Origin of the sequence: uncultured Litoreibacter sp. (genome assembly GCF_947487515.1) — a bacterium.
Classification (GTDB): domain Bacteria; phylum Pseudomonadota; class Alphaproteobacteria; order Rhodobacterales; family Rhodobacteraceae; genus Litoreibacter.
The window spans coordinates 1-112273 of record NZ_CANKWO010000003.1; the positions used below are offsets into that span (position 1 = coordinate 1).

The window sequence follows — 112273 nt, forward strand, 5'->3', positions numbered from 1 at the left end:
TCCTCCGGCATCGGTTACGCGATTGGTTTCAAATACGCTTTGGACCTGTCCGGCACGACTGTTAACTTCGGTCTTGGCTACCAAAAAGCTGCTGACGCAGTTGGCGTTGCAGCCGATGCAAAAGCAACTGGTGTTTCCGTATCTGCGACACTCGCAAACGGCCTGTCCGCTGGCGTAACTTACACAGACATGAAAAACACTGGTACAGTAGACAAGCACTACTCCATCGGTCTGGGCTACACTACTGGCGCGATCTCCGTACACGCCAACTACGGTAAGTTCTCCTCCACAGTAGCTGGCGGCGACGCAAAAGGCTTCGGTCTTGCAGCAGCTTACGACCTTGGCGGCGGTGCAGTTGTGCACATGGGCTACGGTGCCGGCGAAGCTTCTGCTGCTGCTCCGACAGCTAAATCCTTTTCTTTGGGTCTTGGCCTGAGCTTCTAAGCTCTACCACCCTTACGAATTTGAGAGAGCGGGCTTCGGCCCGCTCTTTTCTTTTGTGCGGGTCTATGTTCGATAGAGGGCAAGAAATTTTCCGGAGCCTCCAATGCCGCTTGCAGACATTCAGAACCGTATAGCAGCCGAAACACTACGCTCAGGGCGCCCTGAACACAGTACTCGGTTGATCGCTGTGTCAAAGGTGCAGCCCAACGAGCGTGTGGAGGAAGTTCTTAAGCAAGGGCATCGCGTCTTCGGCGAAAACCGCGTGCAAGAGGCTGCGGCCAAATGGCCAGACTTTCGGAAAGCATACGACGAAGTTGAGTTGCACCTGCTTGGTCCTTTGCAAACCAACAAATTGCGCCAAGCGATGGAGCTGTTCGACTACGTTCATACCCTCGACAGAATGAAGCTGGCAAAGCGCTTTGCAGTTCTAAAAGAGGAGCTGGGCCACTGCCCGAAACTGTTTATTCAGGTGAATACTGGAAATGAGCCCCAGAAAGCCGGAATATCAATTGAGGATACAAGTACCTTCGTCGCCGACTGCCGTGCTTTGTCATTGCCCGTCATCGGCCTGATGTGCATCCCGCCAGTAGAAGACGATCCGGAACAACATTTCGCCATGCTGCGTGACTTGGCCAAGGACAACGATCTACCAGAGCTCAGCATGGGCATGAGTAGCGACTTTGAGCTGGCCATTGCCCAAGGGGCCACCTTCGTGCGTGTGGGCTCGGCGATCTTTGGCGACCGCGTTCCGCTTAAGGCCTAACTATAACGCCTGTGCCGATTTGCGCATGCTGGGCAATCCATAGAAGATTTTCAGCGGAAAACGCGACGCATCCTTCTGTGGGATGGCGGGGCTTTCGCCAGCGGTGGATGAAAATGGCCGACCCTTTCCCTGCAGTGGCAACCGGATAGTTCCAGTCCGTGAGCAATACGATATCATACAAAGGATCGGCGCGTCGCAAGGCCTCATGGCTATGTGCGTAGGGCGCGCGCACCATTTGGTTGTAAGCAGCGTCGCCTGAGGCATCGGACCACAAATCAGCAGGCCCAATAGGAACCGCCCAATCGCAGGGGCGTGAAATTCGGTCGGGCCGATAAAGCACACCTACTATGCGGTGAATGCCAACGGGTGTAGCGCCGTCGCCTTCGCATTTGTCGTCAGTGATGCCACCTTTGCCGATGCTGCAAGGAAAATCCCTGCCCATGAACCGCGTCCCCCAACGCGTGACGACCAGATCTTTGGTGCTCACAGCAGGTGACCTGATTTCGTGGCCTTGGTCGCAAGGTAGTTTGTGTTGAAGCGTGTTTCGCCAACTTTCAGCGGAACCCGTTCGGTAACCTCCAATCCGTTGGCTTCCAGCATCGCTATCTTCGCAGGATTGTTGGTGAGCAGGCGAATTTGGGTAAAGCCCATGGACTTCAGAATGGAAGCGCCAATGCGAAAGTCACGTTCATCATCTTCAAACCCGAGGCGGTGATTGGCCTCTACTGTGTCGAACCCTTGATCCTGAAGGGAGTAGGCCCGCATCTTGTTCGCCAACCCGATGCCGCGCCCCTCTTGGTTCAGGTAAAGTAAAACGCCTTCGCCTGCAGCACCCATCTGGGTCAAGGCACCGCGAAGTTGCGGCCCGCAATCGCATTTGAGAGACCCAAGAACATCACCCGTAAAGCATGCTGAATGCAGCCGAGTTAAAAGGGGCTCGGATCGGGAGGGTTGGCCGATTTCGATGGCGTAATGTTCTTCTCCGCCGTCTTCTGGCCGGAAAACATGCAGACGCCCGGCTTCATTGACCTCTAGCGGCAGTCGAGCGTTCACCAACGGAAACTGCGGGCTGGAGACATTTGAGACCCGCGCCAAGGCCTCAACCCCCAAAATGGTCAGGTAATGTTGCCTTGCATAGTCATGGGGGGCCTCTAGATCCCCAAGAACAACGGCGGGTAAAAGCTGGGCATCTTTGGCAAGCTGGATGGCAAGCCGTGCGGTCTCGGCAGACCCGTCTCGAATAGTCCTCAACGGGCCTTTCATGGGGGCGTTTAGGTCGTCAGAGGGGTTGGCGATCGAGCCAATCCAATTCACAGAGGCGTCCTTGGGCACCACGATTCGCGCGACGTCTGTGTCATAAGCAGTTGCTTTTAGCGTTTTCGCGCGCCAGTCGGTTATCGCCAAAACCAGTTCCATGTCCGCAGTTTGCAATGCCTCTAGACGCGTCTCACCAAGAGTTTCTGCGGCCAGCACAAGGGAAGAGCCTATTATTACAGGTACCCCCATGCGCAGGTCAGCGCGCGCGCGTGCGGCCAGTTCAATTGTGTCAGGGGCTAGGGTCATACTCTCGATCTTGTAACAAAGTTGGTGCAGTTTTACGCCATAAGAAGGAAAGTTGAAACAAAACACCCTAATTGTGACACGAGGCTGTGAATAACGGGGCCGTGAGTTGTTTCTGCCCCCGCCAACCCACATCTTGGTATCAACAAGAGAGGACATTGACCCATGAGTACGTTGAAGAAAATTCTGCTAGTCGACGATGATGAGGACCTTCGCGAAGCCTTGGCCGAGCAGTTGGTGATGACAGAAGATTTCGACGTGTTCGAGGCCGCCAATGGCGCTGACGCGATGGTGAAGGCCAAAGAAGCGATCTACGACCTTGTCGTACTGGATGTCGGTTTGCCGGACACGGATGGCCGCGAATTGTGCCGTCTCATGCGCAAACAAGGCGTGAAATGCCCTGTTTTGATGCTTACCGGCCACGACAGCGATGCAGACACCATTTTGGGCCTTGATGCCGGCGCAAACGACTACGTCTCCAAGCCCTTTAAGTTCCCTGTGCTTCTGGCCCGCATTCGGGCTCAGCTGCGCCAGCACGAGCAATCTGAGGATGCCGTGTTCCAGCTTGGACCATATACCTTCAAGCCCGCGATGAAGATGTTGATCACCGAAGATGAAAAGAAGATCCGTCTGACCGAAAAAGAGACGAATATTCTGAAATTCCTGTACCGTTCTACCGATGGGGTGGTGGCACGCGATGTTCTGCTTCACGAGGTCTGGGGATATAACGCCGGTGTCACCACGCATACGCTGGAGACGCATATTTACCGACTTCGCCAGAAAATAGAACCAGATCCGTCAAATGCCCGCCTTCTTGTGACCGAATCTGGTGGGTATAAGCTCAACTCATAGAGTTTAAGTCTATCAAGTTCCCCTGATCGCAACGGGGTTATGTTGCGGTAATCTCCCTGTTGAACTGGCCCGGGTTAATACCCGGGCATTTTTTTGTCAGGCGTCGGGAAGCTTCAAGCGAAGTGTTCCGTAGACGGCCAAGCCTGCGCAAACCACTGCTCCGAAAACATAGGGGGCGCGCAACGCAACCTCGCGGCCAATGCTGCCCTCCAAACTGGCAACAAGAAACCCCGCGAACATCGCGCCAAGCGGGATCGTGCCCCACCCAAAGAAGCGGTAGATGGAGTTCACCCGCCCCAAAACGGCATCAGGGATAAGGCGTTGACGCAACGAAACCGTCACCACATTCCATGTCATCCCGCCCGCCATCTCCAGAAATAATGCGCTTCCGGCAATCCAAGGGTTGGACGTTATTGCCAAGATCACAAATGGCACGGGAAGCACCAACAGCGCCCCAAGAACACAGGCCTGTGCCCCAAATCTTGCGACCAGCTTTGGGGCAATTAATCCGCCACATACCCCGCCAGCTGCACCGGCAGTAAGCAGGAAGCCGTGGCCAGCGGCTTCCAACTCCATGGCCTCTTGCGACAATAACACAAGCATCGTGGCGCTCATCATGGTCACGAAATTCAACACCCCAAGCATCAACGCCAGTCGTAAAATCAAAGGTTGCCCGCGCATCCAGTCAATGCCCTCTTTCATCTGGCGCCAAAAGCCTGTCGTTTGCTGGATGTGAACGCGAGGTAGAAGCGTGATTTGCCAAATCAGGAAGGCCGCAACACCAAAGGTGGCGGCATCTACCAAAAACGGCGCAGGAACGGCCAATGCAATCAACAGCCCCGCAAGAGGTGGCCCGATGAACTGCCCCATAATCTGCTCGACACTCCAAAGCTGCCCATTCGCGCGTTCCAGATCACGTTTGTCTACAACGCTGGGCAATGCCGTTTGCGCTGCGTTATCCCGAACCACTTCGGCGCTTCCGAGCAAAAAGCCCGCTGCACATAGGCCGATGATCAAGGGCAGCGCGCCTGAAGCGGCCTCTGGCAAGGGCATGGGTGGGGCGGACAGGATCAGACCGACAACACCCAGTGTCAAAATCATTCGTAAGATGTCCGCTGCGACCATGAGGCGTTGGCGGTCCATTCGGTCGGTGATTACGCCTGCGGGAAGGGAAAACAGCAGCCACGGCAGCCTCGTTGCGGCAGCGACCGCGGCGATCAATAGCGGGTCACGGGTTATCAGTGAGGCAAGCCACGGGAACGCCAACGCCGAGATGCCATCCCCCAAATTTGAAACAGCCGTTGCGGAAAACAGCAGTCGGAAGTTTCGATTGGCAGCAAATAGCGACATCTGGTGTTTCCCTGTGGTGCTGGGCCGAACCTCGGACTAATCTTGCGCCAAGTCAATCCGGAGAAGCACAATGTCTTTCACTCTCGCCACTTGGAATATCAACTCCGTTCGTTTGCGCGAGGAGCTGGTATTAAAGCTGCTTCGCGAAGAAGCGCCGGATGTGTTGTGCCTTCAAGAATGCAAAAGCCCCGTTGATAAGATCCCGCTCGAGGGGTTTCACGATCTTGGCTACACCCACATCGTGGCGAATGGCCAAAAGGGCTACAATGGTGTCGCGATCATCTCGCGTCTGCCCATGGTAGAGGCCGGCAAGCACGACTATGCCTCTTTGGGGCATGCACGTCATATTGCGGGGCGGTTGGACAATGGGGTGACCATCCACAATCACTACATCCCCGCGGGCGGGGATGTGCCCGATCGTGAAGTGAACGAAAAATTCGGCAACAAGCTGGATTACCTGACCGAGCTGCGCGACGAGTTCCATGCCAAGAAACCCCAAAAATCCATTCTCGTGGGGGACCTAAACATCGCCCCTCGCGAAGATGACGTGTGGTCTCATAAGAAGCTACTCAAGGTCGTCAGCCATACACCCATCGAGGTTGAACATTTCAACGAGGTGATGGACGCAGGCGATTGGGCGGATGTGACCCGCAATGATATTCCCGAAGGTCTGCTGTATTCATGGTGGTCCTACCGCGCCAAGGATTGGGATGCGGCGGACAAGGGGCGTCGATTGGATCACGTTTGGGCGACGTCGGATATCGCGAAGGCGGGTCACTCTTCGCGCGTGGTGCGTCATGCGCGCGGGTGGGAAAAACCCTCGGACCACGCGCCGGTCTTTGCGACATTTGATCTTTGATCAAAGAGCCCACATATACAGAGACAACCAAGCCCTAATACCAAGGACAACAGCATGCTTGAAATGAATGTAGGCGGCATCCCCGCAGGTGGTAACGACCTGATAAAAGATACCTCCGAGGCGACTTTCATGGTCGATGTGATCGAGGCGAGCCATGAGGTTCCTGTGATTGTCGACTTCTGGGCGCCGTGGTGCGGCCCGTGCAAAACCCTTGGGCCAGCTTTGGAGGCTGGGGTGATGGAGGCCAAAGGCGCTGTGAAAATGGTGAAGGTCGATGTTGATCAGAACCAGCAGATCGCAGGTCAGTTGCAAATCCAGTCTATCCCGACGGTCTATGCATTCTATAAAGGCAAGCCGATTGACGCCTTCCAAGGTGCGCTTCCTGCCAGCGAAATCAAGGGCTTCATCGATAAACTGATAGCCGAGTCCGGCGGTGAGGTAGACGAAGGTTTGGGCGATGCGATCGCCGCCGCAGAGTCCATGCTGGAGGAAGGGGAAGCCGAAGACGCTTTGCAAACCTTCGAGGCAATATTGGGCGAAGAGCAAAACAACCCCGCCGCCTATGCAGGGCTCATGCGGTCTCACCTTGCGCTTGAGCAGCTTGAACAGGTCTCGGAGCTGTTGGCCAAAGCACCAGAAGAATTGAACGGTTTACCCGAAATCGAGGCCGTGCGCGCGCAATTGGAGCTGTTGTTGCAGGCCGCTGACACAGGGCCGGCCGCCGAACTGCAAGCTGCGGTAGATGCGAACCCTGACGACCATCAGGCGCGTTTGGATCTGGCGGTTGCATTGCACGCATCCGGTGACGCCAAAGGAGCGGTTGATCAGCTATTGGAACTCTTCCGTCGCGACCGTGAATGGAACGATGGCGCTGCTAAAACGCAGTTGTTCACCGTATTTGATGCGTTGAAGCCGGAAGACCCAATCGTATTGAACGGGCGCCGCAAACTGTCGTCGATGATCTTCCTTTAGGAAACTGCTCGGGAGGGTATCATGCTTATGATAAGTCATTCTGATCTACCCGAGACGATCCCAATATTTCCCTTGTCCGGTGCTATGTTGTTGCCTCGGGCAAGGATGCCGCTTCAGCTTTTCGAGCCGCGCTATCTTCAGATGTTTGAAGATGTGCTCAAGACCCCTCAGCGTTTGATCGGGATGGTGCAGCCCTATGGCGATTCCGAAGGAGGGGAACAGCTCCACACGATTGGCTGCGTCGGGCGGGTCACCCAGTTTTCCGAAACCGAGGATGGGCGCTATATGATCACATTGAATGGCGTATCCAGATATCGAATTTCTGACGAGATTTCCGGATTTCATCCGTATCGCAAAGCAAAGATCAGCTGGGACGGTTTCGAGCGCGACATCGGGGTGCCTGAAAAGGACCCCGCGTTCGACCGGCCAAAATTCATGGTGGAGTTGAAGAAATTCTTCGACGCGAATGATCTGAAAACCGATTGGGACGGGCTAAAGGACGCGGAAACCGAGATGTTGATCAACTCTCTTTCGATGTTGTGCCCGTTTGAGCCGGAAGAGAAACAAGCGTTGTTGGAAGCCCCGACGCTGCCTGAACGACGCGAAACACTTGTCACGTTAATCGAGTTTGCCCTACGAGGCGGCTCCGCCGAAGAGGTGATCCAATGACCGATCCAAAATTTGAACGCCACATGTTAGAGGGCCTCGTGTGTCCGATTAGCCAAGCGACCCTTTCCTATGACGCGGAGCGACAGGAACTGGTGTCAAAAAACGCGAAACTGGCCTTCCCAATTCGTGGCGGCATTCCGATCATGCTAATCGATGAGGCCCGCAAGCTGGACTAAAGCGCACGTCCTTGCATCAGACGCGGCAAATCGCCGGTGAGACCAGCGGCTTCGCGAATGAAGTTCCGGCGCAGGGCAGGGAAGGCGTTGACCACCCCCATGCCAATGTCACGCCCCGCTCGCAGCACTGGGTTGTCGTTTGAAAACAAACCGTTGAAGCTGTTGGTCGCCATCGCCAAAGTCGCCGTATCAAATCTGCGCCACTCCGCATAGCGTGCCAAAACAGCGTCTGTTCCGATGTCTTCGCCGCGTCTGCGGGCATCGACCAGAACTTGCGCCAAAGCCCCGACATCGCGCAGCCCAAGGTTCAACCCTTGTCCGGCAATCGGGTGCACCCCATGTGCCGCATCGCCCACCAGAGCGAGACGTTGGTCGACCAGATGATCTGCCAAAGTCAGGTTCAACGGGTATGAAAAACGCGCGCCCGCCAGATGGATGTTCCCCAAGAAATCACCGAAAGCGGGGCGCAATGCGTCAATGAACTCGGCATCCCCCATGCCTGAAAGCTCGGCGGCGCGTGCATGGGTTTCGGCCCATACAATAGAGCTGCGATTGCCGGTCAAAGGCAAGATCGCGAGCGGACCCGCAGGCATGAAGAACTGATGTGCAATCCCGTTGTGGGGCAATTCATGCCCAATCGCAGCGACCACGGCCGTTTGCCCATAATCCTTAAAACTGCGCGAAATGCCTGCACGTTGTGCAACACCACTGCGGCGACCGTCACTGCCGATGATCAGGCGGCTGCGGACAGATTTGCCCGATGCTAATGTGACCGAAGCACCAGACAGATCCACAGACTGTGCGACAACCGTGTCGGGGGCGATATGTGTGATCCGGTCATTCGCGGTGATGGCGCTTAGAAAGGCGCGGCGAAGGTGGCGGTCCTCAACCATAAAGCCCATGGGGCCTTCCTCGATCTCCGCATGGTCAAAGTGCATCCAGAATGGCGACGGCCCTTCGCCAGCGCGGCCATCGGTAACTTTGATCTCCAACATGGGTTGCGTATTCTGGGCGATGTCGCCCCAAACATTGATGGCATCGAGTAACCGTTTCGAGGCAAGCGCCAAAGCATAAGATCGCCCGTCAAACCGATCATCTGTCAAAGCATCAACTGCCAAACTGTCAATCAAGGTGACCGAAAACCCACCGCCTGCAAGGGCGATAGCAAGGGCACAGCCATTCAGGCCGCCGCCAACAATCGCGATGTCGCTGTCAAATTCCATACAGCTAAATATCTGTGAACTGGTAGCATTGTCCATGCGTTGTGGTGCCGCTACCTTCGGGCCAAATAAGTGCAAGGAATGAATGATGTCGCAAAAATGGTTGGCCATGACGGCCAGTGATCTGGGTCGCGGAATTGAAGCAGGGGACATTGATCCTGTTTCCTTGACGGAGGTCTATCTAGAAGCGGCGCGGGCGCACCAGTTTCGGGATCGGATTTATGCGCGCCTAACCGAAGATCGCGCCCGAGCCGAGGCGCTTGCCGCACAGGAACGCGCGTCGCTGGGGCAACGTCGCGGGCTGCTGGATGGTGTTCCGATATCATGGAAAGACCTGTTCGACACCGCGGGGGTCGCAACCGAAGCAGGGTCGGGGTTGCTGAAAGGGCGCGTCCCTGATGCCGATGCTCAGGTGCTTGTAAATGCGACATCGGCTGGCATGGTGTGCCTTGGAAAAACGCATATGTCGGAATTGGCTTTTTCCGGCCTAGGGTTGAACCCCACAACGGCCACTTCGCCCTGTGTGAATGACGTTGAGGCGGTTTCGGGCGGGTCTTCGTCTGGGGCTGCGACATCAGTGGCGTTCGGTCTGGCTGCGGCTGGAATTGGCTCTGACACGGGGGGATCAGTGCGTATTCCGGCGGCTTGGAATGATTTGGTGGGGCTGAAAACCACTATTGGTCGCCTATCTGTGGAGGGGACGGTCCCGCTGTGCAGCCGGTTTGACACGGTGGGCCCTTTGGCGCGTTCAGTGGAGGACGCGGCCCATATTTTGGCGGCGATCGAAGGCGGTAAAACGGCTGACCTGCGGGGCGCGTCTCTGGACGGTGCCCGCCTGATGATCCTCGACACAGTCGCATTTGATGACATCCGTCCAGAGCCGCGGGCGGGGTTCAACAGTGCCGTAGAGCGATTGAAGGCGGCTGGCGCGCAGATTGAGCGCCAAGAAGCCCCAGAAATTGCCGAAGCTCTTCCTTTGTCAGGTATTCTATTCGCTTCAGAGGCTTACGGCATCTGGAAAGACGAAATTGAAGCCAATCCTAGTGCCATGTTTGCCGAGATACTTGAACGCTTTCGGTCCGGAGCGAATGTCTCTGCGCCGGATTACATTGCAGGTTGGCGGAAGTTGGAGGCGCTTCAGCGGGTGTGGAATGACCGCATTGCCCAATATGATGCCGTCATTCTGCCAACCTCTCCGATTTTGCCGCCGAACACAGAGCGCTTGATGACGGATAGCGAATACTACGTGACCGAAAATCTTCTGGCGCTGCGAAACACTCGTGTCGGGAACCTAATGGGGTCCGCTGGCATCACCTTGCCCACTGGCTTGCCATCAACAGGGATCATGTTTCTTGGGGCGCCACAGTCTGAAGAACATTTGTTGCGACTTTGCTCAGCGGCCGAGGCCGCATTGGCGTGATGGGCCAAAAAGTCACAGGGGTGTAACCAGAATGCTGAAATTACGGTCCTTTTTCTGGACCATGGAGGCTGCATTGGGGTAGCTTAGGGATAACGGGGCAATAATGATCCCGATCCTTGAGGCAGTAAAAGTAGGTCCCAATGACCTTTCCAGAGCGGTTTTCGAACCTGCCACCATATGCATTTCCGCGTTTGCGGTCGCTTCTCGCTGGTCTAGAGCCGGGCGGGGTGCCTGTGGATATGACTATCGGATCGCCTCAACACGCGTTTCCGGAATGGATTTCAGAGATCATTTCCAAGAATGCCGCTGGATTTGGCGGTTATCCGCCGAATGATGGCGCGCCGGAATTACGTGCGGCCATCGCGGCCTGGATCGGACGTCGCTATGATGTGAGCGTCGACTTCGAGACCCAAATCCTAGCGCTGAATGGGACACGCGAAGGTCTGTTCAACGCTGCTGTGGCCCTGAGCCCAGAAGAAAAGAACGGGAAACCGGTCGTATTGATGCCGAACCCGTTTTACCAAGTTTACGCCGTGGCCTCCCTGACGGCGGGGGCTGAGCCGGTTTATGTGCCTGCCACATTCGAAACAGGCTACCTGCCTGATTTCGCAGGCTTGCCTGAAGATGTGTTGAATCGCACCACGGTAGCCTACCTGTGTTCGCCTTCCAACCCGCAAGGGGCGGTCGCGACGCTAGAGTATTGGCAAGATCTGCTGGCCTTGGCTGATAAGTATGACTTCAAGATTTTTGCCGATGAATGCTATTCGGAAATCTATCGTACTATGGCCCCGACAGGTGCGCTAACGGCTTCGAAAGGCCATGATCCTGAAAGGGTCGTTCTGTTTAATTCGCTGTCCAAGCGGTCGAACCTTGCGGGGCTAAGGTCCGGTTTTGCGGCCAGTGGCCCAGAGAATATGAAACGCCTGAAAGCCTTGCGTGCCTACGCAGGGGCGCCCTTGTCGTTGCCCTTGCAACGTGCGGCGGAACAGGTTTGGGCCGACGAAGATCACGTCGAAGCCAACCGCGCCCTCTACCGCGAAAAATTGGATTTCAGTGATACGGTCTTTGGCGATGTTGCAGGCTACAAGTCTCCCGAAGCGGGGTTCTTCTTGTGGCTTCCAGTCAAAGACGGCGAAGAGGCAACAAAGGAGCTGTGGACCAGCGCGGGCGTCAAAGTTTTGCCCGGCGCATATCTGGGCCGCGACTACATGGGGTCAAACCCTGGTACAAAATATATCCGGGTGGCCTTGGTCGCCCCAATGAACGAATTGCAGCCGGGGTTAACCCGCCTCAAGAGCTGCATCTACGGTTGAAGGTGAGGAAGTAGTTATGGCGTATCAAGCAAGGCCACGCGATCCGTTTTTGGACAGCGACATGCAAGCAGCGATCGAGAAGCGGGGCAAAGAGCTCTTTGGCTTCGGGCTGCTGGCTGTTGGCATCTTGGTGACCATGTTGCTGCTCTCTTATGTGCCGGAAGACCCAAGCTGGATGTCCGCCACGGATGAGCCGGCTAAAAACTGGTTGGGCCGCTATGGCGCGTATCTTGCAAGCCCGTTGTTCATCATCGTTGGGTTCGGTGCATGGGCAATTTCATTTATTACCGTCGTCTGGGGGCTTCGTTTTGTGATGCACCGCGGCGAAGACCGCGCTTTGGGCCGCTTGATGTTCGCGCCCTTGGCGATTGCATTGGCCTCTGTTTATGCCTCTACCCATGTTCCCGTCAGCGAATGGACGCATTCGTTTGGGCTTGGCGGATTGTTCGGTGACACCGTTTTGGGCGCGATTCTTGGCGTTGCCCCGATCAGCGCGACCTTTGGGCTTAAGGTATTGGCGTTCTTTGTTTTCTTTGGCCTGATCTTCTTGTCATTGTTTGTTTTGGGCTTTGATCGGTCTGAAATTACATCTGTTACACGGTTTATGTTGATCGGCGTAATCCTGACCTACGCCAGCATCATGAAGCTGCTGGGCAGCACCGGTAAGGGGGCCGTATTTGCGGCCTCTAAGGCAAATGAATTGCGGGTTAAGCGGAAAGAAGCCCGCCTAACTGCGGCGGCGGTTGAAACTTATGCTGACGAAGAACCTATCGCAGGTCCGGCTCTGCGCCGCGCTCCGATTGTGCACTCCCAGCAACCTGCCATGGAGCCACAGATCGACATTGACCAACCCGTTGCAAAACCAAGTCTTCTGGCGCGCCTTCCAGGGTTGAAGCCCCGCGAGTCGGAACTGGCATATGATGATGAACCGGCGGTTATTCACGACGACGTGGATCCCGATGATCGCATTAAGTCAAAAATCTCTGACGTGATTAAGAACCGTGGTCGCCGGACCAAGCCTTTGGAATACACCGAAGAGCCAGTTGGCCGCCCTGAACCACAATTGACCCGTGGCCGTGGCCCTGAACCGCTGCGCATAGAGCCGGTTTTGCGTGAGGCGCCCCAGCCCGACTATATGCATGATGACGAGCTAATAGAGCCTGTATCGGAGCCAATGCCCGAAATGCCTGCCGTCGCTCCGCCTATGGCGCGTGTGAATGCGCCTTTGACGAAACCAGTCGTCCAGCAACCGGTGCGCAAGCCGATTGCCCCATCGAAACGTGCCGCTGCAGAAGCGCAGCCCGCATTGCAATTCGAGGACAAAGCATCCGAATTCGAACTCCCACCGCTGAGCTTGTTGACCAGTGAAGCCACGGTAGAGCGCCATATCCTCAGCGACGAGGCCTTGGAAGAAAACGCACGCATGCTGGAAGCGGTACTCGATGACTACGGCGTGAAAGGCGAAATCGTGTCTGTGCGTCCAGGCCCTGTTGTCACCATGTACGAATTGGAACCGGCACCCGGTTTGAAGGCCTCTCGCGTAATCGGCCTGTCGGACGATATTGCGCGTTCCATGTCGGCTTTGTCTGCGCGTGTGTCTACGGTTCCTGGCCGAACAGTGATTGGGATCGAACTTCCAAATGAAAAGCGCGAAATGGTCGTTCTGCGCGAAATCCTCTCGGCCCGCGATTTTGGTGACGGCAATCAAAAGCTGCCACTGGCGTTGGGGAAAGACATTGGTGGTGATCCTATCGTGGCGAACCTTGCCAAGATGCCTCACCTGCTGATCGCCGGTACGACGGGGTCGGGTAAGTCTGTGGCGATCAACACGATGATCTTATCGCTGCTCTACAAGTTGACGCCGGAAGAGTGCCGCTTGATTATGATCGACCCTAAAATGCTGGAACTCAGCGTTTATGACGGCATTCCGCACCTGCTGTCTCCAGTTGTAACCGACCCTAAAAAGGCGGTTGTGGCCCTGAAATGGACCGTGGGCGAGATGGAAGAGCGCTACCGCAAAATGTCCAAAATGGGCGTTCGCAACATCGACGGCTACAACAGCCGCGTGAAAGATGCGCTGGCGAAAGGCGAGATGTTCTCGCGCACAGTTCAAACCGGTTTCGATGATGATACCGGCGAGCCGATCTTCGAGACCGAAGAATTCCAGCCCGAAACCATGCCCTATATCGTGGTTGTGGTCGACGAGATGGCCGACCTGATGATGGTCGCAGGCAAAGAGATCGAAGCATGTATTCAGCGTTTGGCACAAATGGCACGTGCGTCGGGTATCCACCTGATCATGGCCACTCAGCGCCCGTCGGTTGACGTGATCACCGGTACGATCAAGGCCAACTTCCCCACAAGGATTTCGTTCCAAGTAACGTCGAAGATCGACTCGCGGACAATCCTTGGTGAAATGGGTGCGGAGCAACTGCTGGGCATGGGCGATATGCTTTACATGGCTGGTGGCTCCAAAATCACACGTATTCACGGGCCATTCGTATCTGATGAAGAGGTCGAAGAAATCGTGAACCACCTCAAGTCCTTTGGCCCGCCGACCTATATGTCTGGTGTGGTGGAAGGCCCGTCGGATGAAAAATCCAGCGACATTGATCAGGTTCTTGGGCTTGGAGGAAATACAGACGGTGAGGACGCGCTATATGACACGGCAGTTCAGATCGTCTTAAAGGACCGTAAGTGCTCCACATCCTACATCCAGCGCAAGCTTGCGATTGGCTACAACAAAGCCGCACGTCTTGTAGAGCAGATGGAAGATGAAGGCGTCGTCTCACCGGCCAATCATGTCGGCAAGCGCGAGATCTTGGTGCCAGAGCAACACTAGATCCTGCGCAATATTGCGCTGTGTTTCAGCTTCGTGAAGGGCCAAGGGTTTAAACCCCTCGGCCCTTCGCTTATTTTAAGAACATGATGATTAAACAATTGATCCTTGCCCCTGTTCTGTCGCTCGCTTTGGCGGTGCCAGCTATGGCCGAAAAGATTTCGCTTTCGCAAATCTCGAACTACCTCAACAGCTTTCAAACAGCGAAAGGGGACTTCACCCAGATCAACGAGGACGGCTCCGTCACGACCGGTGAAATCCTGATCAAACGTCCGGGACGCGTACGTTTTGACTATGCTGCCCCAGACAACAGTCTTGTTATCGCAGGCGGTCAACAAGTCGCGGTGTTTGACCCGAAGTCAAATGTGCCACCGCAGCAGTTTCCCCTGAAGCGCACGCCCCTGAACTTGATTTTGGCTAAGAATGTGAACTTCAATAAGTCCAACATGGTTGTAGGTCATCGTGATGACGGCACAGCAACCGTGGTGAAGGTACAAGACCCTAAACACCCAGAATACGGCAACATCCAGCTGAAGTTCACTTCAAATCCGGTGGAGCTGCGCCAATGGGTCATCACGAATGACGCGGGCGGTCAAACCACTGTGATTTTGGGAGAGCTTGAAAAGGGCGTGAAAATTGGCGCACGCCCCTTCAGTATTCCGCAGGAAATTCACGATAGGGGCCTGAACTAGGCCCCTAAGCCTTTCCGCATCGGATAAGTTGGCTGCGATACATCTCGGATCGATCTGCAACGGCGCCCGAGACGCGCACCAACCAAGCCTTCTTGTTGTATGATCCGCGCGCAAATCCGGTACGCCCTTCATGATAGGCAAGGTACTGGTTGCGCGCGTCATACTTCGAGATGCCCAGCCGGTCCGAGCTGCCATCCATGTACCAGCCCATAAAATCAACAGCGTCGCTAAATCGATCCCGCTTGGCGCTAAACCGGCGTTGATCTTGCTGGTATTCCTTCCACGTTGCATCCAATGCCTGACTGAACCCAAATGCAGAGCTTTGACGCCCCATCGGAATAACCCCAATCGCATAGCGGAAGGGTGTGCGTGCATCGCTGACGAATTTACTTTCTTGATGGATAGTTGCCATCTGCACGTGAACGGGGATGCCCCATTTGCGCTGAACGGCCTTCATGCTCTTGAGCCAACCCGACTTCTGCGACACAATTGAGCACGCGTTGTCCAAGTTTCTAGGTGGCTTGCCGCCACCACCGCCACATGCGGACACGAGTAGAACAAACGCTAACGCGGTGAATATTTTCTTCATGATACCTGCTCGCCTTGATTTGGGCTTTTGCCTTTTTGGCTTTGCTGAATCCTAGCGCAAAAGAAACATCCACGCAAATACCCCTGCGCCCCAATTCAGATCAAAACCGCTAATGTGAGCGGGATGTAGCCAACGGATAACAAGGTCGAAACGACCACAAGGCCCGCAACAACATCGCTGTCGGCTTCGTATTTCACGGACAAAAGATAAGAAGTCACAGCGACCGGTGTGGACACTTGCAAAATCAGCACGGCCATCGGGACTGCAGGCAGATCAAACCACTTCCCCGCGATAATCGCGGCCCCTATGCAGATGCCAACCTTGAAAGCCGAGACCATCAGGGCCTTGCTGATGCCCGCCGGTTTCAAACGGGCGACGGCCACTCCGAGGGTGATCAGCATCATCGGAATTGCCATTTGCCCGACGAGGTCGATCGTATTGGTTAAGAAGCGCGGGGTTTCCCAGTCCATGACCAAAAATACCGCGCCCAATATAGTTGCGCCGACCAAAGGCTCTTTGATGACTTTCGTTAAGGACCCGCCCCCAGAGACCAGCCAAACCCCAAATGTGAATGACAAAATGGCCATGATCGCGAAAACAACGACGGCGAACCCTAGTCCTTCTTGGCCAAATGCAAACAGAGCAAGGGGCAAGCCCAAATTCCCCGTATTCCCGAAAATCAAAGGGGCGAGATAGGTGCGGCTGTCCATAGAACCAAATCGTACAACCACAAAACTTGCAATGGTTACAATGCCATAAGCAGTAATCGTCGCCAAAGAAATCGCTGTCAAAGCATCAGGGGAAATTTCTGTTCTCATCAGCGCTGAGAATATCAAACAGGGCACTGAAAGTGTCATTGCAAGTCGGGTAACGAATTCTATGCGGTAGTCAAAACCCAGTTTGACCCATGTAAATCCGATTGCAGCAAGGATGAAAACTGGGGCTACGATTTCTATGACCGTGGAGAATATGTTCACAAACTGTTTCCCCGAAAATAGGCGCCCATTCATGGACAAACCTCTCTGAGTAGGTCTATCTACAGAGGGTAGAGGTTGCAATGTTATGCTTAAAACTCAGGCGAAGTTCACACTGGGCCAGATAGTGCGCCACAAGAAACACCCCTTCAGAGGGGTGATTTTTGACGTGGACGCAGAGTTCTCCAATACCGAAGAATGGTATGACAATATCCCGAAGGATAGCCGTCCGCACCGCGATCAACCGTTCTATCACCTGTTGGCCGAAAATGACGAAAGCTACTATGTGGCCTATGTTTCCGAGCAGAACTTGGCCGCTGATATGACCGGAGAGCCAATTGACCATCCCGATCTGGAAGCGATGTTCGGTGACTACGACGGCCGTGGGAAATACCCGCTACAGTTCGACTTCAATTAATACCCCAAGGCGCAGCCGTCTTTTCGAGGATCAGAGGCGCCATGAAGAACGCCTGTTTCACGATCAATATAGATAGCCTGCGCGCCACCGATGGGTCCGTCCGGCGTGACAACCGCATGCCCTAGGTCAGCCAGTTCTTGGCGAACACTCTGGGAATATCCGCGCTCTACTCGCAGCTCACCCTCATCAGAGAAACTGCGCGGCGCGTCGATGGCGGCTTGGGGATGCATGTCAAAATCTACAAGATTGCTTACAAATCGTGCATGCCCGTTGGGCTGATAGGCACCCCCCATGACACCAAAGGGCATGATGACTTCGCCGCCGCGACGCAACAAACCAGGAATGATCGTGTGCATCGGGCGTTTGCCACCGGCCGCCTCGTTTGGGTGACCTTTTTCCAAGGTAAAGCCGCAACCGCGGTTTTGAAACAATATGCCAAATTTGTCGGACGCGAGGCCTGACCCGAAGCTATGAAAGATCGAGTATATCAACGAAACCGACATCAGGTCTTTGTCGACGACCGTAATATAGACGGTGTCTTTGTGCACTTGTTCTGACAATGACGCAGGAGGGGCCAAGGCTTTTTTCGGGTCGATCAAATCGGCAAGCCGTTTGGCCGTTTCAGATGCAAGCATGCCATCGACGCCTGTGCTGTGGGCTTCATCAGCGATGAATGTGTTGCGTGCGGCATAAGCCAGTTTCGCGGCTTCGGCCTCGACATGCGCACGCAGTGAACCGAAGGGGTCCATCGAGGGCAGATCGAAGTGTTTTAAGATGTTGTTCATCAAGATCGCTGTCGCACCTTGCCCGTTTGGCGGGTGCTCTACCAATTCGGTTCCTTTGTAGTCAGCGGATATCGGCTGGGTGTATTCACAGGTCGTTGCCGCAAAATCATCCAAGGTGTGATGACCGCCCGCCGCCTTCAAAGAGGAAACCATATCGTCTGCGACCTCCCCTTCATAAAAGCCGGCGCGCCCGAATTGCGATATGCGGCGCAACACTTCTGCCTGCTGCGGGGATCGAAACAGCTGTCCGGCCTTGGGGGGCTTCCCACCAAATAGATAGTACTGAGCAGCGGCACCCTTCGGGACGGATTTCGCAAGGTCCCAGTCAAAACTAGTGCGCGGTGCCACGGGAACACCGGTCTCGGCGTAGTAGATGGCAGGTGCCAGCGCGGCCCTCAGGCCAAGTTTTCCGTGATCCTTGCTTAACCGACAGAAGGCATCAACCGCACCTGGAAGCGTGATTGCGTCAGCTGTATCTTTCGGGATCGCGTTTAGCCCACGGGCGCGCAGCTTTGCCGCCGACATCGCTTTTGGCGCTCGGCCGGATCCGTTCAATGCAATCGCTTCTGATTCTCCGGATTTTTGCAGCAAAACAAAGCAATCGCCGCCAATTCCGGTCATTTGTGGTTCACAAATCCCCAGCAACACGGCCCCTGCTATGGCAGCGTCGACAGCGTTTCCGCCAGCTTCCAGCATTTGCACCGCAACTTTCGCCGCCAGCGGGTGCGACGTCGCGCACATACCATTGGTGGCAAGCACCGTGGAGCGCCCAGGGAGTTGAAAATCACGCATGTGGAGGCCTTTCGAATTCCGATGATCGCAACGATAGGTAGGAATTCGGGAAAGTCTACTAACGATCACGCCTGTTCGAGTTAGGGGGAGTTAGTCCTCGGCGTCACGCATCTGGGTGGGGGCTGATGAACGTGACGCCGAGTGAAGCTCTGCAGCTACAAGCAAAATTTCACATTCAAATGAGGCAACTGCATGGACGAAGTTGGACATTTTCGAGAAGAAGAAAGCCCCTACCTTGACCTTTCACGAGCGCATTTTGCGCTTCGCCAGAGTTACAGCGCGGGTTCTTGATTGGTTGGGATTTGCACGCAAAAGATGTTTTGCGTAGGGGCGCGGCGATACTCCATGTGGGAAGATAGGCTGCGGATGAAAAACCATCCGAATCCGCCTTCAGGAAGGTCGTCGATTTCCACGGTGGTGTCTTCCAATTCTGTTTCCGGCGGCGCTAAGCCAGGCATAGGAATACCATGATCCCGCGATTCAATTGATATCATGTCGTCAGTACAAAGCACTGAAATCAGGATATCCCCCAAATTTGAATTCTCGTAGCCGTGTTCAGCAATGTTGTTCAGCACTTCGGCCAGTACAATTTCTGTGCCGATAAAGCCTTCTGACTGGGCTGGGAATTCTTGCCGGAGGCGACCCATGATTTCCACCACTGCGTCGCGTATGGAAAGCGGATCCGCGTTGATAGTGTCTTCGTAGTGAAGACGTGGCGCACCATATACCAAGGGTGATTGGGCCAAGTTGTTCACGCAGCACTGGCACCTTTGGAGCCATCATTCGCTAAGGCCTCGTCCACGCTTGCGTATAGCAAAAACACGTTGTCCATACGGGTCAGCTTAAACACCTTGTCTACGGCTGCGGTTAGTCCGCACAATTCCAGCTTCTGGCCTTTTAGCGACTTCAATGCAGCGACCATGGCGCCCAATCCGCTGCTGTCCATAAAGGTGACAGTAGAGAGGTCCATTATCACCCGACCGCTGGCATTTGAGGTGGCCTCACGGAAGTTATCTTTGAAATGGAGGGCGGTTGCCGCGTCGATCCGGTTCTCTGCTAAAGTAAGGACAAGGGTGCCGTTTGGTGTTTCTGTCGTTTGCATCATTTTCCACTCTCCTGATCTTTTCAGGTTCATGGACTAGACGCCAAAGGTTACCGTTCTGTATGTATGCCACCGTCGTTAACAGAAAAGGTGTCTAAAAATGTCCGTATATATAACTGGTGCCAGCCGTACTCCGATGGGTGGGTTCCAAGGAGCCTTTGACAACGTAGAGGCTGCGCAACTCGGTGGATCCGCAATCAAGGCCGCATTGGCGCAGTCCGGTTTGACAACCGTTGACGAGCTGCTGATGGGGTGCGTGTTGCCAGCAGGTCAGGGCCAAGCCCCTGCGCGGCAAGCAGGATTCGCAGCAGGTCTGGGCGAAGAAGTGCCAGCGACTACGCTCAACAAGATGTGCGGATCGGGGATGCAGGCGGCTATGATGGCCTTTGACCAACTGTCGCTGGGTCATAGCGAAACAATGGTTGCAGGCGGCATGGAAAGCATGACCAAGGCGCCATATCTATTGCCAAAAATGCGCGGCGGTGCGCGGATCGGCCACCAAGGGGTGCAAGATTCGATGTTCCTCGACGGGCTAGAAGACGCCTACGACAAGGGTCGTTTGATGGGCACATTCGCCGAAGACTGCGCAGAATCCTTCCAATTCACCCGCGAAGCGCAGGACGAATATGCGCTGCGGTCCCTGTCCAACGCCTTGGCCGCACAAGAAAGTGACGCCTTCGCGGGCGAAATCTCGGCGGTGGAAGTGGGTGGCCGCAAGCCGTTCACCGTCAGCCAAGATGAGCAGCCTGCAAAGGCCCGCCCAGAGAAAATTCCACAGCTCAAACCTGCCTTCCGCAACGGCGGGACCGTGACTGCGGCGAACTCTTCATCCATTTCGGACGGCGCAGCAGCCCTCGTGATGGCGTCGGAAGCCGGAGTTAAGGCGCATAACCTAACCCCGCGTGCCCGTGTGGTGGGCCACGCAAACCATGCGCAAGCGCCGGGTTTGTTCACCACGGCCCCTGTTCCTGCCGCGCGCAAGTTGCTCGACCGGATTGGCTGGAGCGTCTCTGACGTTGACCTTTGGGAAGTGAACGAGGCCTTCGCGGTCGTCCCGATGGCATTCATGCACGAAATGGGGCTGGAGCGCGACATTATCAACGTGAATGGCGGCGCATGTGCTTTGGGGCACCCGATTGGGGCCTCTGGGGCGCGCATTATCGTGACATTGCTGAATGCGTTGGAAACCCGCGGGTTGAAGCGGGGTGTCGCGGCGATTTGCATCGGCGGGGGCGAGGGCACGGCCATCGCGATTGAAACCGTCTGATGGCTGACTACGCCGCACTTGCCAAAACGGTAGCTGCCCTTGTGGAGGGCGAAGATGATGCCGTTTCTTTGATGGCGACTGTGGCGTGCGAATTGCACCACGCGGATGACCGGTTCGATTGGACAGGGTTTTACCGCGTGGTTGCACCCGAACTGCTAAAGATCGGCCCTTACCAAGGGGGGCACGGGTGTTTGGTCATTCCGTTCTCTCGTGGGGTGTGCGGCGCGGCGGCGCGTCTGGAGCAAACTCAACTTGTTCCGGACGTTGATGCCTTCCCTGGCCATATTGCATGCGCGTCTACGACCCGCTCTGAGTTGGTGCTGCCTGTGTGGAACGGGGCAGGGGATCTGATTGCGGTGTTGGATATCGATAGCAACCAGCCTGATGCTTTCAGTCAGGTGGATGCGGACCGGCTCGCGGATATTTTGCAGGATGTTTTCGGAAAAATTTGAGGCGCATGTGACATTTTGCTTGCGCGACTCGTGAGTTTTGTACTTTGGTGAAAAAAAGGTTAAAAATTTCACGAAAGTCAAATGAAGCATATGCAGCCCAGCCAAACCGTAACCCTAGGGGCCGATCTTCGGGCCTTGAGAAAGGCACGCGGGTTGAAGCTGGCGGAGCTGGCAGAAACGCTTGATCGCTCGGTTGGTTGGCTCAGTCAGGTGGAACGGGACCTCTCCGAGCCGTCGATCACCGATTTGCGGCATATGGCCAAAGCCCTCAATGTTTCTGTCTCTAGCTTGTTTCGCCAAGCGGCCTCAGCAGTAGAGGAGCAAGGTCTGATTGTCAGGGCTGGCTCGCGGCGTCCGATTGGATCGTATGAAGCAGGGCTGAAAGAGGAACTCCTTTCGCCGGATCTGACCGACGACTTTGAGGTTGTCCATTCCACCTTCGAGCCGAAAAGCGAAATTACCGAACCGGTGTGCCGCCCTACTCAAGAAGTGGGATATGTGGTTTCAGGCAAGCTGGATCTATGGATATCTGGCACAACGTTTACCCTGAACGTCGGTGATAGCTTTCGCATCCGAGGCGAGCCCTTCCGTTGGATGAACCCCTATTCGACCACCGCTGTGGTGATCTGGGTTATTGCACCTCCGGTGTATTAGATGACTTTCGAGGGTTGGATCATATTTGCGGTGTTCTGGGTGGTCTTTGTCGCCACGCCAGGGCCGAACGCAGTCAATTGCATCCAAAACGGGATGACACATGGCTTCCGGCGATCCCTATGGGGGGTGCTGGGCATCCTGACACAGGCGACGCTGTTTTTGCTGCTGTCGGCGGCTGGGGTCACGGCACTGCTGTCGCAAGCCCCAGAGGTGTTCTATTGGGGCAAGCTGCTAGGCGCTGGGTTCTTGGTGTTCCTTGGCGTTCGCGGGCTGTTGAACGCAGGCAAGCCGGTGACGCCGCGCCACGTCTCTGCGCGATCAATCTACCTGCGGGCCTTCTTGATCGCGACCATCAACGTCAAATCCATTGCGGGCTATTTCGCGGCCTTCTCGCAGTTTGTGCAGCCGGATATTCCCGTCTGGTCTCAAATGTGGGTGATCATGCCGACGGCCCTTGTAATCACCAGCTTGAGCTACCTCGGTTTCACCGCCGTGGGTGCTGGGCTTGGCCGCGCGGCCATCGGCGCGATCCTGAATGTTTGGGTCAGACGCGTTATGGCGGTGTGTTTTATAGTTTACGGCGTGCTGCTTGGCAGTTCTCCGGTGCCGGTGGCCAAACAATGACCACCTTCAGATTTCAGCGACATACAGACACGGGCCGGTCCCGTCAAAAGGAGCAAAACGATGAGTGACTTTCCTACAACCGCACGTGTTGTAATTATTGGTGGCGGGGTTGTCGGTACGTCGACCTTGTACCACCTCGCAAAGGCAGGTTGGGACGATTGCGTTCTGTTGGAAAAGAACGAACTGACGGCTGGCTCAACGTGGCACGCTGCAGGGAACTGCCCCAACTTCGCTCCGAACTGGGCGGTGATGAATATGCAGCGCTACGGGTTGGAAATGTACCGTACGCTGGCCGACGACGTGGACTACCCGATGAATTATCACGTCACCGGTGCGGTGCGCTTGGCGCATACCAAAGAGCGTATGAAAGAGTTTGAGAAGGTCGCATCTCAGGCGCGCTATCAAGGGCTGCAAATGGACATTTGCACACCGGCAGAACTGAAAGAATACAACCCCTTCATGGAAACGCATGACCTTGAAGGCGGGCTGTGGGATCCACTGGACGGTGACATTGATCCGGCACAGCTGACGCAAGCTTTGGCCAAAGGCGCACGCGATGCCGGTGGCCGGATCGAACGGTTCTGCCCTGTGATCGGGCTGGAACGCGATGGTGACGAATGGATCGTGAAGACCGAAAAAGGCGATATTAGAGCCCAATATGTGGCCAACTGTGCCGGTTACTACGCCCAACGCGTCGGAGAAATGTTCAAGCCATTCGGTGGTCGCACGGTTCCAATGGTTGTGATGTCCCACCAGTACTTCCTGACTGAGCCAATCGCCGAACTGGAAGCTTGGACGAAGGAGAAGGGCCACAAAATGCCGATGATCCGCGACGTGGATATCAGCTACTACCTGCGTCAGGACAAGCACGGCCTGAACCTCGGCCCATATGAAATGAACTGCAAGGCGCATTGGGTTACGCCCGAAGACCCGATGCCCGAGGACTTCAGCTTCCAGCTGTATCCGGATGATCTGGAACGCCTTGAATATTACATCGAAGACGCAATGGAGCGCCTGCCAATCTTGGGCACTGCTGGCGTTGGCCGTAACATCAACGGCCCGATTCCCTATGCCCCAGACGGCTTGCCGATGATCGGACCAATGCCGGGCGTCAAAAACGCCTTTGAGGCGCATTCCTTCACCTTTGGCATCGCTCAAGGCGGTGGTGCGGGCAAGGTTCTGTCCGAGTGGATCATGCACGGTGAAACCGAAATGGATATGTGGGCCGTCGATCCGCGTCGCTACACTGACTACGCCGACCATGACTTCTGCCACTCGAAGGCGTTGGAAACCTATGGCCACGAATATGCCATGCATTTCCCGCATCACGAATGGCCTGCTGGTCGCGACAAGAAGCTGTCGCCAAACCATGCAAGCCTGCTGTCTGCGGGGGCCCAGATGGGGGCTTACAACGGCTGGGAACGCGCAAACTGGTTCGCCAAGGACGGGGATGACACCTCCGAGGAATCGACCCAAACATGGAGCCGCAAGGGGCCTTGGGAGCAACGCATCAAAGAAGAGGTCGCGGCTTGCACAGACGGCGTCGGCATCCTCGATATGCCGGGCTTCTCGCGCTACAAACTTAGCGGTGAGGGCGCTGCGGAATGGCTGCGGACCCAAATCGCAGGCGCTTTGCCAAAAGCTGGCCGGATGAATCTTGGTTACTTCTCCGACAGCCGCGGACGCATTGTAACCGAGGTGACGATCATTCGCTGGGGGGAAGACGACTTCTGGATCATGACCGCGGCCGTGGCGCAATGGCATGACTTCGAGTTCCTCAAAGGCCGCTTGCCGGCTGACGGCTCTTTGTCGCTCACGGATATCACCAAAGAATGGTCCACCAAATTGGTCACCGGTACGAAATCGCGCGAGTTGATCCAAGAATTGGCCCCTGAGGCCGATCTGACAACCGGTTGGCTGACGATCCAAGACGCGGTTGTTGCGGGCAAACCAGCCAAGTTGTTCCGCATCTCCTTCGCGGGCGAGTTGGGCTGGGAAGTTCACACATCCTTCGAGGACAGCGCAGCTGTCTATGAAGCTGCACGCACTGCGGGGGCTACGCCGTTCGGAATGTACGCCCTGAACTCTATGCGTATCGAGAAAGGTTACCGTACTTGGAAAGGTGATTTGTCGACCGACTACACCCTTCTCGAAGGGGGGCTGGATCGCTTTGTGCGTCTGAACAAAGAACAAGACTTCCCTGGTAAGGCCGCTTTGGCCGCCGAGATGCAACAAGGCCCTAAAAAGGGATTTGTGACGCTTGTTGTCGACGCTGGTGACGCTGACGCGCCCTACATGTCTCCTGTTTGGATGGGGGATGAAATCGTCGGCGAGACCACATCAGGCGACTGGGGCTACCGGATCAACAAATCTGTGGCTTTGGGCGTCGTGAAGGCAGAAGCAGCCAAACCCGGAACCGAGCTGGAGGTAGAGATCTTCGGCGTACGCTGCCGCGCGGTTGTCCAAGAAGACCAGCCTTTGTGGGACCCTGAAAACGCACGCATTCGCGCATAGTACCCCTCGCGGATTGAAAGGACATAAGACATGACATTACCTACACATGCCCGCGTTGTTATCATCGGCGGCGGGGTCATCGGGTGCTCGGTTGCCTATCACTTGGCTAAACTTGGCTGGAAGGACATCGTGCTGCTGGAACGCAAGCAGCTGACGTCTGGTACAACTTGGCACGCGGCGGGCTTGATTGCGCAGCTACGGGCAACCAAGAACATGACGAAACTGGCGAAATACAGCCAAGAACTCTACGGCGATCTGGAGGCTGAAACAGGCGTCGCAACAGGCTTCAAGCGCTGCGGTTCGATTACTGTTGCATTGACTGACGAGCGGCTGGAGGAAATCAACCGACAAGCGGCAATGGCGCGGTCCTTTGGGGTCGAAGCAGAGTCTATTTCGCCTGAAGAGGTCAAAAAGCGCTACGAGCACATCAACATTGATGGTGTCGTAGGCGGCGTGTATCTGCCGTTGGACGGCCAAGGTGATCCAGCCAATATTGCGCAGGCTTTGGCCAAAGGGGCCCGCCAGAACGGGGCCCTCGTCAAAGAGGGTTACTTGGTCACTTCGATCGAAAAGGAAGGCCGTCGCGTCACTGGGGTAACTTGGGAAGGCGCGAACGGTGAAGCAGGCTCTATTCAGGCTGAACACGTTGTAAACTGTGGTGGCATGTGGGGCCATGAGGTTGGTCGCATGGCGGGCGTAAATGTTCCGCTTCACGCTTGTGAGCACTTCTACATCGTAACTGAAAACGTAGCGGGCCTCACTCAAATGCCGGTCCTTCGGGTGCCGGATGAATGTGCGTATTACAAAGAAGATGCGGGCAAGATGCTCTTGGGGGCGTTTGAGCCTGTGGCGAAGCCTTGGAAGCTCGACATTCCGAAGGATTTTGAATTCGACCAACTTCCAGAGGACTTCGACCACTTCGAGCCAATTCTAGAAGCCGCGGTCGAGCGTCTGCCCATGTTGGCCGACGCGGGCATCCATACCTTCTTTAACGGCCCTGAATCTTTTACGCCGGACGACGCCTACCACCTTGGTTTGGCGCCAGAGCTGGATAACTTCTGGGTCGCGGCAGGCTTCAATTCCATCGGCATTCAATCGGCAGGCGGTGCAGGGTCTGCGCTGGCGCAATGGATGGACGAAGGCGAGAAGCCGTTCGATCTGGGTGACGTGGACATCAGCCGGATGCAGCCATTTCAAGGCAATCGCACCTACTTGCATGAGCGCTCCAAAGAGACGCTGGGTCTCCTCTATGCGGATCACTTCCCGTTCTTGCAAAAGAAAACGGCGCGCGGCGTTCGGCGCACGCCCTTCCATCAGCACTTGCTCGACAATGGGGCAGTCATGGGGGAGCTTGCAGGCTGGGAACGGGCAAACTGGATTGCGGACAAAGGCCAAGAGCCCGAGTACCAATACACTTGGAAACGCCAGAACTTCTTCGACAACGTCGCCCGTGAACATGCGGCAGTGCGCGGCAATGTGGGCATGTATGATATGTCCTCTTTTGGCAAGATTAGGGTCGAAGGTCGTGATGCCGAAGCCTTTATGAACTATGTCGGGGGCGGCGATTATTCGGTGCCTGTTGGCAAGATCGTTTATACGCAGTTCTTGAACTCCAAAGCAGGAATTGAGGCAGACGTAACAGTCACGCGCCTGTCCGAAACGGCGTTCTTGGTCGTTACTCCAGCTGCTACGCGCCTTGCGGACGAGACATGGATGCGCCGCAATGTTGGTGACTTCAATGTTGTGATCACAGACGTAACCGCAAGCGAAGGTGTGCTTGCGGTGATGGGGCCAAATTCTCGGAAGCTGTTGGAAAAGGTCTCTCCGGCTGATTTCAGCAACGAGACGAACCCCTTCGGCACCGCAAAAGTCGTCGAAATCGGCATGGGTCTCGCGCGGGTTCACCGTGTGACCTATGTGGGCGAGTTGGGCTGGGAGGTCTACGTGAGTGCGGATCAGGCGGCCCATGTTTTCGAGACGCTTCTTGAAGCTGGCCGCGATATGGATCTGAAGCTGTGTGGCATGCATATGATGGACACGTGCCGCATCGAGAAGGGCTTCCGCCATTTCGGCCATGACATCACATCCGAGGATCACGTCATGGAAGCCGGTCTTGGCTTTGCGGTGAAGAAAGACAAAGCCAACTTTATCGGCCGTGAAGCCGTGTTGGAGAAGGCCGAAAAGGGTCTAAACATGCGTCTTTTGCAGTTCAAGCTCATCGAGCCTGAGCCGTTGTTGTATCATGCCGAACCCATTTTGCGTGACGGTGAACTGGCAGGCTACCTGACCTCAGGGTCCTATGGGCACCACCTAGGGGCCGCCATGGGGATGGGATATGTCCCGTGCCACGGTGAAAAACTGGCGGATGTTTTGGCCTCTACTTATGAGATCGACGTCGCCGGAGTACGTGTAAAAGCAGAGGTGTCCTCCAAACCTTTCTACGACCCGAAATCGGAACGTGTGAAAGTCTAGCCCTTGCAACTGACGGGCCATGGTGGTGAATGATGCCATGGCCCGTTTAAACAACATCCCTGAAAAATCCGGTGACAGCCCTGCGGGGTTGGCATTTGCTGTATCCGCATATTTTCTCTGGGGGTTCTTGCCGCTGTACATGAAGGCGCTTTCCCATGTGCCTGCGGCCGAAGTTGTGGCACATCGCGTGATCTGGTCCATTCCGGTGGCGGGGGCAGTGTTGATCCTTTTGGGGCGCACCAAAGATATAAAAGAGGCTCTAACATCGCCAAAAATGCTGGCGATGGGGTGTCTGACCGCTACGTTGATTTCGCTCAACTGGGGCATCTATGTTTGGGCAATTAGCGTCGGGCAAACACTTGATGCAGCGCTTGGCTATTACATCAATCCTGTGTTTTCCGTGTTTCTTGGGGCGGTGATCTTGAAGGAACGGCTGAGTGGGCTTCAATGGGGCGCAGTCGCATTGGCCTTCGCTGCGATTGTGGTGCTCACGATTGATGCGGGGCGGCTGCCGCTGGTCTCTATCGGCCTCTCGGTGACATGGGGCTTTTATGCATTGTTTAAAAGGTCCTTGCCGATCGGGCCCAATCAGGGGTTCTTGCTTGAGGTGACGCTGTTGGCCGTTCCTGCCTTTGCCTATTGGGCCTATGCTGGTTCGACCGGAACAAGCCATTTTTCATCTGATCTGTGGCTGCTTTTGGGGTGTGGCGTTGTGACGTCGGTGCCGCTGATGCTGTATGCCAATGGGGCGAAACGGTTGACGTTATCGACCATCGCAATTCTTCAATACATTGCGCCAACAATGATCTTCCTTGTCGCAGTGTTTGTCTTCAAAGAGCCGTTTGGCACTGCGCGCGGTATTGCCTTTCCGATGATTTGGGCGGCCTTGGTGCTGTATTCATACTCAATGGTGCGAAATCGTGGTCAGTAGCGCTTACACCCCCCCAATGGACCCATTGGACATCATCCATGAGGATGCGGAGCTGCTGTTGGTGAACAAGCCCGAAGGCCTGCTGTCCGTACCAGGAAAGGGAGAACATCTGGCGGATTGCCTGATCACGCGCATTCAAGCCGTGTTCCCAACGGCCCTTTTGGTGCATCGTCTGGACCGCGACACATCCGGCGTCATGGTGTTTGCCCTTACCAAATCGGCCCAACGACATCTTGGGCTGCAGTTTGAAAAACGCCACACCAAAAAGACCTACATGGCGCTGGTGCGCGGTGAGGTGAAAGACAAAGCAGGCGAGATGCACCTGCCGTTGGTCGTTGATTGGCCAAACCGGCCCCTGCAACATGTGAATTTTGAGCATGGCAAACAGGCCGTGACACAATGGCGACGTGGCGCGGTGAAAGACGGCACCACCCGCATGCGACTTTTCCCGCATACCGGACGATCGCATCAATTGCGGGTCCATATGCTGGCGCTTGGTCACCCGATATTGGGCGATCCGTTTTATTCAGATAACGCGGATGAGTTCCCCAGAATGATGCTTCACGCAGAAAGCTTGAAACTGCGCCATCCTCAGGGTGGCAAGGCCATGGAATTCAAGGCCAAGGTGCCGTTCTAAATGCGCCCCCCTCCACGCGGTCGCAAAGGAGGGGAAGCGCGCCGGATCAACTTAGTCATTCCAGCCGGATACGGCCTTCACTTCCAAGAATTCTTCAATCCCGAATGCCCCGCCTTCGCGGCCATTGCCTGATTGCTTATAGCCCCCAAATGGGGATCCTTGAGCAAAGCCGGAGCTGTTGGTCTCTACCATCCCAGAGCGCAGACGACGTGCCACACGGCGACGTTTTTCGGTGTCACTGGTTTGGATGTAGTTGGTCAGCCCGTATGGCGTGTCATTGGTTGCCGCGATGACCTCTTCCTCAGAGTTGAACGGCATCATGCACATAACAGGCCCGAAGATTTCTTCGTTGTAGATTGTCATATCGGGGGTCACATCGGTGAAAACCGTGGGGCGCGCGAAAAAGCCGCGGTTCAAGCCGTCTGGGCGACCTACACCCCCAGCCAAAAGGGTGGCCCCTTCGTCGATGCCTTTTTGGATAAGGTCTTGCACCTTGTTGAACTGCATTTCCGAGACGAGCGGTCCGATATGGCTGCCGTCTTCGGACGCCGGTGCGACTTTGGTGGCCTCGGCGGTGGCCTTTACCTGCTCCACGGCTTCGTCAAAGCGCGACGCCTCGACAAACATCCGCGTGGGGGCGTTGCATGATTGGCCGGTGTTGCGAAAGCAACGCGCGGCGCCGTCTGAAGGTGCAGTGTCGCGGGCGTCGGCGAAGATGATGTTCGCCCCTTTGCCGCCCAGCTCCAGCGAAACGCGTTTCAACGTGTCCGCGGCCGATTTGGAGATCAGCTTGCCGGCACGGGAAGACCCCGTGAAGGACACCATGTCCACATCGGGATGCGCAGACAGTTGTGATCCGACGCCAATCCCGTCTCCGTTCACCATGTTGTAAACGCCAGCCGGAAAGCCTGCTTCGTCCATGAACTCGGAGAACAAAACGCCGGATAGCGGCGCTATCTCCGACGGTTTTAGCACCACCGTGCAACCTGCGGCGATCGCTGGGATCACTTTCAGCACGATTTGGTTCATCGGCCAGTTCCAAGGGGTAATCAGCGCGCACACACCGATCGGTTCGCGCAGGGTCATCTCGGTGTCTGTGAAGGGGGTATCGAATTCAAATGTTTCAAAGGCTTTGATAAAGCCCTCCATATGCCACGATCCTGCGCCGACCTGCTGGGCCCGAGCCAGTTTTAGCGGAGCACCCATTTCCATCGACATGGCTTGGGCCATCTCTTCGGAGCGCGCCTTATAGATGTCCAAAAGCCTGCGCAACAGCGCGAGCTTGTCGGATTTTGAAACCGAAGCCCAATCGTCAAATGCTGCACGCGCAGCGGCAACCGCGGCGTTGGTGTCGGCCTCCGAGCCTAGTGAAATCGTTGCGCATATCTCCTCGGTGGAGGGATTAACCACTTGGAAATCATTGGCTCGAGAAGGCGTGACCCATTGACCGTTGATGTAGAATTTCTTGAGATTGGACATCGGATGCTCCGTTCAGGGGTGTCTATGACGTTCGCCATCATTATATTGGGATGAGAAAGCACAAATTGAAAGGGACCGCCATGGGCCTGCGTATTAACGACACTATTCCAAATATCACTGTTGCGACCGACAAAGGTGACATCAGTTTGCATGATTTCGTCGGTGACAGCTGGGCAGTGATTTTCTCGCATCCAAAGGACTTCACGCCCGTTTGCACGACGGAGTTCGGCGCGGTCGCGCAACTTGCTGACGAATGGGCGAAGCGTGGCACCAAAGTGCTGGGCGTGTCTGTGGACGGCGTCGAAGAGCACGTCAAATGGAAGCGCGACATCGAGCAAGTGGCCAACGCCAAGGCTGAATTCGCAATCGTGGCAGACATCGACCTGACCATGGCGAAGGCCTTCGACATGCTGCCAGCCGAAGCATACCTGCCAGACGGTCGCACCCCAGCGGATAGCGCAACAGTGCGTTCGGTCTTCATTGTCGGGCCAGACAAGCAACTGAAGCTGTCGATGACATACCCGATGACCGTTGGCCGCAACTTTGCGGAAATCCTGCGCGCATTGGACGGTCTGCAAATGTCGGCCAAAGGTGTGGCGACCCCCGCGAACTGGCAGCTGGGCGAAGACGTCATCGTGCCGCCAGCCGTCAGCACAGAGGACGCAACGGCCAAATTTGGGGATGTGACCGAAGTTCTGCCCTATCTGCGTACGGTCAAAGCGCCCTCCTAAACTAGGCTGACACCAAAATGCGAAGGCCGACCCAAGAGGGTCGGCCTTTTGCGTTTAGAATGGGGGCTGACTTAGTGCAGCACAACTTTCGCGCCTTCGGGCACCTGTTGATACAAATGCGCGATATGGGCATTGGTCAGGCGTACACAGCCGTTGGAAACCGCAGAGGCGATGGTCCAAGGCGCGGATGTCCCGTGAATGCGCAGGAACGTGTCTCCCTTGCTCGGGGTGAACAGATATAGCGCACGGGACCCCAGCGGGTTGTCAGGGCCGCCCGGCATGCCGTCCTCGAACTGCTTATATGCGCCCGGATCACGCTTGATCATGTCTTGCGTTGGTGTCCATGCGGGCCATTGCTTCTTGGCGCCGACGTGGAATTTACCGGACTCGTAAAGGCCCGCTTTGCCAATGCCGCAGGTATAGCGGATGGCTTTGCCTTCAGGCAGCGTCCAATAGAGCGCGAAGGCCTTGGGGTCGACGTGAACTTCGCCCGCCGGCAGGTCGCCTTGCAAGGTGATAATCCGTGGCTTGAACTCTTCTGGCATGACCCATGCCTTGCGTTGCGCAAGCGCTGGTGTGCCTACGGCGGCAGCGGCGATGGAAGTGGTCAGAAGGGAACGGCGGTTGATCATATTCTGGTCCTCAAGATGCGCCCTAAAAATACGTAAGAGCGGTTCGTTGCCCCTAGCATAACGGGTTTCATCCTAAAGGGGCAATAACAGGACCGTGATCAAATCAAAGAACGCCTTTGAGGGCCCCGGTGTTGCACCGGAACCCTCACCGAATGGAACCCCACCCGATCTGTCAGTCTACACCTCGTTTTTCTGGAGGGGGCTTAGAACCCGAAGCGCAGACCGACATTCAAGTTGACCGAGGACACGTCGTCGCTGACGACACCGGTAAGCCCGCCTGCGCCATTGAACCGTGGCACATCCACGCCAAAGTCGCGCACATAACGCATATCGCCGGTTAGGCTTAGGTTGTCAGACAAGGCATAGGCCCCGCCTAGGATCAGCTGGGCCGATAGGTTTTCGCTGCGGTCGTTCAAGGTCACGCCATTGCCGTAGACAATGGCGGTGTCTGTCGATGCAATGCCCAAACCGATCCCTGCGTAGGGCGTGAAGGCCCCGCCTGTGGGTAGGTCTGCGATCAAGTTGCCGAACAGGCGTGTGGTGCTGATGTCGCCTGCTACATTGGTCTCGGCGGCGGGACCATTCCCCGAAAAGAACACGGAACCGACGTCGCCGGTGTTATAGGACAATTCGACTTCGCCTCGGACACGGAACTGACCGAAATTCAAGGATGGTAGGGATTTGCCCACGGCCCCGCCGATGCTGAAGCGGGTGTCGAAATCCGTACCCACGGATTGGATGCCGCCGGGGGGTGTTACGACGCCCTCAAAGTTTGGGTCTTGCAAGAAAGACGCGCCACCAAAGATCTGGCCGTAATGATCTTGCGCGACCACAGGGCTGGCAAGAAGGCTGGCGGCAACGAGGGTGGGAAGAGTATAGCGCATGGTGCTGTCCTTAGCTGTAACGATGTTTAACGCGGCCAAAACTCTCCGCGTCTCACGGGCGTTTATGAGGCCGGATTACGGGCCGGTCATTACAACTCACTTCAACTTCTATGGGCGAAATTGTGTGTAGGATTGAGGGGGTATCGGTCGAATAAAATTCGCGCTGAAGTGTTGCGGGATTATAGGCAACCAATGAAAAAGGCCCCGATGTTTCCATCAGGGCCTTTTCCTATTTTAATGGAGGCAGAGGATTAATCCTCTTTCTTCTCTTCTTTGATTTCTTCGCCAGTTTCCTGATCGACAACTTTCATCGACAGGCGAACCTTGCCGCGGTCATCGAAGCCCAGCAGTTTGACCTTCACTTCTTGGCCCTCTTTGAGGACGTCGGAAGGGTGGTTCAAACGGCGGTTCTCGATTTGGGACACGTGGACCAGACCGTCGCGTTTGCCGAAGAAGTTCACGAAGGCGCCGAAGTCGACGATCTTCACAACGGTACCGGTGTACACGGCACCTTCTTCTGGCTCTGCCACGATCGAGTGGATCATGTCGTAGGCTTTCTTGATGGCTTCGCCGTTCGGGCTTGCGATCTTGATGGTGCCTTCGTCGTTGATGTCCACTTTCGCGCCGGAAACTTCCACGATCTCGCGGATAACTTTACCGCCGGAACCGATCACTTCGCGGATTTTATCCGTTGGGATCTGCATGGTCTCGATACGTGGTGCGTGAACGGAGAACTCGCTCGCAGAAGACAGCGCTTTGTTCATCTCGCCAAGGATATGAATACGGCCTTCTTTGGCCTGAGCCAGCGCCGTCTTCATGATGTCTTGGGTGATGCCCGCAACTTTGATGTCCATCTGCAGCGATGTGATACCGTTCTCGGTACCTGCCACTTTGAAGTCCATGTCGCCAAGGTGGTCTTCGTCACCCAAGATGTCCGACAGAACCGCGTAGGAGCCGTCTTCTTCCAAGATCAGACCCATCGCAACACCAGCAACCGGCGCTTTCAATGGAACACCAGCGTCCATCATGGACAAGGAGCCACCACATACGGACGCCATGGAAGACGAGCCGTTAGATTCAGTGATCTCGGAGACCAAGCGCACGGTGTATGGGAAATCAGTTGGCGCAGGCAGAACGGCCTGAAGGGCGCGCCATGCAAGCTTACCATGACCGATTTCGCGACGACCTGGAGGGCCGAAACGACCAACTTCGCCAACAGAGTATGGAGGGAAGTTATAGTGCAGCAGGAAGTTCGACTTATACATGCCTTGCAGGCTGTCGATCATCTGCTCGTCGTCGCCGGTGCCCAATGTGGTCACAACCAGACCTTGAGTTTCGCCACGTGTGAACAGGGCAGAACCGTGTGTCCGTGGCAGCAAGCCAACTTCGGAAACGATGTCGCGGATTTCGTCCAGTTGACGGCCGTCGATACGCTTCTTGTTCTTGACCACGTCGCCGCGAAGGACAGTGGATTCAAGTTTCTTCAGCGCGGCGCCAAGGTTCTCGTCTTCCAACTGCTCTTCAGACAAGCCTTCTTGAGCCGTCTCTTTGGCAGCAGCAACAGCGGCGGTGCGCTCTTGCTTGTCAGTGATCGCGTAAGCCGCACGCATGGCTTTTTCGCCAGCTTTGGCAACCGCTTTGTACAGGTCCGAGTAATCCGGCGGTGTGAAGTCGAACGGCTCTTTCGCGCATTCGCCTGCGAAGTCGAGGATCAGGTCGATAGCTGGCTGGATTTGCTCGTGAGCAAAGTTCACCGCACCAAGCATTTCTTCTTCGGTCAGCTCGTAGGCTTCCGATTCAACCATCATCACGGCGTCTTTGGTGCCTGCAACAACAAGGTCCAAACGCTGCTCTGGGTTGTAGCGCAGGTTGTGCATGTCATCGAGTTCTGGGTTCAGGATGTAATCGCCATCTTCATAGCCTACGCGGCAAGCAGCGATTGGGCCCATGAACGGTGCGCCGGAAATGGTCAGGGCCGCGGAGGCCGCGATCATTGCAACCATGTCTGGGTCATTCACCAGATCGTGGCTCAGCACAGTACAGATGACCAGAACTTCGTTTTTGAAGCCAGGAACAAACAGCGGGCGGATCGGACGGTCGATCAGGCGCGATGTCAGTGTTTCTTTCTCGGTGGGGCGGGCCTCACGCTTGAAGAAACCACCGGGGATTTTACCCGCGGCGTAGTATTTCTCATTGTAGTGAACGGTCAGTGGAAAAAAGTCCTGACCTGGCTTTTGCTTCTTGGCAAAAGTCACGGCGGCCATAACAGAGGTCTCGCCGTAGGTGGCAATAACACAGCCGTCAGCCTGACGGGCAATCTTGCCGGTTTCGAGTGTCAGGGTTTCTTCGCCCCACTCGATTGATTTCTTTGTCTCAGTAAACATGTATCGTTTCCTATAAAGGAGCACTCCCGGCCTTCCGGGTCTCCCGTGTAAATAGCGGCCCCATTGCCGCCGACCCCAATCCTCTTGCATGCACCCGGGGTCTGGGCGTCACGTCTCAGATAGCGCGGCTATATAGGGGTTTGAGGCATTTGGGAAGTGGGGAGGTTATTAGTGGCGTTGCCAAGTCTGAATGCTCACATTTCGCAGCCATGGCTGGATGTCCGCTGTGCGGACTTAGCTGCCGTTCTTGGAGTGCCCCAATGGTCTGCTGTGGCTAAAATTTCATACCATCCCATAACTCATCTTGACTAATGGGCGACCTGATTGTCACCTCATGCAGATGTTTAATTACGTTTTCTTACCTACGGATGCCCCTGTTTCCTTTCCGAAGCAGATGACCAAATTCAAGTGCCTGATACTCATCGAGCGCGAAGTTGGTGGGGACTATCGTAACGAGGTCAGCAAGGCTCTTGTGAAAGCTGGGTGCCTCTATTCGTTGGCATGGGGAATTGATTGTTCTGCATGGGACGATAGCGTTGATTGGGCATTTTTAGAGTCTTACAACTTTGGCGACTATCCCGAGGATAAGTCCGTCATGACAACTTGGCATGAACACGAAACGCTTGAAGAAGTTATGGAGTTTGCAAAGCACTGCACCGATCATTCTGAAGTGAAGCTTGAAGACATCTTAGTTCTTGATTTTGCGCATCACGAACGCAACGAGTTAATCGAGAATCTCTACCTCGCCGCATGAAATCTGCCATTCGAGCACAACGCAGCATCGGCAACTTCGGACTCAATCCGGACCTAGCGTCACTCATATGTACCAAAAAAGAAGAAGGCCGCATCCCAAGTGGAATGCGGCCTCTCTGAATCTCTACCGTATGTGGCCCGCTAGTTTTCGTTGAAAACCGCTACACCACACTCGTTCAAACCAAAGGTTCGAACGTTTAGCGGCGAATGCCGAGCTTTTTGATCAGGTCTTGGTAACGTGCTTCGTCTTTGCCTTTGGTGTAGTCCAAAAGCTTACGGCGCAGAGCAACCATCTTCAAAAGACCGCGACGACCGTGGTTGTCTTTTTTGTGGGTTTTGAAGTGTTCAGTTAAAGTCGTGATGCGCGATGTCAGGATGGCAACCTGTACTTCTGGCGAGCCAGTGTCGCCTTCTTTGGTTGCGAATTCTTTCATCAGGCGTGTTTTTTCTTCTGCAGTAATCGACATCGGGGTCTCCTTTAAAGGTTAGTGTGAATGGCGCAGGCCGGGATGTCGTCCAGCAAGGCCCATGGAGTGATCCGCTATTTAGAAGCAGATGGGCGCGTATAGGGCGTTTGCGCGCAAAAGGGAACCCTGATTCTATGTGCCCGCGATGGGCGAGGTCAGGCGGGGCGCAGGGCGTAGAGGGTTGTAAGCTACCCGACAGAAATCCCTGCAAAATATGGCGGATAAATGGGTCCAAAGCCGCAAGGATGGGGGCATTGTACTGCGAAACGAAACAGTGGCAAAAATGTGGCGAAAGATTGGCCAAATTTGTCCGAATTTTCTAGCACCCGCCCAATGGTTAACTTAACGTTAAAGGCAGTTTCACATTTTGCGGCATTTGGGGAGTATATAATGTTTGGTGCAGTAGGCCTTTTGGCCCTTGTTGGTCTTGTTAGTTCGGTTTTTGATTCAGATGGCGGCTCTGCCCCGATAGAGACAACCCCAAGTGATGGTTTGGTCGGCAGCAATGCCAATGATGAACTCACTGGCACAATGGATATCGACATCATGGAGGGTCACGGCGGTGACGACCTGATCTCTGGCCTTGAAGGCGATGACACCATTGCTGCGGGTCAGGGTAACGATGTTGTAGATGGTGGCGAAGGCAACGATGATCTGCGCGGCGGTGCTGGCGATGATCTGGTCAACGGTGGTGTTGGCGACGACGCAATCAACGGTGGTGCCGGCGATGACGGTATCGATGGCGGCGAAGGCGATGATCGTATTATCGGCGGTGCTGGTGATGACACTATCCTTGGCGGCGCGGGCGTGGACACCATTGGTGGCGGCGCGGGCGACGATCAAGCAGATGGCGGTGCTGGGAATGACCAGTTGAATGGTGGCGGTGGTTCTGACACCTTGCTTGGCGGTGAAGGCGACGACATCATCGAAGGCGACCGTGATGATGACACACTAGAAGGCGGCCTTGGCAACGACTTGCTTGCGGGCGGTGCTGGCAACGATATGGTGAGTGGCGGCGAAGGTAACGACGACGTACGCGGTGGTACTGGCGAAGACACTCTAAGTGGTGGCTTGGGCGAAGACCTTCTGAATGGCGGCCAAGGCAATGACTTGGTTCTTGGCGTGGACGAGCCATACGGACCTGTTGATGCAGATGCCGGCGACACGTTGTTCGGCGCCGAAGGCGATGATGTTTTGTACATCGGTTCTGGCGATACTGCGACGGGCGGCGAGGGCTCTGATGTCTTCGCATCGGGCACTTTTGTGCGCGCGGGCGAGGCTGGCCTTGTAACGGACTTCAACTTTGATGAAGACACGATTGAGTTGCACTACGATGGCGCAGCGGGCCCAGCTCCTGTTGTGACCGTAGAGGCCAACCCAGATGGCTCAGCGAATATCACGATGGACGGGAATATTGTTCTTGTCGTTAACTCGCCGGGCGCTTTGGCGGTGACAGACATTGTCGTGCACGAAACGTTCGAAATTGAGGCCCCTGCAGCGCCAGTGGTCGCAACACCTGTCGTGGCTGCAACGCCAGCTGAAGAAGCCGCTCCTGCTGAAGAAACTCCAGCTGAAGAAGCCGTTCCAGCTTAGGGTTCCAAACCTTAAGCGAATGACCAGTCTTCGAAATCTGAAAGCCCCGATGTTGTCATGGACAGCGTCGGGGCTTTTTCTTTCTACAGCGAACTTACTTGTCCCAGATTTCCGGCTGTTTGACGTAGGCGATATACAGCGGGTGTTTCGGGTGACCCGCTTTGCTGAGGCCCAGATGGTGCAGCGGTTTGCCGGTCGCGCGCATCAACGCCTCTACCTGCGGTCCACGATCCATATGTTCGCCATGCGTGCCCCATGCTGCGATCACGGTGTCCGCCCATAGGCAGGCGTCTGTGATGGCCGCATCATTGGCGCCTCCGATGGGGTCTGCGGCTTTCTTCATTTTAAACGGATCAGTGTCGCGCCATGCGAAGATGTTGCAAACGCGAAAGGCACCATAGCCCAAAGCGCGTGCACGACGTTCGCAACGCTCCACGGTGGGGTCGTTTTGCACTTCCGTCGCCGTGGAAGGGTTCAACATGACAAAGGAGACCTTGCGGCCCCCTTCATCCCAAACGCGTGTCAGGGTGTAGCGGTACAACTCGCAGTCAGAATAGACGGCAGTCGACGCGGCATCGTCTTTTAGGTGTGTGCGGGTAATCATGGGCCGGTTTGTGCCAGCCCATGACGCCTAGTTCAAGCGTCGTCGTCGCTTGCAAACGGACCGCGCTCTATCACATAGACGGCGACCAGCGCGTAGACAATGTGCCCCCAAAAGGCGACCCAAGTGATGCCGGTAAAGCCAAGGAACGGCGCATTTCCGGCGATCAGATGTGCTACAAAATACAACGCAAAAACCCACAGGCCGATTCCGTAAGCCGTCGCGGTCAGGGCCCAATGCAGGTTAGGGATAACCTTTCGCTGAATAGGACGCGCAACCCATAGATAGCCCAGTGAGTAGACAAACATGCCCGTCAGGATGTGCAAAATGTCGCCAGCTCCTTTGGGAATAGACCCAAACACGGTTTTCAGTGTCGCAGTTGCAAGGCCGACAGGTGCCAGTTTGGAAAAGCCGAAAGCAGGGGATAGGCCCTGACCGAACAGGTCAAAGGCAATAGTGCCCAAAGCACCAGCGAGAAGGATGGTCCAGATTTGACGTTGCATTATGTGCTCCAAATTTGATGTGTTGAAGCCATTGTGCCTGATTGCCGCGCGTTCAAATAGCCACTTCACGCGAATGCGTGTTCTGTTCAGAACTCCGCAAAAACTGTAACAATTGGGCGGGGTTTTTTGAAAAATTGCCCAGCATCCGCGCGAGATGGCGCGGAGATTGTTACAGGTTGGCCTCCACGAACACGCGCGACGGGTGCAATTCCCCCGCTTTATAGCGCCCCACAGCAACGGCTTGACCATTCAGCGAGGCCCAAGCCTCGTCGCCATATTCAACCCCAGAGCCGATCACCATTCCCGGATTCCCGTTGCGTAACTTCACCGCACCACTGTCAGTTGTGGGCAGCTCTGGTAAATCGGTTAGGCCAATTTCCAAGGGGCCAAGAAACTCCATAATCGCGTCGGTTTTGGCCACCGCATCAAGTTCCTCCAAGGTCACGCCGTCCTCTACGTCAAACGGCCCTGACCAAATGCGACGCAATTCGCGCACATGGCCGTAACACCCAAGCGCTTCGCCCAAATCCCGCGCAATGGAGCGAACATAGCCCCCTTTTCCGCAGACCATTTCCAGCGTGACGTGATCGGCGTCGGGACGCTCGACGAAGGTTAGCGTTTCCACGAATAACGGGCGTGCGGCGATCTCGACGTCTTCCCCGTCGCGGGCAAGTTTGTAGGCGCGTTGCCCGTCGATTTTTACGGCAGAAAACTTTGGAGGCACCTGCATGATGTCGCCGGTCAATGCGGGTAGGGCCGCAGCAATCTCTGCGTCGGACGGGCGGGCATCGCTTTCGTTGACGGCTTCGCCCTCGGCGTCATCGGTGTTGGTGGACCGCCCAAGGCGCACGGTAAAGCGGTAGGCTTTCATGGCGTCGGTAATAAACGGAACAGTCTTGGTGGCTTCGCCCAATGCCACAGCCAGAACGCCGGTGGCGTCAGGGTCAAGCGTGCCGGCATGGCCCGCTTTCTTGGCGTCAAATGCCCAACGCACCTTATTCACCACAGAGGTGGAGGTAATTCCCGCTGGTTTGTCGACGACAACCCAACCGGAAATGTCGCGGCCCTTTTTACGGCGTCCCATGCTGTGCTCCTGATATTCGAAGATCGCGTGCTATTGCGGGGCGGCTTGGAGGTCAATCCCCTGCCTTATTGCGACGGCAGGACTTGCCCAATAATCGGCCCCATGCGCGGGCCGGGATCTGATCTCCCCTCGGCCGTGGAATGTAGGCGTGAGACCGTGCCGTCCAAGAACAGCGCATTCGGGCTGTCCAATACATCGCGGAACAGCGTGGCCATGTCGTGAAAACGCACAAACCCGTTGGACACCACGAAATGCGAATGGCCCTGCCGGTCAACGCCTACGCCATTTCGCCGCTTCTTTGAGGTGCTGCGAGGGTTGAACTTTGGGTGCAGCTTGCCGTCGATCACCAGCATCGGGCCGGATTGGGTCGCGATGCGGCAGTTGGGGGGATTGGTGGCGAAGCTGCGGCTCTCAATTACCTGCGCCGTCTGATTGGCCACGCAAAAGACACCGTTCGGCAGCAGTGCAAAGTTTCCCGGCCCTTCGCGGGTGACGATCCGCGCCTGTTGCGTGTAGTCTGATATGAACAACCCAACCGCACGGCGGTCAGCGTGGTACATGCCCGCGTTCATCGCGAAGGTCAGGGTCTGGCCTTGCTCGGCCACCAGCTTTTCAAGGTCGAAGAACTCACCCACCACGAAGCCGTCGTTGTCGGTCAGCCAAAGGTTCAAGCTCGCGGCGTTCTCTACTTGGCAGACGGTGTAGCTGTCGCCCAAATGCGTTAGATCACGGCACCCGTCCGCAGTCGCGGCCCCTGCAAGCAAGCAGGCAAATAGGGTGAGCTTAACCTTCGTCAGCATCGTCTTTGGCGGCCAAGTCTCGGCGCACGTCTTCTTGCGCGAACAGCCGGTTCGTTTCGTCCATACGATCAAACGTGTCATCGAGCAGGAACCTGATGTCAGGCGAATGCTTTACCGACATCTGTTTGGTGATCACGTGCCGAATTTCGCCCTTGTTGCGGGCAAGGGCGGCAATGGCCTCGTCTTTGTTTTTGCCACCCAAGGGCAGCACAAAGGCCGTCGCGATCCGTAGGTCGGGCGTCACCCGCACCTCGCTGACGGTAATTGACATGCGGTTCAGGTCAGGGTCGTGGATTTCGCCACGGTTCAATATCTCTGACAAGGTGCGGCGGATAAGCTCACCCACACGAAGTTGCCGTTGCGATGGGCCTGCGCCCGCGAATTTTGAGTTCTTAGCCATACTCACGCACTTAAGCCCCTTGCCAGCCCCTTGCAACAGGTCCTACACCCATAAAACTATTGTATATGAGGGCATCGCAATGACTGGCATCGTGATTACAGGCGCATCTGGCCGAATGGGGCAAATGTTGATCGAGACCATCGAGGCCTCGGATCACGCACATCTTGTCGGCGTGACAGAGCGTGAAGGCCACCCTTGGGTGGGCCAAGATCTGGGCTTGGCCATGAACCAGTCCGAAATGGGCGTCCCCGTGGTGTCCGACGCTATGTCCGTGCTGAAAGACGCCGACGCGGTGATCGATTTCACAACGCCTGCGGCGACAATCGCGATGGCGCAGATGGCAGGGCAGTCGGGAACAGTGCATGTGATCGGCACCACCGGCCTGAGCGATGAGGAGCTGGCCCAGATCAAAGCCGCCTCAGCCAACGCCACAATCGTGCGGGCAGGCAACATGAGCCTTGGGGTCAACCTGCTGGTACAACTGACCAAAAAAGTCGCCGCCGCTTTGGACGAAGATTTCGACATCGAGGTCGTCGAGGCGCACCACCGCTACAAGGTCGACGCGCCATCCGGCACGGCTTTGATGCTGGGCGAGGCCGCCGCCGAGGGGCGCGGTGTTGCGCTGGCAGATGTTAAAGACAGCGGCCGCGACGGGATCACAGGGGCCCGCAATCGCGGCGACATCGGTTTCACGGCCATTCGCGGCGGGGATGTGGTGGGGGAACACGACGTAGTCTTCGCGGCCGACGGCGAACGCATCGTCTTGCGCCACCTCGCCACCGACCGCGCAATCTTCGCCCGCGGCGCGCTGAAAGCCGCCCTTTGGGGGCAGGGCAAAGCGTCGGGCGAATACGATATGCTGGACGTGCTGGGGCTTTAAAAATAGCCGGTCCCAGCTTGGCAGATCAAAAACGCGGCTTCCGACAGTGGCCTATTGAGTACGCGACTTTGCGAGCTCCTGAAGCAGGATCCGGTAGTCCAGCACCAGCGATACAAAAAAGACGACATAGGCGGCCAGAAGCACAGTCATCGCAACAGGGTCTGCTGGCCCTTGGCCCAGATAGACCTGATGAACACCATATGCGAGCACCGTCGGCCAAGCGATGAAATGCGTCGCGGCAAGCGCGCTGATGTTACCGGTTAGACTGAACGACAGAGGCGCAAAAATGCCAACCGTGATCAGAAATGTCGCCAAGTTGGCCACATGCAAGTGGCTGTCCAAGTAGAATGCCTGCGCGGCAAAGGTGAGAACCATTACTGCCATCCAGAGCTTTACATGGATAGGCAAGTTTCTACTTTCTTTCATCATTCCCAGCATTTCAGGTCTCCGATTTGGGTTGGGGGATCAAGGCAGATTCAAGCATCTTGCCAAACTGTTTCTTCACCATGTTGCGGGGCAAGAGGTGGGCCATGCGTGTCATAAGTCGGTTCCTACGCGCTGGCACAATAGTGTCCCGCCACCCGAGTGCGGCGAGGCTCTCATGCGCCACAACAGCGGGGTCACCCATCGGCATCGCCATTTTCTCAAGGTCGATCACTTCGCCAAGCTGGTCACCCATGCGGGTCTTTGTGCCCCCGGGGGCTACGGATAGAACGTCGATGTTCTGATCCCTTAGCTCAACAGCCAGTGCTTCCCCTAGATTTAGCATGAAGGCCTTGGCCGCACCGTAAACGCTGGAAAATGGCATCGGGAACATCCCGAAGACCGAACTGATCAGGATGATCCCGCCACCGCCGCGCGCCACCAACCGTTGCGAGATCGCGCGGGTCAGTTGGGTCGTTGCAGAAACATGAATAGCAATAAGTCCCTCATCCATATCGTCCGGCGCATCAAGATAGGGGCCGACGTAGGCGTTCCCGGCCGAGTGCACAAACAAGCCCACATCCAGCGCCGCTATCTCTTGCAACAGTAAATCGCGGCCCTCTGGCGTTGCCAGATCGGCGGAAATCACCTTGGCTTCTGTCCGAATGTCCTGCGTGGCTGTTCGTGTCAAAGCGTCGGCTGAGCGGGCGACTAGGACGACTTTCATCCCCTGTTCGGCAAGTTGGATTGCGAATTGCCGCCCGATGCCGGAACTCGCGCCGGTGACCACCGCCCATTCGCCATATTTTTGTGCGTCTTTCATCAAAATCTCCAAGCTGTTTGTTGAAATGTCAGCGCCCACGTCCCGATTATCAATGGACAGAAGTTGACGGTTTTGGTGCAAAATTGTACGAAGCTGGGATGAACTGGGATGATCTCAAAATTGTTTTGGCCGTTTTTCGCAGCGGGAACGCAGGAACAGCCGCAACAGACCTTGGGCTAAGTCATGCCACGATATCTCGGCGCATGGCCGAGATTGAACGCAGCCTTGGCGTTGCACTGGTCGATCGCAGCGGGCTGAGTTGGCGGCCCACCCCGATATGCGCTCAGGTGGCGGCTCAAGCCGAACAGATGGAAGTGCTCCATGATGAGGCATTGCGCGTGGCCACTGCCCATAGTTCAGACTTGTCGGGGCCGGTTCATATCTCGGTCCCCACGGGCACTATTGAGGGGTTTGTCGCCGAAGCTTTGCAAAAGCTGCCACGTCTTGCGCCAGACATTCGTTTGATATTCATAACGGAAGATCAACTCTCGGATCTACCGGGCCGCAAAGCGGACATTGCTGTGCGTTTTACGAGTTCTCCGGATCCTGACCTGATTGGCCAGAAAGTCACGCTGAGCGCTTGGGGTTTTTATTCTTGCACGGATTTGGCCGAGGTCATTAACGCGCAGATGGATGCAAAAACGGCTGTCTTGGCACCCATTTTGACGACCGAGCGCAACGGAGCGTTTCCTCAATGGGCTAGCGGCCATTTTGATCCGGCAAGCCCATGCCATTTCGTCTATGGGTTTCCGTCCAAAGCAGCGATGGCGGCGCAGGGCTTTGGTGTGGCGCTTCTCCCTCGGGTGATCGGCGATGGCACCCCAGGGCTAACATTGCTAGATAGATTGAACAGCCCCTTGAAAACGGAACTTTGGGTGTTGGCAAATTCTGACACGCGATCCAGCAAAAGGATATCGCAAGTCAAACGAGTGCTGATTGATGGTCTGACCACCATGCAGCCGAGGTTTTTCCCTGCTGATGTTGGGGGAACCAATGATCCTGAATGATAGCCGTAGTTGGCCAACAGTCGATGTGACGGCTGGCCAACTTAAGCTGCCCTAGCGGGACGCCGACCCGACCAAGTAAGTAAATGACGTCAGATGCGCGTCGTTGAAGTCTGAAACTTCTTTCAGAATATCTGCGTTTTCCGCCCGAAACTGATCCGCGACTTCGGCACTTTCATAGTGAATGACCACCACCTCGTCCGGCGTTGGGATTCCGGTGGCCGCGTGGACTTGAAGAAAGGATTCGTTAATCCAGTGACCGTCGAGGGGTTGCGCCAGCATGTTCAGGGCAGCAAGGTCCTGCTCGCGGGCGTCAACATCGGCGTTGTTATAGTAGCCGAGCTTCAAGACATACTGCCGTTTTGCGACCTCGCCGTTTTGATCGTCGATCGGAAAATTGGTCAGCGCGCCTTCGAAAATTGCTATGGCTGAGCCATCGGAAAACAATGAGGTTGCCGCTTGCCTCCGGTCGGCTTGGCCCAAAACGCCGTCCTCGCAATCAAGAACAACAAATTTGTCCGGCTGGGTAAGATCATAGGCCAATTTGCCCTGCGCAGCCACGATTGCGCCTTCACGTTGGATGGCACAGCCGAGCGCAGTGACTGCTTGGTCGTCCAGCTCAAAGTCCCCGGAATAGAGCCCGACAACGCCCATTTTCTCGGCCACGGCGACAGAGGAGGATAGGGCCAGCGCGACGCTGGCAATGAGTGCAGTTTTCTTGATCATGGTCTTAGTCCTTAGTGTTGAGGGAAATGAAAACACGATGATCGGCAAAGACATCGCTGGGTCGCGTGTGTTTCTCCGATCTGACCGCCTGAATGGCTGCTATCGGCCGCTCTATGAGGGTGGCAGGATGTGCTGGCACGGGAAGAGTTGGTGCGTGTCCGTGGAAAACCGCTGAGAAACGTGCGTCATCCCATTTGTAGGCGACCTCACATACGGTCTTGCCGTCATAGGTCAGGCCGAGCCGCATTTCCCCATCCATTGGATCGCGGATATCGGCGTTGATTAGTGTGACTTCGTAGGTCATGGCTCGCTCCAGTTTGTGTTCTGACTGGATATCCATCGATGGGCTGCATATAAATTATCCAAATTCGAGACAATTTGGATAGTATTTGCACCATGCAAAATTGGGATGACCTACGCATTTTTCACGCCATGATTGGCGCGCGCTCTGTGCGAGAGGCGGCCAACAGGCTCGGGACCACCCATGCGACAGTCTCGCGCCGGATCAGAAGTTTGGAAGCAGAGCTGGGCCATACGTTGTTCGAACGCACCCGCACCGGCTATGAGTTGACCAGTTTTGCGCAGGCTGTTGCCGATCTTACAGATGTTGTCGGCGACAATATCGCAGCGATTGACCGGCTGGCCTTCGCACAGGAAGGAGGCTTGGCTGGAAACGTGCGCTTGTCCGTGCTGGAAGACTTGTTCCTTTCCGTGCTTGACGAACCTCTGTCAGCCTTCATGAAACAGCATCCTTTGGTCGATCTGGTGGTCGACACAGCGGCGACCCTGAGCGATCTGGGCCGGCTTGAGGCCGATGTCGTTGTGCGGATCACCCGTGACCCGCCGGAACAGGCATTTGGCCGCAAGGTCGCAGACAGCCCGCTCGCGGCCTATGCCTCCCCTGACTACCTCGCGGATCGCCCAGAGATTGATCGGTGGATCGCATTGGACTACCCCCCCGCAATCAGCCCACAGCTACAGGCCCGTCCGGTCTTGCGATGCAACTCAATTGGCGCCGTCGTCCGAATGCTGGAGCGCGGGCAGGGCATTGGCCTGCTTCCTTGTTTTGCCGGAGACAAAAGCGAAGGCCTGATCCGCGTCTCTGAAATTCCGCAGGTTCCCGATATGGAAATCTGGGTCCTGACCCATGACGATGTTCGAAAGAACCCGCGTGTGCGCGCTTTGATGGACCATCTATACGAAGCATTTAAGGAAACGAGAGGCTTGATAGAAGGCACCAGTGCAGCAGCTGGCTGACCATGCCTGCGTTTAATAGCCTCCAAAGGAAGTCAGATACCGAAAAGGAAGTTCACGCCAGACATCCCCCTAAAAATCGATCGCAATCCCCATAAGTTCCCAATCACCGTAACGCGCAGGTTCTCGGCCACGCAGCTCTGATGGCCGTTGCAGATCCGCTTTGGCTAACCGACCGATATGTTTTGCAAAAAGTTAACGACGTTCTCCGCGGGGAGGTCACTTGGCTGGATTTTTTGGGAGGCAAGGCCAAGTTGATTAGCCGCGTCGTTAGAGTAACCCATGGACCAATCAACAAAGAGACGCTGATTGCTTTGACTGGCGAAGATCAGCTGGAAGCCGTAGTGGCGACGGTCATTCAGTAGGGTTTTGTGAAGGTGCTCAACTGCAGATTTTGGCCCTTCAAAGAGTTGAACGTAAAAACCGGCCTCTCGGTAAAGAAATCCTGTCAGGCCATTCGCCGCGTTGTTCCTGATAGAGCTGCGCATGATCTCAATGTCTGTCACGTCAAACGCCTTACAGCGGCAGTGACTCCAGTAGAGAACATTGTGAACAGGTTGGCTTGTTTCTAGCATGACGACCCAAGTGAAGGTTTATTGCAAGAAACGTTGCTTTTGGATGGCGTCAAAGGGGAATAATTCGAAAAAATCGTCGCTTAGAAATCGACTGCAATCCCTTTGCGTTCCCAATCACCGTAGCGCACAGGCTCTGGGCCGTCGCGGCCACCCAGCTCTGATGGTAGTTCCAGATCACCCTTAGCCTTCTTGCGGGCGGCGGCCTCTTCCAGTGCGCGAAGGGCCTCTGGGGGCAGGTCTTGTTTGTCTGTCATGGCGCGCGTCCTTGTTCCGGTCCTGCACTTGATATACGGCCCTTGGGCAAGGAGACAAGTATGACGCAAGACCACACCCCACTCTCTTCCGGCCTTCACGCCCGTCGTGCGGCAGTCCAACTGCTGCGCGGTGTGTTTGAGGAAAAGGAGCAGCTTTCCCTTTTGCTGAACAGCGGCGTGCTGGACCGACTGGAGCCCGCGGACCGTGCCCGTGCGCAACGGCTGGCCACCACGACCCTGCGCGAAGTGGGGCGCGCCGATGTGGTGATCTCGCAGTTTGTCGAGAAGATGCCGCCCGACGTGGCACTGAATATCCTGCGCCTTGCGGTCGTGGAGCTATGCGTCGAGGGCGAAGCGCCGCACGGAGTGGTGGATAGCGCGGTGAACTTGATGAAGCGCTCTGGCAGGTCGCCTCGAATGGCGGGCTTGGCGAATGCGGTTCTGCGCAAGGTCGCAACCGAAGGCCCGCAAATGTGGGGTGACATTCCTGCGTCGCCACTGCCAAAATGGCTGCGCCCGCGTGTGGTGCATCTGTTTGATGAGGCAACCGTTCAGGGCATCGAGGCCGCGCATCTTGCTGGCGCGCCCCTAGACATAACCCTGCGCGACGAAAGCAAGGCAGAGCATTGGGCCGAGCAGCTAGGCGCCGAAGTACTGCCAACCGGTTCCCTGCGGGTGACCCGATCGGTGCAAGTGACTGACTTGCCCGGGTTCAATGAGGGCGCATGGTGGATACAAGACGCCGCCGCTGCGATGGCCGCGCGCATGTTGAACGTTCAAAAGGGCGAAACGGTACTTGATATGTGCGCCGCACCCGGCGGCAAAACGATGCAATTGGCGGCGACCGGCGCGGATGTCACTGCCTTGGACATTTCGGCGGACCGTATGGCGTGGGTGGAGGAAAACCTGCAACGCACAGGGCTGATGGCCAAGCTGATGGTCGAGGATGCGTTAAATGCCCCTGATGACGTGCTTTATGATGCCATTTTGCTGGACGCGCCTTGCTCGGCCACAGGCACGATCCGCCGCCACCCTGATTTGCCCTATGCCAAGGATGGCACGCAGCTGAACGAATTATTCGCCTTGCAGGGTGACATGATCGACACAGCCGTGGGCCTGCTGAAACCTGGCGGAAGGCTGGTGTTCTGCACTTGCTCTTTGCTATTTGATGAGGGCGAGCGACAGGCCAAAACAGCCATGCAACGCCATGGTTTAACGGAAATAGAGCAAGAACTGCCCGGGATGGAGCCAGAGTGGCGCAGCCGTGTTGGCGGCCTACGACTGTCCCCAAGCTATTGGGCAGACCGTGGCGGAATGGACGGCTTTTTCATGATTGCGATGCGCAAACCTGAATAATCGGTGACAGCTCTGCCGCGCCCGCGTAGAATCGTGGACAAAAGAAGCAGACGAAAAGTCGGTGATATGGGCATTGAGGCAAAAGCCGCGCCATCCTTGGGGATGGAGCGCAATATTACGTTTATGGATAAAGTGCATGCGCGGATCAGCGGCTTGGGCACTCAAGCCACGGGTTTCGTATCTCAGCCGGAGCCGCGCACAATCGGATCATTCGCCAAGGGCAAGCAGCTTGCGGCGGGGAACTTCCAGTTTGGCGGGCATTTGGTGCAAGCTGAAGGGCGCTCGATTTGGGAAATCACCCCGCCCGACGCGATGTTCGAGGCCGAGTTAAACGGCTTCATGTGGCTAGATGATTTGGCAGCGGTAGGGGACCGGAAGTCCCGCCTGATGGCGCAGGCGTGGGTGAACGAATGGATCACTCAATTCGGCCGCGGGCGCGGTTTGGGGTGGTCGCCGGACTTAACCGGCCGGCGTCTTATTCGCTGGATCAACCATGCGCTGTTTTTGATGAGCGGGCAGTCGCCCGAGACAAATGACCTTTACTACAAATCCTTGGCGCATCAGACGGCCTATTTGGGGCGGCGCTGGTCTGTTGCCTCGCGGGGGCTGCCACGGTTCGAGGCGCTGACGGGCCTGCTGTATGCCGCCCTGAGCCTTGGCGGAATGGAACGCTATGCGATTCCGTCGATGAACGCCTTGGCGCGTGAATGTGCCGATCAGATTGACGCCGAAGGCGGAATTCCCACGCGTAACCCAGAAGAGCTTCTGGAAGTATTCACCCTGCTTACATGGGCCGCCGCAGCGCTGACAGAAGCCGGACGCACACCGTTGCCCGCGCATCTGGACGCCATTGAGCGCATCGCCCCGACCCTGCGCGCGTTGCGCCATGCGGACGGCGGATTGGCGCGTTTCCATGGTGGCGGTCGCGGCCTAGAGGGGCGCTTGGATCATGCTTTGGCACAATCGGGTGTGAAGTCGGCCTCGTCGACTGCTTTGTCGATGGGATACGCGCGATTGCAAGGCGGGCGCACCACTGTGGTGGTAGATGCCAGCGCGCCGCCTGCACAAAATGCGTCACGGGCGGGGCATGCCAGCACCTTGGCGTTTGAGCTGACATCCGGCCGTCGGGCGCTTATCGTAAACTGCGGGTCGGGTGCCCCCTTTGGTGCCGACTGGCGTCGCGCCGGACGTGCGACACCGTCCCATTCGACATTGTCCATAGACGGTGTCTCGTCGGCAAAGCTGACGGCGCACACCATGGGAGAGCTTCTGACCAATGGCCCCAAACGGGTGACCGAGCAGCGCGAAACCCATGAAGACGCCAGCCAGATCATCGCCAGCCATGACAGCTATTGTGCCGAATACGGCCTGACCCATGTGCGCAAAATGGACGTCAGCTTGGATGGCCGCCGTGTCACCGGTGAGGACACTCTGGCGGCGCTATCCGATCCCGACCGTATCCGGTTCGAGGCGCATATGGACAAGGTTTCGCTGCAAGGAGTGCCATATTCGATCCGCTTCCACCTGCATCCTGAGGTTGATGTCTCTCTTGATATGGGCGGCACGGCTGTGTCGATGGCGCTGAAAAGTGGTGAGGTTTGGGTCTTTAGGCCGTCATTCGGCGCAAAATTGGCGATTGAACCCAGTGTTTACCTAGAAAAAGGGCGATTAAAGCCACGTGCGTCCAAACAGGTCGTTTTATCTGCCCGCGTGATGGAGTATGCGAGCCAGGTCAGTTGGTCTTTGGCTAAAGCGCAAGACACTCCGTCGTACTTGCGTGACATAGATGAGGACCTGAAGCTGGCGTTGATCTAACCGTTGCTGCCAAAGCTTTAAGGACCACCATGACCAATCTCGTACCCGTGCGCCGTGCGCTGCTTTCTGTATCCGACAAATCCGGCTTGATTGAATTCGCCCGTGCCTTGGCGGGCCACGGCGTTGAGCTGCTGTCGACCGGCGGGACTGCCGCCGCGATCCGCGACGCAGGGCTGGATGTGAAAGATGTCTCAGAGGTGACCGGCTTTCCCGAGATGATGGATGGGCGCGTCAAGACGTTGCACCCCATCGTGCATGGCGGCTTGCTGGCGCTGCGTGACAACGAAGGCCACGTAGGTTCCATGACCGAGCACGGCATTGGCGCAATTGATTTGCTGGTGGTGAATTTGTATCCGTTTGAAGAAACCGTTGCCAAGGGCGCCGACTATGCAACCTGCATCGAGAATATCGACATTGGCGGCCCCGCGATGCTGCGTTCTGCGGCGAAGAACCATCAGTTCGTGAATGTGGTGACCGATGTGCAGGACTACGACGCCGTGCTGGCCGAGATGAACGCCCAAGACGGCGCCACATCCTACGCCTTCCGCCAGCGTCTGGCCCTGACGGCCTATTCGCGCACCGCCGCTTACGACACTGCAGTGTCCGGCTGGATGGCGGGGGCGCTGGGCGAAACACCGCGCCGCAAATCCTTTGCTGGCACCATCGCGCAAACATTGCGCTACGGCGAGAACCCGCATCAAGAAGCCGCGTTCTACACTGATGGCTCCGCACGTCCGGGTGTGGCAACGGCCCAGCAACATCAGGGCAAAGAACTGTCCTACAACAACATTAACGACACGGACGCAGCCTTTGAGCTGGTGGCCGAGTTTGACCCGAAAGACGGGCCAGCCGTCGCGATTATCAAACACGCTAACCCCTGCGGCGTGGCCCGTGGCGCGACCGTCGCAGAGGCCTACAACAAAGCGTTTGAATGTGATCAAACCTCTGCGTTTGGTGGCATCATTGCGGTGAACCAACCGCTGGACGGCGAAACCGCCGAAGCCATCAGCGGCATCTTTACCGAAGTTGTCATCGCTCCGGGTGCAGATGACGACGCCCGCGCGATCTTTGCCAAGAAGAAAAACCTGCGTTTGCTGACAACTGCCGGTCTGCCCGATCCGGTGGCCGCTGCCTTGACCGTGCGCCAAGTGTCGGGCGGCTTGCTGGTGCAAGACAAAGACAATGGCCGCATTATGCCGGATGATCTGAAGGTGGTGACCAAACGCGCCCCATCCGAGCAGGAACTTGCCGACATGTTGTTTGCATGGCGCGTGGCGAAACACGTCAAATCCAACGCGATCGTTTACGTCAAAGACGGCGCAACAGTCGGCATTGGCGCGGGCCAAATGAGCCGCGTCGATAGCTCGCGCATTGCGGCGCGCAAAGCCCAAGACGTGGCTGAGCTGTTGAAGCTGACAGAGCCGCGCACCATCGGATCCGCTGTGGCGTCCGACGCGTTCTTCCCGTTCGCAGACGGTTTGCAAACCGCAGCCGAGGCCGGTGCAACGGCGCTGATCCAACCGGGCGGCTCGATGCGTGACGACGAAGTGATCGCGGCGGCGGATGAGCTGGGGCTGGCCATGGTCTTCACCGGCATGCGCCACTTTAGGCACTAATCATGCGGGTTATGCTCCTTTCTGCGCTGGCCGCATTCGGTATTGATCAACTGTCCAAATGGGCAGTCGTTCACAAGCTGAACCTGATCCAGATCGGTGCCATTGATGTGCTTCCTCCCTTGCTGAATTTCCGCATGGGGTGGAACACGGGCATCAACTTTGGGCTGTTTTCGGGCTATCCGGAAACGATGCGCATTGTTTTGGTGGCTTTGGCAATCGTGATCTCTGGCTTTCTGCTGTGGTGGGGCAATCGAAATCTTGACCGCTCCATCACGCGCATTGGGGCGGGGTTGGTCATTGGCGGGGCTTTGGCCAACGCATTGGACCGCGTGATCTACGGGGCCGTGGCGGATTTTTTGAACATGTCGTGTTGCGGGATCAACAATCCATTCACGTTCAATGTTGCCGATATTTTCATTTTCGCAGGGGCGTTTGCCTTGGTGATTTTCGACAAGCCCAAAGATGAACAAGCGCCCGAGTAAAGAAGCCTCGTGACGCCCGCGCCGGATTGCGCTAAAACGGCCTCAAAAGAAGAGCAGGAGTGGTCTTACATGCAACGCAAAGCGATGATCCTTGGTGGGATGGTCTGCGCCCTATTGGCGCTGTCGGCGTGTGACCGGAACAAGCAGCCCCAGTTGCTGAATGTGAAATCCAACCAAGAGGGCGGGCCAGATGAATTCGCCATCTTGCCTGGAAAGCCGCTGACTCTTCCCGATGACTACAACGCGCTGCCTGCCCCCACCAAAGGCGGCACCAACCGGACCGACGCCACGCCACTTGAGGACGCGGTTGTGGCCTTGGGGGGCAACCCCAATGCTGGCGGCAATGACGGCGGCTTGGTGAATTACGCCTCGCGTTTCGGCACATCGCCAAACATTCGCAATGAACTGGCCGCGCAAGACATCGAATTTCGCCGCAAAAACGACGGCCGCGTGCTGGAGCGGCTGTTCAACGTGAACGTTTATTTCAAGGCCTACCGCAAAGAATCACTGGATCAATACGCCGAATTGGAGCGCCTGCGCCGTCTTGGTGTGCGCACCCCGTCTGCCCCGCCGGAAGGCGAAGAATAAAGCGGTCACAAGGCCGTGGGCTAGCTTGCAATTTATGCGGCTGATGCCATGTTTTCTATTAGAGATGTGAATTTTGAAGGGATGCTTATGCGCCGCCTAATTGCCTGTTTTCTTGCTCCGGCTGTGATGGCCTTTCCGGCCTTAGGGGCCGAGAAAGTAACAACATTTACTTTGGACAACGGGCTAGAGGCCGTCGTTTTGGAAGACCACCGCGCGCCGGTTGTCATGCATATGCTGTGGTACAAAGCAGGTGCGGCGGATGAAGATCCAGGGGTCTCGGGCATCGCGCACTTCCTTGAACATCTGTTGTTCAAGGCAACGGACAAGCTGGAGGCCGGTGAATTCTCAGCAATTGTCGAGGCCAACGGCGGGTCGGACAATGCCTTCACCTCTTGGGATTACACTGGCTACCACCAACGGATCGCCGCGGACCGTCTAGATTTGGTGATGGGCATGGAAGCCAACCGGATGCGCAATTTGCGGCTGACCGAAGAAGACGTCGAAACCGAGCGGAAGGTGATCTTGGAAGAACGCGCCCAACGCACCGACAGCGACCCAGGCGCGTTGTTCGGCGAACAGCGAAGTGCTGCGCAATATTTGAATCACCCCTATGGGCGCCCGATCATTGGCTGGCGCCACGAGATGACGGAACTCAGCCGTGACGACGCCTTGGAATTTTACCGCAAGTTCTATGCCCCCAACGCCGCCGTTTTGATCGTGGCCGGAGATGTTGACCCCGCAGAGGTCGAGGAACTGGCGAAGAAACACTACGGCCCCTTGGCCCCGACCGAAGGGCTGCAAGAACGCACGCGCCCGCAAGAACCACCGCAACTGGCGGAGCGCCGCATCGTTTATGAAGACCCGCAAGCGGCGCAGCCCTATGTGATCCGTAGCTACAAGGCGCCGGAACGTGACGCAGGAGACCAAGAAACAGCGGCGGCATTGACCATGTTGGCGGAAATTTTGGGCGGCTCGGGGCAGACATCTGTTTTAGGGCGCGCCCTGCAACTGGACAGCACCAAGGCGGTCTATACGTCTGCCTATTACTCTGGGGTCAACTACGACGACACGACCTTTGGCATGTTCATCGTGCCGACCCCGGGCTTGAGCCTGCAAGAAGGCGAAGATGCGATGGACGCGGTGGTCGCCCAGTTTATGGAAGATGGCGTCGACCCCGCGCATCTGGCCCGCGTCAAGTCCCAGATCCGTGCTTCGCTGATTTACGCGCAGGATGACGTCAGCTCGCTGGGTCGAGAATATGGCGCTGCATTGACCTCAGGATTGACGGTGAAAGATGTGCAAGATTGGCCTGCCATTTTGGAGGCTGTTACCGAGGACGATATAATGAAGGCCGCGCGTCAGGTGTTTGACCGAAAGAACGCGGTTACCGGCTGGTTCCGCAAGCCGCAAACCAAAGAGGTGTCTCAATGATCCGTGCTCTACTGGCGACTTGTTTCGCGTTGATCGCCTTTCCGGCCGCAGCCATCGACATCGAAGAGGTAACTTCCCCCAGCGGCATAAAGGCGTGGCTGGTCAAAGAGACCTCAATTCCTTTCACGGCCTTGGAAATTCGGTTCAAGGGCGGGGCATCCTTGGATGAGCAAGGCAAGCGAGGTGCGGCCTATCTGATGTCGGGTTTGCTGGACGAGGGCGCGGGTGATCTGGATTCCACAGCCTTTGCCTTGGCGGCCGAGGAATTGGCGCTGCAATATGACTTCGACGCCTATGCCGACGGGTTTTCAATCTCTGCGCAGTTTCTGAGCGAAAATGAGGACGCATCGGTGGAGCTTTTGCGCAAGGCAATCAACGAGCCGCGCTTTGATCAAGATGCGGTGGACCGCGTGCGTGGGCAGGTTCTTTCCATCCTTGCGTCCGAGGAGGAAGACCCAAATGATATTGCCAGCCGGTCTTTCGCGGCGCTGGCTTACGGCGATCATCCCTATGCCAGCAAGCTGGAAGGCACCGCCGAGTCGGTTGCAACCCTAACGCGCGAGGATCTGATCGCGTCACATAAGTCTCTGCTGACACGGGACCGCGTTTTCGTGGGCGCGGTGGGCGACATCTCGGCGCAAGAGCTGGGCGTGTTGATCGACACATTGCTAGGGGCATTGCCTGCCAAGGGGCCTGAGTTGCCCTCTGACGCGCCGTTTTTGTTGTCAGGCGGTGAGACCGTTGTGCCCTATGACACCCTGCAATCCGTTGCCTTGTTCGGCCATTTGGGTATCGCCCGCACCGATCCGGATTTCTTCGCGGCCTTCGTGATGAACCAAGTGTTGGGCTCTGGCGGCTTCGGGTCTCGTCTGATGGACGAGGTCCGCGAAAAGCGGGGCCTGACCTATGGCGTTTATTCCTACATGGCCTTGCGAGAGCATGCGAACCTGATGATGGGGCAGGTGTCCTCTACCAACGACAACGTCGCCGAGGCGATTTCTGTCATTCGCGATGAATGGCAAAAGATGTCTGAGCAGGGCGTCACCCAAGCAGAGCTGGATAAGGCCAAAACCTATCTGACGGGGGCCTACCCGTTGCGCTTCGACGGAAATGCGCGGATCGCCAATATCCTCGCCGCCATGCAATTTGACGGCCTGCCAATCGACTATATCGACGGTAGGAATGCGAAAGTGGAGGCCGTGACGCTGGAGGACATTCAACGCGTCGCCAAGCGTATGTTGAAGCCTGAAAACCTGCATTTCGTGGTGGTTGGCCAGCCGGTTGGATTGGGCGGCAGCAATTAACCAAGTCTGTTGGCCGAATCGGAAGAGGACATGCTAGAATTGGGGGTATGAACGCTCAGACCCCCAATATAGGCGATAGCCAGCCGGCAAAACGGCCTCAGATCAAGCAATTGGATGACGTCGCAGTCAACCGCATTGCGGCTGGGGAGGTGGTGGAACGCCCAGCCTCCGCCGTGAAAGAGCTGGTGGAGAACGCGATTGACGCTGGTGCCACCCGAATAGAGCTATGCGTGAAGGATGGCGGCAAAACGCTGATCCGCGTGACCGACGACGGGCATGGCATTCCGGCGCAAGACCTGCCTTTGGCATTGTCGCGTCATGCCACGTCGAAGATTGACGGCACCGACCTGCTGAATATTCACACCTTCGGGTTTCGCGGCGAGGCCTTGCCGTCCATGGCGGCAGTAGGCCGTATGACGATTACGTCGCGCATCGCAGGCGAAGATGCCGCGCAAATCGTCGTGGATGGCGGAGAAATGGGCGCGGTCACCCCCGCGGCCCTGACCAAGGGCACCGTGGTAGAGCTGCGCAATCTGTTTTACGCCACACCCGCACGCCTGAAATTCCTGCGCACCGACCGTGCCGAAATGGGCGCGATTTCCGATGTGATCAAGAAGCTGGCAATGGCAGAGCCCTATATCGGCTTCACCATCCGCGACCTGTCGCGCGACGACAAAGGCCGCGTGACCTTTCGCGCAGATGCACAAACCGGCGATATGTTCGATGCCCTCAGCGGGCGGTTGCGCACGATACTTGGGGCAGAATTCGCCGATAACGCCCTGCCAATTGACGCGGAACGCGAGGGCATCACCCTTACTGGTTTTGCGGCTTTGCCGACCTATTCGCGCGGGAATAGCATTTCGCAGTATTTGTTCGTGAACGGCCGCCCTGTGCGCGACAAGCTATTGGTCGGCGCATTGCGTGGGGCGTATTCGGATTTCCTCAGCCGTGACCGGCACCCTGTGGTGGCGCTGTTTTTGGAGTTGGAGCCAACAAAGGTAGACGTCAACGTCCACCCTGCGAAAGCCGAAGTTCGTTTCCGTGATCCAGGTTTGGCCCGCGGGTTGATTGTCTCGGCGCTGAAAAACGCACTGGCCGAAGCTGGTCACCGTGCATCCACCACCGTGGCCAATGCGACCTTGGGGGCCTTTCAGCCAGAGCGCGTGGACCGACCCGTTTATCAAATGGATCGCCCCAAGCAAGGTGCCCTGCAGGCCTCCTATCAGGCCCAAGCACCCGATTTCGGGACGCAAGGGTTCGCCGAAACGCAAGCCGTCTACAGCCGCGTTGATGTGGTAGAGCCAGCGCCAGAGGCCCCTGCGGATCAACCGCTGGGTGCGGCGCGCGGGCAGGTTCACGAGAATTACATCATCGCGCAGACGAAAGACGGCATGGTCATCGTCGATCAACACGCAGCACATGAGCGGCTAGTCTATGAGAAGCTAAAGAAGCAGATGGCGGAAAACGGGGTGGCCGCGCAAGCCTTGCTGATCCCCGAGATTGTAGAAATGTCTGACGCGGATGCCGCTGTTCTACTGACCCATGCCGAAGCCCTGTCCAAGCTGGGTTTAGTGCTGGAACCCTTTGGCGCTGGCGCAATTGCTGTGCGGGAAACCCCTGCCATTCTGGGTGAGGTCAATGCGCAGTCCATGGTGCGCGATATTCTTGACGAGTTGGACGATCTTGGCGACACGCAGCTTGTCGCTGACAAGATCGAAGCGGTGCTGAGCCGTGTGGCCTGCCATGGCTCGATCCGCTCTGGGCGCTGGATGCGCGCCGACGAAATGAACGCCCTTTTGCGCGAGATGGAAGCCACCCCGCATTCGGGCCAATGTAACCACGGCCGCCCCACCTATGTGGAGCTGAAATTGGCCGATATTGAACGGTTGTTCGGACGTACATGATACAAATTGGTGAGACGGTTCTACAGTGGAATGACCCGCTGGTGATTGCGGCAATGGTTGGCGCGGCGGTGGTGTTGCTGATGGTGATCTTGCTGATCAAGGTCGTGCGCTCAGCGGGGCGTGCGGCGAATATGGCGCAGCCGATGATGATGCAAATGGGGCAGCTGAACCAGACGGTACACAGCCTTGGCGCAGGGCAGTCGCAGCTGTCCGGCGGGTTGGAAAGCCTGTCCAAGAGCCAAAGCATGACAATCCAGACGATGGAGGTTCGTCTGGCCGAAGTGCAGCAAAAAATGTCAGAGCGCCTTCACGAGAACGCCATGAAGTCCGCGCGATCATTGGCCGATTTGCAGGAGCGTATGAACACGACGCTGCATGGCTCCTCCGAGAAAACCACCAAATCCTTGACGCAGTTGCAAGAACGACTTGCCACGATCGACAAGGCGCAAACGAACATCGAAAAACTGTCGGGAGATGTTTTGTCCCTGCAAGACATATTGTCGAACAAGCAAACCCGTGGCGCGTTTGGGGAAATCCAGCTGAATGACATTGTCTCCAAGGCGTTGCCCTCCGACAGCTATTCCTTTCAGGCGACACTTTCTAACGGCAAGCGGGCCGACTGCCTGATTGATCTTCCCAATCCTCCGGGTCCGATTGTGATCGACGCGAAATTCCCGCTGGAGGCCTATGAAGCCTTCGTCGCGGCGGAAACCAAAGAAGATCAGGCGCGCGCATTGACGGCTTTGGGGCAGGCGGTGCGTGTTCACATCAAGAAGATTTCTGAAAGCTACCTGATCGAAGGTGAAACCGCAGACGGGGCGCTAATGTTCCTTCCCTCGGAGGCGGTCTACGCCGAGCTACATGCGCGATTGCCCAATATCGTGCGTGAGGGGTTTGCCGCACGGGTTTGGATTGTCTCGCCAACGACCTGCATGGCGACGTTGAATACCATGCGTTCAATCTTGAAGGATTCACGGATGCGCGAACAAGCTGGGGAAATCCGCAAAGCCCTGCGTCAATTGCACCGTGATGTAGAAATCATCGGCGAAAAGGCGGGCAAGCTGGAAACCCATCTGCGCCAAGCCGGTGACGATGTGGCGGGGGTGCTGACTGCGGCCACTCGGGCGGGCAAGCGGGCGGATCGTTTGGACAACTTCGACTTTGAAGAACTGGCGCCGGATGAAACCAATGTGGTGCCCTTGGGGCAGCCAAAAGACTAGCTGCGTTTGATCCACATCATAGGTCCCGAATACCTCACCGCCTAAGGTAGCTCTGCAACATACAGGAGCTACGCAAATGGACATTTCCCTTTCAAAGGTCGCGCAGGTGGTTCTGTTCGCCCATGAAATTGACCGCGCCGAGGCGGAGCTACGCGCCTTCATTGGCGGATTAAACGAAGACGAACAGGCCGAGTTGGTCGCGCTTGCGTGGATCGGTCGGGGCAGCTTCGAAGCCACCGAATGGGATGAAGCCCTAGCAACGGCACTACAAGAAAAGACCACCCCGACAGAAAGCTACCTTCTGGGTATGCCTCATATTGCCGACCACCTAGAAAGCGGTGCGGAAATGATGGGGCTTGATCTGGGGGAAGCGGAAGGGGAGCTGCTTTAAAGATGCTCTAGGAAAGTTGCATTGGCCTGCCCCCAAACGCCTTCGTCCAAATGTGCCAGCTTTAGCAGACTGGGCAATAGCTGGCCGGCGAAGTCTTCCGAGGATTCCACAGGCAGCATCGATGGCAGGTTGTCGATGGCCGTGACATCCAGAACCGGATCATCGTGCACCCGAAGCGCCGGTGCGTCCCATGTGGTGGCGCGGTCATAGACCTTGATCGGGGAAAAGTCGCTGTCAGGGTCACACGCGATATCGCCCACGACGGATAAAGCGCGGGCCGCGGTTTTAGCCGAAGCGGGCACAAAGACCGGCGTGCCAGGGCGTGCGAGAATACAGTTCAGGAAAATGTCGTGCTCTAGCACCTCAGGGAAGGGGCCGCCGCTGGCGGTTTCGGCCATATCCCATTTGGTGACTGGCAGACCCAATGAAGTGCATAGATCGGCCCCGCCCGTCCCCACGCGCCCCAAGGCCCCGATGATCATGACAGAAGGCACGGCTGCATCCAATGCGGTCAGGCGATTGCGCAAGTCATCTTGCATGGCCCGCGACGAGGGGTAGACACCAACCGGATCAACCGCGCGCCCCTGCTGTTGCGCAATCCAGCAAAGCAGGCTGACCGCGGCCCCTGCATATCCGGCCCAATACCCAAAGGCCGCCACGCGCCGACTGTCTTCGCCGACCAGATACTCCAAATCGTAAAGCGCGCCGCCGCCGGTTTTGAACCGGTCCAGCAATATTCGGCCCGTGGGTTGCCCTTTGAAAGCGTGACCAAACATGATGTGGCGATGAGGCAGCGGGCTGCCGTCCTCGGGCAACTCCTTCAATCCGAAAATGATGGCGTCCTGTGGTGCGCTTGTCCAACTGCCTTCGGGTGCAATGTCGCAGCCAGTCGCGGCGTAGCCATCGATAGGAATGGCGCGGGTTTTGCTTTGCTCGACCGTGACCTTCAGGCCGGCTTTCATCAGGGCCACCACCCCTTCAGGCGTTACACCCACGCGCTGTTCGTGGTCGCGGCTCTCTGATCGTACCCAAAGATGTGTCATGTCAGCGTTCCTTGTCTTGCTTGCACAAGGCTTACGTTACGCCGCCGATACGCGCCAGCCCCGCGCTGATGGGAAACGCCTTGACGCAAATACGTTGTTTGAGGTCGCGCATGAGGCGCTGAAACGGGCGATCCGGTGCTTTAAGTTGGCCGACGCAGGGAGACACGCCAATGACCGATACAATCAAATTCACGCTCAACGGTGAGCAGGTAGAAGCCCGCCCGGGTGAAACTATTTGGGAAGTGGCCAATGGTCGTGGCCTTGTGATCCCTCATCTGTGCCATAAGCCCGCCCCGGGTTATCGGCCGGACGGCAACTGCCGCGCCTGCATGGTCGAAATCGAAGGCGAGCGGGTTCTGGCGGCCTCTTGCATTCGCGAACCCTCCGAGGGGATGGTCGTGACCTCGGACACGGCTCGGGCCGAATCTGCGCGCAAGATGGTTGTCGAGATGCTGGTGGCCGATCAGCCCGCGCAAGAAGAAGCGCATGACAAGTCTTCCCACCTTTGGGACATGGCGGCGATGCAGGGCGTGTCGGAAAGCCGTTTCCCGAAACTGGAAGAAGGGCGTATTCCGCTGCTGGATGACAGCCATGTCGCGATGTCGGTCAATCTGGATGCCTGCATTCAATGTGGCCTTTGCGTCAGGGCGTGCCGTGAAGTTCAAGTCAATGACGTGATTGGTATGTCAGGCCGTGGGCATGACGCCTATCCGACCTTCGATTTCGCCGACCCAATGGGGGAGAGCTCCTGTGTGGCCTGTGGCGAATGTGTGCAAGCCTGCCCGACAGGGGCACTGATGCCCGCGACCGTGACGGACGAAAACCAAGTTGGTGACAGCAAGGATTTTGACTCCGAGGTGGAAAGCATCTGCCCGTTCTGCGGGGTCGGGTGTCAGATTTCGCTGAAGGTCAAAGACGGGAAAGTCAAATATGTCGATGGCATCAATGGCCCCGCAAATGAAGGCCGCCTTTGCGTCAAAGGCCGCTTTGGGTTTGACTATATCCACCATGACCACCGCCTGACAAAACCGCTTATTCGGCGTGAGGACGCCCCTGCGAAGGGTCTGAACGTTGATCCGGACAACTGGCAGGAAGTCTTCCGCGAGGCGACGTGGGACGAAGCTTTGGACGTGGCTGCAAACGGGATGAAGGGCCGCGGGCGTGAAGTCGCGGGATTCGGTTCCGCCAAATGCACCAATGAGGAAGCCTATCTGTTCCAAAAGATCATCCGCCAAGGATTTGGCCACAACAACGTCGACCACTGCACGCGGTTGTGCCATGCCTCCTCGGTGGCGGCATTGATCGAAAACGTGGGGTCAGGGGCCGTGACCGCAACGTTCAACGAGATTGAGAACGCGGATGTGGCGATTGTCATTGGCGCGAACCCAACTGAAAACCACCCAGTCGCCGCAACGTTCTTCAAGCAGTTCGTCAAGCGCGGTGGCAAGTTGATTGTGATGGACCCGCGCGGTCAGGCCTTGAAGCGCCATGCGTCTCACATGCTGCAATTCCGTCCGGGTGCGGATGTGTCGATGTTGAACGCGATCATGCATACCATCGTCGAAGAAAAGCTGTACGACCAGCAGTATATCGACGCCTACACCGAAAACTGGGAAGCCGAGAAAGCCCATCTTGCGGGGTTCACTCCCGAGAAGATGAGCGAGATTTGCGGCATAGACCCCGAAATGTTGCGCGATGTGGCGCGTACCTTTGCCGGTGCCAAATCCGCGATGATCTTCTGGGGGATGGGCGTGTCACAGCACATCCATGGCACCGACAATTCGCGTTGCTTGATTAGTCTTGCCTTGATGACCGGCCAAGTCGGACGTCCAGGCGCGGGTCTGCACCCGCTGCGCGGCCAGAACAATGTGCAAGGCGCATCTGATGCAGGCCTCATTCCGATGTTCCTTCCGGATTATCAAAGCGTGATGGATGACGGTGTGCGATCGGCGTTTACGGATGTTTGGGGATCAGGAGATTTCTCGAACGAGAAGGGGCTGACAGTCACCGAAATCTTAACGGCGGTTCATGAAGGGGACATCAAGTCGATGTATATCCTTGGCGAGAACCCCGCCATGTCCGACCCCGATGTAGAACACGCACGGGATGCGCTGGCGAAGCTGGACCACTTGGTGGTGCAGGATATCTTTATCACGGAAACCGCGAATTTCGCTGACGTGATTCTACCGGCCTCTGCCTTCGCGGAGAAATCGGGGACGGTCACCAACACCAACCGCCAAGTTCAAATGGGCCGCCCTGCCGTGCCACCCCCGGGAGAGGCAAAGGAAGATTGGTGGATCGAGGTCGAACTTGCCAAGCGATTGGGGCTTGGTTGGGACTATCAAAGCCCTGCGGATGTCTTCGCTGAGATGAAGCAGAACATGAATTCGCTCGACAACATCACTTGGGATCGCCTGATGGGTGAAAACGTTGTGACCTACCCATCCCTATCCCCGACTGACCCCGGTCAGGCGATTGTATTTGGCGATGGCTTCCCAAGGGACGGAGGCCGCGCGAAGTTCACACCAGCAAGCGTTATTGCGCCGGATGAAAGCCCTGATGATGAATATCCGATGATTTTGACCACTGGGCGTCAATTGGAGCATTGGCATACAGGATCGATGACCCGCCGGTCTGCGGTGCTGGATGCCGTGGAGCCGGAAGCGAACTGCTCCTTGCACCCTTCGACATTGCGCAAGCTTGGGGTTGAGCCAGGTGGGCTGCTTCGCCTGACAACGCGGCGCGGCTCAGTCAATGTTATGGCCAGATCAGACCGCGCAGTGGCCCCCGACATGGTCTTCCTGCCATTCGCATATGTAGAGGCCGCAGCAAATATTTTGACCAACTCGGCGGTTGATCCATTCGGTAAAATTCCCGAATTCAAGTTCTCTGCTGTGCGCGTCGAAAAGGTGGAGTCCGTCGTCGCGGCGGAATAGCGTCCGGATTTAGTCCAGCCATTCCACTTCGCCCACGAAAATATACCCTGCACCGTAAATGGTGCGGATTAACTTGGGCGACTTGGCGTCGTCGCCTAGTTTTTGGCGCAGTCTGGAGATCCGGATATCCAACGCCCGCGCAGTGTTGAGCTGAACGCTTGGCGCATCAAAGATGTCTTGCCGCGTGAGCATTCGGTTGGGCATTGAGAGAAACAGCCTCAATAAGGTGGCTTCTGCCAAAGTAAGGGTAATGACCTTCTCGCTAGTGTTGGAATGCAGTTCGAACAGGTCAAAGCGAGCAATCCATGCCCCGAACTGCGCGGCGGAGCTTTGGGTCTCCTTTGCGGTGCTGGGGGTGTCTTGATGTGAATTGGTGATATCCATCGACAGCACGTATGCGCCGGTGACCGTATTTGTGTCGTTTGTATCTGGCGTGAAGGCAGACCGAATGTGCCGCCCGTCGTTGGGGGAGGTGAATTCCACCACCTTCGCTTTCCCCGCAAGCGCGGAATGCAATGCGGGCGCGATTTGCTGATACACCAACGCCCCCAATACATCCTGCGCAGTGTGGTCGATGATATCTGCGGCGCCATTGGAGGGCGGAAAGGGGAGGCGGTGATTCGAATAAGTATAACGTTCTTGCAAATCGAGTCGGGCAATATGCGCAGGAGTCGTCTCTGCGGCCAAACGAACGCGGGCCTCCGCGGCTTCAAGATGTTGTTGAGTTTCGTGAAGGCGACTGATGGTGGCCTCAAGTGCGCGGTTGGTTCGGGCCAGTTCTTCGGAGCGGTCAAGAAGGCGATCAGAGAGCTCATCGGAACGTGTTCGCAGCATCTCTTCTTGGCGCTTGATGTCGGTAATATCTGTGTAGACCGTAACCCATCCGCCTTGCCGCAACGGCCCACCTTCGATGGAAACCCAGCGACCATTAGAGCGTTGACGCTCCATGTAATGCTGCTTGAAGGTCAGTGCTTTTTCCACGCGTTCTTCAATAAAAGCGGGAATATCCTTCACATCACCATATTCTCCCGCATTCGCAAGGAACTCGATTGTGTCGGAAAATTTGGCACCGGGTTCGGATAGGTGGGCGGGCAATCCAAACATCGCGCGGAACCTTTGATTGGACACAGTCAGTGTAAGGTCATCGCTATAGATAGAGAGGGCCTGCTGAATGAGGTTCAGCCCCGATCTCAACAGTACCGAGGTGTCGCGTGATCTATGGTAGCTGTCGGCAGATTGAAGCATGACTTCCTCGCATTTAGAAAGAATTCGTTACATTTACTTTACTATTACGAAAGATTTGACACGTCTAGTGCTACCCTTGATTTTGATCATGCGGGAATCACGTAACCCGCAAAACCATGCCTGAAAAGGCGACTAGGGAGGACACTACGTGACAGCCAATTCGGCCCGTACAGCAGGGGTGCAATCCATTCCAGAGCTGCTTGCTCGCAATGTCGCTGCGTTTGGCGATAAGGCGGCTTATCGTGAAAAAGAATTCGGTATCTGGCAAAGCTGGACCTGGAGCGAAGTCTCGGATGAGATAGAGGCCTTGGCCTTAGGCTTCTTGACGCTTGGCGTAAATGAAGGCGATCACATCGCGATCATTGGTCGCAACCGTCCTTATCTTTACTGGAGCTTTGTTGCAGCACAAATGGTCGGCGCAGTTCCTGTGCCATTGTACCAAGATGCCGCCGCTGAAGAACTTGCCTATGTGCTTGATCACTGCGATGCGCGCTTTGTGATCGCACAAGACCAAGAGCAGATCGACAAAGTGCATGAGGTTCAAGACCAACTGCCAGGCATTGAGCATATGGTCTATCTCGACCCTCGCGGGATGCGCAAATACGATCACTCTGCGCTTACGCAGTATCAGACCTTGCAAGAGCAGGGCCGTGCAAAAGGTGACCGCGCCGAGCTGAACAGCCGCCGCGAAAAGCCAAACTACGACAACACATGCGTGATGCTTTATACCTCTGGTACGACAGGCAAGCCCAAGGGCGTGATCTTGTCCAACCGGAACATCATCGAGACTGCAAAAGCATCGTCTGAGTTCGATCATCTGAACAAGAATGAAGAAATTCTGGCCTATCTGCCGATGGCATGGGTGGGTGACTTTATCTTCTCGATCGGGCAGGCGTTCTGGACTGGGTTCTGTGTGAACTGTCCTGAAAGCCCGACAACAATGCACAGTGATCTGCGCGAAATCGGGCCGACATACTACTTCGCGCCTCCACGTGTGTTTGAGACGCAATTGACTGACGTCATGATCCGGATGGAAGACGCCGGTAAGTTTAAGAAATGGTTGTTCCACCACTTCATGGCGCATGCCAAGAAGGTTGGCCCAGATTTGCTTGACGGGAAATCTGTAGGGGCTGGCGACAAGTTGAAATACATGTTGGGCGAAGCGCTTGTTTACGGCCCGCTGAAAAACACACTTGGGTTTTCGCGCGTGCGCGTCGGCTATACGGCCGGTGAAGCGATTGGTCCGGAGATCTTTGATTTCTACCGCTCGCTGGGAATTAACCTGAAGCAGCTATACGGTCAGACGGAAGCATCGGTGTTCATCACCCAGCAGCCGGACGGTCAGGTGCGTTCCGATACGGTGGGTGTTCCAAGCCCAGGCGTAGAGCTGAAGATCGCGGAAAATGGCGAAGTGTTTTACCGCTCTCCTGGGGTGTTCGTACGTTACTTCAAGAATGATGAAAGCACGGCCTCGACGAAGGACGAAGACGGTTGGGTTGCCACTGGCGACGCGGGCTTCATTGAGGAAGGCAGCGGGCATTTGCGGATCATTGATCGCGCCAAAGACGTTGGCAAAATGGCTGACGGCTCCTTGTTCGCGCCCAAATACGTTGAGAACAAACTGAAGTTCTTCCCGAATGTGTTGGAGGCTGTGGTCTTTGGCGGCGGCAAGGATTACTGCACGGCCTTCTTGAACATCGATTTGACGGCGGTAGGCAACTGGGCAGAGCGCAACAACATTGCGTACTCCAGCTACCAAGAGCTTGCGGGTCACCCCGAAGTGCTGGCGACCATGCAATCGCATGTGGAAGAAGTGAACGCGAGCGTGGCCCAAGATCCGATGTTGTCGGGGTGCCAAGTACACCGGTTTGTCGTGCTGCATAAACAACTGGATGCGGATGACGGCGAGCTAACGCGGACGTTGAAAGTGCGTCGACGGATCATTGAAGACAAATTCGCAGATATTTTGGGGGCTCTGTATGACGGTTCCTCGGAAATCTCGACGGAAACTGAAGTGACTTATGAGGACGGGCGCAAAGGCTCGATCAAGGCCACATTGGCTGTGCGTGACGCAGCGGTTTCCGCCAATCAGAAGGTAGCGGCAGAATGACGGGACGACGCTCGATTTCATCTTCGCCCCGCCCGCCATCCCGTGAGGTAGCACAATGAACGATTTGACTGGTGGTAACTATACGACTGAGGACGGCCGTAAGATCGGCAATACGATGATGGAAATGAAGAATATCACACTGCGTTTTGGCGGTGTGGTGGCCATCAAGGATATTTCCTTCGACATCAACGAAGGCGAAATTCGTGCCATTATCGGGCCAAACGGGGCTGGTAAATCGTCGATGCTGAACGTGATCTCCGGCTTCTACAACCCGCAAGAAGGCGAGGTGTGGTTTCACGGCAAGAAGCGCGCTCCGATGCGGCCATATCAAGTTGCCCGTCAGGGGATTGCGCGGACGTTCCAAAACATCGCTTTGTTTGAAGGCATGAGCGTTTTGGACAACGTCATGACCGGTCGTTTGACGCAAATGAAATCCGGAATGCTGAGCCAGATGATCTGGAAAGGCAAAGCCGAAAAAGAAGAGACAGAAAACCGCGAGGTCGTGGAAAAAATCATCGACTTCTTGGAAATTCAAGCTATCCGCAAGACGCCTGTTGGACGCTTGCCTTACGGCTTGAAGAAACGCGTAGAGCTGGCACGCGCCATGGCCGCAGAGCCAAAGTTGCTGCTGCTTGACGAGCCAATGGCCGGCATGAACGTTGAGGAAAAAGAGGACATGAGCCGCTTTATCCTGAGCATGAATGACGAGTTCGGCACAACCATTGCCCTGATCGAGCATGACATGGGCGTTGTTATGGATCTGTCCGACCGTGTTGTCGTAATGGATTACGGCAAGAAAATCGGTGACGGAACACCTGACGATGTGCGCAACAATCAAGAGGTGATCGACGCCTATCTGGGTGTGGCACATGACTAATTCGGGCGTCAGCATAACGCCTGCAAAACGTCGGCTGGGCGTCAGTGCGCTGGGTGCTGTGCTTTTGGCTGCGACTGGTGCGCAAGCTGAAGTTTGGGACCAGTTTGAGCAGCATTGCCTGACCCCTCTGGAGAACGTGTCGCTAAGTCAGCCGGAAACGCTGAAAGCACATGAAAGCTTCAAAAACGGCGACGATACTTATTCCACCTACACCATCGGACGCGCAAAACTTGCGGTTTCAGATGGCGGAGCGGACTTCGCTCAGTGGTGTTGGGTCAAAGTCGACCACACACAGGCTGCGGACTTTTCCAAGCAAGCACTGACTTGGGGCGAAACTGCGCAGACGGACAGTAGGTACGAGCTGATAGAGGAACGCGTTCTGGGATATCTGCTACGCAGCACAACCTGGCGCGAACCAAAGCTTGAGGTGTCGCTGACAATGAATGGCAAGGGAAGTTCGTTCCTGATGCGCGTGCAGGAGACAGACCTTGAATCGTGAACTTATGAATAATGGAGGCCCTGATGCCTGAGCAGTTACTCTTTGCGATGGAAGTCACCCTGAACGGGTTAATGGCAGGCGTTCTATATGCGCTGGTGGCCTTGGGCTTCGTGTTGATCTTTAAGGCCTCGGGTATCTTTAACTATGCCCAAGGTGTCATGGCGCTATTCGCGGCGTTGACCCTCGTCGGGATCATGGAGGGGCAAATACCGTTTGCTCATATCATCAACGCCATTTTCGGGACGGAATTACACCACTTTGGATGGCATGTGCCGGCACTGTTGGCGATTATCCTGACGGCTGGGGTTATGGTACTCTTTGCGTGGCTTGTGCAGCGCTATATCTTCCAGCATTTGGTCAACCAAGAGCCGATCATCTTGTTCATGGCGACCATTGGGCTTGCTTACTTCCTTGAAGGTGTGGGCGATCTTATGTGGGGCTCCGACATCAAGAAATTGGATGTTGGCCTGCCGCAAGGCATCAACGACTGGATCGACGTCACCACGCTTGAGGCGCTGGGCTACGGGTTCTTTATCGATAACCTCGATATTTCGGCTACTGTTGTGGCGGTGTTCCTTGTCGCGGCTCTGATCATCTTTTCACAATACACCAAGCAAGGACGTGCCTTGCGGGCTGTGGCGGATGACCACCAAGCGGCCCTGTCGGTTGGCATCTCGCTCAACTTTATCTGGGTACTTGTCTGGTCGATCGCTGGCTTCGTGGCCTTGGTCGCAGGGATTATGTGGGGCGCCAAATCGGGCGTGCAATTCTCACTGTCTTTGATTGCCTTGAAGGCGCTGCCGGTTCTGATGTTGGGCGGGTTCACATCGATCCCAGGAGCGATCGTGGGCGGCTTGATCATCGGTGTGGGTGAGAAACTGTTTGAATTCGCGATCGGACCGCTGGTCGGCGGGGCAACCGAAAACTGGTTCGCTTATGTGCTGGCGCTGTTGTTCCTCGTGTTCCGTCCGCAAGGGCTGTTTGGGGAGAAGATCATTGAACGGGTTTAATATGTTGGACGCAATCGACACGCCTGAAACTACCGGAGGAGCGATCTAATGTTTTACCGTGAAGCAGGGGATTTCAACACCAGCTATCCCGAAGATAGCCAAACGTTTCCGATCAAATTTGATCGCTACCGTTACTATGTGGTGCTCGCAGTGGCCTTCTTGGTCATCCCGTTCATCATCAACGACTACTGGGCGAACGCTGTGTTCGTACCCTTCCTGATCTACGCGATTGCGGCCATCGGGTTGAACATTCTAACCGGCTATTGTGGTCAGGTGTCGCTTGGTACTGGGGGCTTCATGGCTGTAGGGGCTTATGCCGTCTACAAGCTGATGACCTCCTTCCCTGAAGTGTCGATGTTAATCCATGTGCCACTGGCAGGGTTGATCACGGCGGGGGTTGTAACGGTCTTCGGACTGCCGAGTTTGCGGATCAAAGGGTTCTATCTCGCGGTGGCAACGCTGGCGGCGCAGTTCTTCCTCGTCTGGTTGTTCAACAAGGTTCCGTGGTTCTACAACTACTCCGCCTCAGGTCAGATCTCCTCTCCGGAGCGTGACGTGTTTGGCATCATCATCACTGGACCGAACACCGAGGCATGGGCGAAATACGTGATCTGCCTGATCTTTGTAACCTTGGCGGCCGTTATTGCACGCAACCTGACACGTGGCTCGGTAGGGCGTAAGTGGATGGCGATCCGTGACATGGATATTGCCGCAGAAATCATTGGTGTGAATCCGATGATGGCAAAGCTCACAGCCTTTGCGGTCTCCGGCTTCTTCATCGGCATTGCAGGTGCGTTGTTCTTCAGCGTCTACCTTGGGGCCGCGGAAGTTGGCGAAAGCTTCGGCATCGACAAGTCATTCCTTGTCTTGTTCATGGTGATCATCGGAGGCTTGGGGTCGATATTTGGATCCTTTGCAGGGGCCGCTTTCATGGTGCTGTTGCCCGTCTTGTTGAAGAACGTTTTCGTAGGTTTCTTGGGCTGGCCCACCGACTTGGCTGCCCACCTACAGTTCATCGTTGCAGGCGGCCTGATCATTGTGTTCCTGATCATGGAACCACATGGGCTGGCACAACTCTGGCGCCTGGCGAAAGAAAAACTACGGCTCTGGCCGTTCCCGCATTAACAAAACTGAGGCGGGGTAAACCCGCCCACCCAACAGAAATTATCAAACCATCCTTGGGAGGAAAAACTGATGAAATTTACAACCCTAGCAGTAGCGGCCATTATGGCAGCTAGCCCAGTTATGGCGGACCTTGTGTTCCCATCGCTGTCTTACCGGACCGGCCCATACGCCGCGAATGGTATCCCGTTTGCAGACGGCTACGAAGACTACTTCACCTTGCTCAACGAGCGTGATGGCGGTATCGGCGGCGTTCCTACGAAGGTTATCGAATGCGAAACTGGCTATAACACCGAAAAGGGTGTTGAGTGCTACGAGGCAACCAAAGCCGAAGGCGCGCTGGTGTATCAACCGCTGTCGACTGGCATCACCTACCAGCTGATCCCGAAAGTGACTGCTGACGGTATTCCGCTTCACACAATGGGCTACGGCCGGACGTCTGCGAAGAACGGTAAAGTGTTCTCCAACGTGTTCAACTACCCAGCCAACTACTGGGATGGCGCGTCGCATGCTGTGAACCACATCATGAGCCAAGGCGACATCAAGGGCAAAAAGATCGCGCTTGTGTATCACAACTCTGCCTACGGCAAAGAGCCTATCCGCACCTTGGAAGAGCTGTCCAAGAAGCACGGCTTCGAGCTGACGTTGATCCCTGTTGATCACCCGGGCCAAGAGCAAAAGTCGCAGTGGCTGCAAATTCGCCGCGAAAAGCCTGACAATGTCATCATGTATGGCTGGGGCGTTATGAACCAAGTGGCGATCCAAGAAGCTGCAAACATCCGCTTCCCAATGGAGAACTTCATTGGCATCTGGTGGTCCGGTTCGGAAAACGACGTTCTGCCAGCTGGCGACAAAGCCAACGGCTACAAAGCGTTGACGTTCCACAACTTGGGCGACGACTACCCACTGTACGACGATCTGCGTAAATACGTGGTTGACGCGGGCAAAGCTGCCGGCGCTGGCGACCAGTTGGGCACCGCCTTGTACAACCGCGGTATGTACGCCGCGATGCTTGCAGCAGAAGCCGCAAAAACGGCACAAGAGCTGTCCGGTCAGAAAGAACTGACACCAGCCCTGATGCGTGACGGCATGGAAGCACTGGAGATCACCGAAGAGAAGATGGCCGCAATTGGTCTTCCGAACTTTGGCCCGACCTTCAAAGTATCGTGCGAAAACCACGGTGGTGACGGTCTTGGCGCGGTTGCGCAGTGGGACGCAACTGCCGGCGAGTGGAGCTTGATCACAGGCTATGAAGGCTCTGATCAGGACGTAATCCAAGGCTTGGTAGATGAGGACTCGGCAGCGTTCGCCGCTGAATCCAACATCGACGAAGGCTGTAAATAAGTAACTTTTTTCCTCGGCCAGCGCGGTGTTGGCCGAGGATCACTAACGTAGATGGGATGTTGAAATGCTGGATGGTTCCAAAACCGAGACCCTCTTGGAGGTCAACAACATCGAGGTGATTTATAATCACGTCATATTGGTGCTGAAGGGTGTCTCTTTGAAAGTGTCAAAGGGTGGAATTACGGCCTTGCTGGGTGGCAATGGCGCAGGTAAATCCACGACGCTTAAGGCCGTATCGAACTTGCTGCACTCTGAGCGCGGTGAGGTCACCAAAGGCTCGATTGTGTATCGGAACAAATCAATCGCTGGGCTCGATCCTGCCGATATGGTGAAACAGGGCGTCATTCAGGTGATGGAAGGCCGTCACTGTTTTGAGCACCTGACCGTTGAAGAAAACCTGATGACCGGCGCCTATACGCGCTCTGACGGGCGCGGTGCGGTGTCTGCTGATCTGGAAAAGGTCTATGCCTATTTCCCACGCCTCAAAGAACGGCGCACTTCTCAGGCGGGATATACCTCCGGTGGTGAGCAACAGATGGTGGCGATTGGTCGCGCAATGATGGCCAAGCCAGAGACGATTTTGCTGGATGAACCGTCGATGGGTCTGGCCCCGCAATTAGTGGAAGAAATTTTCGGCATCGTGAAAGAATTGAACGAACAAGAGGGCGTGTCCTTCCTGTTGGCCGAGCAAAACACCAACGTCGCACTGCGCTTCGCGCATTATGGCTACATCCTTGAGAGTGGCCGTGTGGTGATGGACGGACCTGCAGCAGAGCTGCGGGAAAACCCTGACGTCAAGGAATTCTACCTTGGGATGTCGGACGACGGGCGCAAGTCATTCCGTGACGTGCGCAGCTACCGCCGCCGTAAACGTTGGTTGTCCTAAATTTTGAGTATTTTAAACCAAATGGAGATGTGTCGTGGGATTCTTCGATGACCTTGAGACCCGCAGCGCGGATGCGCGGGAAGCGGCTCATCTTGCCGCATTACAAGCGGTAGGCGTTAAATTAACCAATTTGGCTGAATTGTCCAAGCTACCTGTGCTGCGCAAGTCGGACTTGAGTGCAAAGCAAAAGGAGCAGCCGCCGTTCGGTGGCATGCAGGTGGGGAATGTTACCCATGTGTTTCAATCTCCGGGCCCGATCTACGAGCCGGGTGGGGTATCGCATGACTGGTGGCGGTTTGGCCGGTTTTTGAACGCCTGCGGGATTGGCAAGTCTGACATCGTGCAGAATTGCTTTGGGTATCATCTGACACCTGCTGGGATGATGTTTGAAAATGGCGCAAGGGCGGTGGGTGCGCGGGTTTTGCCTGCGGGCACCGGCCAGACCGAGCTGCAAGTGCGCGCTGCGAAAGATGTCGGCGCCACGGCCTATGCTGGCACGCCGGACTATCTGAATGTGATTTTGCAGAAGGCTGACGAGATGGGCGAAGCCTTGGGCTTTACCAAAGCGGCGGTATCGGGTGGAGCATTGTTCCCGTCACTGCGTCAATCCTATGCGGATCGCGGGATCACTTGTTTGCAAAGCTACGGCACCGCCGACTTGGGCCACATCGCCTTTGAGACAGACGCGATGGAAGGCATGATTGTAGACGAAGGCGTGATCGTCGAGATTGTTACGCCTGGCACGGGTGAACCGGTGAAAGACGGCCAAGTGGGTGAGATCGTTGTGACCTCCTTGAACCCTGATTATCCGCTGATCCGATTTGGCACAGGTGACATGAGCGCCATTATGCCCGGCAGCTCGTCTTGTGGGCGTACCAATATGCGCATCAAAGGCTGGATGGGACGCGCGGATCAAACCACCAAGATCAAGGGTATGTTTGTGCGCCCCGAGCAGGTCGCCGACTTTGTCGCGAAACACGAAGAGGTTTCACGTGCGCGAGTTGTTGCCGCCCGCGAAGGCGAGATGGACACGATGCGTGTTTTGATCGAAGCTAGTGGCGGAGACGCGACGACTTATGCGACATCGGTTGCGAGCGTCTTGAAGCTAAAGGGTGCCGTGGAAGTGGTGCCTGTTGGGAGCTTGCCCAATGATGGGCTCGTGATCGAGGACCAACGCAGCTACGACTGACAAAGGATATGCCATGACCCGCCAAAGCCTTGCCGCCTTTTTGTTAATGTCGGCACCGGCTTGGGCAGGGGACTTGGCCTTGGTTGTGGGCAACGACCGCTATTCCAACGGCCCCGAGATAGTTGACGAAAGCGGAATGCTGGATGCAGTCAAGCCGTTAGAAAGCGCAGGGTTCGACGTGCTGAGTGGCGCGAATATGCCCGTGGCTGAACTTGTCGATTTGGTATCACAGCTGAACGCCAAAGCCGATGGAACCGGGCGCGTCATAATCGCTGTCACGGGGCATTTTGCCCATAGCGCAACGGGCAATTGGCTTTTGGGATCGGATGCCCAAGAGCCTGATTTGGCGACGATCCATTCCCAATCGATCCCGATAAGTACATTGCTTGAAATTGCAGGCCGCGCCACTGGTGGGGCTGTTGTGGCCTTGGGAGTTCAAGCAGAGACATTTCCTTTGGGGGCAGGTGTGACAGCCAGCTTGGGCCGCTATGACATTCCTCAAGGCGTAGCCGTTGTGACTGGCCCGACCGTTGACGTTTCAAAATTTGTGGCTGGGTCGTTGACCGTGAGGGGGCATTCGGTCGCTGCAATGCTGGAGGGGGCTCCAAATCTGACGGGTTCGGGATTCATGGCCCCCTTGGTGGCCTTCCTTCCCAGTGATGGCACCCCGTCGCCAGTTGTTCCAAAGCTTGACCCAGATGCGAAGCAGAAAGCATTTTGGAGTGTGACACAGGAGATTGGGTCGCAAGACAGCTATGAGGCCTATTTAGAGCGCTTTCCCGAGGGGATATTTGCAGATCAGGCCAATACACAGATAGAGCGGATTTTGGCGGAACCGTTGCTTTTGGCACAGGCGGGGGAAGCGGCGCTGAAGCTGGATCGGGACAAGCGCCGTGAAATTCAACGAGGGCTGTCATTGTTGGAATATGACCCCAAAGGGATCGACGGAATTCTGGGGAAGGGCTCACGAGCCGCGATTGCCAAATGGCAAGAGGCGAACAATGAGGCCGCCACCAGCTATCTGACCCTTGCGCAGATAGAGCGGCTGCAAGCCCAAGCAGACAGACGGTCGCGGGAATTGGAAGAAGAAGCCCGCATTCGCCAAGAAGAGTTGGAGCGCAAAGATCGCGCCTACTGGCGTGCCAGCGGGAAAAGTGGCGATGAACCGGGTTTGCGGACGTATCTGGAGAAATACCCCGACGGGGTGTTCGCAGAAATCGCCCTCGCACGTTTGCAGCCCTTTGAGGAGGCCCGTCGCTCTGCTGCCGCAGCACAGGATCGCGCCGATTGGGATGCTGCGGTTTCTGTTGGGTCGCTGGCCGCCTATGAAGGATACCTTCAGGCCAACCCACAGGGGGCCTTTGCGGTGCAAGCCCGCACCCAGATTGCCGAACAAGAATTTGAGGCGAAGAATGCCAATGCCCTTCGTGCAGCGGCGCGGAATGAACAGCGCTTGGGTCTAAGTTCCGGCACGCAGCGGCTGGTCGAAGATCGCCTTCGGGCGCTTGGGTTAAAACCCGGGGCTGTGGATGGTGTGTTTGACGAGGACACGCGCCGTGCAGTTAGGCGGTATCAAGAGGCGCGACAATTGCCGCGCACCGGATATCTAGATCAGAAAACGCTGGTGCGGCTGCTTGCCGATTCAGTCCTGCGTTAGATCGATTTTCGGGCCTTAAGGGCAGCCGAGATTGTGCCGTCATCGAGATAATCCAATTCGCCACCAATGGGCACACCTTGCGCCAAAGAGGTGACCATGACGCCGCGAACTTCCAATTCACCTGCGATGTAATGGGCGGTGGTTTGCCCGTCGATCGTGGCATTCAGGGCGAGGATAACCTCGCGGATGTTTTCGCCCTGCACGCGGTCCATCAATTTGGGGATGCGCAGCTCGTCGGGGCCGATGGCGTCCAATGCCGACAGGGTGCCGCCAAGGACGTGGTAGCGGCCTTTGAAGACGCCGGACCGCTCCATAGCCCAAAGGTCGGCCACATCCTCAACGACGCAAATTTCCCCGGTCGCACGTTTGGCGGCTGAGCAGATGTCACATGTGTCGGAGGTGCCAATGTTGCCGCAGTTGACGCATTCACGCGCGGTGGCCGAGACATTTTGCAAACTGTCCGCCAAGGGCACCATCAAAAGGGCGCGTTTCTTGATCATGTGAAGCACTGCACGACGGGCCGAGCGGGGGCCAAGCCCTGGAAGCTTTGCCATCATCTCGATCAATGTGTCGATGTCTTTTGTGCTACTCAACTGGGCGCGCCCTTTGTTTCGGTCGAAGCCTCCGGCGGAGGTATTTAGGAAGCAATGATGTCTAGAAAGGAAGCTTCATTCCGGCAGGAATGCCCATTTCTTCGGTGATCTTGCTCATCTCTGCAGCGGCCTTGTCGGCGGCTTTGGATTGCGCGTCCTTGATGGCCGCGAGGATCAGATCCTCGACGACTTCTTTCTCGTCAGGGTGAAAAATAGACGGATCGATGTCGAGGGCGGTGAGGATGCCTTTGGCTGTCGCAGTTGCCTTGACGAGGCCCGCGCCACTTTCACCTTGGACTTCGATGTTTTGCAGATCGTCCTGCATTTGGGTCATCTTGTCCTGCATCTCTTTGGCTTTTTTCATCATTCCGGCCATATCGCCGAGATTGCCTAGTCCTTTGAGCATCTGAGTGTCTCCTGCTTGGGAATTCGTATTTGAGAGCGTTATGACAGAGGCCACATAGAGCGCACAAGCCGATGTGGGTTAGTCTTCCTCGAAAGGATCCCATTCGTCTTCGACCTCTGGCAACGCCTCGACGGCGGCTTCTTGCAACAGGTCGGCGGCGGTGCGGATGTCGATTATCTTGGCGCCTGGAAAAGCCTGCAAAGTGGCTTGCATTAGCGGGTGTTCGGTGGCTTCCGCCTTCAGCGCATTGGCCTCTGCATCACGCTCAGCCGCTATGGTTTCACCGCCGCCCTCGTTAACAACAGTGACGGCCCAGCGTTGGCCTGTCCATTGCTGCAAGCGTGCCCCCAAACGAGAGGCCAGATCACGCGGGGCGTCGTCTGTTGGCACGAACTCAATACGGCCCGGCGCGTAGTTGGCCAGCTGCACATAGCCTTCGACCTCGACCAGCAGCTTCATGTCGCGGTTGCTACGGATCAGCCCGACGACCTGCTTGAATGTGGGATACTGCGCGAGGGCGGTTTCTGCGGAAACATCAAGGGCCGCGGAGGTGCCGCCCCCCATGGAGACGGTCTGCTGTGTTTGCGCGCGCGCGGTGGTCATGCCGCCTTGAGGGGGATGACCCCCACCGCCCGTCGGGGCAGCGGGGGGCGGCGGAGTGTCTTGCAGCTTGCGCACCAGTTCTTCCGGCGAGGGCAGATCGGCCATATGTGTGAGGCGAATGATTGCCATTTCGGCGGCCATCATGGCGTTGGGCGCGGCGGCGACTTCCTCGAGTGCCTTAAGAAGCAATTGCCACATGCGTGACATGGCCCGCATGGGCAGGGCTTCCGCCATTGTGGCCCCTCGGGTGCGCTCGTCGGGGCCGACAGTTGGATCGTCAGCGGCCTCCGGTGTGATCTTGATGACGCTGACCCAATGGGTGATCTCTGCCAGATCGCGCAGAACTGCCATCGGATCGGCCCCATCGGCATATTGCGACGACAGCTCTTGCAGCGCGCTGGCGGCGTCGCCCTTCATGATCAGGTCAAACAAATCCAGCACGCGGCCACGATCCGCAAGCCCCAACATCGCCCGCACCTGAGGCGCGGTTGTCTCGCCTGCGCCGTGAGAAATTGCCTGATCCATGAGGCTCATGGCGTCGCGCACGGAGCCTTCGGCGGCACGGGTGATCAGTGCCAAGGCGTCTTCGGCGATCTGGGCGTTTTCCTTCCCGGCAACCGATTGCAAATGGGCAATCATGACCTCTGGTTCTATGCGCCGCAGATCAAAGCGTTGGCACCGCGACAGTACAGTAACAGGCACCTTTCGGATTTCCGTGGTGGCAAAGATGAATTTGACGTGCTCGGGCGGCTCCTCCAGCGTCTTCAACAAGGCGTTGAAGGCGGAAGTAGACAGCATGTGCACCTCATCGATGATGTAGATTTTGTAGCGTGCGGAGGCGGCACGGTAATGTACGGAATCAATGATTTCGCGGATGTCGCCTACCCCTGTGCGCGACGCAGCATCCATTTCCATCACGTCAACATGGCGACCTTCGGCAATTGCGGTGCAATTGTCGCAGATCCCGCAAGGATCGGTCGTTGGGCCACCGGTGCCATCCGCGCCCACGCAGTTCATCCCCTTGGCGATGATCCGAGCCGTGGTGGTTTTTCCGGTGCCGCGAATACCCGTCATGATGAAGGCCTGCGCGATGCGGCCGGCGTCAAAGGCATTTTTGAGCGTCCGCACCATAGCGTCTTGACCGATCAGATCGGCAAATGTGGCAGGGCGGTACTTCCGCGCCAGAACCTGATAGCCGCCGTCTGTAGTGTCAGTCATAGAATTTCCTCGGATTCGGATGCGTCACGAGCCTAATTCGCTGGGGGGGTGACGTCCACCAAAGACTATCCAACTGTTGGCCCTCAGCTGCCAAAAATCAGCATCGGAACCTGTTTGATCGGGTCAGACGTGCCACGTACGCGGGACATGGTCCAAGCGCCTTGAAGCGTCATCCATAGGGCATTTGCCATGGCGTCTGCGTTTTCGGGTTCTGCGCCTTTGGCAATGGCGTGGGCTTTGGTCGCCTCATGCCATTCTTGGAATATCTCGCGGGTGTTAAGTCGAAATTCTTGGTTGCTGGGGCTCTCGAACAGGGTTGAGCTGATCGGGCATCCGCTCCAATTATCATGCAATGTAAACAGCTTGGCTAACTTGTAGCAAAATGTGGTGATGCCATCGCGTGCGGTGTTGGCGTCCTCAAAGGACGCGTCCAATATCCGCAGGGTTTCTTGCGCTGCAAAATGCGCCGCAGCGAGGGCGAGATCGGATTTTCCATTGGGAAAGTGGTGATAGAGCGAGCCTTTAGGAGCCTCCGACGCTTCCAGAATTTCTGCGACGCCTACGCCGTGATACCCCTTGCGTTGAAACAGCAGGGCCGCAGCGGCGACCAGTCGGTCACGGGTTGGAGGCAGGTTAGACACACCCCATTAAAACATATCTAGACCGAATGGTCTAGTCGTGATATTGAACCGATCAGTCTAGTTTGCTCGGAGTGCCCCATGACCATGATCAGCCCTGTCGAAGCCGCCGAAATCGAGGTGCAGGAGGTTTCCATTCTATCGGGGGCCCGAAAGCTTGCGGGGCATGTGTTTATGCCAAGTGAAAACCCAAGAGCCGCCGTCGTTCTGAACGCGGCCACGGGTGTTCCCATGCGCTATTACCGGCCATTTGCCGAGTGGTTGGCACAAGAACACGACTTGACATGTTTGCTATATGACTACCGCGACTTTGGCGCATCTGCGCGTCAGCATGTGCGAAGCTCAAACGCGAATATGACCGATTGGGGGGTGCATGATCAGCAAGCCGCCCGCGACTTTATGCGCGCCCATTTTCCCGACGTGCCATTGTGGGTGATCGGGCATTCACTTGGCGGATTGCTTGTGCCGTTTCAAAAGGACTTGCATGAGATAGACCGCCTGATCACTGTTGGCAGCGGGCCGGTGCATGTCTCCGAGCATCCTTGGCCTTATCAAGCCATGGCGCGGTTCTTCTGGTTTGGTGCTGGCCCAGTGGCGACATTGGCATTGGGGTATCTACCGGCCAAACGCTTGAGGTTTGGCCCTGACCTTCCTGCTGGCGTTTATTGGCAATGGCGCAACCTGTGCACGCGCCGCGACTACGTCATGCGCGACATCGGAAAGAAGATGCCTTTCCCCGACTGGACGAGCCTAAGTGGTCGCGTGAAATTTGTAGCAATTGAAGACGACTATATGGTTCCCCCAAGCGTGGTGTGGCGATCGATGGAGTTTTTCCAACAGGCAACTAAGACCCAAGCCTTGCTCAAGCCCAAGACCTACGGCCTGGAGAAAATTGGTCACATTGGGGTGTTTGATCCTAAGAACGCCGCCTGCTGGGCCGATCTAATCGCCGAATGAGGCGTAGGTGAGAGGTTGGACATCGACCCAAGTGGGGCTCGTTGTGGCTGCTTCCTTCCGGATCTGACCAGGTTGGCGAGGCACTTGCCCGCGCCAACCCCTCACCGCCGATATAGGCACAGATTCTTTATAACGCAAGGTTTGCCAATGGAGAGCTGTCGTGAAACAAGCGAAGGACACAATTTAGGGGCGGCGTGGTGAAACTTGCTGAGACAGTTACCTTTGGTGGATCAGGTCTGGAACGCGCAGCACATTTGCGCGGTGATGAGCAGGCCCTAGCCGATATGTTGGCGAAGACCGACACGGGTGTTTTGCCGATATGGCGTGGTAAGCCCTTGATCGCAGGAGAGGACCGCGACCGCCCAGCGTGGCAATCGGCTAACCACCCGATATTTGAACACGCGGACGAAGCCCCGATCTTTTTGGGGTTGGACGATGGAGTCGCACGATTTTCACAGGATGTTTCGGGCTGGGAGCCTGACGAAAACTTGGACACGCTAAATCAGTTTCTTGACCCCTCCGAGCAGCATTTTCCCGGACTTCCACAAGACGAGCGGTTCTCGGAGCTGCGCGGGATCATGACACATCTCAACGCGCGCGACGCAGAATTGATCGCAACCGCCAAAGCCGTCGGTAGCTGGCATGAAACCCACGGGTTTTGCGCGAAATGCGGTAGCAAGTCTTCGATCTCCATGGCCGGATGGCAGCGCGACTGCGCGGCTTGTGGGGCTCATCATTTTCCGCGCACGGATCCGGTAGTGATCATGTTGGTGACACATGGAAATTCGGTGCTGATGGGGCGGTCTTCGGGATGGCCTGAGGGGATGTATTCTTGTCTGGCTGGGTTTGTAGAACCCGGAGAAACCATAGAAGCCGCTGTGCGACGGGAAACCTTTGAGGAAGCGGGCGTAAAAGTTGGTGCGGTCGAGTATTTGTCCAGCCAGCCTTGGCCGTTCCCAGCGTCTTTGATGTTCGGATGCCGTGGGCATGCCCAAACAACTGAGATCACCATCGATCCCGTAGAAATCGAAGATGCCCTGTGGGTGACCCGCGAAGAGATGATGGAGACGTTTGCGGGCAACAATCCGAAAATGAAACCGGCGCGAAAGGGCGCAATTGCGCATTTCCTGTTGCTTAACTGGCTTCAGGATACATTAGACTAAGTAAAGAAAAATAAAAGCGGGCCGACATGAAGTTCTCCACCAAGGAAGATCTAGAAATACCGATCGACGACGTGTTCACGATGTTGTCGGATTTCGACAGCTATGAACGCGCGGTGTTGCGCCATGGGGCGGATGTTTCGCGGACTGATAACATTGATGGCGAAGGCATTGGTATGTCGTGGAAGGCCCGCGCCACGGTGCGGGGAAAGAAGCGCGAATTTGACGTGAAGCTTGTGGACTTCGATCGCCCGAATCAAATGCTTTTTGATGTGAAAACAAACAACATGTCGGCAACATTCCTGATAGAGTTGGTTGCCATGTCACGTATGCGCACCAGAATGCGGCTGGAGCTGGACGTGCGCCCGCAAACCCTTTCGGCGCGTTTGTTGATGCAGTCAGCCAAGCTGGCACGCAACACTTTGAACCGCCGTTACAAAACGCGGATCGCGCATTTTGCCAGCGATTTGGAAGAGCGCTACAAAAAAGGGCTGCGCACCGCTGGCGTTTAAGACGGCGCGACAGGCCTCACATTTGTACCGCGAGGTTCAGCACGGCCGCCACATTGTCCGACAGGGGGCGATCTCCCGACAAAACCGCGCTCACCGGCACCCAAGCCGCGTCCATCGCATCGTCATCTGCAACGGGATCGCCACTGACATAGCTGCAAAGAACCGCCGCCAGTAGGTAGTGATAGGTCACCACGCCATGACGGTCACGGCCAATCACATCGACATTGGTTAGATAGGACGTTGGGGTCGCAATGACGCCGGTTTCTTCGTGCAGTTCACGCGCAGCGGCTTCTAGGGCCGTTTCGCCCCTTTCGACATGCCCCCCTGGAAACCCCCATTCGCCTTCATTTGGAGGATTACGGCGTTGGACAAGCAAAGCTTGGCCATCATGCACGACAACCGCGATTGCCCCGAGTTTGGGGCGCAAGCCCTCAGTCACGGGCGAAGGCGGCAGGATAGGTCCCTAGAACTTTGATTTCGGAGGTGAAGAAGCCCAATTCCTCCATCGCGTGTTGAACATTGGTGTCCTCGGGGTGGCCGGCGATATCCGCATAAAACTGGGTGGCCGTGAATTCGCCATCGACCATGTAGCTTTCCAACTTGGTCATGTTGATGCCGTTGGTGGCAAAGCCGCCCATGGCTTTATACAGCGCGGCAGGAAGGTTGCGGACCCGAAACACGAAAGACGTGATCATATGGGTGTCTCCGCGTCGCGACAGATCCGCCTGCGGGGACATGATCAAGAAGCGGGTGGTATTGGTGTCATTGTCTTCTATCCCACGCACCAAAACATCCAGCCCGTGGGTCTTTGCTGCCATCTCGGAGGCAAGCACTCCCACGCCTGGCTCGGGAGACGCCGCTAGCTCAGCGGCCGCACCGGCGCTATCCACCGCAGATTCGCCGCGAATGTTGTTGGTGGCCAGATAGGTGTGGCATTGCGGCAAAAGCACGGGATGCGCGCGCACGATCTTGATGTCGTCTAGGGCTGTACCCTTTGGGGCCATCAGGCAAATCCGCACCCGCACGAAGGCTTCATCGATGATATGCAGGCCAGAGCCAGGCAACAGGCGGTGAATATCCGCCACCCGTCCGTAGGTTGTGTTCTCGACCGGAAGCATCGCCAATGACGCAGCACCGGAGCGCACGGCTTCAATAACCTCTTCGAAGGATTTGCAGGGAAGGGGGTCCATATCAGGGCGGGCCCGAACGCAGGCTTCGTGGGAGTAGGCGCCGAGCTCCCCTTGGAACGCAATTTTAACTGTCATGGTGCATTTTCCACAAAAAGGCATTTAGTCGCGGTGTCTAGCCCTTGCGGAAGGGTATGGGAAGAAGATAGATAGCGGCGAAACGCCAAACGGGTGAGAGACAGACATGTTTGACACGATGACTATGACCAAAGTTCTGGGTGCGGTTTGCGGATCGCTTCTGGTTTTTCTGCTGGGCAGCTGGGTTGCTGACACAATTTACCACACCGGCGAAGCTGGGCATGGTGGTGAGGATCACGCGCAAGGCTATGTTGTGGAAGTTGCAACAGCTGACACAGGCACAGAGGAAGTTGTTGAGGAAATCGACTTCGCGTCCTTGATGGCCGAAGCGAACGCTGAAAAAGGCGCAAAGGTCTTCTCCAAGTGCAAAGCTTGCCACAAAGTCGAAGAGGGCAAGCATGGAACAGGCCCATCTTTGTTCGGGATCGTAGACAAGGATATCGCCGCAGCAGATGGCTACGGATACTCCGATGTGCTGATCGGCATGGACGGAACTTGGACAGTTGACGCGCTGAGCGGGTTTATCGAGAACCCCAAAGCCTATGCGCCTGGCACGAAAATGGGCTTCAAGGGCATCTCCAAGCCAACTGATCGTGCGAACCTGATCGCCTACCTAGAGACGCTCGGCGGCTAGGTTGATCGGAAGCTATTGTATTGAAAGACCGTCCTTTGTGGGCGGTCTTTTGCATTTAAGTCCTCTCTTAAGCTCACAATCGCGCAATCGGCCTTGATTGTTGAGGAAAACCAACTTCTTTTATCTTATCAAATACGCGACACGCCCGAGATCGATCTGAGGAGGATCAATATGACGAACCGCAATTCGCAAGCCCTTGCCAAAACCCGATCCAAGCCGAATGGCGTGATGAAGTGGATGGGCGCTGGGCTGGTTCTGATTGCGGCGACATTTACCTCGGCGACGATTGCGCGCAGCGAGACAATCATCAAAGCCCACGGGTTTTCGGATTTCGGAGAACTGAAGTACCCCGAAGGCTTCCCGCATCTCGACTATGTGAACCCCGATGCGCCCAAAGGCGGCGAAATCTCGGTTGCCGCGCGTGGAACATTCGACAGCATGAACCCCTACAGCCGCAAGGGCCGCGCAGGGGCTCTGTCCAACACCCCCTACGAGCGCCTGATGGCGGCCGTGGATGACGACCCCTATGGCGCGTATTGCGTACTTTGTGAGAGCTTGGAGTACCCAGAAAGCCAAGACTGGGTGATTTTCAACCTACACCCAGAAGCCAAATTTTCGGACGGAACCCCAGTCACAGCGCATGACGTTGTGTTCACGGTTAAAACTTTTCTGACTGATGGTCTGCCGTCCTTCGCGCAAGCAGTCTCGAAGTTCTACAAAAGCTATGAAGCCCTGGATGACCACCGGATCAAGTTCACCTTTAACGAGGGGATTCCGCGCAAAGGTTTGATCAGCCAAGCGGGGGCGTCGATTGCGTTCTCGAAGAAATGGTTCGAGGCGAACGACGCCAACATCAAAGAACCACGTCTGGAATCGGCCATCGGATCCGGCCCATACATCCCCGTTGAGGTCGAAGCGCCGCGGCGAATTGTGTACAAGCGCAATCCCGATTACTGGGGGGCAAATTTGCCGATCAACAAGGGGCGCTGGAATTTCGACCGCATCCGCGTTGAATACTTCGCGGACCCCACTGCATCGATGGAAGCCTTCAAAAGCGGGGTGTATAACTTCCGGCGCGAAACAAGCTCGCTGTCTTGGGCAACCGCATATGATTTCCCTGGTATTCGCGACGGGTTCATCGCCAAGAAAGAATTGGCCAACGGAGATCTGCCTCCTTCCTATGGAATGGTGTTCAACCTGCGCCGTGACAAGTTTGCAGACCCGCGTGTGCGCGAGGCGCTGCAACTGATGTACAACTTCACATGGACCAACGAGACGCTGCAATTTGGCCTGTTTGCGCAGCGCAATTCGTTCTGGGAGAACACCGATTTACAGGCAAAAGGTGTCGCAGAAGGGTTGGAGCTGGAGTACCTCAAGTCTGTTGAGGAATTGCTGGAAGACAAATCCGTGCTCACGGAACCGGTTATCTCTGCCCATGAAAGCAGCAACCGTCAGCTGGATCGCAAGAACCTACGCAAAGCCAACAAACTGTTGTCCGAAGCCGGTTGGGAAGCCGACGCCGCAGGTGTGTTGAAAAAGGACGGCAAGCCGCTGGAGATAGAGTTCCTGTCTTCACAACCGGCATATGACCGTTTGATTCAGCCCTACATTGAAAATTTGAAGCGCCTTGGCATTCAAGCCAACTACAACCGTGTGGACCCTGCCCAATACACCAACCGTGAGCGTGGGTTCGACTGGGATATGATCTACGACGGTTACGTCAACGGGTTCGAGGAAGGCAACGGCATTTCGCAACGGTTCGGATCCGAAGATGCGGAGTATTCGTTGTTCAACCCGTCGGGCTATAGCTCACCGGCGGTCGATGCGTTGATCAAGAAGATGCTTGATGCGAAAACTCTGGATGAGATGCAAGCCGCCGTGCGGGCCACAGACCGCATTTTGCGGGCAGCGCGCATCATGATCCCTGCGTGGTATAATGACACCTTCTGGGTCGCCTATTACGATATGTTCGAGCACCCAGACAAATTGCCGCCACTGGCCTTGGGTCATCTGGATTTTTGGTGGTATAACGCTGAAAAGGCTGCGGCCTTGAAGGCAAAAGGCGCCCTCTAGGGCGGTTACAAGAACAGGCGGTAAGACCCGAACATGGGCGCATATATTCTCAGACGGCTGTTGCTGGTGATTCCGACTTTGATTGGGATCATGATCGTGAATTTCACCCTGACGCAATTCGTGCCAGGCGGCCCCATTGAGCAGGTTATCGCGAACCTTGAAGGCTCTGGCGATGTGTTTGAAGGAATTTCGGGCGGCACCAACGACAGCCAGTTCGACAACCTGAGCACCGACAGCAAATATGAAGGCGCGCGCGGGTTGCCGCCCGAATTTATTGCCGAGCTTGAGAGAGAATTCGGCTTCGACAAGCCGCCGCTACAACGCTTTTTGAATATGATGTGGAACTATCTGCGGTTCGACTTCGGCGAAAGCTACTTCCATTCCAAGAACGTGCTAGAGATGGTGCTGGAGACGATGCCAGTGTCGATCACGCTGGGGCTTTGGTCCACTTTGATTGCCTATATGATTTCGATCCCCTTGGGCATTCGCAAGGCGGTCACCGATGGGTCACGGTTTGATTCATGGACCTCGGGCGTCATCATCTTTGCCTACTCCATTCCGGGATTTCTTTTCGCGATCTTGCTGCTCGTGTTCTTTGCGGGGGGATCGTATTTCCAATGGTTCCCGCTGCGCGGGCTGACGTCGGAAAACTTTGACCAGCTTACCCTGTTTGGCAAAGTGGTGGACTACCTATGGCATATCATTTTGCCGGTGACTGCCGCGTCCATTTCGGCCTTTGCGACGCTGACCTTGCTGACGAAGAACTCCTTCTTGGATGAAATCAAAAAGCAATATGTCATCACGGCCAAAGCCAAGGGCCTGTCGGAGGGCAAGGTGCTCTACGGGCATGTATTCCGCAACGCGATGCTGATCGTGATCGCGGGCTTCCCGAGTTTGTTTATGGGGATTTTCCTCACGGGGTCGCTGATCATCGAATTGATATTCTCCCTCGACGGATTGGGCCGGTTGGCCTTTGAGGCCGCAGTTGCCCGCGATTATCCGGTGGTGTTTGGGACGCTCTACTTCTTTGGGTTGTTGGGGCTTGTTGTGAACATCCTATCTGACCTGATGTATATCGTCGTGGATCCGCGCATCGACTTTGAAAGCCGCGAAACATGAAGCTATCCCCCCTCAACCAACGTCGCTGGGCCAACTTCAAACGCAATCGTCGCGCGTTCTGGTCGTTGTGGATTTTCGCCGTTCTTTTTGGCCTGTCCCTGTTTGCTGAATTGCTTGCCAACGACAAGCCGATCTTGATCAAATACCGCGGCGAGCTCTTCACGCCGGTCACCAGCTTCTACCCTGAAACCGCCTTTGGCGGCGACCTGCGCACCGAAGCGGTTTACCGTGACATTGAAATACAATGCCTGATCAAAACCGGTGGCATTGAGGACTGCTGGGACGACCCCGAAGGCGTGATGGAAGAGGCCGCAACAGGTACATTCGCCGGCGAGCCGGTAGAGGCAGGGTGGATCATTTCCCCGATCATCCCCTACCATTACACCACGATCGTGGACCGCCCGGGCACAGCGCCTGCGGCACCGGACGCGACGAATTGGCTGGGCACGGACAACACATCGCGCGACGTGACGGCGCGGGTGATTTACGGCTTCAGATTGTCAATTATCTTCACGTTGGTCGTGACCATCGTGTCATCGATCATCGGGATCGCGGCGGGTGCCGTTCAAGGGTTCTTCGGTGGCCGCGTCGATTTGATTTTCCAACGGGTGTTGGAGATTTGGGGCGCAACGCCCAGTCTCTATGTGATCATCATCATGTTTGCCATTTTGGGGCGTAGCTTCTGGCTGCTGGTGTTCTTGTCGATCCTGTTCGGCTGGCCTGCCTTGGTGGGGGTCGTGCGGGCCGAGTTCCTGCGGGCACGAAACTTCGAGTATGTCCGCGCAGCGCGGGCGCTTGGGGTCTCTAACACCACGATCATGTTCCGCCATATACTGCCCAACGCTATGGTTGCGACATTGACCTTTTTGCCGTTTATCGTAACCGGCACCATTGGCACGCTGGCAGCACTTGATTTTCTGGGTTTCGGCCTGCCGGCCTCCGCCCCTTCGTTGGGCGAACTGATTTTGCAAGCCAAGCAAAATTTGCAAGCCACATGGCTGGCTCTTACGGCTTTTACAACATTCGCGGTGATGCTGTCGTTGCTGGTGTTTATCTTTGAAGGCGTGCGTGACGCGTTCGACCCTAGAAAGACTTTCCAATGACTGTGCTACTAGACGTCAAAGACTTGCGGGTAAGCTTCCGACAAGACGGCGAAACCACCGAAGCGGTCAAGGGCGTGACCTTCCATGTGGACCGTGGCGAGACGGTGGCATTGGTGGGGGAATCCGGCTCGGGGAAATCGGTGTCGGCTCTGTCGACAGTGCAATTGCTGCCTGACAGTGCTTCGGTCGAAGGTCAGATCACCTATGATGGCCGTGATTTGGCCAGCGCCAGCGAGCAAGAATTGCGCCAAGTGCGAGGCAACGACATCAGCTTCATTTTCCAAGAGCCGATGACCTCGCTCAATCCGCTGCACACATTGGAGCGGCAGATCACCGAAAGTTTGAGCCTGCATCAAAACCTGCACGGGGACGCCGCGAAGGCGCGCGTGATTGAATTGTTGGACAAAGTTGGCATTCGTGACGCCGAAAAACGCCTGACCAGCTACCCGCATCAGCTATCGGGGGGGCAACGCCAACGGGTGATGATCGCCATGGCGCTGGCCAACGGGCCGGAACTATTGATCGCGGACGAGCCAACAACCGCGCTGGATGTGACCATCCAGTCGCAAATTCTGGACCTGCTGGCAGAGTTGAAAATCCGCGAGAAAATGTCGTTGTTGTTTATCACCCATGATCTTGGCGTTGTGCGCAAAATTGCTGACCGTGTTTGTGTCATGCAGCATGGTGAGATCGTGGAAACCGGCCCTACGGCGGAAATTTTCAACAACCCGCAGCATCCCTACACCAAGTTGCTGCTAGACGCCGAAGCCACTGGCCTTCCAGACCCTGTTCCAGCGGGGGCCAGTGAAATGGTGTCCACAGATGCGCTGCGTATCTGGTTTCCGATCCAAACCGGCCTGCTGAAACGGACCACCGGACATGTCAAAGCCGTCAATGAGGCCAGCATCTCCGTAAGGGCAGGGGAGACATTGGGCATCGTCGGCGAATCCGGCTCTGGCAAAACCACCTTGGCCCTGGCCATTATGCGCCTGATCTCCAGCAAGGGCGCGATCCAGTTTGAAGGTCGTGACATTCAAGGCTTGGCCTCTAACGAACTGCGCCCTTTGCGTGCTGATATGCAAATTGTGTTCCAAGACCCTTACGGCTCTCTTAGCCCACGCATGACGGTGGAGCAGATTATCGCCGAAGGGTTGGGGGTTCACGGAACTGATGCTGGACGCACTCCAAGGGAACTGGTCGCGGAGATCATGAGCGAGGTGGGGCTAGATCCCGAGATGATGCACCGCTATCCGCATGAGTTTTCAGGCGGGCAGCGTCAACGTATCGCCATCGCCCGTGCCATGATATTGCGGCCCAAACTGGTTGTTCTGGACGAGCCGACATCGGCATTGGATATGACCGTTCAGGTGCAGATAGTAGAGCTTCTGCGCGATTTGCAAAAGAAATACGGGCTGGCCTATCTCTTTATCAGCCACGATCTGAAAGTCGTGCGTGCCATGTCGCATAAAGTGATGGTGATGAAGCAAGGAAACGTGGTGGAAGAGGGTATCAGCGAAGAGCTGTTTTCCAACCCAAAGGTACCCTATACGCAGCAACTTCTGGCTGCTGCGCTGGATTTTAAGGCAAGCTAAAGCCTAGGCTCCCGGCCCGCGAACTTCACAGTCATGACCGCGCGCATTTAGGCGCTGACAGGCCAATGTGGCCTTGCTTTGGGACAAGCCGACAAAATTGGCTTCCCAACCGCGTGGACGGTTGACCACTTTGCGCAGGGCATCGTCCAGCGTGCCAATTTCTTGCAAGGCGGTTTTGAGCAGCAAGCGCTCTGCGCGGTTGCGGGTTGTGTAGCGCCCCAGCGAGATGGACCAATGACGGCCCCCTGATGTCGACGCGCGTGTTACGATCCGGCGCGCGGCAGGTTTGCGGCGTGGCTCTGCGGTGTCGATGGCGGCTTGCACCAGGTTTTGTGGCCTGCGCACGGGCGTGACGGTGGCCCCCGCCAATGTCTCGTTCTGAGCGGCGCGCGTGGCGACGTCATTTCGGGCGTTGATCACGTTGTTATCGACGCTTTCGACGATGGCGAGCAACATATCCTCGGATGGCGCACGATCTGGGCGCTGCAAGGGGCGCGGGCTTTTGCTGCGCGCGGTAATGGTCGGCGCGACCTTGATGACTTTTGGCTCTTGCGCAGGAATGGTGCCAAGAACTGGGCGTCTAGGTTTGCTTAACTTGGCACGGGAGGGCGCGCGTTTGAAGCCCAAGTCCAGCAACTCGGCAACACGTGCATTTCTAGCTGCAGAAGATGTGCCCCCGAACACAGTTGCAATCACGCGCTCGTTGCCGCGCTCTGCGGAGGCAACAAGGTTGAACCCAGCGGCCCGCGTGTAGCCGGTTTTGATGCCATCAGCGCCTTTGTAGTTTTGCAAAAGGCGGCGGTTGGTGTTGGAGACCTGCTTGACCCCCGCGTGCGTGGTTTGGCGGGAGAATAAGTTATAATACTGTGGGTAGTCATAGATCAGGTGACGGCCCAAAGTTGTCATGTCACGTGCTGTGGACATGTGGCCGTTTTCAGTCAGGCCGTGGGCATTCTTGAAGGTGGTATTCGTCATGCCCAATGCCTTGGCCATGGCGTTCATTCGACGGGCGAATGCGGCTTCGGACCCTGATATTGCCTCACCAAGAGCAGTGGCTGCATCATTGGCAGATTTCACGGACGCCCCACGGATCAAGTAGCGCAACGCAATGCGTTGACCGGCCTTCAGGCCCAGTTTGGACGGTTGCTCCGCTGCCGCTTTGCGCGAAATCTTGACCTTCGTTTCAAGGGTGATTTCGCCACGACGGATCGCGTCGAAGACAACATATAGTGTCATCATTTTCGTCAATGACGCTGGATGAAGTCGCGTATCCGCATTGCGGGAGTGAAGCACCTCACCGGTGCGCGCATCAAGCACCATCGCGGCGTAAGGTGCAGCGTTAGATGCCCCTGCCCATGCGGATGCCACAAGAAGAACCAGCCCTATGCGGACTGCGTTTAAAAGACGTAAAACCACGACGTCTGCCCATTTTGCCTCGGAAATGACGTTGCATTCCCATTTATATTTATCAGCCGATTATCGACCTTTGAATTACCCGTAGCACAAAGGCTGTAATCCGAAAACACCTTAGTTTCAGCTGGTTTAGAGGTGTCGTTCAAGTGTCTCAGCCACATCTTGTGGCTTGGGGTGCATATGCTACTAGATGGGCGATATTGGGGCTAGACGGCCGCTGGATATTCCAGTTCACAACGTTGTTGGTTGAGCAAACTGTTGCGCTTAAGCTCAATTTCCTTGGCCTTAAGGGAGCGAAGTTTACGTTTTTCTTGATCCAGATCCACTGCCACGGGCCGTTTGGTTGTATAGGGCTGCGGGTAATTGCAAAAACTGAACTGCCCGTTGCTGCCAACACCGGTTCCCACACAGAAATTCGTATAGATGACAGTACGGGTTTCAGTCTGAATTGCATAACCGCGATCAAGGGTGGCCTGAGTATCCGCGATCAATGCCTGCACCACACGTAGATCCTTCAGCGCATCCTGCTTGCAAGCTTCAAGAGGATTGGCGCAGGCCGCAAGAAACACCAACGGGGTGATCAAAAGTAATCTCATTGGGTAATATTACTCCAGTTGCGACGCCAAGGGAACGTGACACTTGTCGCTCACAAATGTTAGCACGAGGTGAAGTAAATAGGACAAGCCCAGTGACCGACGATTTCGACAGTAAGAAAGCCCAAGCTTCTGCATGGTTCCGCACTTTGCGCGACGACATCGTCGCCGCCTTTGAGGGGTTGGAGAACAGCCAAACGGAAGGGCCATTCGCTGATCTTCCGGCGGGTCAGTTCGAGGTGTCGGAGACAAAACGCGGCACGGACGACGGGTCGGACGCAGGTGGCGGCTTGATGAGCGTCATGCGCGGGGGGCGCGTGTTTGAGAAGGTCGGTGTAAATATCTCGACTGTTTACGGCACTTTGGGGGATCGCGCACAAAAGGCGATGGCCGCGCGCGGGGTTCCCGGAATGGAAAGCGATCCGCGCTTCTGGGCGTCTGGCATTAGCCTTGTGGCCCATATGCAGAACCCGCAAACTCCGGCAGTTCATATGAACACACGCATGTTCTGGACACCAAACGCTTGGTGGTTTGGAGGTGGCTCTGACTTGAACCCCTGCCTTGAGCGCGAAGAGGACACCGCCTTCTTCCACGGAGTTCTCAAAGAATATTGCGACAAACATGATGCCGAATACTACCCCCGCTTCAAAAACTGGGCGGACGAATATTTCTATGTTCCGCATCGCAACCGCGCACGCGGCGTGGGGGGCATCTTCTATGATGATCTAAACACCGGTGACTGGGACGCGGATTTCGCGTTCACTCAGGACGTGGGCCGTTCGTTTCTTCCGGCCTTTGTCGGGGTCACCGAAAAATGGCGCAACACGCCGTGGACAGACGCCGACAAAGAGGCACAGCTGGTGCACCGTGGCCTCTATGCCGAATACAATCTTGTGTATGATCGCGGGACCAAATTCGGGTTGGAAACCGGCCATGACGCCAATGCGGTTCTCATGAGCCTGCCGCCTGTGGCCAAATGGACCTAGCCCACCAAGGCGTCGAACTTTGCCGCGCAGATGAAATCATTGGGGGATAGCCCGCCAAGTTCGTGGGATGTGAAGGTGATCTTGCAGTATCCCCAACCGAACTGAATGTCGGGGTGGTGCCCTTCCTTATCCCCCAAGAACGCAGCAAGATTGGCGTGGTAAACCGGCTTGGCGAAGCCCTTAAATGTCATTTCGCGGGTCAGTTTGGAAGTTTCGGCATCCAGCATCCAGTCGCTGTGAAGCTGGGGCATTTTCTCATGCGCCTCTGCGCGCGTCATGACAACGCCCCCGCCTGCGCAAACATCGCAAGATTGCTGGTTTAGATCTGTTGTGTTGGTCATCTATCCTGCCTTCTGTTCATTTGGATATTCAGGGGCGAAGAGCCCTAGGTCTTGGGCCGCGTGAACATCTGCGATGAGGTCGCGTTCTGCGGCTTGAAAAAGTGTGTCTATGTTCTCTAGCACGAAATACACCGGCTGGTGGATGTCGATGCGATACGGCGTGCGAAGGATGTCCATCACGTCGAATTCGCGACGGATAACATCAGGGGCCTCGATGCTGTGAGGCAGCTCGGTCGGGGACGACGCAAGGCCCGAGCCGAGCGCCTTGAAACCGTCATCGCTGCGGGTCAGACCAAATTCAATGGTGAACCAATAAAGGCGAATAAGCCACGCATGGTCCTTGGATTGGGCCGTTTGACCAGCCTTGCCGATGGCTTGCGAGAAATGGGCGAAACGTGCGTCCGTCAGCAACGGGGTATGCCCGAAGATTTCATGAAAGATGTCCGGCTCTTTGATGTAGTCGAAGTCGGCTCTGCTGCGAATGAAGGAAGCGGCGGGAAAGGTCTTATTGGCCAGCATCGTGAAGAACTGCCTGAATCCGATCAGTGCCGGAACGGGGTCCACCTGCCAGCCGGTCAGAGGACGAAGGCTGGCCGAGACCTCGGGGCATTGCGGGACACGATCGTGGGGCAAGCCAAGCCGGTCGAACCCGTCTAGGTATTCCTTGGCGCAGAGCCGCCGGATGTTGGGAAGCTGCTGGGCGAAAAGATCGCGCCAGACCGCGTCCTCCTCGCTGGTATAGCTGATTGTGCCATCCGCATTGACCTGCTTGGCTTGATACGCGCTGATCTTCGACATCTTGGGTCCTCCGATAAAGGTAGGATAGGACGTCGCGGGTGGAAAAAGGGTTCTACTTTGACTGTAAATGACGCCATCTGAGGCAAAAAATTTCTCGTTCGCGTCAAATTGGGTTATAGAACGGCATGATTATTGATGACGTAGACAAAAAGCTGCTGTCCTTGCTGCAAAAGGACGCCCGCCTAAGCACCAAGGAATTGGCGGCGGCGGTGAACATGTCCATCTCGCCGTGTTGGCGCCGGATCAAACGGATGGAAGAAGCGGGGCTGATCAAAGACTATGTGGCGGTGCTGGATCGCAAGCAGTTGGGGTTGCAGGCAATGGCCTATGTGCATGTGTCATTGATGGACCATACGGTTGCCTCAATGGAGGCTTTCAACCGTTTGGTGCAATCCGACGACGAAATCACCGAGTGCAGCGCCATTACCGGTGACAACGACTATGTATTAAAAATTGTCGCGACAGACCCCGAAGACTTGGAGCGCTATCTGATGCAGCGCATTCTTGGTTCCGGATTGGTGCGGTCGTCAAACACAAATTTTGTGCTGCGCAGCACTAAATCCGGCGCGGCGTTGCCCCTGAAGTAGCGCCTAGCCCTTATCCGACAACAGATCGGTTTCACCGTCTTCCGCAATTGCGTCGGCGGCGATTTCGGCGATTTCGTCTTGTTCATTGCCAAGATTGCCTTCGGCCTCGGAGGAGGCTTGGGCGGATTCGTCGATTGCTGCGGCCTCGCGCACGCTGTCCCCAATTTCTTGGTTGGCGATCTCTTGGGCGCGCGCTTCGGCCTTTCCGTCGAGTTGAAGCACAGGCACGCCTTGCGGGAAGATAACTTCGCGCGCGTCATCCGGCATGGAAATGCCTTCTTCAGTCAGGGCCTTTTTGACCAGACGCAGCAGCGCCGATTTCACCTTCAACATTGAGTACTCATGCGCGTTCACCCAGAAGTAGGCTTTGATATTCACAGTGGAACTTCCAAGGCTGTCGACCAAAATCATCGGGGCAGGCTCTGACAAGATGGCTTCATGGCCGCCGATGACCTCTAGGATAATGTCCTGCGCGCGGGCCACGGACACGTCGTAGCCGACCCCGACTTCCAAAGTATTCCGACGGTTCGCTGAGGCGGAGTAATTGACGATAGTGTTCTTGAAAATGGCCGCATTGGGGATTTGGATGTGGTTCCCTTCTGGGCTGAGCAACACGGTAGAGCGAGTATTCATCGACAACACGGTCCCGCCCATCCCTGTGACCTCGATATATTCCCCTGCGCGAAAAGGTCGGCGGATGGACAGCAACAGGGAGGCAAGGAAATTCTCGGCGATGTCGCGAAACGCAAAACCGACAACGATACCCAAAACACCGGCGCCGCCCACCACGGATACCGCGATCTGGGTCAAGCCGGCCACCTGCAAAACCACGAACAGGCCCAAAAGGAATATCGGCAATGCGATGAACCGTGCCACGATGTCTCGCAGGAACGGCGACGCAATGCCCCCCAACAGCCAACGGCGCAGGCCCTTGGCGGCCAAAGAAGACAGCCACCATGTGAACGGCAAAATGACGATGGCCAAAAGGATCAGCGGCAAAGACGTGATGAGGCGGCTGCCCAAGCTTTTGATCTCGGCAATTGCGGGGGTGAAGGACCAGTTGGCCTCTTGCTCTACCTTGATGCGGTTCACGACCGCCACCACGTCTTGTGTTTTTGACGCAAGATCACGCGCCCACGCTTTGTGGTCGGCGCTATTGGTGCGACCATCCAAAAAGACAATGCCATCTTTCACTTCGACCCGAGAGAACTTGTACCATCCGGTCGAGCGCATGATTTCAACCACCCGTTGCGCGATTTCCTCGTCTCGGGCGACCGGCTCTACTGATACGGCCTGCGCGGGTGCGGTAACCTCATTTTCGACCTCTGTCGCCTCCTGAGAGATGGCGACGGAAGATAGGGCGAACACGGCGCAAAGCGCGAATAGGATACGAGTAAACATGCCCTGACACTATCGGGGCATGTGCCTTGGTTTCCAGTGAAAAGAAAGTGAATTTACGCGGAAGTTGTTTCGCGGACGGTATCGATCATCAGCTGCACATTTTCGGGGTCGGCGTCGGGGGTGATGCCGTGACCCAGATTGAAAATATGTGGCCCGTTTGAAAGAGCTTTGACAATGGCCCGCGTCTCATCAACCAGATCCTGCCCGCCGGTGACCATATGGCGCGAGGCAAGATTGCCTTGCACGCAGCCATCGACCTGCACATTGGTGGCGGCCCAATCCGCGGAGACGGAATTGTCCAATGCGACACAATCAGCACCTGTGGCTTTGGCGAAGCCGATGTAATTGTCACCAGCCTCACGCGGGAAGGCGATAATCGGGGTGTTGGGGTGACGCGCCTTGAGGGCCGTGATGATCTTCTTGGCGGGTTCCAAGGAGTACCTTTGGAAGGCGTCGCCCTTCAGCGACCCAGCCCAGCTGTCGAACAGTTTGACGACCTCGGCACCGGCCTCGATTTGCATGGACAGATATTCGATGGTGGAGGCGGTGATCAGATCAATGAGCGCATCAAATGTGGCTGGGTCTTCCTCGCGCAGCCTGTGGGCGGGGGCCTGATCCGGCGTGCCTTGGCCAGCAATCATATAAGTGGCCACGGTCCATGGTGCGCCTGCAAAGCCGATCAAAGTGGTCTCGGAGGGCAGCGCACCCGCCAAATTGCGCACGGTTTGGTAAACAGGGGCCAAGTGATCGTGAACGTCAGATGCGCCTTTGAGTTTGGCGAAATCAGCAGGGGTTGTGACCGTCGACAGACGTGGGCCTTCACCGGTGACGAACCACAAATCGGCCCCCAAGGCCTGGGGCAGCAGCAAGATATCTGCAAATAGGATTGCCGCGTCAAAGCCATAGCGGCGGATGGGCTGCAAAGTGACCTCGGTGGCAAGCTCGGGGTTGTAGCATAGGGACAGGAAGTCACCGGCTTGCGCACGGGTGGCCTTGTATTCCGGCAAGTAGCGACCCGCTTGGCGCATCATCCAGATCGGGGGCGTGTCCAATGTTTCGCCCGCCAATGCACGCATGATTTTCTTTTGCTCGGCCATCGCCACACTCCTTATGTTGCGACCTCTTGTCCGCGCTCAGACATGCGAATGTCAAGGCGACAGCTTGTCAGTATTCTGTGACCCATTTATGCAGGTTGATATGGCATTGAACCTACCCACCCCGACCTCACCCTTGCGGATTGGCACCCGCGGATCACCGCTTGCTTTGGCGCAGGCCTATGAGACGCGCGCGCGACTGATGGCGGCCTTCGATTTGCCAGAAGACGCCTTTGAGGTAGTGGTGATCAAGACAACCGGTGACGCGGTTCTGGACCGCCCGCTGAAAGAGATCGGCGGCAAGGGATTATTCACCCGCGAGATCGAGGATGATCTGCTGGCGGGCAAAATCGACATTGCCGTCCATTCGATGAAAGACATGCCAGTAGAGCAGCCACAGGGCTTGTTGCTGGACACCTATTTGCCGCGTGAAGACGTGCGCGATGCCTTCGTGTCATTGAAGGCAAAGGGCATAGCAGAATTGGCCGAAGGCGAGACCGTGGGGACATCCTCCTTGCGCCGCCGCGCGCAGATTTTGCACCGTCGCCCTGACCTGAATGTCGTCGAATTCCGTGGCAATGTGCAAACGCGCCTGAAGAAGCTGGATGCGGGGGTGGCGACTTGCACCTTCCTTGCGATGGCGGGTTTGAACCGGCTGGCCATGGACGATGTGCCTGCCACAGGGATCGAGACGTCGGATATGCTGCCTGCCGTGGCGCAGGGCGCTATCGGGATTGAGCGCCGCGTCGATGACAGACGCGTGGCAGAGATGCTGTCGGCGATCCATCACACACCTACGGGTCAACGGCTGGCCTGCGAACGCGCCTATCTGGCGCAACTCGAAGGCTCTTGCGAGACACCGATTGCGGGCTTGGCAGAGCTTGAGGGCGGCACGGTAAAGTTCCGAGCCGAAATTTTGCGCCCCGACGGGTCTGAGGCATTGAGCGATGCGGAGACGTCTTCTATCGAAGATGCTGCCGAGATGGGCCGCGCTGTTGCCGACCGGCTAACCGCCCGCGCGCCTGAGAACTTCTTTGACTGGCGGAGCTGAACTGCGAGTGGTCTAGCTTAAATGTCTGGGTCGAGCCCATAGAAGAAATGTTGGAATCATGCTGCATGCGCACGCAGCCTTAGAGCTGCCGCACGTGCGCGGTTTATTGCGCTGAGTGGCGGCGGAGATAGCTGCTATTCGGCCTTGGTGCACAGAAACTTTGGTTGGCGAGGATCAAGTCGCGGGACGGAGATGCTATTCACTGCGGCTGCGCCGATTACCGCTTTGCAGCTAGGGCGCGCAAACATCACTGACGAAAACTACGAACGGATCACGGCCCTCAGCCAAACACCTGCCCCTGCAACAGACCGCCTTGAGGAGACATAGCCGCGTTTATGCTGGTGCGGGTGTCAACTCTTCCCAGTGTTCGCCCATTGCAATAATGCAGGACGTCCCGTTGGTGTAGGTCTGAACCAAGGTCCAATCCTGCGTTCGGGGGTCAATCCAGACCTCAAGCACCGTCTCGGGCCCGCGCAGACCAAGGGCGCGGCGTTCGGATTGCATCACAGTGGTGAGCATCCGTTCCAAGCGCGCGCTGTCATCGCAAGTTACGTCCGCCGTTTGCGCCTGTGCCGCAACGGGCAAGGTCAAGAACGCCGCCAGAATTGTGAAAATATAGCGTGTCATGGGATCACATTAGCCGGAGGAGCTTTAATGTAACAAGTATATGACGAAATTGTCCCAGTGTGTGTTGCAACAGCGAATTTGTTGATCAATTTGAAGCCCTGCACTTTTCTGCGACGGGTTTATCGTCATGTAACCGTTAAGAAATCATCAAGAACCTGATTCAAAACTGTCACCCAAGTGTTGAATTGCGGGCTTAATCACTCCGAGAACGCTTCGGGGGATGACATGTTAAGCATTAGCGGACTAACCAAACGGTTTGGCGACAAGGTCGCCGTAGACGCAGCCAATATCCAGATTGATGCCCCCGCAATGATTGGCATCATCGGGCGATCAGGTGCTGGCAAATCGACGCTGTTGCGGATGCTTAACCGGCTCAGCGATGTATCGAGCGGGCAAATCCTGTTTGAGGGCGAAGACGTGACGGCGGTGCGCGGTGCCGCGCGGCGCCATTGGCAGTCGCGTTGCGCAATGATCTTCCAGCAATTCAACCTAGTGCCGCGGATGGATGTGGTGTCGAATGTGTTGCACGGCACGTTGAACCGCCGCTCAACGCTGGCGACGATGTTCAACCTTTATCCTCAGTCCGACATTCACAAAGCCATCGATATTCTGGACCGGCTTGGCATCGCAGAACAGGCGCCGAAACGCGCTGAAGCTTTGTCAGGTGGCCAACAACAGCGCGTCGCGATTGCACGCGCGCTGATGCAGGACCCCGCAATTATTCTGGCGGATGAGCCAATTGCATCGCTTGATCCAATGAATGCGCAGGTCGTAATGCAATCCCTGCGCGACATTCACGAAGAAGATGGCCGCATGGTCATCGCGAACCTGCACACCTTGGATACCGCAAGGCGTTACTGTGACCGCGTGATTGGTATGCGTGATGGACGCATCGTCTTCGACGGGGCGCCCGCACAGCTCACAACCGGTGTTGCACGCGAAATATATGGGGCGGGCACGGATTTTTCCGAAGCTGCCACATCCACCGAAATCGAAACACTGGACAGAACCGAGCCCCCTAAAGTCGAGGCAGCCGCCTGAGCCAGTTTACCTGCGCCAACAGGCGCTCAATTCCCTCCATGGAGACACTGATGAAAAAGTTTATCGCTGCTACGTTGGCAACTACGGCCCTTGCTGTTCCTGCCTTTGCGCAAGAAGTCACCGAATTTCGCATCGGCATTTTGGGCGGTGAAAACGCACAAGACCGCATGAACAACTATGCATGCATGCAAGAATATACGACTGAAGCGCTTGGTGTTGAAACAAAGCTGTTCGCGCCTGCCGATTATAATGGCGTTATCCAAGGCTTGCTGGGCGGCACGATCGACATGGCATGGCTCGGCGCGTCCTCATATGCAGCGACATATCTGCAAAACCCAGAAGCTGTTGAGCCTGTGCTGGTCAAGCAGAACCTCGACGGCTCCATCGGTTACCATTCCATCGGGTTTGCCCGTGTGGACAGCGGCATCGAGAGCCTGGAAGGCGTTCAGGGCAAGGTCTTTGGCTTTGGTGATCCGAACTCTACATCCGGTTACCTGATCCCCTCTATCGAGATCCCGCAAACCACTGGCGCCACGATGGAATCTGGCGACTATTTCGGTGAAGTGAAATTCACTGGCGGCCATGAGCAAACGATCATTGCTGTGGCAAATGGTGACATCGACGCGGGCGTGACTTGGGCTGACGCTCAGGGCGAATGGGAAGATGGCTACAACTCCGGTGCGCTGCGCCGTGCGGTTGATGCGGGTCTGGTCGACATGAACGACCTTAAGCAGATCTGGATCTCCAACGTGATCCCTGAAGGTCCGGTTGTTCTGCGCGCCGACCTGCCAGCGGACGTCAAAGCGACAATGACCGAACTGGTCGACACACTTTATGAGCGCGATCAGGAATGTGCTTATGGCGTCGCTGCGGGTGATACGCTTGGCTTTGTGCCGGTGACCCATAAAACATACGAAAGCATCGTTGCGGCCCGTCAGTCTGTGATTGGCAACTAAGATAATTTCATGACAACACCGGTCGCTTCGGATGCGGGGCGGCCGGTATTTTTGTGCGGGGAAACCATGACAGCAACAAACACGGGCCGCGCGCTAAACGTCGGTGACATTCGCGAAAGCTATCTCGCACAGGTCGGGCGGCGCAGGCTATACAGCGGCTTGGCGCTACTGATCTTCGTGGTCTTGATGGTGTCCGGCTTTAACGTGGCCGATGAGCGCAATGCTGGCGGGTTCTGGGAGGGGTTGCACCAAATCGGCGACTACCCCAGCGAAGTTCTTGCTGAAGCATGGGAAAAGCGCGCCGACCTGCCAAGCCTGATTGCCAAGTTTTTTCCGGCCCTTGTCGAGACGATCAATATCGCGGCGATGTCGACGATCATCGGCGCAGTTGCTGGCTTGATCCTGTCTCTATTGGGGACGCGGGGCCTTGCGAAATGGCCCCTCTTGATCCCGCTGTTTCGCCGGTTTTCTGACATTCTGCGCGCGATCCCCGAGATCGTGATCGCGCTGGTTCTGATCTTCGTTTTGGGCGGCGGCCCCGTGCCCGCGATGATCGCAATTGCACTGCACACCGCTGGTGCGCTGGCCAAAATGTTTTCCGAGGTTGCTGAAAACGCCGACCTCAAGCCTGTTGAAGGGCTGGCCTCAACGGGGGCCACATGGACACAGCGGATGTTGCTGGGCGTGTTGCCGCAGGTCGCGCCAAACTACGTCAGCTACACGCTGCTTCGGTTTGAAATCAACATTCGCGCCTCAGCGATCCTTGGCTTTGTCGGTGCGGGCGGCCTTGGCTACGAGCTGCGCAATGCGATGGCATGGGGGCCGGGTCGGTTCGATGAGGCCGCCGCGATATTTGTGCTGCTGTTCGGCACGATCGTGTTCTTTGACCAAGCCTCAAGCCGCTACCGCAATCGTTTGACTGAAGGACAGGCCCAATGAGCTCTGTAGATATTCAAGCCACTAAGACGCATGCGGAAGGTCTGTTTCGCCGTAAACGGCTGTTCGCCTTTGGTGTGCCTGCGGTGATCCTTGCCTATTTCACCTACATCTTCTTTGCGTTTGATTTGCCCAGCTTGCTCCAACGCGCCAACATGGAAAATGCGCGCACGCTGACCTCCGACATCTGGTCCCACAAGGTTCATGTTACCCGCGACAACCGGAACGGCGAAATCTCTTATGCTGTGGAGGGCGAGCGCAAGGGCGCATACCCCGTCGGCGCGCGCCCCGATTGGGTCAGCGGCACGGATGTGATCACGGTTGATCTGGGCGCAGACACGATTGTGCGTTTTTTGCCCGACAACCGAACAGAAGTGGATATCGCGGGTTTTGGACTGATCGCCGCACAGGCGGAGGGCCGGAAGGTTTCCACCAATCTGCCCGCTGATCTGCCTGACTGGATTAACGCCTCAGATCGCCGTGTCGCGATCACCACGCCCGAGGGTCGGATCACGCTTACGGGGTCCAAGACCGAAGTCTTCAATTATTTCGCAGGGTGGGAGCTGTTTTGGTTCACGCTCGACAGCCCTTATCACGGGGTGGGTTTCAGTCAGGTGCTGTTTGGCGACCAGATTGATCCTGACCGTGGTAACATTAGCGGCGCGATGTCGGACTTTTGGAACAATAAAATGTGGCGGCACAAAGATGTTGCTTGGGCCATCGGTGAGACGATCCTGATGGCGTTCCTCGGGACTATGGGGGCTGCGATGATCGCGCTGCCACTGGCGTTCATGGCCGCAAAACGGTTCACCCCAATCGTGTTGTTGCGTGCTGCCACGCGTCGCCTGTTTGATTTCGTGCGCGGCGTGGATGCGCTGATCTGGACGGTGGTTCTTGCCCGTGCGTTTGGTCCAGGGCCTTTGACGGGTGCGTTGGCCATTTTAATCACCGACACGGGAACATTCGGTAAGACGTTCTCTGAGGCGCTTGAAAACGTCGAGGACAAACAGATCGAAGGCGTGACGTCGACGGGGGCAAAACCTCTGCAACGGTATCGGTTCGGGGTGATCCCGCAGGTTGTTCCGGTGCTGTTGGCGCAGGTCCTCTATTTCCTTGAATCCAATACCCGCTCCGCGACGATCATCGGCGCGATCACAGGCGGTGGCATCGGGTTAATGTTGACGCAAGCGATCCAAACCCAAAAAGACTGGGAAGAAGTCGCTTATTACATCATCCTGATTATTGTGATGGTCATGCTGATGGATTGGCTGTCGGGCTGGCTGCGCGGCAAGTTGATCGGAAACAAAGACGGATGACGACCTACCTGATTACAGGGGTGAACCGAGGCATCGGGGCGGCGCTGTTTGCCGAAGCCACCGCGCGCGGACATAGCGTCATTGGCACAACGCGCGATGGGCAGGACGGAACTGTGCCGCTTATCCTCGATGATCCGGCCAGTATTGCCGCGCAATTGGCAGATATCCCTCCGGTGGACGTGCTCATCAACAATGCAGGTGTCATTGGGCCAGAGGCGGAAAACCAAACGCCGTTGAACATGGATTGGGACGGCTTTGCCCATACCTTATCGGTCAACACAATGGCGCCTTTGGCAGTGGCCCAAGCGGTGCTGCAGCACATGCGCAAAAGTAGAGCGCCGAAGATACTGACCGTGTCGTCCCAGATGGCGTGGATGGGCTATCGCAAACCCACACAAATTGCCTACCGCGCCTCAAAATCCGCGCTGAACAAAGTAATGCAAGGCCTCGCCACTTCGCTGGAACCCGACGGGATCCCCGTTGTTCTTGTGGATCCGGGCTGGGTTCGCACGGACATGGGCGGGATGGACGCAGAAGAAGACCCAAAAGAGGTCGCGGCAGGCATCCTTGATATTTCCGCCGGACTGACCCTTGCCAAGACCGGCAAGTTCTTCCGATTTTCCGGCGAAGAAAGAGAGTTCTGATCATGCCAAGACTAAATGCTGACGACCCTTTCATTCACCCCGATTGCGATGTCATCGACAGCACCTTTGGTGCCTATGTCGAAATCGGGCGGGGCAGCAGGCTGAACAACGTGACGTTCGGGGATTACTCCTACTGCGACCGCTATGCCGACATCGCCAACGCTCGGGTTGGAAAATTCGCTAACATCGCCGCATTCAGCCGGATCGGTGCCACGGACCATCCGCTCGACACTGCCGCTTGCCACCATTTCCTCTACCGCTCAGCCGATTACTGGGATGATACGACTCGCGATGAGGCGTTCTTTGCCCATCGCCAGTCCCGTATCGCCCACATTGGTCACGACACATGGATTGGTGCAGGTGCCATGATCAAGCCCGAAGTCACATTGGGGCACGGCGCAGTCGTGGCCGCAGGGGCCGTGGTCACAAAGGACGTCGATCCCTACACAATCGTCGCGGGCACGCCGGCCAAACCTCTGCGGCTGCGTCAGCCGCGTGCGATCGCGGATCGCCTGATAGCGCTGGCGTGGTGGGATTGGGATCATGAGACAATACGTGTGGCATTGGACGACTTTCGCGCAATGAAGGCCGATGCGTTCTTGGAAAAATACGAAGGCTAGCCGCGTTGCCTCTTACCTTGGGGCCGTTTTAGTTTTCCAAGGTGAGTGTGATCCGATCCCCGACAAACCACGTGCGTCCGTATTCCACGGGATTGCCCGTCTGATCGACATTCACCCCCGAGGAGCGTAGCAGCGGGTCACCCTCATTGACTTGCAAATGCAGGGCATGTGTCGCACCCGCGCGCACCGCCGTCAGCCGCGTAGACGCGCGCGTGTAATCTGCCACACCGACAGTGGCCAAAGCCTCCGTCACACTGCCCTGCGCGTCAAAGGCGGCTGATATTCCCGGGGTCCGCGCCAATGGAAAGACGCTTTCGAACACCGCGATGGGCTGACCATCGGCCAAGGATAGCCCGTGGTAGGAACAGACCTGATCACCCGCGTTGATGGCGAGCGCCTGCGCTTCGCCGTCGGTTGCAAACCGGTCTTCGACCAACAGCACGCGTTTTTCGGGCAATCGCCCTGCCGCGATCAGATTGTCGTGGAACCTGACTTTGCGCCCGATGGGATAGTCGGTCGGCGTCGAGGCCACAAAAGCTCCTGCGCCGCGCCGAGTGCGGATGAGCCCTTCTTCCACCAACGCAGAAATCCCATGGCGCACGGTGTGACGGTTGACGCCAAACCGTTCAGCCAAAGCCGCCTCGGTCGGGAGCTTGTCGCCGGGGGCATAGCGGCCCTCGGCCAGATCACTGCGCACGGCTTGCGCGATGGCCTGCCAGATCGGTGTCTTGGGGGAAGTGTCACGCAAAATTCACAAATCTCCGCTGGGGGAATCGAAGGGACATGTTATTATGTGTCTAGTTGTATAGGATATCGAAAAGTTGTCGAGATGAAAGATTTCAGCGAAGACCATGCACCGCGCCAACACTGGCTTGGCCTTATGGCCAAAGCCCCTATGGGACGCGTTGCCACCCTGCTGGACGAGACAGTGACGCGCCCTGCGTTCACATGGCTGCGTGCACCAGAAGTCGGCAGCACTATGGTGCGCGCCCGCGCCGGTGCCACAGGTAGCCCGTTCAATTTAGGCGAAGTCACTGTAACACGCTGTGCGCTGACCCTTGCCACGGGCGAGGTCGGCCACGCCTACGTGCAAGGGCGCAGCAAGGCCGATGCCGAAGCCGTGGCCATGGTGGACGCCCTGATGCAAACCACTGCGGCTACGACATTGCAGGTGCAAGTGTTGGACGTTCTCGACGCGGAACAGGCTGCCAAAAGGGACGCGCGTGCCGCCAAAGCCGCCGCCACAAAAGTTGATTTCTTTACAATGGTACGAGGGGAAGACTGATGCAGGCCCAAACTCTCAGCGGCGGCTTCGCGGACACCGCCACCGCCTCTGCGGTCGCGTTTCGTCAGGTGATGGAAGCAATGGCGCGGCCCGGTACGATCCACATGGTCACAGGTGCCGCCCCGCCAGCGCCTCTTTCCCCCGCGACGGGCGTTGTACTGCTCACCCTATGCGATCCAGACACCCCCGTGCATCTGTCAGGCGCGCTAGACTGCGATGCGGTGCGAACTTGGATCGCATTTCACACGGGCGCGCCGGTTGTTGGGCCGTCTCATTGCGTGTTTGCGGTGGGGGGCTGGGACGATCTGACGCCGCTCAGTGCATATCAAATCGGTACACCCCAATACCCTGACCGCTCTGCCACGCTGATCGTTCAGGTTGATCAGTTGGAGCCGAATGGGGCCATTTTGTCCGGCCCGGGCATCAAAGACACGCACAGCTTGTCGCTGCCTGAGACCCGCGCGTTTCAACTGAATGCTGGGCATTTTCCCTTTGGCCTTGATTTCATCTTCACGTGCGGCGATCGCGTAGCGGCCCTACCGCGCACCACAGTCGTTATGCACAAAGGAGCGGTCTGATGTATGTGGCCGTCAAAGGTGGAGAGCGGGCGATTGAGAACGCACACGCATGGCTTGCCGAAGAACGCCGCGGGGATACCTCCGTTGCCGAACTCGGGGTGGCACAAATCCGCGAACAGCTGGCATTGGCCGTTAATCGCGTCATGGCCGAAGGGTCGCTTTATGACCCTGATCTTGCAGCACTTGCGATCAAACAGGCGCGCGGCGATCTGATTGAGGCGATTTTCCTGATCCGAGCCTACCGCACCACGCTACCCCGTTTTGGTGCATCCTTGCCCGTCGATACGGGCAAAATGGCCTGCGACCGGCGCATCTCGGCCACGTTCAAAGACCTGCCCGGTGGACAGGTTCTAGGGCCAACATTTGATTACACGCACCGTCTGCTTGATTTCAAACTGGCCGCCGACGGAGAGGCGCCAAAGGCCGCAACACGAGAGGCTGTGCACGGCGACGTCCCCCATGTGACCGACTTCCTTAACCACGAAGGGTTGATCGAAGAGGCCGTTCACGATGACACGACACCACCAGACCTAACCCGCGAACCGCTGGAAATGCCCGCGGAGCGCGCGCTGCGCCTGCAGGCCCTCACCCGCGCGGACGAAGGGTTCACGCTTGGCATGGCCTATTCCACCCAGCGTGGCTATGCGCGCAACCACGCCTTTGTCGGCGAATTGCGCATTGGTGCCGTGCCTGTCGAAATGGACATCCCCGAGCTGGGGTTCAGCGTTGAGATTGGCGAGGTCACCTTGACCGAATGCGAAACCGTCAATCAGTTCACCGGATCAAAGTCTGAACCGCCCCAGTTCACCCGTGGCTACGGGTTGGTCTTCGGCCAAACCGAACGCAAGGCGATTTCAATGGCACTGGTCGATCGGGCGCTACGTTGGGAAGAACTGGGTGAGGACAACGAAGGCGCCCCTGCGCAAGACGCTGAATTTGTGCTCTATCATGCGGACAACATTCAGGCGACGGGGTTCCTAGAGCACATCAAATTGCCCCATTACGTTGATTTTCAAGCTGAATTGGAACTGGTGCGCAAACTGCGTGAAGAGGCAGGTGCAAACAGAGTGCCTGAGGCCGCAGAATGACCCCCGATATTGTAGTTTTTGACATCGGCGGCGTGCTGATCGACTGGCAGCCGCATTTGGCTTGGGCCGATGAGATGGACGCGGCTGAAGCGCAGGCTTTCATGGATCGGATCGCCTTCGACAAGTTGAACCTTGCCTGTGATGCGGGGGCGACATTTGCGTTGGCTGCCTCCCTGATTTCGGACCCAAAAGATGCCGCGCGGCTCGGTCGATATGTTGAGCGGTATCAGCACACAGTTCCCGCCAAGATCACCGGCACTTGGGATATTCTATATGCCTTGAAAGCCGCCGGAACACCTGTGCATGCAATCACCAACTGGTCGGCTGAAACATGGCCCGAAGGCTGCAAAGCGCATCCCGAGCTGTTGGAGGTCTTCGACACGACGGTGGTCTCGGGTGAGGTTGGCGTCATCAAGCCCTCAACCGAAATCTATGCCCTTTTGTGCCACCGCGCAGATGTAGCACCCGAGCGGTGCGTGTTCATCGACGACGGGTTGCACAACTGCTTGGGCGCACGGGCGGCTGGCATGGACGCGATCCATTTCAAAGGTCCCGACGCCTTGCGCAAAGACCTCTCAGCACGGAGCCTGTTATGAGCGACTATAACTTTGCCTATCTGGACGAACAAACCAAACGCATGATCCGCCGCGCGATCCTCAAAGGGCTCGCCATTCCCGGTTATCAGGTGCCGTTTGCCAGCCGTGAAATGCCAATGCCCTATGGTTGGGGCACGGGCGGGGTGCAGGTGTCAGCGGCGGTGATGACGCCGGATGACCGGTTCAAAGTGATCGACCAAGGGGCGGACGACACGACCAATGCCGTATCCATCCGCACGTTCTTTGAGCGCACGGCGGGCGTTGCCACGACGACAAAAACCTCCCAAGCAAGCGTCATTCAGACCCGCCACCGCATCCCCGAAGAACCGCTCAGCGAGGGCCAGATTCTTGTCTACCAAGTACCGATCCCCGAGCCTTTGCGTTTTCTGGAACCCCGCGAAAGTGAAACCCGCAAGATGCACAGCCTTGAAGAATACGGTCTTATGCATGTGAAGCTCTACGAAGACATCAGCCGCCACGGCCATATCGCGACGTCATATGCTTATCCGGTCAAGGTCGAAGGGCGTTATGTCATGGACCCATCCCCGATCCCGAAATTCGACAACCCCAAGCTTGGGGATATGGCGGCGATCCAGTTGTTTGGGGCAGGCCGTGAACAACGCATTTATGCGCTGCCGCCCTACACTCAGGTGGTGTCGCTTGATTTCGAAGACCACCCTTTTGAGGCCTCTAAGCCGGACCACCCTTGTGCCATGTGCGGGGCGGAAAACAGCTACCTCGACGAGGTAATCACCAACGATGCGGGCGGGCGAATGTTCGTGTGTTCAGACACAGATTTCTGCGAGGCAAGACAGGCCGCAGGCCACACCGGCACGATGAACGGAAAGGACGCGGCATGACACCTTTGCTTTCGGTCCAAGGGATCACAAAGTTTTACGGCCAGCATATCGGCTGCAAGGATGTGGCATTTGATCTTTACCCCGGTGAGGTCATGGGGATTGTCGGGGAAAGCGGGTCGGGAAAGTCCACTTTGCTCAACTGTATGGCGGGACATTTGACGCCTGATGCGGGTGCGGTTGTGTTCGATACGCGAACAGATGGCCCGCGCGATACTGTCACGATGTCCGAACCCGAACGCCGCATGTTGTCGCGGACCGATTGGGCTTTTGTGCATCAACACGCCCGTGACGGTTTGCGGATGGGTGTCAGTGCGGGCGGCAATGTGGGCGAACGCCTGATGGCTGTGGGCGACCGTCACTACGGCGATATTCGCGCCAAGGCCACCGATTGGCTCGGCCGCGTTGAAATTGACGCTAACCGCGTCGATGATCGCCCCACGACGTTCTCCGGCGGGATGCAACAACGCCTTCAAATTGCCCGCAATTTGGTGACCGGGCCAAGGTTGGTGTTCATGGATGAACCCACAGGCGGGCTTGATGTATCCGTTCAGGCGCGGCTGCTTGATCTGTTGCGCGGATTGGTCCGCGATATGGGGCTATCCGCGATCATCGTCACCCACGACCTCGCCGTGGTGCGCCTGTTGGCGGACCGATTGATGGTCATGAAAGACGGCCATGTGGTGGAGGCAGGTCTGACAGATCAAGTGCTGGATGATCCCCAGCACGCCTATAGCCAACTCCTCGTCAGTTCTGTTTTGCAGGTGTGAAAATGATTGAACTTAGAAACGTGTCGAAGACCTTTACGCTGCACAATCAAAGCAGTGCGGTGATTGAGGTCATCAACGATGTGTCATTGTCCGTGGCGGCAGGCGAATGCGTGGCGCTGACTGGCGCATCAGGTGCCGGAAAATCGACGCTGATGCGGATGATCTACGGCAACTACCTGACGCAAGCCGGGCAAATCCTGATCGACGGTGTTGATTTGGTGCAGGCGGAGCCGCGCGACGTGATCACCTTGCGCCGCGAGACCCTTGGGTATGTCAGCCAATTCCTGCGGGTCGTGCCGCGCGTGCCAACGCTTGATGTCGTCGCCGAACCGCTGCGCGCCGTTGGGGTCAGCGCGACCAATGCGCGGGCCCGTGCCGAAGAATTGCTCGCGAAACTTAATATCCCAAAGCGGCTTTGGTCCCTGTCTCCCACAACCTTTTCGGGGGGGGAGCAACAGCGCGTGAACATCGCGCGCGGCTTTGCCCACCCTTATCCGGCGATGTTGTTGGATGAGCCAACGGCAAGCCTTGATGCAGCCAATCGCGAGGTCGTGTTGTCGCTGATCGAAGACGCCAAAGCCCGAGGCGCGGCTATCATCGGCATCTTTCACGACGAAGCCGCCCGCGTCCGCGTCTGTGACCGCGAAATTGACGTGAGCCAATACACGCCCGGAATTGCGGCATGAAAAACGGACGCCTCATCGCTGTGGTCGGCCCGTCGGGTGTGGGCAAGGACAGCGTCATGGAAGGGCTCGCCGCAGCCGATCCGACGTTGCAACTGGTGCGCCGCACGATTACCCGCGCGCCGGAACTGGGGGGCGAGGACTACGATGCCGTCACTGTGGCAGAGTTCGAAGACATGGCGGCGCATGGGCATTTTGCCGTTCACTGGGGTGCCCATGACTTGCACTATGGCATCCCCGCGTCGATCCAAATTGCACTAGCCAATGGGCAAGATTGCCTCGCTAATTTTTCACGTTCAGCGCTTGAGGCCGGGGACGCGACCTTTGCCCATTTTTGTGTCCTCAATATCACCGCACGGCCCGATACGCTTGCGACGCGTCTAGCGGCACGCGGTCGCGAAACTGGGGCCCAGATTGCAAAACGTTTGGCCCAAGCGGGCAAACCTTTGCCAACGGGGATGAACGTGCTGACAGTGAGCAACGATGGTGCGCTTGAGGACACCGTCGCAAATGCCCTGTCGCTGCTTCAACCCGTGAGGGTGTAGCGTTGGATGAGTTCAAACCGCCCATCGGGGCGCTCACCGCACAAGGCGATGCTGCTGATTTCATAGCGGTCCGCCAAGGGCGGCAGGTGTTCACGCGCTGTGTTCATCCACGCGGCGCGATCCGCCTGTGCCAAACGTCCGCTCAGCGTCAGGTGAAACCGGAATTCCTCCATCACATAGGGGTAGCCCCAACGCTGCAACAGCGCCTCCTGTCGCGTGCTCAGACCGACGCTGCGACGTCGTTCCAATTCGGCCTCGGTGGCAGGAGAACGAAAGGCGTCAAGCTCCGTCACGCAGGCGCTTGCAACCCGTTCCACCCCGCTCAGGTCACCCGTCGGGGTCAACGCCAAAAACCCGCCCAATGTCGTCAGCTGCAAACCACCGCTGATGGCAGGCGCGCAACGCCCCGCCAAATCCGCAGCCGCGGTCTGCAATTCGTCGACAGACCGACCCTGTGCCAGCTTGAACGGCGGCTTCAACGTCCCGTGAAAGCCGTACTTTCGCGGTGTCATCGTAATGTCATCCAAATCAGGCACATCTGCTGGACGAGGGGCGCTGCCTGTCCGCACATCCCAGCCCAGCCAAGTCGCCCCAAAGCCTGCCAAAGCGTCATCGATTGGCGCGTCATAAATTGCGAAACGAGTGTATGTCATGAATTATCCTCTTAGGTCTGCTGATATGGACCACTCAGATGACATTTCTATGTCAGACGACCTTTGCCTCGCCAATGCGCGTTTGGTCTTGCCGGATCAAGTTCTGACAGGATCCATCATCATTGAGCAAGGCGTGATCACCGAAATTGTCGAAGGGGATCATAAGCCAAGCGGTAGCTTGGACTGCGCAGGCGATATCGTCATGCCCGGATTGGTTGAGTTGCACACCGACAACCTCGAACGCCATATGGAACCGCGCCCAGAAGTTGACTGGCCGCATTTGCCTGCGCTCATCGCCCATGATGCGGAACTGGCATCGGTCGGGATCACGACCGTGTTTGACGCCTTACGCGCGGGATCCATTCACTCCGGCAAAGGGCGCTACATCGATTACGCCCGCGCGGTTGCTGACGAGCTTTTGGCCGCGCGCGCCCAAGGTGTGTTCAAGATCAGTCATTTCCTGCACCTGCGCGCAGAGGTTTGCTCTGAAACCTTACTCGAAGAACTAGCCCGCTTCACGCCCGATGACCGTGTCGGCATTGTCAGCCTTATGGATCACACCCCCGGCCAGCGCCAGTTCCGCGACCTGACCGCCTTGCGCACCTATGTCGCAAAGAAACGTGGCATGGATGACAACGATTTCGCTGAACATGTGGCGAACCTGAAAAGGTTGCAGGCCCAGTTTGGCGACAAGCACGAGAAGGGGGCCGTGTTGGAGGCCAAGCGGCTGGGTGCGGTTCTGGCAAGCCATGATGATACTACCCGCGATCACGTTGTCACTTCGCAAGAAAACGGTGTCGGATTCGCTGAATTCCCAACCACCTTCGAGGCCGCGTTAGCCTGCCGCGATCATGGTATCGCCGTCATGATGGGCGCGCCAAACGTCATCCGTGGCGGATCCCATTCCGGTAACGTCGCCGCAATGGAGCTAGCGCAGGCTGATTTGCTGGATATCCTGTCGTCTGACTATGTGCCTGGTGGGTTGTTGATGGCGGCTTTCCGCGTCGCCGAACTCTGGAACGATCTGCCACGCGCGATTGCGACAGTGACCCGCACACCCGCAATGGCGGCACGGTTGCCGGATAGGGGTAGCCTGCAAACAGGTCTGCGGGGCGATGTCTTGAGAGTCAAAAACAGTCAAGGCACCCCAGTCCTGCGCGGTGTGTGGGCCAAAGGCGCGCGCATCGCCTGACACAAGAACAAAGATCCATCGAGACGGTCATCACTCAGGCCGCTATCGTCTATCTGGCGCAACTCGAAGGCTCTTGCGAGACACCGATTGCGGGCTTGGCAGAGCTTGAGGGCGGCACGGTAAAGTTCCGCGCC

At 56.5% G+C, this 112273-nt stretch carries 117 protein-coding genes and 1 other RNA gene (1 of these 118 cut by a window edge); 74 read left to right on the forward strand and 44 right to left on the reverse strand.

Annotation, left to right across the window (positions count from 1 at the left end; all coding sequences use genetic code 11):
- Both Q0746_RS09830 and Q0746_RS09835 read left to right on the forward strand, forming a co-directional pair.
- Positions 1-444: porin (locus Q0746_RS09830; RefSeq protein ID WP_298259754.1), on the forward strand; the 444-nt coding region annotated here is incomplete at its 5' end.
- Positions 445-547: 103 nt separating this feature from the next.
- Entirely contained in the window at positions 548-1207 is a 660-nt protein-coding gene (locus tag Q0746_RS09835; protein WP_298259756.1) for a YggS family pyridoxal phosphate-dependent enzyme, read from the forward strand.
- Here Q0746_RS09835 and Q0746_RS09840 read toward each other — a convergent pair.
- Positions 1197-1694 carry a L,D-transpeptidase family protein gene (locus Q0746_RS09840; RefSeq protein ID WP_298259758.1) on the reverse strand — a complete coding sequence of 166 codons (498 nt, stop codon included), beginning with the start codon at positions 1692-1694 and terminating at the stop codon, positions 1197-1199. The genes Q0746_RS09835 and Q0746_RS09840 overlap by 11 nt on opposite strands.
- On the reverse strand, positions 1691-2770 hold the full coding sequence (ribA, locus tag Q0746_RS09845) for a GTP cyclohydrolase II (protein ID WP_298259760.1): 1080 nt from the start codon (positions 2768-2770) through the stop codon (positions 1691-1693). The genes Q0746_RS09840 and ribA overlap by 4 nt, the downstream gene beginning before the upstream one ends.
- 162 nt (positions 2771-2932) lie before the next feature.
- Here ribA and Q0746_RS09850 point away from each other — a divergent pair, with 162 nt between their 5' ends.
- Positions 2933-3619, forward strand: coding sequence for a response regulator transcription factor (locus Q0746_RS09850; protein WP_298259762.1), 687 nt, complete (start codon positions 2933-2935; stop codon positions 3617-3619).
- A gap of 96 nt (positions 3620-3715) precedes the next feature.
- Here the strand turns inward: Q0746_RS09850 and Q0746_RS09855 are convergent, their stop codons facing one another.
- On the reverse strand, positions 3716-4969 hold the full coding sequence (locus Q0746_RS09855; protein ID WP_298259763.1) for an MFS transporter: 1254 nt from the start codon (positions 4967-4969) through the stop codon (positions 3716-3718).
- Positions 4970-5039: 70 nt separating this feature from the next.
- On the opposite strand from Q0746_RS09855, the gene Q0746_RS09860 reads away from it, so the two are divergent.
- From Q0746_RS09860 to Q0746_RS09875, 4 genes are read left to right on the forward strand one after another with little or no spacing between them, the layout of a single operon-like run.
- Complete coding sequence (locus Q0746_RS09860; RefSeq protein WP_298259766.1) at positions 5040-5828, forward strand: exodeoxyribonuclease III; 789 nt, start codon at positions 5040-5042, stop codon at positions 5826-5828.
- Between the two features lie 54 nt (positions 5829-5882).
- Entirely contained in the window at positions 5883-6800 is a 918-nt protein-coding gene (gene trxA / locus Q0746_RS09865; RefSeq protein WP_298259768.1) for a thioredoxin, read from the forward strand.
- A gap of 27 nt (positions 6801-6827) precedes the next feature.
- Complete coding sequence (locus Q0746_RS09870) at positions 6828-7469, forward strand: LON peptidase substrate-binding domain-containing protein (protein ID WP_298261240.1); 642 nt, start codon at positions 6828-6830, stop codon at positions 7467-7469.
- Complete coding sequence (locus tag Q0746_RS09875) at positions 7466-7645, forward strand: Trm112 family protein (protein ID WP_298259770.1); 180 nt, start codon at positions 7466-7468, stop codon at positions 7643-7645. Before Q0746_RS09870 ends, Q0746_RS09875 begins: the two co-directional genes overlap by 4 nt.
- Here Q0746_RS09875 and Q0746_RS09880 read toward each other — a convergent pair.
- Positions 7642-8868: a UbiH/UbiF/VisC/COQ6 family ubiquinone biosynthesis hydroxylase gene (locus Q0746_RS09880; protein ID WP_298259772.1), complete on the reverse strand. Its 1227-nt coding sequence runs from the start codon at positions 8866-8868 to the stop codon at positions 7642-7644. The two genes, Q0746_RS09875 and Q0746_RS09880, sit on opposite strands and share 4 nt — an antisense overlap.
- Before the next feature lie 85 nt (positions 8869-8953).
- On the opposite strand from Q0746_RS09880, the gene Q0746_RS09885 reads away from it, so the two are divergent.
- The 4 genes from Q0746_RS09885 (at position 8954) to Q0746_RS09900 (ending at position 15129) form a co-directional block, all read left to right on the forward strand.
- Entirely contained in the window at positions 8954-10285 is a 1332-nt protein-coding gene (locus tag Q0746_RS09885; RefSeq protein WP_298259774.1) for an amidase family protein, read from the forward strand.
- A gap of 140 nt (positions 10286-10425) precedes the next feature.
- Positions 10426-11598 carry an aminotransferase class I/II-fold pyridoxal phosphate-dependent enzyme gene (locus tag Q0746_RS09890; protein ID WP_298259776.1) on the forward strand — a complete coding sequence of 391 codons (1173 nt, stop codon included), beginning with the start codon at positions 10426-10428 and terminating at the stop codon, positions 11596-11598.
- A gap of 16 nt (positions 11599-11614) precedes the next feature.
- Positions 11615-14440 (forward strand): DNA translocase FtsK 4TM domain-containing protein, encoded by a 2826-nt coding sequence (locus tag Q0746_RS09895; protein ID WP_298259778.1) that lies wholly within the window; start codon positions 11615-11617, stop codon positions 14438-14440.
- Positions 14441-14523: 83 nt separating this feature from the next.
- Positions 14524-15129: an outer membrane lipoprotein carrier protein LolA gene (locus Q0746_RS09900; RefSeq protein WP_298259780.1), complete on the forward strand. Its 606-nt coding sequence runs from the start codon at positions 14524-14526 to the stop codon at positions 15127-15129.
- Positions 15130-15133: 4 nt separating this feature from the next.
- On the opposite strand, the gene Q0746_RS09905 is transcribed toward Q0746_RS09900, so the two are convergent.
- Both Q0746_RS09905 and Q0746_RS09910 read right to left on the reverse strand, forming a co-directional pair.
- Complete coding sequence (locus tag Q0746_RS09905) at positions 15134-15718, reverse strand: lytic transglycosylase (protein ID WP_298259782.1); 585 nt, start codon at positions 15716-15718, stop codon at positions 15134-15136.
- Positions 15719-15813: 95 nt separating this feature from the next.
- Positions 15814-16695 carry an AEC family transporter gene (locus Q0746_RS09910; protein ID WP_298259784.1) on the reverse strand — a complete coding sequence of 294 codons (882 nt, stop codon included), beginning with the start codon at positions 16693-16695 and terminating at the stop codon, positions 15814-15816.
- An 85-nt stretch (positions 16696-16780) separates the two neighbouring features.
- Between Q0746_RS09910 and hspQ the strand changes: the two genes are divergently transcribed.
- The gene (gene hspQ, locus Q0746_RS09915) at positions 16781-17110 is read left to right on the forward strand and encodes a heat shock protein HspQ (RefSeq protein ID WP_298259786.1); all 330 of its coding nucleotides are present in this window, start codon (positions 16781-16783) and stop codon (positions 17108-17110) included.
- On the opposite strand, the gene Q0746_RS09920 is transcribed toward hspQ, so the two are convergent.
- From Q0746_RS09920 to Q0746_RS09930, 3 genes are all read right to left on the reverse strand, one after another.
- Positions 17107-18687 carry a gamma-glutamyltransferase family protein gene (locus Q0746_RS09920; protein ID WP_298259788.1) on the reverse strand — a complete coding sequence of 527 codons (1581 nt, stop codon included), beginning with the start codon at positions 18685-18687 and terminating at the stop codon, positions 17107-17109. The genes hspQ and Q0746_RS09920 overlap by 4 nt on opposite strands.
- Positions 18688-18959: 272 nt before the next feature.
- Positions 18960-19334 (reverse strand): ATP-binding protein, encoded by a 375-nt coding sequence (locus Q0746_RS09925; protein ID WP_363322769.1) that lies wholly within the window; start codon positions 19332-19334, stop codon positions 18960-18962.
- 104 nt (positions 19335-19438) lie between these two features.
- Positions 19439-19792 carry an STAS domain-containing protein gene (locus tag Q0746_RS09930; RefSeq protein ID WP_298259792.1) on the reverse strand — a complete coding sequence of 118 codons (354 nt, stop codon included), beginning with the start codon at positions 19790-19792 and terminating at the stop codon, positions 19439-19441.
- Between the two features lie 97 nt (positions 19793-19889).
- Between Q0746_RS09930 and Q0746_RS09935 the strand changes: the two genes are divergently transcribed.
- The 8 genes from Q0746_RS09935 to Q0746_RS09970 all read left to right on the forward strand — a co-directional run bounded on the left by Q0746_RS09935 (position 19890) and on the right by Q0746_RS09970 (position 29340).
- Positions 19890-21056 (forward strand): acetyl-CoA C-acyltransferase, encoded by a 1167-nt coding sequence (locus Q0746_RS09935; RefSeq protein ID WP_298259794.1) that lies wholly within the window; start codon positions 19890-19892, stop codon positions 21054-21056.
- Complete coding sequence (locus tag Q0746_RS09940) at positions 21056-21508, forward strand: GAF domain-containing protein (protein WP_298259796.1); 453 nt, start codon at positions 21056-21058, stop codon at positions 21506-21508. The genes Q0746_RS09935 and Q0746_RS09940 overlap by 1 nt, the downstream gene beginning before the upstream one ends.
- A gap of 81 nt (positions 21509-21589) precedes the next feature.
- A complete protein-coding gene (locus tag Q0746_RS09945) occupies positions 21590-22162 on the forward strand; it encodes an XRE family transcriptional regulator (protein ID WP_298259798.1) in 573 nt (190 codons plus the stop codon).
- The gene (locus tag Q0746_RS09950) at positions 22163-22786 is read left to right on the forward strand and encodes a LysE family translocator (RefSeq protein WP_298259800.1); all 624 of its coding nucleotides are present in this window, start codon (positions 22163-22165) and stop codon (positions 22784-22786) included.
- Between the two features lie 60 nt (positions 22787-22846).
- On the forward strand, positions 22847-25300 hold the full coding sequence (locus tag Q0746_RS09955) for an FAD-dependent oxidoreductase (RefSeq protein ID WP_298259802.1): 2454 nt from the start codon (positions 22847-22849) through the stop codon (positions 25298-25300).
- 30 nt (positions 25301-25330) lie between these two features.
- A complete protein-coding gene (locus Q0746_RS09960) occupies positions 25331-27772 on the forward strand; it encodes an FAD-dependent oxidoreductase (RefSeq protein ID WP_298259804.1) in 2442 nt (813 codons plus the stop codon).
- Between the two features lie 37 nt (positions 27773-27809).
- Complete coding sequence (rarD, locus tag Q0746_RS09965) at positions 27810-28703, forward strand: EamA family transporter RarD (protein ID WP_298259806.1); 894 nt, start codon at positions 27810-27812, stop codon at positions 28701-28703.
- A complete protein-coding gene (locus Q0746_RS09970) occupies positions 28693-29340 on the forward strand; it encodes an RluA family pseudouridine synthase (protein ID WP_298259808.1) in 648 nt (215 codons plus the stop codon). The genes rarD and Q0746_RS09970 overlap by 11 nt, the downstream gene beginning before the upstream one ends.
- 51 nt (positions 29341-29391) lie before the next feature.
- On the opposite strand, the gene Q0746_RS09975 is transcribed toward Q0746_RS09970, so the two are convergent.
- Positions 29392-30819, reverse strand: coding sequence for an aldehyde dehydrogenase family protein (locus tag Q0746_RS09975; protein WP_298259811.1), 1428 nt, complete (start codon positions 30817-30819; stop codon positions 29392-29394).
- An 80-nt stretch (positions 30820-30899) separates the two neighbouring features.
- On the opposite strand from Q0746_RS09975, the gene Q0746_RS09980 reads away from it, so the two are divergent.
- Complete coding sequence (locus tag Q0746_RS09980) at positions 30900-31550, forward strand: peroxiredoxin (protein ID WP_298259813.1); 651 nt, start codon at positions 30900-30902, stop codon at positions 31548-31550.
- A 71-nt stretch (positions 31551-31621) separates the two neighbouring features.
- Here the strand turns inward: Q0746_RS09980 and Q0746_RS09985 are convergent, their stop codons facing one another.
- The 3 genes from Q0746_RS09985 to pnp form a co-directional block, all read right to left on the reverse strand.
- Positions 31622-32182 (reverse strand): L,D-transpeptidase, encoded by a 561-nt coding sequence (locus Q0746_RS09985; protein WP_298259815.1) that lies wholly within the window; start codon positions 32180-32182, stop codon positions 31622-31624.
- A gap of 203 nt (positions 32183-32385) precedes the next feature.
- Positions 32386-33066 carry an outer membrane beta-barrel protein gene (locus tag Q0746_RS09990; RefSeq protein ID WP_298259817.1) on the reverse strand — a complete coding sequence of 227 codons (681 nt, stop codon included), beginning with the start codon at positions 33064-33066 and terminating at the stop codon, positions 32386-32388.
- A gap of 251 nt (positions 33067-33317) precedes the next feature.
- Positions 33318-35450, reverse strand: a complete 2133-nt coding sequence (gene pnp, locus Q0746_RS09995) for a polyribonucleotide nucleotidyltransferase (protein ID WP_298259819.1) — start codon at positions 35448-35450, stop codon at positions 33318-33320.
- Between the two features lie 334 nt (positions 35451-35784).
- Between pnp and Q0746_RS10000 the strand changes: the two genes are divergently transcribed.
- Complete coding sequence (locus Q0746_RS10000) at positions 35785-36204, forward strand: hypothetical protein (protein WP_298259821.1); 420 nt, start codon at positions 35785-35787, stop codon at positions 36202-36204.
- A gap of 196 nt (positions 36205-36400) precedes the next feature.
- Here Q0746_RS10000 and rpsO read toward each other — a convergent pair whose 3' ends face one another.
- Complete coding sequence (gene rpsO, locus Q0746_RS10005; RefSeq protein ID WP_298259823.1) at positions 36401-36670, reverse strand: 30S ribosomal protein S15; 270 nt, start codon at positions 36668-36670, stop codon at positions 36401-36403.
- 390 nt (positions 36671-37060) lie between these two features.
- Between rpsO and Q0746_RS10010 the strand changes: the two genes are divergently transcribed.
- Positions 37061-38263, forward strand: coding sequence for a calcium-binding protein (locus tag Q0746_RS10010; RefSeq protein ID WP_298259825.1), 1203 nt, complete (start codon positions 37061-37063; stop codon positions 38261-38263).
- 94 nt (positions 38264-38357) lie between these two features.
- Here the strand turns inward: Q0746_RS10010 and Q0746_RS10015 are convergent, their stop codons facing one another.
- From Q0746_RS10015 to rbfA, 5 genes are all read right to left on the reverse strand, one after another.
- Positions 38358-38867, reverse strand: a complete 510-nt coding sequence (locus Q0746_RS10015) for a DUF1643 domain-containing protein (RefSeq protein WP_298259827.1) — start codon at positions 38865-38867, stop codon at positions 38358-38360.
- A gap of 32 nt (positions 38868-38899) precedes the next feature.
- Positions 38900-39367, reverse strand: coding sequence for a hypothetical protein (locus tag Q0746_RS10020; RefSeq protein ID WP_298259829.1), 468 nt, complete (start codon positions 39365-39367; stop codon positions 38900-38902).
- Between the two features lie 169 nt (positions 39368-39536).
- A complete protein-coding gene (gene truB, locus Q0746_RS10025) occupies positions 39537-40451 on the reverse strand; it encodes a tRNA pseudouridine(55) synthase TruB (protein ID WP_298259831.1) in 915 nt (304 codons plus the stop codon).
- A 65-nt stretch (positions 40452-40516) separates the two neighbouring features.
- On the reverse strand, positions 40517-41251 hold the full coding sequence (locus tag Q0746_RS10030) for a phosphodiester glycosidase family protein (RefSeq protein WP_298259833.1): 735 nt from the start codon (positions 41249-41251) through the stop codon (positions 40517-40519).
- Complete coding sequence (gene rbfA / locus Q0746_RS10035; protein WP_298259835.1) at positions 41235-41651, reverse strand: 30S ribosome-binding factor RbfA; 417 nt, start codon at positions 41649-41651, stop codon at positions 41235-41237. The genes Q0746_RS10030 and rbfA overlap by 17 nt, the downstream gene beginning before the upstream one ends.
- A 79-nt stretch (positions 41652-41730) precedes the next feature.
- Between rbfA and dapB the strand changes: the two genes are divergently transcribed.
- Complete coding sequence (dapB, locus tag Q0746_RS10040) at positions 41731-42531, forward strand: 4-hydroxy-tetrahydrodipicolinate reductase (protein ID WP_298259837.1); 801 nt, start codon at positions 41731-41733, stop codon at positions 42529-42531.
- Positions 42532-42582: 51 nt separating this feature from the next.
- Here dapB and Q0746_RS10045 read toward each other — a convergent pair whose 3' ends face one another.
- Together Q0746_RS10045 and Q0746_RS10050 are read right to left on the reverse strand one after the other, a co-directional pair.
- Positions 42583-42906 carry a hypothetical protein gene (locus Q0746_RS10045; RefSeq protein ID WP_298259839.1) on the reverse strand — a complete coding sequence of 108 codons (324 nt, stop codon included), beginning with the start codon at positions 42904-42906 and terminating at the stop codon, positions 42583-42585.
- A gap of 64 nt (positions 42907-42970) precedes the next feature.
- A complete protein-coding gene (locus Q0746_RS10050; protein ID WP_298259841.1) occupies positions 42971-43777 on the reverse strand; it encodes an SDR family NAD(P)-dependent oxidoreductase in 807 nt (268 codons plus the stop codon).
- Between the two features lie 98 nt (positions 43778-43875).
- On the opposite strand from Q0746_RS10050, the gene Q0746_RS10055 reads away from it, so the two are divergent.
- The gene (locus Q0746_RS10055; RefSeq protein ID WP_298259843.1) at positions 43876-44784 is read left to right on the forward strand and encodes a LysR family transcriptional regulator; all 909 of its coding nucleotides are present in this window, start codon (positions 43876-43878) and stop codon (positions 44782-44784) included.
- 51 nt (positions 44785-44835) lie between these two features.
- Here the strand turns inward: Q0746_RS10055 and Q0746_RS10060 are convergent, their stop codons facing one another.
- Both Q0746_RS10060 and Q0746_RS10065 read right to left on the reverse strand, forming a co-directional pair.
- Positions 44836-45507 (reverse strand): hypothetical protein, encoded by a 672-nt coding sequence (locus Q0746_RS10060; protein WP_298259845.1) that lies wholly within the window; start codon positions 45505-45507, stop codon positions 44836-44838.
- Between the two features lie 4 nt (positions 45508-45511).
- Entirely contained in the window at positions 45512-45811 is a 300-nt protein-coding gene (locus tag Q0746_RS10065) for a hypothetical protein (RefSeq protein ID WP_298259847.1), read from the reverse strand.
- A gap of 92 nt (positions 45812-45903) precedes the next feature.
- Here Q0746_RS10065 and Q0746_RS10070 point away from each other — a divergent pair, with 92 nt between their 5' ends.
- Entirely contained in the window at positions 45904-46764 is an 861-nt protein-coding gene (locus Q0746_RS10070; RefSeq protein ID WP_298259849.1) for a LysR family transcriptional regulator, read from the forward strand.
- 69 nt (positions 46765-46833) lie between these two features.
- On the opposite strand, the gene Q0746_RS10075 is transcribed toward Q0746_RS10070, so the two are convergent.
- From Q0746_RS10075 to Q0746_RS10085, 3 genes are all read right to left on the reverse strand, one after another.
- Positions 46834-46941 (reverse strand): DUF1674 domain-containing protein, encoded by a 108-nt coding sequence (locus Q0746_RS10075; protein ID WP_363322770.1) that lies wholly within the window; start codon positions 46939-46941, stop codon positions 46834-46836.
- Positions 46929-47336, reverse strand: a complete 408-nt coding sequence (locus Q0746_RS16725) for a BLUF domain-containing protein (RefSeq protein WP_363322756.1) — start codon at positions 47334-47336, stop codon at positions 46929-46931. The genes Q0746_RS10075 and Q0746_RS16725 overlap by 13 nt, the downstream gene beginning before the upstream one ends.
- Before the next feature lie 80 nt (positions 47337-47416).
- Positions 47417-47590, reverse strand: coding sequence for a DUF1674 domain-containing protein (locus tag Q0746_RS10085; RefSeq protein WP_298259852.1), 174 nt, complete (start codon positions 47588-47590; stop codon positions 47417-47419).
- A gap of 60 nt (positions 47591-47650) precedes the next feature.
- On the opposite strand from Q0746_RS10085, the gene Q0746_RS10090 reads away from it, so the two are divergent.
- The 10 genes from Q0746_RS10090 (at position 47651) to Q0746_RS10135 (ending at position 59697) form a co-directional block, all read left to right on the forward strand.
- Positions 47651-48946: an RsmB/NOP family class I SAM-dependent RNA methyltransferase gene (locus Q0746_RS10090; protein WP_298259854.1), complete on the forward strand. Its 1296-nt coding sequence runs from the start codon at positions 47651-47653 to the stop codon at positions 48944-48946.
- Between the two features lie 66 nt (positions 48947-49012).
- A complete protein-coding gene (locus Q0746_RS10095) occupies positions 49013-50761 on the forward strand; it encodes a heparinase II/III family protein (RefSeq protein WP_298259855.1) in 1749 nt (582 codons plus the stop codon).
- A gap of 29 nt (positions 50762-50790) precedes the next feature.
- Complete coding sequence (gene purH / locus Q0746_RS10100; protein ID WP_298259857.1) at positions 50791-52377, forward strand: bifunctional phosphoribosylaminoimidazolecarboxamide formyltransferase/IMP cyclohydrolase; 1587 nt, start codon at positions 50791-50793, stop codon at positions 52375-52377.
- A 2-nt stretch (positions 52378-52379) separates the two neighbouring features.
- The gene (gene lspA / locus Q0746_RS10105) at positions 52380-52859 is read left to right on the forward strand and encodes a signal peptidase II (RefSeq protein WP_298259859.1); all 480 of its coding nucleotides are present in this window, start codon (positions 52380-52382) and stop codon (positions 52857-52859) included.
- A 69-nt stretch (positions 52860-52928) separates the two neighbouring features.
- A complete protein-coding gene (locus tag Q0746_RS10110) occupies positions 52929-53447 on the forward strand; it encodes a DUF3035 domain-containing protein (RefSeq protein WP_298259861.1) in 519 nt (172 codons plus the stop codon).
- 81 nt (positions 53448-53528) lie between these two features.
- On the forward strand, positions 53529-54878 hold the full coding sequence (locus Q0746_RS10115; RefSeq protein ID WP_298261242.1) for a pitrilysin family protein: 1350 nt from the start codon (positions 53529-53531) through the stop codon (positions 54876-54878).
- Positions 54875-56182, forward strand: coding sequence for a pitrilysin family protein (locus Q0746_RS10120; protein ID WP_298259863.1), 1308 nt, complete (start codon positions 54875-54877; stop codon positions 56180-56182). Before Q0746_RS10115 ends, Q0746_RS10120 begins: the two co-directional genes overlap by 4 nt.
- Positions 56183-56229: 47 nt before the next feature.
- The gene (gene mutL / locus Q0746_RS10125) at positions 56230-58086 is read left to right on the forward strand and encodes a DNA mismatch repair endonuclease MutL (RefSeq protein WP_298259865.1); all 1857 of its coding nucleotides are present in this window, start codon (positions 56230-56232) and stop codon (positions 58084-58086) included.
- On the forward strand, positions 58083-59306 hold the full coding sequence (rmuC, locus tag Q0746_RS10130; RefSeq protein ID WP_298259867.1) for a DNA recombination protein RmuC: 1224 nt from the start codon (positions 58083-58085) through the stop codon (positions 59304-59306). The genes mutL and rmuC overlap by 4 nt, the downstream gene beginning before the upstream one ends.
- Before the next feature lie 76 nt (positions 59307-59382).
- Positions 59383-59697 (forward strand): DUF3775 domain-containing protein, encoded by a 315-nt coding sequence (locus tag Q0746_RS10135; protein WP_298259869.1) that lies wholly within the window; start codon positions 59383-59385, stop codon positions 59695-59697.
- On the opposite strand, the gene Q0746_RS10140 is transcribed toward Q0746_RS10135, so the two are convergent.
- Positions 59694-60740 carry a saccharopine dehydrogenase gene (locus tag Q0746_RS10140; RefSeq protein WP_298259871.1) on the reverse strand — a complete coding sequence of 349 codons (1047 nt, stop codon included), beginning with the start codon at positions 60738-60740 and terminating at the stop codon, positions 59694-59696. The two genes, Q0746_RS10135 and Q0746_RS10140, sit on opposite strands and share 4 nt — an antisense overlap.
- Before the next feature lie 170 nt (positions 60741-60910).
- Here Q0746_RS10140 and fdhF point away from each other — a divergent pair, with 170 nt between their 5' ends.
- The gene (gene fdhF / locus Q0746_RS10145; RefSeq protein WP_298259873.1) at positions 60911-63676 is read left to right on the forward strand and encodes a formate dehydrogenase subunit alpha; all 2766 of its coding nucleotides are present in this window, start codon (positions 60911-60913) and stop codon (positions 63674-63676) included.
- 9 nt (positions 63677-63685) lie between these two features.
- Here the strand turns inward: fdhF and Q0746_RS10150 are convergent, their stop codons facing one another.
- Entirely contained in the window at positions 63686-64921 is a 1236-nt protein-coding gene (locus Q0746_RS10150) for a PAS-domain containing protein (RefSeq protein ID WP_298259875.1), read from the reverse strand.
- A gap of 148 nt (positions 64922-65069) precedes the next feature.
- Here Q0746_RS10150 and Q0746_RS10155 point away from each other — a divergent pair, with 148 nt between their 5' ends.
- From Q0746_RS10155 to Q0746_RS10195, 9 genes are all read left to right on the forward strand, one after another.
- Entirely contained in the window at positions 65070-67031 is a 1962-nt protein-coding gene (locus Q0746_RS10155) for an AMP-binding protein (protein ID WP_298259877.1), read from the forward strand.
- A 55-nt stretch (positions 67032-67086) separates the two neighbouring features.
- The gene (locus tag Q0746_RS10160) at positions 67087-67908 is read left to right on the forward strand and encodes an ABC transporter ATP-binding protein (RefSeq protein ID WP_298259879.1); all 822 of its coding nucleotides are present in this window, start codon (positions 67087-67089) and stop codon (positions 67906-67908) included.
- Entirely contained in the window at positions 67901-68407 is a 507-nt protein-coding gene (locus Q0746_RS10165) for a hypothetical protein (protein WP_298259881.1), read from the forward strand. The genes Q0746_RS10160 and Q0746_RS10165 overlap by 8 nt, the downstream gene beginning before the upstream one ends.
- A 23-nt stretch (positions 68408-68430) precedes the next feature.
- Positions 68431-69417, forward strand: coding sequence for a branched-chain amino acid ABC transporter permease (locus tag Q0746_RS10170; protein WP_298259882.1), 987 nt, complete (start codon positions 68431-68433; stop codon positions 69415-69417).
- Between the two features lie 48 nt (positions 69418-69465).
- Positions 69466-70542, forward strand: a complete 1077-nt coding sequence (locus Q0746_RS10175; RefSeq protein WP_298259884.1) for a branched-chain amino acid ABC transporter permease — start codon at positions 69466-69468, stop codon at positions 70540-70542.
- Positions 70543-70611: 69 nt separating this feature from the next.
- Positions 70612-71883: an ABC transporter substrate-binding protein gene (locus tag Q0746_RS10180; RefSeq protein ID WP_298259886.1), complete on the forward strand. Its 1272-nt coding sequence runs from the start codon at positions 70612-70614 to the stop codon at positions 71881-71883.
- A gap of 64 nt (positions 71884-71947) precedes the next feature.
- Positions 71948-72769, forward strand: coding sequence for an ABC transporter ATP-binding protein (locus tag Q0746_RS10185; RefSeq protein WP_298259887.1), 822 nt, complete (start codon positions 71948-71950; stop codon positions 72767-72769).
- 34 nt (positions 72770-72803) lie between these two features.
- Positions 72804-73958 carry an AMP-binding protein gene (locus tag Q0746_RS10190; RefSeq protein ID WP_298259889.1) on the forward strand — a complete coding sequence of 385 codons (1155 nt, stop codon included), beginning with the start codon at positions 72804-72806 and terminating at the stop codon, positions 73956-73958.
- Positions 73959-73971: 13 nt separating this feature from the next.
- Complete coding sequence (locus Q0746_RS10195) at positions 73972-75615, forward strand: peptidoglycan-binding domain-containing protein (protein WP_298259891.1); 1644 nt, start codon at positions 73972-73974, stop codon at positions 75613-75615.
- Here Q0746_RS10195 and recR read toward each other — a convergent pair.
- The 4 genes from recR to Q0746_RS10215 all read right to left on the reverse strand — a co-directional run bounded on the left by recR (position 75612) and on the right by Q0746_RS10215 (position 79076).
- A complete protein-coding gene (gene recR, locus Q0746_RS10200) occupies positions 75612-76208 on the reverse strand; it encodes a recombination mediator RecR (protein WP_298259895.1) in 597 nt (198 codons plus the stop codon). The genes Q0746_RS10195 and recR overlap by 4 nt on opposite strands.
- A gap of 61 nt (positions 76209-76269) precedes the next feature.
- Complete coding sequence (locus Q0746_RS10205; protein ID WP_298259897.1) at positions 76270-76614, reverse strand: YbaB/EbfC family nucleoid-associated protein; 345 nt, start codon at positions 76612-76614, stop codon at positions 76270-76272.
- Between the two features lie 78 nt (positions 76615-76692).
- Entirely contained in the window at positions 76693-78435 is a 1743-nt protein-coding gene (locus Q0746_RS10210) for a DNA polymerase III subunit gamma/tau (protein WP_298259899.1), read from the reverse strand.
- An 83-nt stretch (positions 78436-78518) separates the two neighbouring features.
- On the reverse strand, positions 78519-79076 hold the full coding sequence (locus tag Q0746_RS10215; RefSeq protein WP_298259901.1) for a TetR/AcrR family transcriptional regulator: 558 nt from the start codon (positions 79074-79076) through the stop codon (positions 78519-78521).
- A gap of 78 nt (positions 79077-79154) precedes the next feature.
- Between Q0746_RS10215 and Q0746_RS10220 the strand changes: the two genes are divergently transcribed.
- A complete protein-coding gene (locus Q0746_RS10220) occupies positions 79155-80030 on the forward strand; it encodes an alpha/beta fold hydrolase (protein WP_298259903.1) in 876 nt (291 codons plus the stop codon).
- A 5-nt stretch (positions 80031-80035) separates the two neighbouring features.
- On the opposite strand, the gene ffs is transcribed toward Q0746_RS10220, so the two are convergent.
- Positions 80036-80134, reverse strand: an RNA gene (gene ffs, locus Q0746_RS10225) — signal recognition particle sRNA small type.
- Between the two features lie 93 nt (positions 80135-80227).
- On the opposite strand from ffs, the gene nudC reads away from it, so the two are divergent.
- Positions 80228-81193, forward strand: a complete 966-nt coding sequence (gene nudC / locus Q0746_RS10230; protein WP_298259905.1) for an NAD(+) diphosphatase — start codon at positions 80228-80230, stop codon at positions 81191-81193.
- Positions 81194-81219: 26 nt separating this feature from the next.
- A complete protein-coding gene (locus tag Q0746_RS10235; RefSeq protein WP_298259907.1) occupies positions 81220-81702 on the forward strand; it encodes an SRPBCC family protein in 483 nt (160 codons plus the stop codon).
- Positions 81703-81718: 16 nt separating this feature from the next.
- On the opposite strand, the gene Q0746_RS10240 is transcribed toward Q0746_RS10235, so the two are convergent.
- A complete protein-coding gene (locus tag Q0746_RS10240; protein ID WP_298259909.1) occupies positions 81719-82129 on the reverse strand; it encodes an NUDIX hydrolase in 411 nt (136 codons plus the stop codon).
- Between the two features lie 4 nt (positions 82130-82133).
- Positions 82134-82967: a prephenate dehydratase gene (locus tag Q0746_RS10245; protein WP_298259911.1), complete on the reverse strand. Its 834-nt coding sequence runs from the start codon at positions 82965-82967 to the stop codon at positions 82134-82136.
- Between the two features lie 106 nt (positions 82968-83073).
- Here Q0746_RS10245 and Q0746_RS10250 point away from each other — a divergent pair, with 106 nt between their 5' ends.
- From Q0746_RS10250 to Q0746_RS10270, 5 genes are all read left to right on the forward strand, one after another.
- On the forward strand, positions 83074-83601 hold the full coding sequence (locus Q0746_RS10250) for a cytochrome c family protein (protein ID WP_298259912.1): 528 nt from the start codon (positions 83074-83076) through the stop codon (positions 83599-83601).
- A gap of 171 nt (positions 83602-83772) precedes the next feature.
- Complete coding sequence (locus tag Q0746_RS10255) at positions 83773-85674, forward strand: extracellular solute-binding protein (protein ID WP_298259914.1); 1902 nt, start codon at positions 83773-83775, stop codon at positions 85672-85674.
- A 33-nt stretch (positions 85675-85707) separates the two neighbouring features.
- Positions 85708-86793 carry a microcin C ABC transporter permease YejB gene (locus Q0746_RS10260; protein WP_298259917.1) on the forward strand — a complete coding sequence of 362 codons (1086 nt, stop codon included), beginning with the start codon at positions 85708-85710 and terminating at the stop codon, positions 86791-86793.
- Complete coding sequence (locus tag Q0746_RS10265; RefSeq protein ID WP_298259919.1) at positions 86790-87896, forward strand: ABC transporter permease; 1107 nt, start codon at positions 86790-86792, stop codon at positions 87894-87896. The genes Q0746_RS10260 and Q0746_RS10265 overlap by 4 nt, the downstream gene beginning before the upstream one ends.
- Entirely contained in the window at positions 87893-89488 is a 1596-nt protein-coding gene (locus Q0746_RS10270; RefSeq protein ID WP_298259921.1) for an ABC transporter ATP-binding protein, read from the forward strand. Before Q0746_RS10265 ends, Q0746_RS10270 begins: the two co-directional genes overlap by 4 nt.
- Before the next feature lie 3 nt (positions 89489-89491).
- Here the strand turns inward: Q0746_RS10270 and Q0746_RS10275 are convergent, their stop codons facing one another.
- Together Q0746_RS10275 and Q0746_RS10280 are read right to left on the reverse strand one after the other, a co-directional pair.
- Positions 89492-90808, reverse strand: a complete 1317-nt coding sequence (locus Q0746_RS10275; RefSeq protein ID WP_298261244.1) for a D-alanyl-D-alanine carboxypeptidase family protein — start codon at positions 90806-90808, stop codon at positions 89492-89494.
- A gap of 299 nt (positions 90809-91107) precedes the next feature.
- Entirely contained in the window at positions 91108-91485 is a 378-nt protein-coding gene (locus Q0746_RS10280; protein WP_298259923.1) for a hypothetical protein, read from the reverse strand.
- A gap of 104 nt (positions 91486-91589) precedes the next feature.
- Here Q0746_RS10280 and hemF point away from each other — a divergent pair, with 104 nt between their 5' ends.
- Positions 91590-92480, forward strand: a complete 891-nt coding sequence (hemF, locus tag Q0746_RS10285) for an oxygen-dependent coproporphyrinogen oxidase (protein ID WP_298259925.1) — start codon at positions 91590-91592, stop codon at positions 92478-92480.
- Here hemF and Q0746_RS10290 read toward each other — a convergent pair.
- Positions 92477-92821: a 4a-hydroxytetrahydrobiopterin dehydratase gene (locus tag Q0746_RS10290; protein WP_298259926.1), complete on the reverse strand. Its 345-nt coding sequence runs from the start codon at positions 92819-92821 to the stop codon at positions 92477-92479. The two genes, hemF and Q0746_RS10290, sit on opposite strands and share 4 nt — an antisense overlap.
- A complete protein-coding gene (phhA, locus tag Q0746_RS10295; RefSeq protein ID WP_298259928.1) occupies positions 92822-93619 on the reverse strand; it encodes a phenylalanine 4-monooxygenase in 798 nt (265 codons plus the stop codon).
- Between the two features lie 125 nt (positions 93620-93744).
- Between phhA and Q0746_RS10300 the strand changes: the two genes are divergently transcribed.
- Positions 93745-94206 carry an Lrp/AsnC family transcriptional regulator gene (locus tag Q0746_RS10300; protein WP_298259930.1) on the forward strand — a complete coding sequence of 154 codons (462 nt, stop codon included), beginning with the start codon at positions 93745-93747 and terminating at the stop codon, positions 94204-94206.
- 3 nt (positions 94207-94209) lie between these two features.
- Here Q0746_RS10300 and Q0746_RS10305 read toward each other — a convergent pair whose 3' ends face one another.
- Entirely contained in the window at positions 94210-95607 is a 1398-nt protein-coding gene (locus Q0746_RS10305) for a mechanosensitive ion channel family protein (protein ID WP_298259932.1), read from the reverse strand.
- Positions 95608-95660: 53 nt separating this feature from the next.
- A complete protein-coding gene (hemE, locus tag Q0746_RS10310; protein WP_298259934.1) occupies positions 95661-96704 on the reverse strand; it encodes a uroporphyrinogen decarboxylase in 1044 nt (347 codons plus the stop codon).
- A 100-nt stretch (positions 96705-96804) separates the two neighbouring features.
- Here hemE and hemC point away from each other — a divergent pair, with 100 nt between their 5' ends.
- Together hemC and Q0746_RS10320 are read left to right on the forward strand one after the other, a co-directional pair.
- Entirely contained in the window at positions 96805-97752 is a 948-nt protein-coding gene (hemC, locus tag Q0746_RS10315) for a hydroxymethylbilane synthase (RefSeq protein ID WP_298259936.1), read from the forward strand.
- A gap of 192 nt (positions 97753-97944) precedes the next feature.
- Positions 97945-98079 (forward strand): hypothetical protein, encoded by a 135-nt coding sequence (locus Q0746_RS10320; protein ID WP_298259938.1) that lies wholly within the window; start codon positions 97945-97947, stop codon positions 98077-98079.
- Positions 98080-98085: 6 nt separating this feature from the next.
- On the opposite strand, the gene Q0746_RS10325 is transcribed toward Q0746_RS10320, so the two are convergent.
- Complete coding sequence (locus Q0746_RS10325; protein WP_298259940.1) at positions 98086-98379, reverse strand: hypothetical protein; 294 nt, start codon at positions 98377-98379, stop codon at positions 98086-98088.
- Between the two features lie 225 nt (positions 98380-98604).
- Between Q0746_RS10325 and phnC the strand changes: the two genes are divergently transcribed.
- The 6 genes from phnC to Q0746_RS10355 all read left to right on the forward strand — a co-directional run bounded on the left by phnC (position 98605) and on the right by Q0746_RS10355 (position 103892).
- Entirely contained in the window at positions 98605-99420 is an 816-nt protein-coding gene (gene phnC / locus Q0746_RS10330) for a phosphonate ABC transporter ATP-binding protein (RefSeq protein WP_298259941.1), read from the forward strand.
- 50 nt (positions 99421-99470) lie between these two features.
- Positions 99471-100376, forward strand: coding sequence for a phosphonate ABC transporter substrate-binding protein (phnD, locus tag Q0746_RS10335; protein WP_298259943.1), 906 nt, complete (start codon positions 99471-99473; stop codon positions 100374-100376).
- Between the two features lie 66 nt (positions 100377-100442).
- Positions 100443-101315, forward strand: a complete 873-nt coding sequence (phnE, locus tag Q0746_RS10340; RefSeq protein ID WP_298261246.1) for a phosphonate ABC transporter, permease protein PhnE — start codon at positions 100443-100445, stop codon at positions 101313-101315.
- A complete protein-coding gene (gene phnE, locus Q0746_RS10345) occupies positions 101312-102628 on the forward strand; it encodes a phosphonate ABC transporter, permease protein PhnE (protein WP_298259945.1) in 1317 nt (438 codons plus the stop codon). The genes phnE (Q0746_RS10340) and phnE (Q0746_RS10345) overlap by 4 nt, the downstream gene beginning before the upstream one ends.
- Positions 102625-103272, forward strand: coding sequence for an SDR family NAD(P)-dependent oxidoreductase (locus Q0746_RS10350; protein WP_298259947.1), 648 nt, complete (start codon positions 102625-102627; stop codon positions 103270-103272). Before phnE (Q0746_RS10345) ends, Q0746_RS10350 begins: the two co-directional genes overlap by 4 nt.
- Before the next feature lie 2 nt (positions 103273-103274).
- Positions 103275-103892 (forward strand): DapH/DapD/GlmU-related protein, encoded by a 618-nt coding sequence (locus Q0746_RS10355; RefSeq protein ID WP_298259949.1) that lies wholly within the window; start codon positions 103275-103277, stop codon positions 103890-103892.
- Positions 103893-103920: 28 nt separating this feature from the next.
- On the opposite strand, the gene phnF is transcribed toward Q0746_RS10355, so the two are convergent.
- Positions 103921-104640 (reverse strand): phosphonate metabolism transcriptional regulator PhnF, encoded by a 720-nt coding sequence (gene phnF, locus Q0746_RS10360; protein ID WP_298259951.1) that lies wholly within the window; start codon positions 104638-104640, stop codon positions 103921-103923.
- Positions 104641-104721: 81 nt separating this feature from the next.
- On the opposite strand from phnF, the gene phnG reads away from it, so the two are divergent.
- The 8 genes from phnG to phnN are packed head-to-tail and all read left to right on the forward strand — an operon-like array spanning position 104722 to position 110294.
- Entirely contained in the window at positions 104722-105177 is a 456-nt protein-coding gene (gene phnG, locus Q0746_RS10365) for a phosphonate C-P lyase system protein PhnG (protein WP_298259953.1), read from the forward strand.
- Positions 105177-105755, forward strand: a complete 579-nt coding sequence (gene phnH, locus Q0746_RS10370; protein ID WP_298259955.1) for a phosphonate C-P lyase system protein PhnH — start codon at positions 105177-105179, stop codon at positions 105753-105755. Before phnG ends, phnH begins: the two co-directional genes overlap by 1 nt.
- Positions 105755-106843 carry a carbon-phosphorus lyase complex subunit PhnI gene (locus Q0746_RS10375; RefSeq protein ID WP_298259957.1) on the forward strand — a complete coding sequence of 363 codons (1089 nt, stop codon included), beginning with the start codon at positions 105755-105757 and terminating at the stop codon, positions 106841-106843. The genes phnH and Q0746_RS10375 overlap by 1 nt, the downstream gene beginning before the upstream one ends.
- Positions 106840-107439, forward strand: a complete 600-nt coding sequence (locus Q0746_RS10380) for an HAD family phosphatase (protein WP_298259959.1) — start codon at positions 106840-106842, stop codon at positions 107437-107439. The genes Q0746_RS10375 and Q0746_RS10380 overlap by 4 nt, the downstream gene beginning before the upstream one ends.
- A complete protein-coding gene (locus Q0746_RS10385; RefSeq protein ID WP_298259960.1) occupies positions 107436-108299 on the forward strand; it encodes an alpha-D-ribose 1-methylphosphonate 5-phosphate C-P-lyase PhnJ in 864 nt (287 codons plus the stop codon). Before Q0746_RS10380 ends, Q0746_RS10385 begins: the two co-directional genes overlap by 4 nt.
- Complete coding sequence (gene phnK, locus Q0746_RS10390) at positions 108296-109066, forward strand: phosphonate C-P lyase system protein PhnK (RefSeq protein WP_298259962.1); 771 nt, start codon at positions 108296-108298, stop codon at positions 109064-109066. Before Q0746_RS10385 ends, phnK begins: the two co-directional genes overlap by 4 nt.
- A gap of 2 nt (positions 109067-109068) precedes the next feature.
- Complete coding sequence (gene phnL / locus Q0746_RS10395) at positions 109069-109752, forward strand: phosphonate C-P lyase system protein PhnL (RefSeq protein WP_298259964.1); 684 nt, start codon at positions 109069-109071, stop codon at positions 109750-109752.
- A complete protein-coding gene (phnN, locus tag Q0746_RS10400) occupies positions 109749-110294 on the forward strand; it encodes a phosphonate metabolism protein/1,5-bisphosphokinase (PRPP-forming) PhnN (RefSeq protein WP_298259966.1) in 546 nt (181 codons plus the stop codon). The genes phnL and phnN overlap by 4 nt, the downstream gene beginning before the upstream one ends.
- Here the strand turns inward: phnN and Q0746_RS10405 are convergent.
- Positions 110276-110947 carry a DUF1045 domain-containing protein gene (locus tag Q0746_RS10405; protein ID WP_298259968.1) on the reverse strand — a complete coding sequence of 224 codons (672 nt, stop codon included), beginning with the start codon at positions 110945-110947 and terminating at the stop codon, positions 110276-110278. The two genes, phnN and Q0746_RS10405, sit on opposite strands and share 19 nt — an antisense overlap.
- Before the next feature lie 49 nt (positions 110948-110996).
- Between Q0746_RS10405 and Q0746_RS10410 the strand changes: the two genes are divergently transcribed.
- Both Q0746_RS10410 and Q0746_RS10415 read left to right on the forward strand, forming a co-directional pair.
- A complete protein-coding gene (locus tag Q0746_RS10410) occupies positions 110997-112139 on the forward strand; it encodes an alpha-D-ribose 1-methylphosphonate 5-triphosphate diphosphatase (protein WP_298259969.1) in 1143 nt (380 codons plus the stop codon).
- Positions 112112-112273, forward strand: the 5' portion of a protein-coding gene (locus Q0746_RS10415) for a hypothetical protein (RefSeq protein WP_298259971.1). Its footprint extends 141 nt past the window's final position; the window shows 162 of its 303 coding nt (coding positions 1-162); the start codon lies at positions 112112-112114; the stop codon falls past the right edge of the window. The genes Q0746_RS10410 and Q0746_RS10415 overlap by 28 nt, the downstream gene beginning before the upstream one ends.

Bases quoted from the DNA above. Each gene is read 5' to 3' on its own strand.
- Q0746_RS09980 (WP_298259813.1), top strand. From the start codon at position 30,900: ATGGGCCTGCGTATTAACGACACTATTCCAAATATCACTGTTGCGACC.
- Q0746_RS09855 (WP_298259763.1), bottom strand. From the start codon at position 4,969: ATGTCGCTATTTGCTGCCAATCGAAACTTCCGACTGCTGTTTTCCGCA.
- Q0746_RS09935 (WP_298259794.1), top strand. From the start codon at position 19,890: ATGTCCGTATATATAACTGGTGCCAGCCGTACTCCGATGGGTGGGTTC.
- lspA (WP_298259859.1), top strand. From the start codon at position 52,380: ATGCGGGTTATGCTCCTTTCTGCGCTGGCCGCATTCGGTATTGATCAA.
- Q0746_RS10165 (WP_298259881.1), top strand. From the start codon at position 67,901: ATGACTAATTCGGGCGTCAGCATAACGCCTGCAAAACGTCGGCTGGGC.
- Q0746_RS16725 (WP_363322756.1), bottom strand. From the start codon at position 47,336: ATGCTAGAAACAAGCCAACCTGTTCACAATGTTCTCTACTGGAGTCAC.
- Q0746_RS10090 (WP_298259854.1), top strand. From the start codon at position 47,651: ATGACGCAAGACCACACCCCACTCTCTTCCGGCCTTCACGCCCGTCGT.
- Q0746_RS10045 (WP_298259839.1), bottom strand. From the start codon at position 42,906: ATGGTTCTCACCTTTGCCGCGCAGGCATTCTACTTGGACAGCCACTTG.
- Q0746_RS10270 (WP_298259921.1), top strand. From the start codon at position 87,893: ATGACTGTGCTACTAGACGTCAAAGACTTGCGGGTAAGCTTCCGACAA.
- Q0746_RS10290 (WP_298259926.1), bottom strand. From the start codon at position 92,821: ATGACCAACACAACAGATCTAAACCAGCAATCTTGCGATGTTTGCGCA.
- Q0746_RS09850 (WP_298259762.1), top strand. From the start codon at position 2,933: ATGAGTACGTTGAAGAAAATTCTGCTAGTCGACGATGATGAGGACCTT.
- Q0746_RS09880 (WP_298259772.1), bottom strand. From the start codon at position 8,868: ATGGAATTTGACAGCGACATCGCGATTGTTGGCGGCGGCCTGAATGGC.
- Q0746_RS09960 (WP_298259804.1), top strand. From the start codon at position 25,331: ATGACATTACCTACACATGCCCGCGTTGTTATCATCGGCGGCGGGGTC.
- rpsO (WP_298259823.1), bottom strand. From the start codon at position 36,670: ATGTCGATTACTGCAGAAGAAAAAACACGCCTGATGAAAGAATTCGCA.
- Q0746_RS10300 (WP_298259930.1), top strand. From the start codon at position 93,745: ATGATTATTGATGACGTAGACAAAAAGCTGCTGTCCTTGCTGCAAAAG.
- mutL (WP_298259865.1), top strand. From the start codon at position 56,230: ATGAACGCTCAGACCCCCAATATAGGCGATAGCCAGCCGGCAAAACGG.
- Q0746_RS09860 (WP_298259766.1), top strand. From the start codon at position 5,040: ATGTCTTTCACTCTCGCCACTTGGAATATCAACTCCGTTCGTTTGCGC.
- Q0746_RS10180 (WP_298259886.1), top strand. From the start codon at position 70,612: ATGAAATTTACAACCCTAGCAGTAGCGGCCATTATGGCAGCTAGCCCA.
- Q0746_RS10305 (WP_298259932.1), bottom strand. From the start codon at position 95,607: ATGTTTACTCGTATCCTATTCGCGCTTTGCGCCGTGTTCGCCCTATCT.
- phnK (WP_298259962.1), top strand. From the start codon at position 108,296: ATGACACCTTTGCTTTCGGTCCAAGGGATCACAAAGTTTTACGGCCAG.
- Q0746_RS10250 (WP_298259912.1), top strand. From the start codon at position 83,074: ATGTTTGACACGATGACTATGACCAAAGTTCTGGGTGCGGTTTGCGGA.
- Q0746_RS09930 (WP_298259792.1), bottom strand. From the start codon at position 19,792: ATGATGCAAACGACAGAAACACCAAACGGCACCCTTGTCCTTACTTTA.
- Q0746_RS10085 (WP_298259852.1), bottom strand. From the start codon at position 47,590: ATGACAGACAAACAAGACCTGCCCCCAGAGGCCCTTCGCGCACTGGAA.
- Q0746_RS10385 (WP_298259960.1), top strand. From the start codon at position 107,436: ATGAGCGACTATAACTTTGCCTATCTGGACGAACAAACCAAACGCATG.
- Q0746_RS10050 (WP_298259841.1), bottom strand. From the start codon at position 43,777: ATGAAAGACGCACAAAAATATGGCGAATGGGCGGTGGTCACCGGCGCG.
- Q0746_RS09950 (WP_298259800.1), top strand. From the start codon at position 22,163: ATGACTTTCGAGGGTTGGATCATATTTGCGGTGTTCTGGGTGGTCTTT.
- truB (WP_298259831.1), bottom strand. From the start codon at position 40,451: ATGGGACGCCGTAAAAAGGGCCGCGACATTTCCGGTTGGGTTGTCGTC.
- Q0746_RS09945 (WP_298259798.1), top strand. From the start codon at position 21,590: ATGAAGCATATGCAGCCCAGCCAAACCGTAACCCTAGGGGCCGATCTT.
- Q0746_RS09835 (WP_298259756.1), top strand. From the start codon at position 548: ATGCCGCTTGCAGACATTCAGAACCGTATAGCAGCCGAAACACTACGC.
- Q0746_RS10380 (WP_298259959.1), top strand. From the start codon at position 106,840: ATGACCCCCGATATTGTAGTTTTTGACATCGGCGGCGTGCTGATCGAC.
- Q0746_RS10410 (WP_298259969.1), top strand. From the start codon at position 110,997: ATGTCAGACGACCTTTGCCTCGCCAATGCGCGTTTGGTCTTGCCGGAT.
- phnE (WP_298261246.1), top strand. From the start codon at position 100,443: ATGACAGCAACAAACACGGGCCGCGCGCTAAACGTCGGTGACATTCGC.
- Q0746_RS10015 (WP_298259827.1), bottom strand. From the start codon at position 38,867: ATGATTACCCGCACACACCTAAAAGACGATGCCGCGTCGACTGCCGTC.
- Q0746_RS09890 (WP_298259776.1), top strand. From the start codon at position 10,426: ATGACCTTTCCAGAGCGGTTTTCGAACCTGCCACCATATGCATTTCCG.
- hemC (WP_298259936.1), top strand. From the start codon at position 96,805: ATGGCATTGAACCTACCCACCCCGACCTCACCCTTGCGGATTGGCACC.
- Q0746_RS10350 (WP_298259947.1), top strand. From the start codon at position 102,625: ATGACGACCTACCTGATTACAGGGGTGAACCGAGGCATCGGGGCGGCG.
- rmuC (WP_298259867.1), top strand. From the start codon at position 58,083: ATGATACAAATTGGTGAGACGGTTCTACAGTGGAATGACCCGCTGGTG.
- Q0746_RS10120 (WP_298259863.1), top strand. From the start codon at position 54,875: ATGATCCGTGCTCTACTGGCGACTTGTTTCGCGTTGATCGCCTTTCCG.
- Q0746_RS09940 (WP_298259796.1), top strand. From the start codon at position 21,056: ATGGCTGACTACGCCGCACTTGCCAAAACGGTAGCTGCCCTTGTGGAG.
- Q0746_RS10275 (WP_298261244.1), bottom strand. From the start codon at position 90,808: ATGGTGCTTGATGCGCGCACCGGTGAGGTGCTTCACTCCCGCAATGCG.
- Q0746_RS10205 (WP_298259897.1), bottom strand. From the start codon at position 76,614: ATGCTCAAAGGACTAGGCAATCTCGGCGATATGGCCGGAATGATGAAA.
- purH (WP_298259857.1), top strand. From the start codon at position 50,791: ATGACCAATCTCGTACCCGTGCGCCGTGCGCTGCTTTCTGTATCCGAC.
- Q0746_RS10000 (WP_298259821.1), top strand. From the start codon at position 35,785: ATGCAGATGTTTAATTACGTTTTCTTACCTACGGATGCCCCTGTTTCC.
- Q0746_RS09920 (WP_298259788.1), bottom strand. From the start codon at position 18,687: ATGCGTGATTTTCAACTCCCTGGGCGCTCCACGGTGCTTGCCACCAAT.
- Q0746_RS10135 (WP_298259869.1), top strand. From the start codon at position 59,383: ATGGACATTTCCCTTTCAAAGGTCGCGCAGGTGGTTCTGTTCGCCCAT.
- Q0746_RS10355 (WP_298259949.1), top strand. From the start codon at position 103,275: ATGCCAAGACTAAATGCTGACGACCCTTTCATTCACCCCGATTGCGAT.
- Q0746_RS10325 (WP_298259940.1), bottom strand. From the start codon at position 98,379: ATGACACGCTATATTTTCACAATTCTGGCGGCGTTCTTGACCTTGCCC.
- Q0746_RS09900 (WP_298259780.1), top strand. From the start codon at position 14,524: ATGATGATTAAACAATTGATCCTTGCCCCTGTTCTGTCGCTCGCTTTG.
- Q0746_RS10140 (WP_298259871.1), bottom strand. From the start codon at position 60,740: ATGACACATCTTTGGGTACGATCAGAGAGCCGCGACCACGAACAGCGC.
- Q0746_RS09885 (WP_298259774.1), top strand. From the start codon at position 8,954: ATGTCGCAAAAATGGTTGGCCATGACGGCCAGTGATCTGGGTCGCGGA.
- Q0746_RS09975 (WP_298259811.1), bottom strand. From the start codon at position 30,819: ATGTCCAATCTCAAGAAATTCTACATCAACGGTCAATGGGTCACGCCT.
- hemE (WP_298259934.1), bottom strand. From the start codon at position 96,704: ATGGCCGAGCAAAAGAAAATCATGCGTGCATTGGCGGGCGAAACATTG.
- Q0746_RS10175 (WP_298259884.1), top strand. From the start codon at position 69,466: ATGTTTTACCGTGAAGCAGGGGATTTCAACACCAGCTATCCCGAAGAT.
- Q0746_RS10375 (WP_298259957.1), top strand. From the start codon at position 105,755: ATGTATGTGGCCGTCAAAGGTGGAGAGCGGGCGATTGAGAACGCACAC.
- pnp (WP_298259819.1), bottom strand. From the start codon at position 35,450: ATGTTTACTGAGACAAAGAAATCAATCGAGTGGGGCGAAGAAACCCTG.
- Q0746_RS10065 (WP_298259847.1), bottom strand. From the start codon at position 45,811: ATGACCTACGAAGTCACACTAATCAACGCCGATATCCGCGATCCAATG.
- Q0746_RS10265 (WP_298259919.1), top strand. From the start codon at position 86,790: ATGAAGCTATCCCCCCTCAACCAACGTCGCTGGGCCAACTTCAAACGC.
- hspQ (WP_298259786.1), top strand. From the start codon at position 16,781: ATGCTTAAAACTCAGGCGAAGTTCACACTGGGCCAGATAGTGCGCCAC.
- Q0746_RS10235 (WP_298259907.1), top strand. From the start codon at position 81,220: ATGAAGTTCTCCACCAAGGAAGATCTAGAAATACCGATCGACGACGTG.
- Q0746_RS10115 (WP_298261242.1), top strand. From the start codon at position 53,529: ATGCTTATGCGCCGCCTAATTGCCTGTTTTCTTGCTCCGGCTGTGATG.
- Q0746_RS09875 (WP_298259770.1), top strand. From the start codon at position 7,466: ATGACCGATCCAAAATTTGAACGCCACATGTTAGAGGGCCTCGTGTGT.
- Q0746_RS10020 (WP_298259829.1), bottom strand. From the start codon at position 39,367: ATGCAACGTCAAATCTGGACCATCCTTCTCGCTGGTGCTTTGGGCACT.
- trxA (WP_298259768.1), top strand. From the start codon at position 5,883: ATGCTTGAAATGAATGTAGGCGGCATCCCCGCAGGTGGTAACGACCTG.
- Q0746_RS10160 (WP_298259879.1), top strand. From the start codon at position 67,087: ATGAACGATTTGACTGGTGGTAACTATACGACTGAGGACGGCCGTAAG.
- phnE (WP_298259945.1), top strand. From the start codon at position 101,312: ATGAGCTCTGTAGATATTCAAGCCACTAAGACGCATGCGGAAGGTCTG.
- Q0746_RS10255 (WP_298259914.1), top strand. From the start codon at position 83,773: ATGACGAACCGCAATTCGCAAGCCCTTGCCAAAACCCGATCCAAGCCG.
- Q0746_RS09895 (WP_298259778.1), top strand. From the start codon at position 11,615: ATGGCGTATCAAGCAAGGCCACGCGATCCGTTTTTGGACAGCGACATG.
- dapB (WP_298259837.1), top strand. From the start codon at position 41,731: ATGACTGGCATCGTGATTACAGGCGCATCTGGCCGAATGGGGCAAATG.
- phnN (WP_298259966.1), top strand. From the start codon at position 109,749: ATGAAAAACGGACGCCTCATCGCTGTGGTCGGCCCGTCGGGTGTGGGC.
- phhA (WP_298259928.1), bottom strand. From the start codon at position 93,619: ATGTCGAAGATCAGCGCGTATCAAGCCAAGCAGGTCAATGCGGATGGC.
- Q0746_RS10150 (WP_298259875.1), bottom strand. From the start codon at position 64,921: ATGCTTCAATCTGCCGACAGCTACCATAGATCACGCGACACCTCGGTA.
- Q0746_RS10055 (WP_298259843.1), top strand. From the start codon at position 43,876: ATGAACTGGGATGATCTCAAAATTGTTTTGGCCGTTTTTCGCAGCGGG.
- Q0746_RS10405 (WP_298259968.1), bottom strand. From the start codon at position 110,947: ATGACATACACTCGTTTCGCAATTTATGACGCGCCAATCGATGACGCT.
- Q0746_RS09925 (WP_363322769.1), bottom strand. From the start codon at position 19,334: ATGGGTCGCCTCCGGCAAGAATTCCCAGCCCAGTCAGAAGGCTTTATC.
- Q0746_RS09985 (WP_298259815.1), bottom strand. From the start codon at position 32,182: ATGATCAACCGCCGTTCCCTTCTGACCACTTCCATCGCCGCTGCCGCC.
- Q0746_RS10030 (WP_298259833.1), bottom strand. From the start codon at position 41,251: ATGCTGACGAAGGTTAAGCTCACCCTATTTGCCTGCTTGCTTGCAGGG.
- phnC (WP_298259941.1), top strand. From the start codon at position 98,605: ATGTTAAGCATTAGCGGACTAACCAAACGGTTTGGCGACAAGGTCGCC.
- Q0746_RS09990 (WP_298259817.1), bottom strand. From the start codon at position 33,066: ATGCGCTATACTCTTCCCACCCTCGTTGCCGCCAGCCTTCTTGCCAGC.
- fdhF (WP_298259873.1), top strand. From the start codon at position 60,911: ATGACCGATACAATCAAATTCACGCTCAACGGTGAGCAGGTAGAAGCC.
- Q0746_RS09905 (WP_298259782.1), bottom strand. From the start codon at position 15,718: ATGAAGAAAATATTCACCGCGTTAGCGTTTGTTCTACTCGTGTCCGCA.
- Q0746_RS10170 (WP_298259882.1), top strand. From the start codon at position 68,431: ATGCCTGAGCAGTTACTCTTTGCGATGGAAGTCACCCTGAACGGGTTA.
- phnH (WP_298259955.1), top strand. From the start codon at position 105,177: ATGCAGGCCCAAACTCTCAGCGGCGGCTTCGCGGACACCGCCACCGCC.
- Q0746_RS10195 (WP_298259891.1), top strand. From the start codon at position 73,972: ATGACCCGCCAAAGCCTTGCCGCCTTTTTGTTAATGTCGGCACCGGCT.
- phnG (WP_298259953.1), top strand. From the start codon at position 104,722: ATGAAAGATTTCAGCGAAGACCATGCACCGCGCCAACACTGGCTTGGC.
- Q0746_RS10010 (WP_298259825.1), top strand. From the start codon at position 37,061: ATGTTTGGTGCAGTAGGCCTTTTGGCCCTTGTTGGTCTTGTTAGTTCG.
- rbfA (WP_298259835.1), bottom strand. From the start codon at position 41,651: ATGGCTAAGAACTCAAAATTCGCGGGCGCAGGCCCATCGCAACGGCAA.
- Q0746_RS10320 (WP_298259938.1), top strand. From the start codon at position 97,945: ATGCTATTCACTGCGGCTGCGCCGATTACCGCTTTGCAGCTAGGGCGC.
- Q0746_RS10210 (WP_298259899.1), bottom strand. From the start codon at position 78,435: ATGACTGACACTACAGACGGCGGCTATCAGGTTCTGGCGCGGAAGTAC.
- phnL (WP_298259964.1), top strand. From the start codon at position 109,069: ATGATTGAACTTAGAAACGTGTCGAAGACCTTTACGCTGCACAATCAA.
- Q0746_RS09870 (WP_298261240.1), top strand. From the start codon at position 6,828: ATGATAAGTCATTCTGATCTACCCGAGACGATCCCAATATTTCCCTTG.
- Q0746_RS10060 (WP_298259845.1), bottom strand. From the start codon at position 45,507: ATGATCAAGAAAACTGCACTCATTGCCAGCGTCGCGCTGGCCCTATCC.
- Q0746_RS10245 (WP_298259911.1), bottom strand. From the start codon at position 82,967: ATGACAGTTAAAATTGCGTTCCAAGGGGAGCTCGGCGCCTACTCCCAC.
- Q0746_RS10185 (WP_298259887.1), top strand. From the start codon at position 71,948: ATGCTGGATGGTTCCAAAACCGAGACCCTCTTGGAGGTCAACAACATC.
- Q0746_RS10220 (WP_298259903.1), top strand. From the start codon at position 79,155: ATGACCATGATCAGCCCTGTCGAAGCCGCCGAAATCGAGGTGCAGGAG.
- ribA (WP_298259760.1), bottom strand. From the start codon at position 2,770: ATGACCCTAGCCCCTGACACAATTGAACTGGCCGCACGCGCGCGCGCT.
- phnD (WP_298259943.1), top strand. From the start codon at position 99,471: ATGAAAAAGTTTATCGCTGCTACGTTGGCAACTACGGCCCTTGCTGTT.
- Q0746_RS10260 (WP_298259917.1), top strand. From the start codon at position 85,708: ATGGGCGCATATATTCTCAGACGGCTGTTGCTGGTGATTCCGACTTTG.
- Q0746_RS09955 (WP_298259802.1), top strand. From the start codon at position 22,847: ATGAGTGACTTTCCTACAACCGCACGTGTTGTAATTATTGGTGGCGGG.
- Q0746_RS10095 (WP_298259855.1), top strand. From the start codon at position 49,013: ATGGGCATTGAGGCAAAAGCCGCGCCATCCTTGGGGATGGAGCGCAAT.
- Q0746_RS10070 (WP_298259849.1), top strand. From the start codon at position 45,904: ATGCAAAATTGGGATGACCTACGCATTTTTCACGCCATGATTGGCGCG.
- rarD (WP_298259806.1), top strand. From the start codon at position 27,810: ATGGCCCGTTTAAACAACATCCCTGAAAAATCCGGTGACAGCCCTGCG.
- Q0746_RS10110 (WP_298259861.1), top strand. From the start codon at position 52,929: ATGCAACGCAAAGCGATGATCCTTGGTGGGATGGTCTGCGCCCTATTG.